The organism is Halpernia humi, from assembly GCF_900108025.1.
Lineage (GTDB): Bacteria > Bacteroidota > Bacteroidia > Flavobacteriales > Weeksellaceae > Halpernia > Halpernia humi.
Genome location: NZ_FNUS01000003.1, coordinates 1 through 115,343, shown reverse-complemented (window position 1 = coordinate 115,343; position 115,343 = coordinate 1). Strand labels below are relative to the sequence as shown.

The window sequence follows — 115,343 nt, the reverse complement described above, 5'->3', positions numbered from 1 at the left end:
TTGACCACGATTCTTTGGTTGATAATACTGTAACGATTCGCGATCGAGATACGATGAAACAGGAAAGAGTTGCCGTTGCAGATTTGCGAAGAATTATTGATGAAAAAGTGAATTTTAGAACGCTTTTGAGTCAGATTTAGAAATTTTGCTCATGGATCTGCACAGATTTTTTTAGTTAAATCCCGAACAAAGTTCGGGATTTTTTGGTTTAGAAATATTTTTAAATGAATAATATTCAATAGGAACGGGCTTTAGCCCGTTTTAATTTTGATTTAAGACATTGGCTTTAGCCAAATCCTAAGATGAAAAAGTAAATTTTAGAACGCTTTTGAGTCAGATTTAGTTTCACGAATTTTCACAGATATTTTTAATTAAATCCTGAATATCTTCAGGATTCTTTTTGATTTTTTTTCTCGCAGGTTTTCCAGGTTTTCCAGATTTTTTTTATTTTTCTGTATTAAATCTGCGTTATCTGCAAAATCAGCGAGAAGATTATTTTTAAGTTTGTCTAAATCATTATGATAAGATTTTTATCATTATAAATCAACAATCTTCCGAGAAAATATTTCGTAAATTTGAATCGTTCTAAATAGCCTAAAATAAAAATATTCCTAACAATGAAATTAAAATTATTCTTTTTATTCGTCGTTTTAAATTTAGTTTCATGCAGTTTTTTTCAAAATTCAATAGAGTACTCAGAAACTTCCAAAAAATTTATGAATACACTTATAAATAAAGGTGTAGATGAAAGTATTCCTTATTTCGCTTTAGAAAGCAATGGAAAACCAGCCAATATTGCGGAAATGAAAAATGGCTTGTCAGATTTTAGACAAAATTTTATAATGTATTTTGGGAAAGATGTAGAATACAATTTTATCACCGCTCAAAAGAAAATTTCAACGAACAAGCAAAATAGCACGCCACCAAATACTACAATCGTTTTGTTGCAATTTAAAAATCAAAAAGAATTTGGCGTTTTGCAATTTTTATTTGATGATAATACCAAGAAGATTTTGAACTTTTTGCCATTAGAAGTAAAAAATCCTATTCCGAATATGGTGATATTTTATGTTATTGGATTACTTGGAATAATAATTCCAATCTTCAATGTTTATGTAATCAATAGAATCAGAAAAAGCAATTTGAAAAGAAAGTGGCTAAAATATATAGCCATAATTCTGTTAAATTTTCCGACTATAATTTATAATGCGGTAGCAGGATTTAGTTTTAAAATAGTTCAATTTACTTTTCTGGGATTTGGATTTTCGACGATGGGTTATTTGAATTCAACTATAAATTTGGGGATTCCTTTAGCCGGTTTATATTGGTTCTGGAAACTTAAAAAGTTGAAAAATGAAAAATTAATTCAGCCAGAAGACGATTTATCACAAATAAGCCCAGAATTAGTTTAATTTCTAATGTCATATTTCAATAAGTAATTATATAATCTCATAAAATGTTAGATTTACAACATATCAGAAGCCAGTTTCCAATTCTGAATCAGCAAGTTAACGGTAAACCTTTGGTTTATTTAGATAACGCGGCCACGTCCCAAAAACCACTTTCTGTTTTAACCACTTTGGAAAAATATTACACGGAAATCAACGCCAATGTTCACCGTGGCATTCATACTTTGAGCCAATTAGCGACAACGGAAATGGAACTTGCGCGCCAAAAAATTCAGAAATTCATTAATGCAAAAAATGACTACGAAGTTATTTTCACAAAAGGAACAACGGAAGGTATTAATCTGGTTGCGTACGCTTTAGGAAATTCTAACTGGGTAAAAAAAGACGATGAAATTATCATTTCTTATCTGGAACACCATTCGAATATTGTTCCGTGGCAAATGCTTTGTGAACGGACTGGCGCAAAATTACGCGTGATCCCGATGGATGAAAACGGCGTTTTGCAAATTGATGTTTTAGATGAATGGTTGTCTGAAAAAACAAAAATTGTCTCTGTTAATCAGGTTTCTAATGCTTTGGGCGTGATTAATCCGATTGAAGAAATTATTAAAAAAGTCAGAAAAAATTCTTCCGCTTATATTTTAATTGACGGCGCGCAATCTGTCGTTCATTTTGAAATTGATGTTCAAAAAATGGATTGTGATTTTTTCGTGTTTTCTGGGCATAAAATTTATGCGCCGATGGGCACGGGAATTCTTTATGGGAAAGAAGAAGTTTTAGAAAAATTGCAGCCTTTTCACGGCGGTGGCGAAATGATTTCAATCTGCACGTTTGAAAAAACCACTTACGCTGGTTTGCCGTTTAAATTTGAAGCCGGAACGCCCAATGTTGGTGGAAATATCGCGCTCGGTGCAGCTATTGATTTTATGAATAAAATCGGCATTCTCAATATTCAAAAGCATGAAAATGAACTTTTAGAATATGGCCAGAAAAAATTATTGGAAATAGATGGTTTAAAAATTTACGGTGAAAAAGCCAAAAGAACGGGCGTAATTTCTTTTAATTTGGAAGGAATTGGCATTGCTTCAGATGTCGGAATGATTTTGGACAAACTCGGAATTGCCGTGAGAACCGGCCATCATTGCACGCAACCGATTATGAACTTTTTTAATATTGCAGGAACGGTTCGCGCGAGTTTTGCGGTTTATAATACTTTTGAAGAGGTTGATGTTTTGGTGGAAGGTGTGAGAAAAGCGCAAAAGATGCTTTCTTAATTTAAATACATAAAATTAATTTTCTTTAGAAATAGAAGTGATGTCGCAAAAAGTGAAATAATTGCTGCTGAAATTGATGTTACAATGAAATCGCCAATCATTAAATTTTTCTTAAGCAAAATTCTAATTAAAAATATTATTGAAGTTAAAAGCAAGAATATTAGCCAATATTTTAAATCTATTTTCTTCGAAATAATTAATTGTTGAGGCATTTTAAAAATTGCAAAAACGATTGCAGTTCCGCCAAATACACCGCTTCCGTGCTGTAGAATTTTAAAAAGAGGAATTTGTTTCCCAAAAAGAAAAACGCTGTTTTTTAAAGTTGGAATCATTTCTACAAAATATCCCGACGAATGGGTGAAACTGTCCCAAAATAAATGTGAACTTGCACCAATTAAAACTGAAATTATCACAATAAGCCAGTTGTTTTTAAAATAATTATTCCAGTCAAAATCTTCAAATTTCAAAAATCTTGATTTCAAAAATGAAGGTAAGTTTTCAAAAAATTTATTTCTGACAATATCATGAAAAATAAAAGCCAATAAGATTCCCAATGGTAAATCAAACCAAAACAATCCACTAATTGTGTGACTGTAATTACTTTGAACTTTCATTCTCAGAAAATATTCAAAATCCGGCGTAAGACTTCCGATTACAAGACCAGTCAGAGAAAACCATTTTCCAGGCAAATATTTTAAAGGTAAAACTATTGCGGGATGAGAAAATGTAAATGGCATTCTGTAAAATTTTAGAAATTACCCCTTCCAATCCACCACCGCTCTAATAAACGCTTCCGCGTTTTCCAAAGGAATATTCGGCAAAATTCCGTGGCCGAGATTGGCGATATATTTGTCTTTTCCAAAACGGTTTATCATTTCGGTTACCATTTTTTTAATCGTTTCCGGCGGCGACAATAATCTTGACGGATCAAAATTTCCCTGTAAAGTGATATTATTTCCGGTTAATTTTCTTGCATTTTCTGGCGTAATCGTCCAATCTACGCCCAAAGCAGAGGCTTTGGACAAAGTCATTTCTTCCAACGCAAACCAACATCCTTTTCCAAAAACGACAACAGGCGAAAGATCCGCAAGTGCTTCTACAATTTGATTAATGTAAGGCCAAGAAAATTCCTGATAATCTTGCGGCGACAACATTCCGCCCCAAGAATCAAAAACCTGAACGGCAGAAACGCCTTTTTCAACTTTTCTTTTTAAATAAGCAATCGTGGTATCTGTAATTTTTTGTAATAATAAATGCGCCGCTTCAGGATTTTGAAAACAAAATGCTTTAGCAGTATCAAATGTTTTGCTGCCTTTTCCTTCTACGCAATAACACAAAATCGTCCACGGACTTCCCGCAAATCCAATTAATGGAATATCGTTATTTAATTTAATTAAAGTCAATTCAATCGCATCAAAAACATAGCCCAAAGTATCATCAACACTAGGAACTTCAATATTTTGAACCTGTTCTAAAGTTCTGATCGGATTTTCTAACCAAGGTCCCACATTTTCGCGCATTTCAAAATTCATTCCCATCGCTTGGGGAATCACCAAAATATCAGAAAATAAAATAGCGGCGTCTAAAGGATATCGTTTTATCGGCATTAAAGTAATATCAGAAGCAAGTTCTGGCGTTTGACAACGTGTAAAGAAATCGTAATTATCGCGTAATGCGCGAAATTCTGGTAGAAATCTTCCTGCTTGTCGCATCATCCAAACTGGTGGTCTTTCTACAGTTTCTCCTTTTAATGCTCTTAAATATAAGTCGTTTTTTATCATAATTTATTAAGCATTATTTGCTTCAAATTTATTGTTAATCAGCAAAAGCAAAGATTTTAAACTCTGCTCTTTACTGGTGTTTATCTCTTGTTGCGTCAGTTTTTTTATTTCTGCGGAAGTGGTTTCGCCAATCGAAAAGAGTGTGCAATTTTCCAAAGAATTATGTTTTGCAAAACTACGAACTCCGCTTGGACTAAAAAAAACTATAGCATCAAATTTCTGCTCTATTTTAGGATACAACAAGTTGGTTTCATAAGATACTATTTTTTTGTATTTAACGTTTTGTAGTGGTAAATTTTTATCAAAAATATCTAAACCCAAATTTCCGCAAAAGTGTAAAAAATCTTCTCCGCTACTTTTTTCAAGAATAAAGTCGCGAAGGTCTTTTGCGCTTTTTTTTGTTTTAAAAACACCAAAGCCATAAGATTTTACTTTTAATTTGGTTTTCTTGCCTACACAATAAATTTTATTGTAAGGCTTAATGGCAAAATTTTCTTTGGGTGAAAATTGATTTTTAAAAAAGGCTTCTACACCATTTACACTACTGAAAATGAGTGATTTATTCCCCAGAGGAAATGGTTTTAATGTTCTAATTTTAAAATGCAATACGTCTAGAAAATGCGGCTCAATTTCTTTATTTAAGGCGTTTTCTAATGCTTTTGCACTTATTTTTTTAGTGAACAGAATTGTCATTAAATACCAATTTCTTTGATGAAAATTATTGTTTTTTTGCCCAATTTTCCATCTTCCTATCCAAAACATCTAAAGGCAAACAACCTTGGCTCAAAACTTCATCGTGAAATTTGGCAAGATTAAATTTATTGCCTAAAGATTTTGTGTATTTTGTGCGCAATTCGCGGATTTTTAATGCACCAATTTTATAACTTAAGGCTTGCCCGGGCATTGCCATATACCGTTCTACTTCTGCCGTTGCACCCGCTTCATCATAAGATACATTATCTAAAAAATATTTTATGGCTTGTTCGCGCGTCATTTTCCCGGTGTGTATTCCGGTGTCAATTACTAAACGAACCGCGCGCAACATTTGATCGCTCAAATAGCCCAATTTTTGGTACGGATCTTTATAAAGTCCTAATTCTGGGCCTAAAGTTTCACAGTAATGCGCCCAACCTTCGCCATAAGCACCGAGCCAACCAAAACGCATAAATTTTGGCAATTTTGTATTTTCTTGCTGTAAAGATATTTGGTAATGATGACCGGGAATGGCTTCGTGAAGAAACAAAGATTCCATACCAGACGTCACATTAAATTTCGTGGGATCAGGAATTGGAATATAGAAAATACCAGGTCTTTTTCCGTCTGGCGTTCCTTGCATGTATTCTGCGCTTGCGCTTGCTTCACGAAACTTTTCGGTTTGGCGAATTTCAAATGGTGTTTTTGGTGTTACATTAAACATCGTTTTTAAACCCGGTGTAATTTTTTTTAAAATGCCATTGAAAGCAGCGATAATTTCTTTGCTGGTTTTGTAAGGCATTGCTTTTTTATCATTTTTTTCAAAGTTTAAAAATTGCTCTAAAGTGCCTTTAAAGCCGACTTGGTCTTTCACTTTTTCCATTTCGGCGCGCAACATTGCCACTTGTTCTAGTCCTAATTTATTAATTTCTTCAGGCGTTTTTTGTGTTGTTGTCCAACTTTTTACGTAATAACTATAAATAGCGCTTCCGTTTGGTAATCCGTTGTAACCGTCTGTATTTCTTGCTTTTGGCAAATATTCTTTTTCTAAAAAATCGGCCATTTTGGTATAAGATGGAATTATTTTAGATTTTATATTTTCTTGAAAAAGTTTCGCATATTTATTTTTTTCTATAGTTGAAAAGTCTTTAGGCGAATTTTTTATAGGTCCATAAAAAATATTTTTTTGCATATCTGTGCTGGTAATTTCTGCTGCGCGCAACTGCGGAATCATTTTCAGTACTAATTTTTTGGGCAAAACGAATCCTATTTTTTCACCTTCGCGGAAATTGCTTTGTGCAGAATCCATCCAAACGGCGAAAAGATCCATTCTTTTTAACCAATTATCATAATCTTTGGCGTTTTTAAAAGGCTGGTTTCCTTCGCCACTGCCCAAAAGTGGAAATTGCAATGGCAAACCATCAAATTGTGTGAAGGGAATGAGTTCTGGATGATAAGCAAAACTTTCAATTTTATCTTTAATTTCATAATCTAAAACATCAAAAACCACTTTCTTATCATCAGATAAAGCCGCGTAATCTACATTTTTTAGTTCTTTTTGATATTTAGAATAAAGATTTATTTCTTTGGAAATCTGTTCTTTAGAAATTGAAATCGGCAGCAAATCATTATATCTATTGTCGCCCTGCGCCGTTGCTTCTAAAGGATGAAGTTGTAAATAATCTTCATAATAATTAGCAGCAATACTATCAATAGAAGCGGAGGAATCTGTTTTTTGAGTCGTGTTTTCCTTCTTGTTGCAATTTGTTAGTAGAGAGAAAATCATCAAATAAAAAAAGTATTTTAGAGCAGTTTTTAACATAAAATTTTATTTTTACACAAAAGTAATCATTTTATAATCTTAAACTTAATGCAAGGAAAAAATAAAATTGCGCTCTATTTCAATCTATTTTTTATCTTTGTGATATAACTTTTAACTAATTATCTACCATTTTGAAAACAATGAAAGGGATTTTGAAAATCTATCACCCAGAAGAAACCCTTAAATACCATCTGAAAAACACTTACTGCAAAGCGGTTTATCTTAATAGTGAAAATTTTTTGGAAGTTGAAATTATTTCAGATGACGATTTAGACCACGTTGAAGACGATTCTTTGCAGTATCAATTTCCACAAATTGCTTTTAATATTTCTGAATTTCCGATTGATTCTAAAAAATTGGCGGGCAAAACGTTTGAAGTAAATGAGGAAGTTTACACAGATGTTGATCTTTTTGATGATGAAGAAGCCTATATTTCAGACAATTCTTTGAAATTTGAAAATGATGAAAACGGCGAACTTACCTTATTTTGGAAAGGAAATATTACTGATTTTTATACCGGGACGGAAGAATTAATTCCTTTTAAATTAAAATGCCACTTTAAGGCAGATGAAATTGAGATAGAGGACTAACAATTCACGGTTTTCTACGACTTATTATCCAGAAATTATAATAATTTTCTGCAATAAGCGTTACAATACTAATTTTAAATACATCAATGTTTCAAGCACAATCTCCAACTTCCATAACGCCAGCAGTTGAAACTCACGTTTTTTCTTTGTGGGATATTTTATTTAGCGGCGGATTAGTCGGGAATATCATAATGGCAGCCATTTTTTTGTTGGGCGCTTTAGCGCTTTATATCTTTCTAGAGCGATACTTTTTCATTAAAAGAGCCGCGAAAGAAACACCAAATTTTCTTGAAAACATCAAAGATTTTGTGGAAGGCGGTAGAATTCAGTCGGCTATTGATTATTGCAAAAGCACAGATTCGCCCGAAGCCAGAATGATTGAAAAAGGTTTAACAAGAATTGGCAGACCAATTTCGGATATTTCGAACGCGATGCAAAATCAAGGGCAATTGGAAGTTTCTAGACTAGAAAAAAACTTGAACATTTTGGCCTCTGCTTCTGGAGCCGCACCAATGCTCGGTTTTCTCGGAACTGTAATCGGGATGATCATGGCGTTTTTTCAAATCTCAAATGTAACAGGCGCTGTAAGCCCGAAATTATTAGCTTCTGGTATTTATACAGCGATGGCTACAACGGCTGTTGGTTTATTCATCGGTATTCCGGCGTATTTTTTCTATAATATTTTAGTAACAAAAGTGGACCGCTTGGTTTTAAAAATTCAAACACATGTGAATGATTTTTTGGATACTTTAAACAAGCCTTTGTAAATGGAACTAAAGCGAAGAAATAGAATCAGTGCCGAATTTAGTATGGCTTCAATGACGGATATTATTTTCTTGTTATTGATATTCTTTATGATAACTTCTTCTGCAATTAGCCAAAGCGCGATAGATGTGAAGTTGCCAAAAGCCGATGCTACGGAAACTTCAGCGCAAGACCCAACGACGGTTACCATAAAAGAAGATGGCAGTTATTTTGTAAATGATAAGCCAATTCCCAAAGAAAATCTAGAAAATCTACTGACTTCTACTTTAAAAAACGAAGCAAACCCAACTTTCACCATCAGAGCCGATGGAAACACAAAGCATAAAGATGTGGTTTTTGTAATGGAAATTGCCGAAAAACACAAATATAATTTAGCAATTGCAACGACACAAGAGTAAATGAGTTATGCGATAGAACATAAACAAAATGAAAGAAAAGATCAGGCGAAAAGCGCCGTGATTACTTCTTTGGTATTTCTTTTACTGTTTTTACTTATTTATTTTTATAAAATTATTCAACAAACGCCGCTTCCACAAGAAAAAGTGACGACGATGCTCATTAATTTTGGAGATAACCAAAATGGTGCAAATTTAGAAGAGCCAGCGCCGCAGGAAGGTTCTATTGCGCCATCAGAAACTGAAGTTGTTCCAAAGCCTATTGTTTCTAAATCGCAACCAGCGGCAGAAAAAATAATTACTGGAAATAACGTGAAAGTTTCTGCACCGAAAGTAGAAAAAGCAGTAAAAAAAGTTGCAAAAACGCCAGCGAAGGCAACTACAAATAAAACAGCCACGCCAAAACAACTTCCAACTTTAGCAAAAACAGAAACCGTAAATGCCGAAGGAGACGGCAAAGGAACGGCTGCAATTGGAAATCTATTAAAAGGGCGGGGTAATAAAAGTGGTTCACAAGGCACAAATGGCACTACTGGAAATGCAGGAGATCCGCTTGGAGGGGACGGAAACGGCGATAGCAAAATTGGAATTGATAGAAAATTAATTGGTTTTATTCCTGGAACGATGGGGAAAAAGGGAACGCCACCAGTCCATTACTGTAAAGAAAGCGGGGAGATCATAATTTCCTACATCGTGGATAAAGCAGGAAATGTAATTTCTGCCAATCGCTTAAGTGGTACTGCGGATCCTTGTTTGGTTTCAAATTCCGTAAAATGGGTAAAAAAATACGTAAAAGCCGAAAAAGCAAATACATTTTCTACGGGGACTTATAGAATAGTTTTTTAAGTTAAAAAATGCGCAATCGTATAAATAATCAAGCCTACCAAACCACCCACCAAAGTCCCGTTTAAGCGGATAAATTGCAAATCTTTCCCGACTTCTAACTCTAGTTTTTCACTGAGTTCTTTTCCTTGCCAATTTCCAACTGTTGAGCTGATGAGTTCACCGAATTGATGCGTGTTTTTTAGGATATATTTATAAGCCGTCAAGCGAATCCAACCATCAATTTTCTGCTGCAAAGCGGCGTCTGATTTTAAATTTAATGCAAATTCTTGCACATTTTTTCCCACATAGTTTTTTAATGCAGAATCGTTTTGGCTTAATTCTGTAAGAAGATTTTGTTTAATGTTGAGCCACACATCTTTGGCGTAAATTTTAATTTTTTCTTCATCCAGAAAACTGCTTTTGATGTCTTTAAAATCTTCCTCCCATTTTTCATTTTCCTGAATATCAATACTAAAATCTAATATTTTACGCGTAATTTCTTGGCGTAATGGATGGTTTTCGTTTTCCTCTACTTCCCGAAAATAGTCGCTTAAGCCAGAGGTGATTTTATTAGCCAATGCATCATCTACAAATTTCGGGATTAAACTAAAGCTTTCTTTTTTCACGCGTTCTTTTACTAAATTTTGATGCTGCAAAACATAGTTTTTTATTTGTGAAGAAAGGGCTGTAATGAGTTTTTGGTGGTCGTTTTTTTCAATTAAATATTCTAAACCGTTGCCGATTAGTTTTTGAATTTTAAAATCACCAACCATTTCTTTAGCCTTTCTCCTTATAAAATTAATGACAGTTTCATCTTCTAATTTATTTAAAATATTGAGTAAAATAATAGAAACTTCATTCACTAAATTATGCTGGTTTTTTTCTACATTAAGCCATTCTGCCGCAATATTAGAAACCTTTAATTTTTGAATATACGGCCGAATAGTTTCTGGGGAGAGAAAATTTTCTACTACAAAATTACCCAGATTATCGCCAATTTTTTCTTTGCTATTTACAATTAAATTGGTGTGTGGAATTTTGAGACCTAATGGATAATTAAACAAAGCCGTTACCGCAAACCAATCTGCCAAAGCACCAACCATCGCTGCTTCTGCAAATGCACGAATGTAGCCCAACCAATGCGAACTGTGTTGTTTTTGCAATAGAGTCATAGTCACAAAAAGTGCCGCCATCAAAACAAATAGCCCTGTTGCAAAAGATTTGTATAAAAAAAGTTGACGTTTTTTCTCGCTGTCTGTCATTAATTTAAAATGTATTTAAAATTACAAAAATGGCGTTAAATTTGATTCAATTTTTATTTAATAAATTTTAATGAAACTATCAATTCTTTTTTTAATAGGAATCATGTTACAATCTTGTACACAACCCATAAAATCTCAAAATTTAAAAGCAATGGAACAAAGCACTACAAAAAACAATCCATATTACTCCAGAACAGATCGCACAAAATTAAATGTTTCTAATGACGAATGGAAAAAAATTCTAGATCCAGATTTGTACGCCGTAGCTCGCGAGGCCCATACCGAAAGACCTGGAACGGGAAAATATAATAATTTTGATGGTTTAGGAGAATATTATTGTGCGGTTTGTGGAAATCATTTATTTCGTTCTGATGCGAAATTTGCATCCACTTGCGGCTGGCCAAGTTTCTACGAAGCCGATAAAGAAGGTGTGATTTATAAAAGAGATTCTTCTTATGGAATGGAGCGCACAGAAGTTCTTTGCAAACGTTGTGGTTCTCATTTGGGGCATGTTTTTAATGACGGGCCGCCGCCAACTGGAACGCGTTTTTGTATGAATTCTGTGAGTTTGGACTTTGTTCCCGACGCAAAATCAGAAGCAAAGTAAATCAGCAGTGATCAAACTTGGTAGACAATTTAAAAATAAAAGGTTCAGAAATTTCTGAACCTTTTTTATAGTTAAAATTTTAATTATCGAACATCTGATGCACTCAAGCCATTTAATCTCAATCCGTATTTCCACTGAACATAGGCGAAAACTTGATACAATCGGTATTCGAATTTTAACCCATAATTTTCATTAGGATCATAAAAAATGGAAGATTCTATCACATTTCGATATTTGCCTGAAGAGTAAAGAGAATTCCATTCAGTTACTAAAAATGCATTTTTATTTTTTAAATAAGATTCTGTGTAAAAATTCATAGGTTTTGCGATGGCATTTAGGAAATAGTCGTATTGCGTATCCAGCACATCAAGTTGCCATTCTCCTTCTTCGTTTTTTTCAGGTTTTATTTCAGTTTTGTTGTCTAATGCTACATTTTTTTGAGGTGCGCAGCCGAACACAAACATTAAAAGAAGTGCATATTTTATTAAATTTTTCATAATTAGTTGTTTATGTTTCCTGTAGTAATATGCAGTTGCTTTGCATTATGAATGTTTTTTGTAACTTGTTAATGCTGCGTTAATACGTTTTAATTTGGTTGATATTCTTTTTGTAAAATCACAAATGCGGGGAAATGGTCGCTGTAACCACCAGTATATTGATCACCATTCCACGATCGGAAAGGATATCCTTTAAAACTTCCCGTCTTATTAATTAAGTATGGAGGCGCAAAAATTTCTGCTTTATAAACTGAATAATCTTTCCCCACGCTATCGCTTATTAAATTTGAAGATACAATAATTTGATCAAATAAATTCGGAGCATCGCGGTAGGCTAAAGAAGCTACTCCTTTTTTATATAAAGGGTACATTAAATCTATATAGGGTTTTTCTGTAGATACTTCTTTTATATTTCCAACGGCTCCTAAATGTTCTTTTATACTTGGGCTAACTGGGTCATCATTAAAATCGCCCATAGCAAATAATCTTGTTGAAGGGTCTAATGCTCTTACACTATCCATTTCTTTTTTCAAAACATCACCGGCTTTGTTTCTTTTGGGAAGAGAAGAGGCTTCACCACCTCGTCTGGATGGCCAATGATTCATAAAAAAAGCCACTTTTTCATTATCTAAAAGTCCAGATAAAATTAAAATATCTCTTGTGTATTGTTGTTTGCCATCATCATTATAAATTTTTATTTCTTTTTTTAATGCGTTGGTTGGCGTAAATCTTCTTTTCTGATAAAGCAATGCTACATCTATTCCACGATAATCGTAAGAATTGAAATGAATAATACCATAATCATATTTTGCTAAAGTAGGATAGTGCGCAATGTCTTCTACTACTTTGCGGTTTTCTACCTCAATTAAACCAACAACAACTGGTGCTGTTTTTGTGTATTGGGAACCAATATCAGCAATTACTTTTGCAATATTGTGCAATTTTTCTTCATATATTTTTTTGCCATAATTTTTGGGGCTACTTGGCGTAAATTCATCAGAAGAACCTTGGTATCGCACTACTTTTTTTCCTTTTAAAGCATAATCATTCCAAGGGCCATTATAATCTTCGTGCGGCAAATATTTAACAGAATCTAATGGAATACTGCGGTGAAATGCGGGGTTTGAAATGGCTTTTGTGCCATCTATATAATCTGCAGATTGAATAGTATCCCACATGTTTTCAACATTTAAAAAGGCAACAGTTGCTACTTTTCTTACTTTTCCTGTTTGGGAAAACCCAGAAATAAAAAGCAGCATAAAAATAAGTGTATAAAAATTTTTCATTATAAAAATAATTTGAACAAATCTACAAAAAATAACTTTTTAAGTTCCTTGCAATTTACACTATCAGTTTTAATTTAAAAATAAACATTTTGTTAAAAAAGCATAAATTATAATTTTTTTCTTAAATTTACCTCATGAAGATAAACGATTTTAGAGTATCTTTAATAAATAATATACTTACTTATATGTTTAAAAAACTATCAATTATCTCTTTATTCGCAATACTTTCGGGTTCTTTTTGTTTCGCGCAAACCACAGTTTTTGCGTATTTGAAAGATGCAGATGGAAAACCCGTAGAACGCGCAGAAGTAGATTTAAAAGGCCAGTCTAGCCAAGTAACAGCCGATAAAATTGGTTACTTTCAGTTTGTAGATCTAAAAGCAGGTCATTACCAAATTATTATTTCTAAACCTGGCTTTGGGAACAAAGAAGTAGAATTTGATGTTGCAGGTGAAAAAAGGAAAGATTTGGGCGTGATTACTTTATACTCCGCTCTTTCTGAAGCCGATCAAGGAATCGTGATTTTAGACAACAATAGCGGTGAAGAAGATAATAGCCAATCTTCCACGGTGGGTTTGCTAACTTCTTCACAAGATGTTTTTAGCAGAATTGCGGCTTTTGATTTAGGTGCTTATTGGTTTCGTCCACGCGGAATTGATGGAAGATCCGGGGAAATTATGCTCAACGGAGTATCCATGAAAAGATCAGACAATGGAAATGTAGATTTTGGAAATTGGGGCGGTTTAAATGAAATTACCAGATATCCTGAAATTGCTCCGAATCATTCACCTTCAGAATATGCTTTTGGAGGCGAAAGTTCAGTAATTTATAAAAATACTAAACCAAGCGAAAACCGAAAAGGTTTCCAAGCAACGTATTCTCTCACCAACCGAAATTATAGAAATAGAGCCTCTTTAAGATATTCTTCTGGGATGACAAAAAAAGGTTGGGCTGTTACGGTAATGGGTGCCAGAAGATGGGCGCAAGAAGGCATACAAGAAGGAACTTTTTATGATGCTATTGGAACTTATTTAGGTGTAGAAAAAAAGATTTCAGATAAACATACGGTAATTTTTAATTTTTTAGGTTCTCCTTACCGTCGTTCTACATCAAGCCCAAGTACACAGGAAGTTTACAATTATGGAGGCGTGCATTATAATTCTTATTGGGGATTTCAAGACGGCAAAAAGCGAAGTGAACGCGTAAAAACCAGCTTCGAGCCACTTTTCCAATTATCACATTATTGGACGATAAACAAGAAAAACTCTTTGTGGACGAATGTTTCATACCAATTTGGTAAAGAAAAATCTTCTAGATTAGACTGGCAGAATGTTCCAAATCCTTCGCCACAATATTACAGATATTTACCAAGTTACTACCAAAGCCAAATAGACCAAGCCTTGCTTACAAATCCTACTGCAAATGTAGATAACCTAAAAGATGCCTATAACACCGCTTTGGCAGGATGGCAAAATGGGGACCCCAATTTTACCCAACTAAATTGGGAAAAATTATACCGAGAAAACCAATCACAACCAGTTACTAGTTTATATGGCACAACTGGAAGACGATCTTTATATTTTGTGGTAAATGATGTAAATGATGATAAAATATTAAATGCAGCAACGCATTTTGTTCATAATTTTAATGACACTACTAAATTTTTATTAAACATTTCCTACCAAAATTACCGCTCCGAACTTTACCGTGAAGTGAATGATTTATTAGGAGGAGATTTTGCACTTAATAAAGATCCTTTTGCCGCTACAAACAACCCTGGAACCAGCGGTCTCTATAACGAAGGAGAGGCAGATTATACCAAAAGAAAAGGCGATAAAATAAATTATGATTATAATTTTAAACGTGATGAGGTAAAAGTAAATCCGGGGCTTAGTTTTTCTTCAGGAAAATTTGATGTGTTCGTTTCAGGTTTAGTTGCCTATAGTTCATCAATGAGAGAAGGTTTGTTTAAACATTATTTATATGATGACAGTTTTGGGAAAAGCCCAAAGTATGATTTTTGGAATTTCGGTATAAAAGGGCAAGTCATTTATAAATTAAATGGTAGAAACTTTATAGTTTATAACGGGGCTTATTTCTCACAATCTCCTTATTTAGAAGATATCTTCATAAATCCAAGAGTCAATTCTTCAGTTGCTCCAAATATTAAAAACACAGTTATAAATGCTAACGATTTAAGTTATATTATCTCTTCGCCATTTATAAAATTAAGATTAACGGGTTACTTAATAGATACTCAAAATGAAACCAATGTGCAAAGATTTTTTGCAGATGGCATACAATTAAATTCACAAGACACTTCAGGAAATACCACGCTTGTACAAAGTGCTTTTGTAACGCAAATAATGTCTAATGTAGAAAAAAGAAACATAGGAGCAGAAGTTGGATTAGATGTAAAAATCACTCCAACTCTTTCTGCGCAAGGCGCTGCAAGTTTAGGGCAGTACACCAATAGAAATGATCCCGAAACTTATTTTGCTTCAGACGCAGCAGGAACTTTTGCAAACGGACAATCTTATTTAGATTTAGGGAAAGCTTATTTAAAAGATTATAAACAAGGAGGCACTCCACAACAGGGCTTTTCATTTGGACTTCGTTACAATTCTCCAAAATATTGGTGGCTTGGTGCAAACTGGAGTTATTTGGGAGAAAATTATTTAGACCCTTCTGCAATAATTAGAACTGAAAGTTTTGTGCAAAACCCAGTTTCTGGTTCACCTTATGCGGGCATTACCGAAGCAGAATTAAGAAATAGATTGCAACCAACAAAATTACCTTCTGCCAATTTCATTAATGCAAATGCAGGAAAATCTTGGATTGTTGGTAAATATTACGTGCTGATTACCGCTTCTGTTAATAATATTTTTAATAATACAAAATACATCACTGGCGGGTTTGAGCAAACAAGAAACGTAAGTTATCCAAAATTTGTTCAAGATGATGATAGAAATTATCCATTATTCGGACCAAAACTATTTTACACTCAAGGCCGCTCCTATTTTGTAAACTTACAATTCAGATTCTAAAAAATTAATTATTAAAAGATAAAGTAATGAATATAAAAAAATACTTAAAACCTGTGCTTAGTTTAGTTATTACAACTATCACCATCACATCCTGTGTGCGCAGTAATGATTGGGAAACCCCACCAATTACTTGCAATAACAGATTTGACGCTTCTACGACGACAATGGCAGATTTCGTGGCAATGGCACCATCATCGGGCACCATTAAAATTCCTGAAGACGGAGCGCCAGTTATTTTTGATGCTTATGTAATTTCATCTGATGAAAATGGTAATTTTTATAAAACAATTTCTTTTCAAGATGCACCACAAAACCCAACGGTTGGTTTACAAATGGAAGTAGATCGCTCAAGTAATTATGCAGATTTCCCAGTCGGAAGCCATGTCAGAATAAAAGCAAATGGATTGGTTTTTGGTACAGACGCAGGTGTTAAAAAATTAGGCTCTGTTGATCCCACTTATGCAGTTGGAAGAATCCCTAACTCTCTTTTTTCAAGATATATTGCAGGTGTTTGCAACGGTGGTTCTATGGATATAGTGCCTATTATTCCTACCGAATTACCAAGTTTAGCAGCGGCTCAAAATGAAATGTATATTAATACTTTAGTTACGATTAAAAATGTACAATTCGCTTCAAGTGATTTGGGCAAAACTTATTTAGATTATGATCCGGGAACAGGTCTCGGGATAGACACAAATAGAAATATTGAAGACAACACAGGAAGTAAATCTATTATAAGAAATTCTGGGTTTTTCAGCGGGGGTAAAACACTTCTTCCAAAAGGAAATGGTTCTTTAACTTTTGTTGTAAGTAGGTACAACTCTACATGGCAAAATCTTATAAGAAGTTTAGCAGACGTAAGTATCCCAGATACGGGAAGTAGATATGATGCTTCTCCGCCAGTAGGTGGCACTGCAATTTCATATAGTGGAAGTTTCACAGAAAATTTTGAAAGTTATAGCCCAACAAATCTAGAAGTATTCCCTAAATATATTAATGATTCTTTTATCGGAAATAGATATTGGCAACTAAAAAGTTTTGGTGGAAATCAATACATACAACTTTCTGCAAATGCAGGTTCTGGCAGTTACACTACATATTTTATAGTTCCTGTAGATTTTTCTGCAGCAAATTCTATGAAATTTGATGTAAATGTAGGCTACTATAAAGGTAATGCACTAAAAGTTTATACTACCACCAATTACACACCACTTGGTGATATGTCTGCAGCAACTTTAACAGATATTACTTCAAACTTTACAATTCCTACAACTCCAACTACAGGTTATGGTGTTTTTACACCTGCAGGAACTTACAATTTCCCGACTTCATTAACCGGGAATGGCTTTGTAGTTTTTGAATATTCTGGCGCAAATCCTGGCGTAACAACCACCATTCAGTTGGATAATATTCAGGTACAATAAACCATTTAGTTTAATATAAAAGCCGTTCCAAATTTATTTGGGACGGCTTTTTTCATTACAATACTAATTTATATCAATTTTTCATTAAAATTATTTCAAAAGATTAAAATCTTACAGAGTTCCTTTTCCTTATTGTTCATTTTTTCTACACAGATATTTCTCCTACGGAGCATTTTTGTTTTTCGGAAAATTTAAAGATGAAGTAGTTATTATATCCGTTTTTAATGATGTCTTTAATTTTTGAACTTTCTGATATTAAACGCCTTTGCAAATGAATTTTCAACTTTATATTATAATATGCAAATCCTAAATTTGCGATACAAAAAGAAGCGAAAAAGAAAACTTTAAATCCGATAATTTTTTCTTAGAATATCGCAAATATTTGGAAAGTTTTTAGATAATCTTTTTTAGATATTCACCGTACCCACTTTTACCATATTTTTCGGCAGATTTTAGCAATTGTTCTTTATTAATAAAACCTTTTTTGTAAGCAATTTCTTCAATACAAGAAATTTTAAAGCCTTGTCGTTTTTCTAAAACTTTCACAAACTCTGAAGCATCGTGCAAAGAATCGAAAGTTCCAGTATCTAGCCAAGCAGTTCCGCGAGACATTACACCAACTTCTAATTGTCCTTTTTCAAGATAAATTTTGTTCACGTCCGTAATTTCAAGTTCTCCGCGCGGTGAAGGTTTCAAATTTTTTGAAATTTCTACCACAGAATTATCATAAAAATACAGCCCAGGAACTGCAAAATTAGATTTTGGATGCTTTGGTTTTTCTTCAATGGAAATGGCTTTTTTTGCATCATCAAATTCTACCACACCATATCTTTCAGGATCTGAAACTTGGTAGGCAAAAACACAACCGCCTTTCACATTGGTTTTACTGGAAAGTAATTCTGGCAAGCCTGCGCCATAGAAAATATTATCTCCCAAAACCAAAGCCACAGAATCTTGGCCAATAAATTCTTCGCCCAAAATAAAAGCTTGCGCCAAACCATCAGGACTCGGCTGAATTTTATATGAAATTTTACAACCGATAGAACTTCCATCTCCCAATAATTTTTCAAATCCACCAATATCATGCGGTGTGGAAATAATTAATATTTCTTTTATCCCTGCTAAAAGTAAAGTTGACAAAGGATAGTAAATCATTGGTTTGTCGTAAACTGGCATTAACTGTTTGCTCACGGCAATCGTTAATGGGTAAAGTCTGGTTCCGGAGCCGCCGGCGAGTATTATTCCTTTCATATTTGAGTGTTTGAGTATTTGAGTTGTTTAGTTATTGTGCGTTTGAGGTTTTCTCTTTCAGTAATTTTTCCATTTCGGAATTTAATTGATATTGAAGATTATGAGAAATAGATGCGGTTATTAAAATCAAATTATTTTTATCATCAATTAATCCTCCATTTTTTTTGTAAAACTCAATTAAATTTTTTAGTTTTTGTTCAGAAACAAATGATAAACTATTATAAATAGAATTTTTCTTAAATTTTTCAAAGTCAAATTTTTTTAAAACTTCGTCAATTTCCTTGTTGCCATAGTTTCTTTTTCCATTTTTATATTGTTCTCCCCAAAAATAAACTCGTGCGTAATTCATTAATGCTTCTTTATAATTACTTACATTAATTAATTCATCAATTAATTTTTCTTGATTTTCCTTTGGCATTGCAACAGGCGGAGGCGATTCTTGAGCAAAAGAAAAAAGTGAAAAAAATATAAAAAGAAATAGTGACAATTTTTTCATAATTAACGTTTGAGTTTTTGATTGGACGAATAGTTTTGTTAATTTTCTATTTAGTATTCGAGTTTTTGGATTCCGAAAAAGTCCATTTTTTAGAGTTAATCGTTAATGATACAATTATAGCAAGAGTTTCATCATATTTTTTATATAAATCTAGATATGTTTTTTCATCAATATAATTACAAGCCAAAGCAAAATCTAACCAATTTTGTGTTTCTGCGGCTTCACCATCCGCATCATTTAATTTGTTAATAAATGATTTTTCGTATCTCCTCTTTCGCCATGCTTAAGTAATATTTGCATTAACGGAACGAGAAGATCTTCTAATTTGGTCTGTCAGCGAATATCTTTCTTCAATAGGAAATTTTTTGGATGAATGATATATTTCCATTGCCGTAGAAAAGGCTTTTTGATAAACAATCAAATCTTTATGAACTTTAACCATGATTTTTTAAGTTAAATTAATTTATATCCTTAAAAATAGAAACACTCAATTACTCAAACACTCAATTACTCAAATACTGATTATTGTAGTACGTTTGATAATTACCCGAACTTACATTCTCCAACCACTCTCTATTCTCCAAAAACCAATCAATTGTTTTAGAAAGTCCCTGTTCAAAAGTCACGCTTGGTTTCCAGCCTAATTCTTTGTTGAGTTTTGAGGCATCGATTGCGTAGCGCAAATCGTGGCCAGGTCGGTCTTTCACGTAAGTAATTAATTTTTCTGAATGACCAACCGGATTTCCCAATTTTTCATCCATTTGTTTGATGAGTTCTTTCACCAAATCTATGTTTTTCCATTCATTAAAACCACCGATATTGTAAGTTTCGCCCGTTTTTGCTTCATTAAATATTTGATGAATCGCTTTTGCATGATCGATCACAAACAACCAATCTCGCGTATATTTTCCGTCGCCGTAGATTGGCAAAGGTTTTTCGTTAATAATATTTAAAATACAAAGTGGAATCAATTTTTCTGGAAAATGATTGGGTCCGTAATTATTGGAACAGTTTGAAATAATGAAAGGCATTCCATACGTATTTCCGTATGCTCTTACCAAATGATCGGATGCCGCTTTGCTCGCAGAATACGGAGATTTTGGGTCATAAGCAGTTTCTTCCGTGAAAAATCCTGTTTCGCCCAAACTACCATAAACTTCATCTGTAGAAACGTGGTAAAAAAGAAAATCGCGTTTTTCATCAGGGAAATTTCCGTGTTGATGCTCTGGGTTTAAAGTCCAAAATTCTTTGGCTAAATTTAAAAGAATCGCTGTTCCATTTACATTCGTATTTATAAACGCATTCGGATCCGTAATACTTCTGTCAACGTGTGATTCAGCGGCTAAATGCACAATTGCATCGGGTTTGTATTTCTCAAAAATCGGGCGCAATTCTTCAACTTTGGTAATGTCTGCTTTCTCGAAAACGTAATTGGGTTCGTTTTCAATGTCCGTCAGATTTTCCAGATTTCCTGCATAAGTTAAAGCATCAAGATTGATGATTTTTTTATCTGGATTGTTTTTCACAAATTCTCGAACAACGTGAGAGCCTATAAAACCTGCGCCGCCTGTGATGATGATATTTTTCATTAATTATATTTGAAATTAATTATTTTAGATAAAATTATTTTAAATTTTGTTTTTTGAAACGAGTCTATTGGAACAAATTATCGCAAAAATACAAATTAACAATTAATGTTTTAGTCCATAATTATCGTATTTGCATAACATATAAATTTATTTTATCTTTGCAAAAGATTTACGGGATATAATGAGAAGGCTTCGGAAGAAAGCCTTTTTTTGTAGATTTAACTTTCAGGATTATTTTAGATGGGTTTTAGAGAAAAAGTAGCAGATTTAGTTAATGGTTTTTTGGCAGAAAGAGAAGATTTGTTTTTAATTGAAACAAAAATATCACCAAGCCAAGATATTACAGTTGTTTTAGATGGCGACAATGGCGTAACGATTCAAGACTGTTTAGATGCAAGCCGCGCGATAGAATTTAATCTGGATAGAGAGGAAGAAGATTTTAGCCTTCAAGTAATGTCCGCAGGTTTAAGTGAGCCTTTGGTGACGCCGAGGCAGTTTAGAAAAAATATTGAGAGAGAGATTGAGGTTTGGCTAAATAATGATGAGGAAATTAAAGGGGAACTTGCAGCGGTGAGTGAAACTGATTTTACTTTAATATTAAGATACAGGAGGCCAAAAATAGTTGGGAAGGGCAAAGAAGATGTTGTAGAAGAAAGAAAAATTTCTTATAATGATATCAAAAAAGCCTTGGTAGTAGTAAAATTTTAAAAAATTTATAAAGAAAATAGAGATGGATAATTTAGCGTTGATTGAATCATTTGGAGATTTTAAAGACGAAAAAGGAATCAGCAAAATAGATTTAATGGCTATTATTGAAGATTCCCTAAAGACTTTGCTTAGAAAACGATATGATTCTGATGATCATTTTGATGTCATTGTAAACCCAGATAAAGGAGATTTTCAAATATTTTTAAATAAAATGATCGTGGAAGACGAAATGTCTGAAGACGATGATTTGGAAATTGAGATTTCTGAAGCAAAAAAAATAGACCCCACTTTTGAAGTAGGGGAAGAATATACGCAAGAGATTTTAGTAAACCAATTGGGGCGTAGAAGCGTTTTAACTTTAAAACAAATTTTATCTACCAAATTACAAGAATACAATAATGCAGCGCTTTATGAAGAATTTCACGATAAAATTGGCGAGATTGTTGTAGCAGAAGTTCACCATATCAGAAATAAGCACGTGATTTTGCTAGATGATGATGGAAATGAGTTTATTTTGCCCAAAGAAAACCAAATTCCATCAGATTATTTCAAAAAAGGAGAAAGCATACGGTCGATAGTAGAAAGCGTTGATTTTCACGGTTCTAAGCCGCAAATCATTATGAGCAGAACTTCGCCTGTGTTTTTGGAAAAACTGTTAGAATTAGAAATTCCAGAAATCCAAGACGGAACTATTATTTTGAAAAAAGTAGTAAGAATCCCAGGTGAAAAAGCGAAAATTGCAGTTGATGCTTACGATGATAGAATTGATCCTGTTGGCGCTTGTGTGGGCGTGAAAGGCTCTAGAATTCACGGCGTAGTTCGAGAATTGAAAAATGAAAACATCGATGTAATTCAATGGTCTAAAAACCCTGAAATAATGGTGAAAAGAGCTTTGGGGAATGTAACGGTAAATAAAATCGAAATCAACGAAGACAATAAATACGCTTTGGTTTACACGCCAGTAGAAGAAATTTCTAGAGTGATTGGTAAGCAAGGGCAAAACATTAGATTAGCAACTTGGTTAAGTGGCTACGAAATAGATGTTTATAGAGAGAAAAGAGATGATGATGATGTGAATATTGATGAATTTAGAGATGAAATAGAAGATTGGGTGATTGACGAATTCAAAAAAGCAGGTCTTCTTACTGCAAGAAGCATCATAGACAAAGACACCGATGTATTATCAAAATTAGTAGATTTGGAAGAAGAAACTATTGATGATGTGAAACAGATTTTACAAGCAGAATTAGAAATTTAATTTTTACTTTTGAAATCAATAATAATTAAAATTAAAAAAAACAGTTGAGTGCAGATGTTGCACACTGAAGCAAACAAATTTATATGCCAAAAATAAGATTAAATAAAGCGGTAAAGGAGCTTAACATTTCCATTGATCGGGCTGTAGAATTTCTACAAAGCCAAGGTATGGAGTTGGAAAAAAACCCGAATACTGTATTAGAAGAAAAGGCATTTTCTGCATTGGAAGCGGAGTTCCGTAAAGACGGAGAACAGAAAAAAGCGTCCCATGAAGTTGTTATGGCTAAAGTTCCAGAAGAAAAATTGGAAATTGAAGTGCCAAAAGCACCAGAAGTTATAAGAGCGAAAACCGACATAAGACCTGAAACCAAAATTTTGGGCAAAATAGATTTGAACCCTAAAAAATCTACACCGGAAGAACCGAAAATTCAGCCAGTAGAGGTAGCAGAAAAAAAGGAGGAAATCGTTGAAACAAAAGCAGAGATAATTTCACCACCTGAAAAGCAAGAGTTTAAAGTTTTAGATAAAATAGATCTTTCACAAATAGAAGGAAATAAACCTAGAAAATCTAAAAAAGAAGCCCCGAAAGAAACGGTTAAAGCGGAAACACCCAAAGCGGAAACGCCTAAAGTTGAAACCCCAAAGGTTGAAACAGAACCTGTAAAAGTGGCACCAAAAGCAACTCCTGCCAAGCCAGAAGAACCAGAATCTGAAAAAATAGAAACGGTTTATAAAAAATTAGATGGTATAAAAATTCTGAAGCAAACAGTAGATTTATCCCAATTTAACAAACCGAAGCCTTCTTCTGCAAACAAGAAAAAAAGAAAACGTATTGAAAAGCCTGCAACACCAGGTGCATCAGCGCCAGGTACTGGCAGTGCAAATAGACCACCACAACAAAACCGACCAGGTGGCAATAATGCAGGTGGCAATAATAGAGGCGGTTCTAGAAGAGGTTCAGATAGAACAATGCCTGTAGAATTGACGGAAGAGCAAGTAAAAAACCAAATAAAAGAAACTTTAGAAAAGTTAACCAATAAAAAAGGTAAATCTAAAGGCTCGAAATATAGAAAAGAAAAAAGAACTTACCGCAGAGAGCAAGATGATCTTCAGCAAGAATTAGATTCAGCAGATAGAACTTTAAAAGTAACAGAATTTATTTCTGTAGGTGAACTCGCAAGTTTAATGGAAGTAAGCCCAATGGAAGTTATTTCTGCTTGTTTTTCTTTGGGCGTAATGGTAACAATGAACCAGCGTTTAGAAGCGGACACACTTTTATTAGTTGCTGATGAATTCGGCTTTAAAATAGAATTTTCTGATGCAGATTTAGAAGAATCAATCACTGAAGTTGAAGTAGATGCACCAGAAGACCTACTAAATCGTGCACCAATCGTTACTGTAATGGGGCACGTAGATCATGGTAAAACTTCACTTTTAGATTATATCAGAAAAACCAACGTTATTGCTGGTGAATCTGGCGGAATCACGCAGCATATTGGTGCCTATAATGTAGAGTTAGAAGACGGACAAAGAATCACATTTCTAGACACACCAGGTCACGAAGCATTTACGGCGATGAGAGCGCGTGGTGCACAAGTTACCGATATTGCTATTATTGTGATAGCAGCAGATGATGATGTGATGCCGCAAACAAAAGAAGCAATTGCACACGCTCAAGCAGCGGGCGTGCCAATGATTATTGCTTTGAATAAAATCGATAGACCAGGCGCAAATCCAGACAAAGTAAGAGAACAACTTTCAGCAATGAATGTTTTGGTAGAAGAATGGGGCGGTAACGTACAGTCCCAAGAAGTCTCAGCAAAAGTGGGAACCAATATGGATGCCCTTTTAGAAAAAGTATTGCTTCAAGCGGAATTGTTAGAATTATCTGCCAATCCAAACAAATTGGCGCAAGGTGTAGTAATTGAAGCCTCATTAGATAAAGGCCGCGGCTACGTCGCAACAATGTTGGTGCAAGCGGGAACCTTAAATGTAGGCGATTATGTCTTAGCCGGAACCAACCACGGGAAGGTTAAAGCAATGTTAGATGAACGCGGAAACCCAATGAAAGCTGCAGGTCCATCAATCCCTGTTACTATTTTAGGTTTAGACGGTGCGCCAACGGCGGGAGATAAATTCCGGGTATTTAATGATGAAAAAGAAGCGAAAACCATCGCCAATAAAAGAGATCAATTACAACGTGAGCAATCAATTAGAACGAAAAAACATCTAACATTAGACGAAATCGGGCGTAGAATTGCTTTAGGTGAATTTAAGGAACTTAATATTATCTTGAAAGGAGATGTTGATGGTTCTGTAGAAGCGCTTTCTGATATGCTAGAAAGATTATCAACCGAAGAAATTCAAGTTAATATTTTACATAAAGGAGTGGGGCAAATCACAGAAAGTGATATTCTTCTCGCTACAGCTTCAGATGCAATTGTTATTGGCTTCAATGTAAGAGCAGGTGCAAACGCAAAAGATTTAGCAGATAAAGAAGAAATCGAAATCCGCACGTATTCTGTAATCTATGCTGCAATTGATGAGGTAAAAGAAGCCATGGAAGGGATGCTTTCGCCAGAAATAAAAGAGCAAGTAATTGGTAATGTAGAAATTAGAGAAACTTTCAAAATCACGAAAGTAGGTACTATTGCAGGTTGTATGGTATTATCTGGAAAGGTAAACCGCAACTCTAGCGTGAGATTATTGCGTGATGGTATTGTGAAGTTTGATGGCCAATTAGAAAGTTTAAAACGCTTTAAAGACGACGTGAAAGAAGTAACCAAAGGCTATGAATGTGGTCTAAACATAAAAGGATACAACGATATTGAAGTCGGCGATATTCTTGAGGTTTACGAAGAAATCTCTGTTAAGAAAACCTTAAAATAGACCTAAAAATTTTAAAATTTTAAAAAAAATAATCCTGCACCTTGTGCGGGATTTTTTTTTATCGATAATATAATTGCTTGTTAACTACCGAATTTGCTGTATTTAAGGTTTTTTTTAAAATAATTAATAAAACTTGTGTATGTTAAAATAATTTAACATCTTTGCGACTTAATATTAAAATAATCTTAATATGAATTTAAAAATAAGAGCAGTAAGTATGGCTGCGGTATTCTTTACCGGTTCATTACTTATCGCACAAAAGAAAGACAGTTTAACTACTACAAAAATAGATGAAGTTGTTGTAGTTGCTTTTGGTAAACAAAAGAAAGAGGCAATTACTGGCTCTGTTACCACAGTAGATGAAAAGGTTATAGCTAATCAGCAGGCACCAAGTGTTACTTCTGCATTGCAAGGAACGGCTGTGGGTGTTAATGTTATTACTTCTGGTGGGCAACCTGGTAATAATCCTGCTATTTATATTAGAGGGATTGGTTCAATTAATTCCAGCACACAACCTTTAATTGTTCTTGATGGTTCGCCATACAATGGAAATATAAACAATATTCCACAAGATCAAGTAGAATCTATTACTGTATTGAAAGATGCGAGTTCAACAGCACTTTATGGTTCTAGAGCATCAAACGGTGTGGTGATTATTACAACCAAAAAAGGACGTGCAAATTCTGCACCTCGCGTTACTGTAACTTCATTAATTGGAGTAAGTGATCCAGCAGTTAAGTTACATGAAACTCTAAATGCTGCAGATTATATGAAATATGACTGGCAAGCACTTAGAAATTCAAATATTGCTGCCGGATCATCCACACCTGGGGCAGATGCTTCAGGCCAATTGATAACCAGTTTAGGGTACAATCCTTATGATGTTGCTACACCAATCGATGCTAATGGAAATTTAGCGCCTGGAGCAAAACTTCTTTGGGATACTGATTGGGAAAAAGCGCTTATAAACAAAGCCGCATTTAAACAAGAGCATAGATTTAACGTAAGTGGTGGAGATTCTAAAACAACTTACTTTTTGGGTGCTGAATATCTGAATGTAGATGGAACAGTAAAAACTTCAAACTTTGAAAGAACAGGTGTTCGTTTAAATGTAGAATCTAAAGTAAAAGATTATTTGAAAGTAGGTATGAACTCTGCGTTCACCGCTTCTTCTTCTAATTTACCAATTCAATCTGGTAATACTTATGGCAGTTCTATTCAATGGATTTACAGTTTGCCAAGCATCTATCCAATTTATAGAAGAGATGCAAACGGAGCATTGATTTTAGACGGTAATGGTAAAACTATTTACGATTACGGTGTACAGGCAGGAGGCCCATTAAACTCACAACGACCAGTATTTCAAAATGAAAATGCAGTTGGTGCGCTTTATAACAATTCAGATGTTGCTAAAAGAAACAGTTTTGTTGTTAATGCATTTGCAGAAGCCACTATCACTAAAGGTTTGAGTTTAAGATCTCAATTATCTTATGAGCAATATACTTATGATGAAAAATCATTTGATGCTATTGATGTAGGTGCAGCCTCTTCTGTTGGTGGTCGTGTATCGCAAGAAAGAGACATTACTAAAACAATCAACTTTACTAACAGTTTAAATTACGACAAGAAATTTGGAGACCATAGTTTAGGATTGCAAGGTATTTTTGAAGTGTATCAAACATCTTTTGATTATTTGTTAGCGCAAGGAACAGGCTTTATACAAGGTACAAACGTTTTAAATACTTCAACTACTCCAGAAGCTGTTGGTGGCTATTACACTGCAGAACGTTTAGTAAGATATTTAGGTAGAGCAACTTATAATTACAAAAACAAATATTTCGTAGAAGGTTCTTACAGTAGAGATGGTTCCACAAGATTTTCTCCAGATACTAGATTCGGAAACTTTTATGGTTTAGGCGCTTCTTGGATTCTCACAAACGAAAATTTTCTACAGGATAGTAATACTTTTAGTTTGTTAAAATTAAGAGGGTCTTATGGAGAATTAGGAAATAATAATACTTCTAATCCTTTTGCTTATCAGACACTTTTTCAAGCAGGTTACAATCAACTTGGGCAAGCAGGTGTAGTACTTGGTGATCCAGCAAATTACAACCTAACTTGGGAGTCTACTATTACTTCTACTATTGGTTTAGATTTTGGCTTGTTCCAAAACAGAATTAATGGAAGTGTAGATTACTTCACAAAACAATCAAAAAAATTAATTTATAATTTACCAACTCCAGCTTCTGTTGGTAACTCAAGTATCTTAACAAATGTTGGCGCAATTGAAAACCGTGGTTGGGAAGGAAACTTAAATACTGTCAATTTCAAAAACAAAAACTTTACTTGGACAACTAACTTTAACATTTCAACCTTTAAAAACAAGGTAACAGAACTAGGTGTAGATTCATTCTTAAACGGAACTAAGAGATTTATCGTAGGACGTTCAATATTTGATTTCTTCTTGCCAGAATGGGCAGGAGTAGATTCCGCAACAGGAATGGGAACTTGGTTTATCAATGATGTTGATGCAAATGGTAATGTGATAGGTAGAAAAACTACTACAGATTATAACCTAGCGAATAATAACGATAATAAAATCTATGCAGGAAGTTCAATTCCAGATTTTTATGGTGGTTTGACGAATTACTTTAAAGTAGGTCCAGTAGATTTAAATATTTTATTCAATTATAGTTTCGGTAGTTATGTTCTTGATGGAACTTACCAAGGTTTAATGTCTGGTTTTTCAGCTCCAGGAAGACAGCAATCTGTTGATGTTATGAATGCATGGCAAAACCCAGGTGATGTTACAGATGTGCCAATCAATATTCAGACGCAAAATAATAATAATGCAACCTCCACAAGATTTTTATTTAAAAATGATTATGTTCGTTTGAAATCTTTAACTTTAGGTTATAATATTAACAAAGACATGCTTTCACAGTTTGGCGTTAACTCTTTCAGAATTTTCGTTCAAGGTGATAATGTTTGGACATGGCAATCTCATAAAGGAATTGATCCTGAACAAGGCATAAGCGGTACCACAGATAGCAGATCTTACCAATCTAGAACCTTATCATTAGGGGTTACTGTAGGATTTTAATTAATAGATAATTTATTACAAAAATGAAAAATTTTAAAATATACGCCATTGCGATTTTAGCAATGCTCGTTACAACACAATCGTGTTCGCCAGATTACTTAAATGAACCGCAACCCACTACCAGTGTTTCACCAGACGTTGTTTACGGTTCTAAAGAGGGTGCAACTGCACTTATCGCAGGTATTCTTAGACAAACAAGAGCGCAATTTACAGCAACTGATTCTGGTAATTTAGGTTCGATGTATTTTGCACGTACCAACAAAGGAAACGATGTTGTAAATGCAGGAAGTTGGTTTCTTTATGACTATGCAAATGATAATAGAGAACCAAATTACAGAAGAACAGTTTTTACTTGGAACTTTTTGTATTATTTGATTAACCAAACAAATAACCTAATCCAAGGTGTATCTGCAAGTACTACAATTTCAGAAGCAGATAAAAATGAATTATTGGGGCAGGGTTATGCAATGAGAGCATACTTCTACTTTGAATTAAGTTTAGAATTTCAGCATACTTACAATTACGATGTTAATTTACCTGCGCCACCTATTTATGATCTTCCAAATCAATTAGAAGGTAAACCAATGTCCACACAAAAAGAAATGTACGCTTTTATAGTTGCTGATATTGAAAAATCTTTATCTATCGGAAGCAATTCTAGAATTGATAAGTCTTACTTTAATGAGCAAGTTGCACATGGTATTGCGGCGAGAATTTACCAAGTAATGGGAAATTGGCCAAAAGCGCAAGCTAATGCAAACGCCGCTTACGGTGGAAATGTAGCAGCAGCTTTAAGCCCACAAGTTTATAAAAATGGATTCACAAGTATGGATGAAGGCGTAGAATGGCTTTTAGCTTGTCCTCAAACATCAGATCAATCTGCCTATTATTATACAGCACCATCTGCTTTTTTCACACAAACAGAATCTGCGTATAACAACACATTTATAAACAAAAACTTTGCGGCATTGTTTTCGCCTACAGATGTTAGAAATACATTTTATGCAACAGGTAGAACAGATTACCGTGCAGTTTATACTAGAAAGTTTAAGTTTGGTTTTGATTCAGATGTAGTTTTAATGAGAACCGCAGAGATGATTTTAATTGAAGCAGAGGCAATGTATTATTCTAACCCTAATGGTGCTAAAAATTTATTGTATCAACTTCAAAAAAATAGAGATCCAAACGCTGTAATGTCTTCCAATACAGGCCAAGCTTTACTTGAAGAAATCTATGTAGAAAGAAGAAAAGAACTATATGGTGAAATTGGCGTAGAATGGTACGATGCAAAACGATTAAGAAGAGGAATGCCAAGAGATCAAAATGGCGCTCATAGATTACCAATGACGTCTAATCCTATAATGCCAGATGATAAAAGATTATTCTTGAAAATTCCGCAAGCAGAGATTGATGCAAATCCAAACATCCCAGCAAGCGTTAACGATAATAGATAATTAAAACTTTTATCAAATAATTTTTAAAACCCGTCCCGATTACTATCGGGACGGGTTTTTAATTTAGATTGTATGGATTTCACAATTTTTTATTCCCACGCATTTCTTTACATTTGTACCATCCAATTTTTTTGAATGAAATATCTTTTTTTAAGTCTTTTTTTCTGCCTCTCGTTGCAAGGGCAGATTAATAACAGAGCCGATAGTAACCAAGTGAAAACTTCCGATACTTTGGTTGTAGATTCTGGTACAAAAGACTCTTTGAAAATTTTTAAACCCACAATCTACGATTATCAGTTCCAAACCCAGTTTTCAGAGAAAAAGATATTTGACACCGTACTTTCGCCCAACAAAACTTTTATCTTTTCACAATACAACAACCAAGATAATTTTGGTAAAATTCAGTTTGCAAATGTCGGCTCTGGGTTTCAGAATATGGTCTATAACGTAAATCCCGAAAAAAACCTTTCCCTTTTACCCGAAAACAAATCATTTAATATCATTCGTATAAAAGATGTGAAATATTATGACGTCAAAACGCCGACTACCGCATTTATTTATCACAACGCCGTTAATAATGGTGCAGTTTTAAACTCAACTTATACTCAAAATATTGGGGCCAGATTTAATTTTGCGATTGAATATTATGGTTTACGTTCATTGGGAAATTATCAGAGAAGTTTGGCGAGCAGTAATAACACCACCTTTTCTGGGCATTATATTTCAAAAAATAAGCGTTACCAATTTTTTGCGCATTATCTTCACCAAAATGTAAACAACGAGGAAAACGGTGGTATTGCAGATGTAAATATATTTTTAAATGGCGATAGCAGATTCAAAAATAGGCAAAACTTTGAAGTAAACCTTAAAGGCACAAATTCTCGGTTTGCTTACCGACGTTATTATTTTAGTCAAGAATTTTCACCTTTCGATGTTGAAAAATATCCTTTTAAAATACGGCATACCGTTTTTAACCAAAGCAATAAATTTTATCTAGACGGCCAATTAGAACCCTATTATTACACAGATGCAACCACCGAATTGGTTAAAGATTTCCCACCTTTCACAAAAAAATATTCTAATAATTTTAGCAATACTGTAAGCCTCGTTTTCGATAAACAAAAATTCAAGTTTGACGCGGGTCTTCGCTATCAAATCATAAAAACAGGTGCAACGCCCGGTATTATTTCAGATACTTTAACAACCCCAACGGAAATTTCAGAAAACAGAATTGGTGCAGTTGGCAACTTGCAAATAAAATTATTAGATAAAATAAACCTCAAATCCTTTTTTGAATTTTCCCAAGGAAGCTCTTTTGGCTCTTATGTGCGGTCAGAAAATTTATTAAATTTTGAGCCCGTAAAAGGTTATCGCGTAGATGCAAAAGTAAATTTTCAGTCGGCCTCGCCAACATTCAATATGTTAGAAAACACATCTCCTTACCGAAAATTTAATTACTATCTTAAAGATGCTAAAAACGAAAGTGTTACCGAAATTGGCGGAAAAATTAATTTAAAATGGTTCAATGCACAACTTTTCGGCACTTATTTTCGAATTGATAATTATACCTATTTTGACCAATTTGCACAGCCTCAGCAAAGCGGTTCTTCGCTTAATATTTCACAAGTTGGCGGTGAAGCAACGCTCGATTATGCTAAATTTCACATTAATGGAAAAGTGCTGTTTCAAAGTGCTTTAACTAATAAAGATCTTTTACCAATGCCGAGTTTTATAGGTAGAATTAATCTTTATTATCAAACAAAAGCCTTTAAAGACGCCGCGGAAATTCAAACGGGTTTAAAGGTCTATTATTTTTCAAAATTTGCCTCGCGCAACTATTTTCCATTGCTTAATGAATATATTCTGCCAGATGCCAATTCTTATTCCATCGGCGGGCAACCCATTGCCGATGCTTATTTTAATTTAAAAGTAAAAAGATTTATTTTATTTGCAGAAGCCGAGCATTTTAATACCACATTTTCCCAAAATAAATCCTTCACAGCGCCAGATTATCCAATTTACGATTTCCGGTTAAACCTCGGTATTGTCTGGTATTTATTTAATTAAATTCGGTTAAAATTCGCTTATTTGGAATTTTTAAGCAAGCCGTTCCGCATTCGTTTTACCAAAATGCCAAATGTTTTTCATTATTAATTTTAGATGTAATTATTTTAAAATAAAGATCAATATTTATCTTCTCGAATACGATTTTGTGTAAAAGAAAGCCGCAAAATCGCAACTTCTTATTACTGTTTACTTTCTTGAGATTTTTGTAAATTTGAAAACCAATCATACCCCATATTTTGAAATTACAATCGCAACTAAATTTTACCGAAATACCCTCGATTCCGCAATTAATTAAAGATTTTTTGCAAGGGAAATTTCCGGAATTTCAAGAAGATCTTTTCAGTCCAGAAAATTTTAAATATAAAATTGAAGATAAGTTTAAAAATTTCTCCGCAGAAAATAGAGCAAATCTTTGTTCTGCGTTGGAAGATCAATTGAAAAAACTGGTTTTATCTGATTTGCAAAAAACCAATCTTTCTATTTTAAAAGAAATAAATACTTTTACTGTTACAACTGGCCATCAATTAAACCTTTTCACAGGTCCAGTTTTTTTTATTTACAAGATTTTGCAAACCATAAAAACAGCCAATTATTTAAAGAAGCAATTTCCGGAAAGCAACTTTGTCCCAATATTTTGGATGGCAACAGAAGATCACGATTTCGAAGAAATCAACCACTTTAAAACGATAGAAAATTATTACGAATTTAAAGGGAAATCGGGCGGAGTTGTTGGTAAAATTCAAATAGAAGATTTGGCATTTATTTCTACTTTCGAGCAAGAGTTTAAAGATGATGTTTTCGGGACAGAACTGATATTGTTGTTGAAGAAATCTTACAAAAAAGGCGAAACCCTAACTTCTGCTACAAGATTTTTGGTAAATGAATTGTTCTCAAAATATGGTCTTTTAATCATTGATGGCGACGATTCTCTCTTAAAATCCGAAATGCAATCTGTGTTTAAAGATGAACTTTTAGAGCAAATTTTATTTAATTACACAAAAGAAAGTGTAGAAAAATTAAGCGATTTATACGGAAAAGTTCAAGTAAATCCGCGGGAAATCAATCTTTTTTATCTTACGGAAACCCGAAATAGGATTGAATTTGACGGCGAAAATTATCTTATTGTAGACACTAATCTAAAATTCACCAAGGAGGAAATTTTATTAGAATTAAAGAATTATCCCGAAAAATTTAGTCCGAATGCAGTTTTACGACCGATTTATCAGGAAAGTATTTTGCCCAATATTGCTTACATCGGTGGAAATGCGGAAATTATGTATTGGTTGGAATTAAAAAATTTATTTAAAAAAATCAATTTGCCATTTCCAATTTTAGTGCCAAGGAATTCGATGTTGCTTTTACCAGAAAAAAGCTTTAAAAAATTGGAAAAATTAGATTTAAGCATAGGTGATTATTTTCAAAATTTTGATAAAGTTGTAAAAGATAAATTACTAAAAAACAATGCTATTCTGGCTGAAATCAATTCAACAGAAAATACTTTAGAAAGCCAATTCCAAATTTTAATAAATGAGGCTGCAAAAACTGATGTTACGTTTGGCAATTTAGTAGAAGCCGAGGAAACACGCCAACTCAAATCTTTTAACCGAATGAAAAAAAGATTGTTGCGCGCAGAAAAAATAAAAAACAGCGAGGTTTTGCAGCGTATGGAGCAATTATTTTTAGATATCCATCCAGGCAAAACTTGGCAAGAGCGCGTCTATAATTTCAGCACTTTTTATGGCGAATTTGGTGCGCAATTTTTATCTCACATTTATGAACAAATGAATGTTGAAAAATCAGAATTAATAATCCTGCAGGTTTAATTAGAAAGACTTATTTTTGTAAAACATTAAGACTATTGAATGATTAAGAAAATTTTTGTTTTATCTGGCCTTTTTTTCAGTTTGGCATTTTCCGCACAAAGAACACACGTTGTGGTAAAAGGCGATACGCCCTATAATATTTCGAAAAAATACGGTATTACTTTAGACCAACTATATCGGTTAAATCCTGATGCAAAAGGAACGCTTGCGCTCGGCGCAGTACTTAAAATTGATAATTCTTCAACAAAAAATTCAGCAAAATTTACTGAATCTTCCGGTAAAAAATTGGGCAAAATTATTTTGCAACCAAAGCAAACAATTTACGGCATTACCAAACAATACCATATTTCTGAAACAGATTTGCGCGCACTAAATCCCAATTTAGACGCCAATATGAAAATTGGCGATGAAGTGGTTTTGCCTTCTAATTTGATTTTAAAATATGCAGAAAACCAAAGTGTTGTAAAAAAAGAAGATCAAGTTTCTGAGCAAAATGAAGTGGCGGCAAAAACTTCTGCTGAAACTTACACAATACAGCCAAAAGATAATTACTACAGAATTAGTAGAAAATTCAAACTCACCCAAAAAGAATTATTTGCATTGAATCCTGGTTTAGAACAAAAAGGTTTGCAACCAGGCGAGCAGATTTTTGTAGGTTCAAATTCAATGCAAACCGCAAAAGAAGTTGCAAAACAGAAGCCTGAAGAAAATGTAAAAGTTCAGGTAAAAAACAATTCGGAAAACCAGCAAGTTTCGGATTCAAGTACCTTAAATGCCGACGAATATGTAACTTATACCGTACAAAGTGGCGATACTGTTTTCGGAATTTTAAATAGATTTGGTATTACTTTAGACCAATTGCTTGCCTTAAATCCCGATTTGTCGCAAGGTCTAAAAGCGGGCATGGTTTTAAAAATTAAAAAATTAGAAGCCGCTTACCGGAAAACCACGGGCGATGCTTTAAATGTTGTTTTGATGTTACCGTTTGGTTTTGATACCAATGATTCTAAATACAGAAGTTTATCGTTAGATTTTCTTACCGGCGCGAAATTAGCGATAGAAAGAAATGCGAAATCGGGGCAAAAACTTAATGTCAAAGTGGTAGATGCTGGAAATGAAAAATCTTTTAAAAACAGTTTAACGCAAATTAATCCAGATAATACAGATCTAATAATCGGGCCATTTTTTAAGTCTAATGTTTTGGAAACTTTAGATTACGTTAAACAAAAGAACATTCCTGTTGTTGCGCCTTTTGCAAACTCTCCAGACTTATACGATTACAGCAATTTAATTATAGTAGAGGCGAATGACAGTGCTTTTGCCGATAGAATTACAAAAGAAGTGAAAGAAGTATTTTCTGACCAGAAAATATACATCGTTGCAGATGCCACTAAAGAAAATGCCAATTATATAAAATCAAGTTTAGAAAAACTCTTGAAATCGCCAAATATCGTGATTGTAAATTCTTCGTCAGATATTGCTTTAGATAATAATATGATGACAGGGCAGTCTGCTCCGATTATTGCAATTTTAGCGAGCGATGATGATAATGAAGGCGCGAAATTTGCTGCCAAAATCATAGAGATTTCAAAGCAAGTTTCCGGAAACAAAGCCTTTAGTATGTTTTACAGCCCTGCTTTCGAAACAGATACCGATGCTTTGGGAGAGGCTAGTTTAGTCTATTTAATGGACAGAAAGATAAACATGGATGGCACTTTTGAAAAGGAAATTTTGGCGGATTATAATGAAAAATACTGCAAAGTACCTTCAAAATATTCCGTAATTGGTTTTGATGTGGTAAACGATATGTTGACCAGAGAAAATAAAAAAGGAGAAATTTTCAAACAAATCAATAAAGTGCAAACCCAGCTTGCAACTAAATTTGAATTTGTGCAAACTAAAGCAAACGGTGCTTACCAAAACACAGGTTATAGAGTGGTAAGATTACTACCACAAAATTAAAAGTTAAACAGAATATTTATTTAAGTATATGAAAGCACTTGTATTTCCGGGGCAAGGCTCACAATATGTGGGTATGGGAAAAGATTTGTATGATGCCCGCAAAGACATAAAAGATTTGATGGACTCTGCCAATGATATTTTAGGATTTGATATTCTTTCCATCATGTTTAATGGCGGAGAAGAAGATTTAAAAAAGACGCAAGTTACACAACCTGCAATTTTTATTCATTCAGTAGCAGCGGTTAAAGCCACTCATACTTTAGACGCTACCATGGTTGCGGGGCATTCTTTAGGCGAATTCTCTGCGTTAGTTGCCAATGGCGTTTTATCCTTCGAAGACGGTTTAAACTTGGTTTCTGCTCGTGCAAAAGCAATGCAAGAGGCTTGCGATGCAAACCCTAGTTCTATGGCAGCAATTTTAGGATTGGCAGATGAAAAAGTAGAAGAAATTTGTGCTGAAATTGAAGGGATTGTTGTGCCTGCAAATTATAATTGTCCGGGGCAATTGGTGATTTCTGGTGAAACTGAAGCCGTACAAAAAGCCTGTGACGCCTTAAAAATTGCTGGCGCAAAACGTGCACTTATATTGCCTGTGAATGGCGCTTTTCATTCTCCACTAATGCAGCCAGCCCAAGAAAAATTGGCCGCAGCGATAGATAGCACCTTGTTTCGAACAGCAAATTTGCCAATTTATCAAAATATTTCTACCACTGCCGTTACAGATTCGGACGTCATAAAAAAGAATTTAATAGCGCAACTAACTGGTCCTGTGAAGTGGACGCAATCCATCCAAAATATGATAAAAGATGGAGCCGGGCGCTTTTTAGAAGTTGGCCCAGGAAAAACCTTGCAGGGATTAATAAAAAAAATAGACCCATCAGTCGAAACTTCTGCTGGCGCTTAATGTTTCTAAATAAAATTTGTGGATTACAATTAATGTAGAGTTTTTTCGCATTTTTTAGCACTTCGTCCTTTGTACGATGAAGGTAGCAAATGATCTGCATTTGCCGTGTTAAAATATTATCAAACAAACCGATTTAAAACATTGCCAAGAGAAACCTATTTTTCACCCGGAAAACTATTAATTACTTCTGAATATTTTGTTTTGGATGGTGCAACTGCACTAGCCGTTCCTACAATTTTAGGACAGGAAATGATGGTTGAAACAATTTTAGATAAAAAAAATTTAATTATTTGGAAGGCTTTTCACGAAACCAAAGAATGGCTTTACATTAAAATAAACGCTAAAAACTGGGAAATTTTAGAAAGTAATATTAAGACTTCCGCCGAATTTGTTTTAAAAGTTTTTAAAATAATTAATGACTTAAATCCTGAGAAATTTTTAGAAAATAGGTCGTACATATTTGAAACCAACCTGCAGTTTCCTGCAAATTTTGGCTTGGGAAGCAGTTCTACTTTGATGGCTAATTTGGCAAACTGGGCCAATGTAAATCCGTTTTTGTTAAATGAAAATAGTTTGGGAGGTAGCGGCTATGATATTGCCGTTGCCGAGCAGAATTCTGCAATTTTATTCCAAAAAACAGAGAGAGAAAATCAAGTTGAAAAAGTAGAATTCAATCCACCATATTTAGAAGATTTAATTTTAATTCACCTCAATCAAAAACAAAACAGCCGAGAAGGAATTGAACTTTACCGCTCAAAAGAAAAATCTGAAAAATTAATTCAGAAGTTTTCTTCAATTTCAAAAAGCGTTTTGAAATGTGCAGATATAGTAGAATTTTCTTCTTTAATGGAATCTCACGAAGCAGAATTAAGTCGTTTCTTGGGCCTTAAAACCGTAAAAGAACTGCATTTCCCAGACTGTCCCGTTTTTGTTAAAAGTCTTGGCGCTTGGGGCGGAGATTTTGTTTTGTCTAGGAAATTCGAAAATTACAAAACCTATTTTCAATCCAAGAATTTTTCTACTATTTTCGATTGGAATGAAATCGTAAAAACTTTTTCTGTATGTCCGTAATTCATCATAAATGTTTTTATTGTTTAAGGTTTTTGCTAAGTGAAATCAAAGATTCGACGAAGTCAAACGCCTTTATCAATGTTTTTATAATAGTTTTAGAGGAATTGATGAATCCTCGATTTGCGGCCTTAAAAAAATGATTTAGACAGAGAATCAATAAAAATATTTGCGTTCTTCGTCTTAAAAATTAGCATTATGGTTGAAAGCGGACATCCAAAAAACTTTTTAAGTTAAATCGCCTTAATGTTTTGGTAAAAATGTAAACGCTTGAAATTTTCAAATTAGATTGTTTTTTGTTAAAATTACAAATAGAAAGGCCTGTTTTCTGTTCAAATACCACTTGAGATGTGCTTTAAAAGCAATCCTTCCAAAATGAGAAAAATCATTCACGATCCAAATGACTTGTCATAAGATTTAGCTAAATTTGTAAGGCAAGCAAAACAAAACATTAAAAAATAAGTAATGAAAAATCACAATCTACATGTTGCTTTAGAAGCATTAGGTATCAAAAACCAACACGAAATTTCGTATAATCCCACTTACGAAGAGTTATATCAAGCAGAAATTTCTGATAAAAATGAAGGTTTTGAAAAAGGTGTAGTTACAAAAAGTGGCGCAGTAGCCGTAAAAACTGGTGTTTTTACAGGTCGCTCTCCTAAAGATCGATTTATCGTAAAAGATGAAATTTCAAAAGACACTATTTATTGGGACGGTAAAGTAAATGTTCCAACCACTGCAGAAACCTTTGCAGCATGTAAAAAATTAGTCGCGCAGGAATTATCTACTTCAAAAAAATTATACGTTGTAGATGCCTTTTGCGGAACAAATCCCGATACACGTTTAAAGGTGAGATTTATTGTGGAAGTAGCTTGGCAAGCACATTTCGTAACCAATATGTTTATTCGGCCTTCTATCTATGAACTAGAAAATTTTGGCGAGCCAGATTTTGTAGTGATGAATGGATCGGAAACTACCAATCCAAATTGGAGAGAGCAAGGCCTAAATTCTGAAAACTTTATTATGTTTAGTCTTACGGAAAGGCTTCAGATTATTGGCGGTACTTGGTATGGCGGCGAGATGAAAAAAGGAATGTTTTCTATGATGAATTATTACCTACCATTGCGCGGTATTGCTTCGATGCACTGTTCTGCAAACGTTGGAGAAGATGGAGATGTTGCTATATTTTTCGGACTTTCTGGAACAGGAAAAACCACGCTTTCTGCCGATCCAAAACGTTATTTAATTGGTGATGATGAGCACGGCTGGGATGATAAAGGAGTTTTCAACTTTGAAGGCGGTTGTTACGCAAAAGTGATTGATCTTTCTGAAGAAAAGGAACCAGATATTTGGCACGCAATTAAGAGAGATTCTTTGCTAGAAAACGTTGTAGTAGATGAAAATGGCGAGGTTGATTTTACAGATAATTCCATCACAGAAAACACGAGAGTCGCTTACCCAATTTATAACATCAACAAAATTGTGCTGCCTTCAAAAGCAGGGCACGCAAAAAAAATCATCTATTTATCTGCTGATGCATTTGGCGTTTTACCGCCAGTTTCAATTCTTTCTGATGAACAGGCGCAATACCACTTTTTGTGCGGATACACGTCAAAATTAGCGGGTACAGAGCGTGGAATTACAGAACCAACGCCGTCTTTTTCTCCTGCATTTGGAGAGGCGTTCTTGTCACTGCATCCAACCATGTATTCTAAAACCTTAATTGGTAAAATGAAAGAGCACGGCGCAAAAGCCTATTTGGTAAATACCGGCTGGAACGGAACAGGCAAAAGAATTTCCTTAAAAGATACGCGCGCAATTATAGATGCTATTTTAGACGGATCTATTGATAAAGTTGAAACGCAAACTATCCCTATCATGAATTTAGAATTTCCTACTGCGCTGCCAAACGTTTCAGAAGGTATTTTGGATCCAAGATTTACCTATGACGATGCCGCAGATTGGGAGAAAAAAGCGAGAAATTTAGCAGCGAGATATATTAAAAATTTCGAGCAATACTGCGATACTGAAGAAGGAAAGGCGTTAGTTTCTGCCGGACCAACTTTGTAAGATATTTTTTAAAATATTTATTTCCCAATCGATTTTCGGTTGGGATTTTTTTTAGTACCTTTTTTTAATAATCAAAAACGAAATCTAAATACTATCACCCTTACATTGTTTTACCTAATACTATTTGTAACATTGTTGCGTTATTATCTACAAATTGAATAGTATCTTAGATTATATTTACACAAAAGGAATGAAAAATAATTTACAAACTTCCGCAAAGATGAATTGGTTTCAAAAATTCTTAATGCTTTGTTCTGGAGGAAATATTCACATCTTAAAAAAAGCGCCCAGCGAGTGGAATAAATTTGCTGGCATTGGCGGTATTGTTTTATTCACCGCTGTTTTTGCTTCACTTTCCGCGGGTTACGCTTTGTTTACAGTTTTTGACGATTATCTTGCTGCCCTTGCATTCGGCTTGCTTTGGGGATTAATGATTTTTAATCTAGATCGGTACATCGTGTCTTCAATCAAAAAAACTGGAACTTGGGGAAATCAGATTTTAATGACACTTCCGCGTTTACTTCTAGCAGGATTTTTAGGAATAATTATTTCGAAACCTTTAGAATTAAAAATCTTCGAAAAAGAAGTTAATAAGCAATTAAACACCATTATTCAGCGCAATAAATCGGTTCTTCAAAAGGAAATGAATGGCAGAATTTTGCAGCAATCTGGCCCTTTCGAAACCGAAAAAAAACAGATTACCGAAAAATTAGCAAATTATCAAAAATCCTATGATTCTGCTTCAGTTGAATTAGAAAAAGAAATATTAGGCAAGCAAAGTGGTCTTACTTCTGGGAAAGTTGGCTATGGCAGCAATGCCAAACGCAAAGCAGAATTGAAAGCGCAACGCTTGCAAGATTTAGAAAATTTTAAAAAACAATCTGCACCTAGATTGGCTTATTTAGACACTCAAATTTCAAAAGTGTATTCTAATATTGAAACAGAACGCAATAAAACGGAAAAATTTGAAGACAGATACAACGGTTTTGCCGCGCGGCTTCAAGCTTTGGATGAATTGGGGAAAAATTCAGAAATTATTGCAATCGCCGCTGCATTTATTATGGGTTTGTTTATTACATTAGAAATCTCGCCAGTTTTGATAAAACTTATTTCGTCCGTCGGCCCTTACGATCATCTTTTAGAAAAAACAGAAAATGATTTTAGGCTTTATTCCAAAGAAAAAATTGCAAAAGGCAATGCAGAAACCGATTTTAGAATTGAAGATTTTAAAGAAAAATTAGGAAAATAATTTTTTTTAACTTTCAAATGCAGTCAATAAAACTTTAATTAATGAATTTTGAGCGCCGATTTTGTGCTTTAAAAATTTATTTTTGAATTAAACTCAAGAGCGCTAAACGATATCCGTTCATTCCAAAACCAGAAATAATCCCATTGCTTACCGCTGCGGTCACAGATTTTTGCCGAAATTCTTCTCTTTGGTAAATATTGCTAATGTGAACTTCAATTTTCGGTTTTCTAATATTTTTTAAGCAATCTGAAATTGCATAAGAATAATGCGTAAATGCGCCGGGATTTATAATGAGTGCTTCGAAATCATCTTCTTGCAGACGGTTGATGATTTCACCTTCTATATTTGATTGGTAATAAATTATTTCTTCTTTAGAAAATTCTTTTTGCAAGTCTTTCAAATAATTTTCCATAGAAACATCACCGTAAATTTCTGGTTCACGCGTGCCTAAAAGATTAAGATTAGGTCCATTTAAAATGAGAATTTTCATAAGTAAAATTATATTTTTTTAGGTCAAATAGAATCGCTAAATCTTCATCAAAATTTACGTTTGCAAATCATGGCGATTAAATTGGGTAATTTTCACAAATATATAAAGTATTATTTAGCTTTCAAAAATTACATTACTTAGAGGTAGAAGTGTCAAATTTAAGTTCAAATTTTTTTAAAATATTTTTTCCGCAACCAAAACGAAACACGAACAAGCAATATTAACGCTGGAACTTCTACCAAAGGGCCGATGACGCCCGCAAATGCTTGCCCAGAATTTAATCCGAAAACGGCAATTGCAACGGCAATTGCGAGTTCAAAATTATTTCCAGCGGCCGTAAATGCAACTGAAGTTGTTTTGTCATATTCTGCGCCAGTGGCTTTTGTAACAAAAAATCCGATAAAAAACATGACCGTAAAATAGATGAGGAGTGGAATTGCAATTAATAAAACATCCATCGGTATTTGCACTATTAATTCGCCTTTCAGAGAAAACATGACTACAATCGTGAATAAAAGCGCAATTAAAGTTATGGGCGAAATACTCGGAATAAATTTTTTAGTGTACCAAGTTTCACCTTTTAATTTAACTAAAATTAATCTGCTCAAAATTCCCATTAAAAAAGGAATTCCTAAATAAATGGCTACACTTTCTGCAATTGTCTCGACAGAAATATCAACAATTGCGCCCGCAAAGCCAAAATAGGGCGGTAAAACCGTTATAAAAAGCCACGCATAAAAACTATAAGCAAATACTTGGAAAATGCTATTTAAAGCAACTAAACCTGCGCCGTATTCACTGCTGCCTTCAGCCAAATCATTCCAAACTAAAACCATTGCAATGCAGCGCGCCAAGCCAATCAAGATTAAGCCAACCATATATTCTGGATGTTCTCGTAAAAATGTGATGGCTAAAAAAAACATTAAAACAGGTCCGATAATCCAATTTAAAATTAAAGAAATGGATAAGATTTTTATGTTTTTGAAAACTTTTGGCAACAAAGCATAATTCACTTTTGCGAGCGGTGGATACATCATTAATATTAAACCAATGGCAATGGGGATATTGGTTGTTCCACTGCTAAAAGTGTTGATGATAGTTGAGAAATTTGGCATATAATAACCAAGTGAGACGCCAATTGCCATCGCTAAAAATATCCACCAAGTAAGATTTCTATCGAGAAAATTTAATTTTTTTGCTGCCATTTTTAGTTTTTAATTTTCGAAAAAATATAAAATAATTCTGTTGCGATTTGCAAACTTCTTTCTACGTATTTTTCACTTTGTTGAGGCGAATGATCATATATCTTTGGATCTTCAAAAGTGAAAGGAATTCTTATTTCTGCGCCAAAAATAATGGGGCAGGCTTCGTTTGCAGAATCGCAAGTCATTATCGCTGCAAATTCTGATTTTGGATTAAAATCGTCATCAAATTTTTTTGAAAATCCAATAATAGGATGTTCGTTCTTAGCATATTTTATGGCATAAATTGGGTTTTCTCCGTCAGAAATGGTCTTAATTTGAAAGCCAGAATTCTGCAAAGTTTTTGCAACTATTGGGAAAAGTGCTGTTGCTTCAGTTCCGCCACAGTAGCAAAAGACATTTTTAATATCAAAATAATATGCGATTGTTTGCGCCCAAATTTGGGAAAGATGACTTCTTCGGGAATTATGCGTGCAAATAAAGTTTAACCGAATTTCTTGCTTATTCGCAGTTTTCAATTGGATAAAATCTATTAAAGTTTGCAAAACGATTTTGCGTTCATTGGGAATTGCTTCCGGATGGAGTTCTGAGATTAATTTTTCGATTTTTGCAAATGTTTTCGATTTTTTTGCTGTCATTGTGGTTTTAATTTTTCAATTTAAATCTTGATTTAATATTTCAATATCGTCTTTTTCATTGCAGTTTATTTGCGGTTAAAAGCAAAAGTGAGAACTCATTCTTTTTGATAGAAGAGAAATCAGATTTTAATTGTTGAAGTTTTAATTTCAATTCACCTTTCTTCTGATTAAATTATTATATTGCAATATTACGATTAATATTTATTTGAGCAGAATTATTTTTAAATAAATAGAATATTTAATGATAAATTAATATTAAAACAACAAAAAGACCTTCAATTTCTTGAAGGTCTTAAGTAGCCCGTAGGGGAGTCGAACCCCTCTTTCCAGGATGAAAACCTGAGGTCCTAACCGATAGACGAACGGGCCGCGTCCATTTTTTTTATGCTAAACCATTTACGTGTTTAGTTAATTTGCTTTTTAAGTTGGCTGCTTTATTCTTGTGAATAATGTTTTTCTTTGCCAATCTGTCTAAAAGTGAAATTACTTTAGGTAATTGCTCTGTTGCAGCACTTTTATCTTCTTCATTTCTTAATACTTTAACGGCAGTTCTCGCAGATTTGAAATAATATCTGTTTCTTAATCTTCGTACTTCCGTTTGTCTGATTCTTTTCAGCGCTGATTTATGATTTGCCATATTTTCTAAAAACTTGGGTGCAAAGATATGTATTTTTTTTAATTTTCAAAATCTTTTTTCAAAAAATAATAAAATTTTTTTTTGCTTTTAATTTTAACATTTGTAGCCTATAGAGGAATCGAACCTCTGTTGCAAGACTGAAAATCTTGAGTCCTTACCACTAGACGAATAGGCCAAAATTTTCTGCGTGCAAAAGTAAGAATTTTAACACTTGAAAAAAAATTTGTGCAGTTATTATTTTAAAACTTTTTCGATTACGGTATTTTTTATTCCGCGTTTTTCTAAATCCTTTTGGTTTTCTACCGCTTGCTCCAAAGAATTATATTTGCCATAAGTGTAATAAAATATTCCTTTTTCTTTGTTGCGATCTACGCCTTTTAGGGTATTTAGGATGTATGAATTACTGCTCAGTTTATCTTTTGTTGCGGCCAATTCTATCCTGTAATAACCAGTTCCTAATGTTTGATTTGGAATAAAACCAACAGCATACGCGTTTCTAAAACCAGCATCTTTTGCCGTTTTCAGGTTATTATCTCGAATAGAAGCCATATTTGTGGTGCTGTAGTAATATTTATATAAACCATTTTCTTTGATAGTAAGGATGTAATTTAATCCTTTAAAAGCGGGATCCCCCTCATCATATTTTACTGGCGTACTCATTAGAAGAATTCTGAAATCGTTTTTCGATGGTACTTCGGCAGGTTGTTTTGGTTCTTCTGGTTTAGTTTCAGCAGTGGAAATATTTCCTTTCAAATTTTTATAACTAATTATGGCGTCATAAATTGATTGTGCAATTTCATTTTGTCCCGCCTCTGAAACCAAGTAGTGTGCTTCATCATAATTGCTGATAAAGCCTGTTTCTATTAAAATAGAGGGCATTGCATTTAGTCTTAAAACGTGGAGGTTTTTTTGTTTTACACCTCGAGATAAGCGTTTGTCTTTATTTGCAAAATTATCTTCTACTAAACTTCCTAATGTTAAACTAGCTTCCAAATATTTGCTTTGTTGGATTTTTAGGGCAATTAACGATTCTGGAGAGTTTGGGTCGTAGGAAGAAAAAGTTTTTTTATCTTCTGCATTTAAAAAAATCACATCGTTTTCTTCTTTTGCGACTTCCAGATTGGTTTTGTTTTGATCTGGTCCTTGCACAAAAGTTTCAGTACCATAAGGCGAACTTCTGTCGTTTGCATTGCAATGGATGGAAATAAAAAGATCGGCTTTATTACGGTTTGCGAGATTGGTTCTCGCTGTCAAAGAAGGATATTCATCCGTTGTACGGGTGTAAATTACCTTTATATCTTTATTTTTTTCTAAAAGTTTACCTAATTTTAACGTTATTGCTAAAGTGATATCTTTTTCATTTACACGGCCAATATCAGAATATCCTCTGTTTGCACCGAAGTCTGAGCCGCCGTGGCCAGCATCTAGCACCAAAACGAACTTTTTCTGAGCGAAACCAAAGGTTGAAAATAGGAGAGAAATAAGAAAAAAACATTTGAGAATGTTAAATCTTGATATAATCATCTTTCAATTTTAAAATTTATATTAATTTTGAGCCCAACAATCAATTACCAACTTTTGCACAAAACAGTTTCCAAAAATATACTACATATTTTAATTATCCTAATTTTTAACAATTTTTTAGCACAAACCGCGCCGAAAAATTTGCCGAAAAATAGGATAGTTTCAGATACCGTGAAGTTGAAACAAGATAGTTTGGGTGCAAAGGAGAAGTTAGAATCTACTGTGCAAACCAAAGCAGACAACATTAGAAATGATTTGCCGAAAAGCATGACTTATCTCAACAGAAAAGCGCAGGTAAAGTATGAAGATTTACAGATAGATGCAGATTATATCAGTATTGATTGGAAGAAAGGGCTCGTGTTTGCGCGCGGTAAACTAGATTCTCTAGGCAAAATAACGCAGCCTGTTGTAACCACGCAAGCCGGGAAAAAATATGAAACCGATCAGTTTTCTTATAATATTAAAACTAAGCAAGCCATTGCCTTTAATGCAAGAACGGAAGAAAGTGAAGGTGTTATTGTTGCGGAAAAAACAAAAAAATACAATGATTCTATCTTTTTTATGCGCCGCGGAAAATACACCACGGATCAGTATTTTTTAAAGAAAAAAGACAGCACAGCAGATTATTATTTATTGGCGCCCAACATTAAATTAATAAAAGGAAAGAAAAATTCACAGGTTGTAACAGGGCCAATTCAACTTTATATAGAGCAAGTCCCAACACCTTTGATTTTGCCGTTCGCTATTTTACCCTTTTCGGATAAGCGTTCTGCGGGGATTTTGATCCCGAGTTTTGGTGAAAGGCAGGATGTAGGATTTTTCTTAAACGGTCTCGGGTATTATCTTCCCATTGGCGACCATTTTGATCTGAAAATCCTTACCGATATTTACACCAAAGGAAGTTTCAATTTTAAACCTGAATTAAACTATAGAAAAAATTACCGCTATTCTGGTAATTTTTCGGCAGATATTGGCACTACAGTTCGGGGAATAAAAGGCTTGGATGATTATTCGAAATCTGGAACTTTTAGAATCTCATGGCGGCATCAGCAAGATGCAAAAGCCGATCCTCTGCTTACGTTTTCTGCATCGGTAGATATTGTGAGCACAAAATTTTATAGCAATACGGTAAATAACGACTATATTTTTAATCAAAACGTGCTAAATGCGCAGCAGAATTCTAGTATAAGTGTTATAAAACGGTTTTTAAAATTACCGATAACCATCACAGCATCAGGGAATTATTCACAAAATTTTTCAACTGGTAATACCGATATTCGTTTTCCACAGATGAATGTGGCCATCAATCAGTTTTATTTATTAAAGTCTAAAACAGGTTTAAGACAAGGCTTACTAGAAAATATAACAGTAAATACCGGTTTGAATATTAATAATTATGTTTCTGCACCACAAAGTGATTTGTTTACACAAGCCATGTTTGATAAAATGCAAACAGGCGTAAAAAATAATATTCAACTGGGAACGAACACTACAATTGCAAAATATTTTACCTTTTCATTATCTGCAAATATAGATAATGCTTTAACAACCAAAACTTTAACTAGGTTTTACGATCCCGTTACGAATCTTCTTGTAGATAATCTCAATAATAAACTTGCAGGATTTTCTAGTTTTTCTACAAGCGTAAGTTTGCAAACTACATTATATGGCATGCTGAATTTTAAGAAAACATCGCCAGTGCAAGCTATTCGACACGTGATTACGCCAAGCATTAGTTTCAATTATTCGCCGAATTTCGGTGAGTCAAAATATGGTTATTATAAAAATTATTATAACAACCGCGGAGAATTAACGCCTTATTCTATCTTTGATAAGGGCATTATTGGGACGCCAAATTCTAGTTTGGTAGAAAGTGTGGGTTTCAGCATCGGAAATAATATTGAGATGAAAGTAAAATCTAAAACAGATTCGACTGGCATAAAAAAGGTAAAATTATTTGAAAATCTAAATATTTCTGGTAGTTATAATTTCGCTGCAGAGAAATATAAATGGTCGGTCTTCAGCATTAATGGGCAATCTTCTTTCTTTAACAATAAATTGAATGTAAATACCAGTTTGGTTTTAGAGCCTTATCAAATTCTTTTTGCACCGGGTTCTGAAACGGGAATTAGGACCGAAAAATTTGGACATTTTAGTTTGCAGGGTTTCAATTTGCAATTAAGTTATCCTTTAAGTTCAGAAATTTTTGGAAAAGCAAAAGACCTTTCCAAGATCTATAAAACCAAAGGCCAGATTAGAAATGAAAATTATTATTTCGATGACGATAATTATGCGCATTTCAACCAATCTTGGACTTTAAATATCAATGCAAATTACGCTTACACCAGAAGTTTAACTAAATTTGGTACAAAAGTAGCGTCTGTAGGTTTAGATGGAAGTTTAAAACTTACTCCTTATTGGAATATTACGGGAAGCACAAATTATGATGTGGTTTCTAAGCAATTGGCTTATACAAGACTTGGTTTTTCGCGCGACCAAAGGAGTTTTACCATTAATTTTAATTGGGTGCCTTTTGGGCAATATAAAGTGTATGATTTCTTTATCGGCATAAAAGCCAATATTCTAAAAGATGCGGTGAAATATAAAGACAGAAGCTTCACCCAACCAAATGCACCATTTTAATTTAATTTAATTGATACTTTAAGAAGTAATATTTTATATTTGCGTACTAATTTATTTTTAATAATAAATTTTAAATCGTTTCAATATGTCAAAAAAAATCATTTCTACACCATTGGCGCCATCAGCAATAGGGCCGTATTCGCAAGCAAATTTCGCAAATGGAATTTTGTATATTTCTGGGCAAATCCCTGTAGATGCGGCAACCGGTAAATTAGTAGAAGGCATAGCAAAGGAAACGCATCAGGTGATGAAAAATTTGAAAGCCGTTTTAGAAGAAGCTGGAATGACTTTTAGAAACGTCGTAAAAGCCACAATTTTTTTAAAAAACATGGATGATTTTGCAGAGATGAATGAAATTTACGCCTCTTATTTAGATCCAGATTCTTATCCAGCGAGAGAAACAGTGCAGGTTTCTTGCTTGCCAAAAAATGTAGATATAGAAATTTCTATGATAGCGCATCAAGATTAAATGAATTTTTTAAGAAATACTTTTGCGGTTATAGTTGGTCTTGCTGTGGCAGGTATCATTATTACACTTGGGATAAAACTAAATCCTTCGTGGATTAATTATAGCCAACTTACACCTTTCCAAAATTGGGAAAGTGTGCTAAAATCTGTGCAACATAAACCTTATTTTTTCGTAGCACTTTTGGTCTCCACGGGTATTGCATCTACAGTTGGCGGTGTAGTTACGGCAATTATAGTAAAATATGCAAAAGTGGCTTATGCTATTTTAATTGGTTTTATTTTGCTTTTTATCGCTATGTTGGATATTATTATTTTCCCCTATCATCCTACATTTTACAAAATCACCATTTTTCTTACTTTTTTCCCTTTCGCTTGGATGGGCGGGAAGATTACAGAAGTGATTTTTGAACGAAAAAAGAAAATGGCTGCGAAACTTTTAAATAAGAAAAACTAATATAAACCAAGTTTGCGAGAATCTTTAGTTGGCTAAATATTGTTGTAGAACGAGTCAAATTTTTATCAGTCAGTATAATTTGGACATTAGCGGCTTTCGGGGATTGGAATAATTTAAACCTCCAAATTTGTGTGAATTGAATTCAATATAATTAATTGATTTGTATTCATTTTTTAAAATTAAGACAAAAAAAACGCAACTTTTAGGGTTGCGTTTTACGTTTAAAAATTTTATCATAGTCCGATAACTATAGTCGATCGGTCTATCATTGATTTTTTAAGGCATCTTGAAGCCTTTGGTATAAATTCTACCATAGCCGTCCACAAATTTCACGGATACATTGCCTTTGTAATCTTTTAAGATTTTTTCTACATCTTTTTGCGAATTCACTGGTTTCCCATTGATTTCCATGATTACATAATTATCTTGAACGCCAATTTTATCTAGTTCTCCACCATCAACTGTGTTTTCTACAAGAACACCGCTAGATAAGCCGTAATCTGTTTTCACTTTATCGCTCAATTCTTGAAACTCTGCGCCAATTTTTTCATGTACACTTAGGTCTGCTTTGCTTCTGGCAGAAGTGCCACCGTTTTGATCTTTCAATGTCACATTTGCTGTGTATTCTTTCCCCGCTCTTTTATAAGTAACGGCTAATTTATCGCCTGGTCTTCTGCTGCCAACTGCTACAGAAAGATCAGAAAAACTTAAAACAGGAGCGTTATCTATTTTCGTGATGATGTCGCCAGTTCTAATTCCTGCATCTTCAGCACCACTTTTTTCTTGAACACCAACTACATAAATACCAGTTCCACCTTTTATATTGGTTTTATTTTGTTGATTGTATTGTGCAAGTTGCATGTCATTAGATAAATCTAAAGAATTAACACCTAAAAATCCTCTTTGTACCAAGCCGTATTTTTTTAAGTCTTCAACTACTTTTCTGGCTAAATTTGCTGGAACTGCAAATCCATAACCTTCGTAATAACCTGTATTAGATGAAATTGCAGAATTTATCCCAATTAAATCTCCGTTTGTATTTACAAGAGCACCGCCGGAATTTCCCGGGTTAATCGCTGCATCGGTCTGTAAAAAACTTTCTATCGGCGTTTTGCTGTGTTGGCTTAGCAAATCAATACTTCTACCTTTTGCTGAAATAATCCCCGCAGTAACTGTGGAATTTAACCCCAAAGGATTTCCTACTGCTAAAACCCATTGCCCAACTTCTACATTATCAGAATTTGCAAAATTAAGATAAGGCAATCCACTTTCATCAATTTTTAATAAAGCAATGTCGGTATTAGGATCACGGCCAATTAAGGTTGCTGTGTAACTTTTTTGATTAGAAAGCACCACTTCTAATTTATTTGCACCAGCCACAACGTGGTTGTTAGAAATAATATAGCCATCTGGAGAAATGATGACGCCAGAACCTAAACTTGTTGGCATATTTTTCGGTGGTTGCTGTCTTTGTTGTGGTTGCTGTCTTTGCTGTCCGCCACCAAAAGGATTACCGCCACCGCCAAAAAACCAATCAAACATATCTTGGTTAGAAGAACTGTCGGGTCTATTGGTTTGATAATTTTTTATGGTTACAACCGCCGGAACCGTCATCTTTGCAGCATTTACAAAATCTTCGCTTGCGCCTTGCGTATTCATCGAGGCAAACCTCGCATCTTTGTTTGAACTATGGAAATATCCCGTATCTACATTATTTGTAGTAGTACCAAAATAATTAATGGCTCCAAAAGTAGTACCTGCAGAAATTACCCCTACTATGGCAAGTGGTAATAATTTTTTTAAACTGTTCTTCATTGCTTTATATACTTTTTTTTAAAATTAATATTCAAATTTACTAATAAATTGGTAGCATAAAAAGTACCCTTGTTTCAGTTTTAACGATACTTTAACAAGAATTATGCAATTTTAAAATTTCAGATATTTTTTCCTTTAAAAATTAGGAAACTTTAGCATTAAAATTAAATTTCACTTTTATTTAATTTTAAGATGTAATAAAACTTTACCTTTAAATGTCTTAATATTAGAAACTAAACTATGACTTTACAAACATTTGAAACTACGGTCTTTTCCCTGAAAGATGAAATGTACCGTTTTGCGAAAAAATATTTGCAAAGTTCAGATGAAGCAGAAGATTTGGTGCAAGATTTATTATTGAAATTTTGGCAGAAAAAAGAAGAACTTTTACAATATGCAAATCTTAAATCTTACATATTAAAATGTGTGAAAAATGATTGCTTAAACCGTTTAAAACACCATCAAGTAAAAATGAATTTCGCAGAAGTAAAACTTCACACTTCAGAACAATTTCAGATGGAAACCAATAATTTAAAAGATTTTATTTTAAAATATATTAATGAATTACCAGAAAAACAACGTCTCGTGATTCACTTAAAAGACGTAGAAGAGCACGAAATTTCTGAGATTTCTGAAATTTTGGAAATGGAAGAAAACGCAGTTAGAGTTAACCTTATGCGCGCAAGGCAGAAAGTAAAAGCACAAATTACCCAATTAATGAGTTATGAACACAGAACACTATCATAAATTACTCCAGAAATTTTACGACGGAGAAACAAGCGTTTCAGAAGAACAATTATTAAAAAACGCTGAACATTTATCGGCGGAAGAATCGCTTTATTTTGAATCTTTAAAACAAGAAAAGCAAGAAAAATCACGATTAAATTTTAACGATTTTATGGCTTTGACGGGTAATGAAAAAGTAATTCCTATTGCTACAAAATCATCAAATTTCAACTGGCTTTGGTTGGCCGCAAGTTTGGTTTTAATGTTTTCTATCGCTGCTTTTTGGTTTAATAATAAAGAAAACGCACAAGAAAAAGTGAATAGCCAATTGGCAACAGCCGATATTTACAAAAAAGCAAAAGTAGAGGTTTTGCAAGAAAATACTTACGAGCCACAAGAAGTAAAAACAGTTTCAGAACCGAAAAAAATGGCCGATAACAAAAGTGTTTTAGATGAAATTTTACCTAAAAAAGCACGAATGAAAAGAAAAGTTGTAGCGAGATACGTGGAAAACAAACCTTCTAAAAAATCCAAAGAAAAGCCTGAATACGAAAGCGGATACGTCATCATCAACGGACACAAAATTACCAGTGAAAAAGACGCGATTGATGTCACGAAATATTCGTTCCAGATTTTAGCAAATAACGTAAACCGAAGTGTTGATCAAGCGGAGGTTTTAAGTACTTTGAACCCAGATAATTAAAATTAATTAAATTAAAAAAAAGAAATCATGTATAAAAAAATAGCATTAATAATCGCATTTTTTTGCGCCGCAATTACCACTGTTTCGGCCCAAAAAGAAAAATTAGACCAATTGTTTGATCGCTATCAAGATTCTGAAGGGGTAACTTCCATCAAAATTTCGAAACCAATGTTTAGCATGCTCAATAAATTGAATTTGGGCGATGGCGAATTAGACCAAATAAAACCATTGTTAAGCAAAATAAATGGCCTAAAAATATTGATTATCGAAAAACCAAACGGAAATTTAGCAGATGGAAAAGGTTTAAAATCCAACCTCAATTATACCGGAATACAAACCGATATTTCTTCGATTTTGAAAAGCCTGAATTATGAAGAATTAATGTCTGTAAACAGCAAAGACAACAAGATAAAATTTCTTTCTGCTGGCGCAAAAGATGGTATTTTAGATGATTTATTGCTCAATATTTCTTCAGAAGACAACACTGTTTTGATGATGCTCGATGGAAAAATCTCTATGGACGACGTAAATAAATTGGTGAACGAAACCCAAACTTTTACAAGCACCAATTCTTTTACAAACTCAAACACCAATTCTTCTAATTCAAAAGTTACAAACCGCGATTCTGAAGAGCGTAAACTCGGCAGTTTTACGGGTATTGAAGTAACTTCGGGCATAAAAGTAAATTTCACACAGGGTGAGAATCAGGAAGTTCGTGTGGAAACCGATGAAGATAAATTGCAGTATATTTCTACCGTTGTACAAGGAAATACTTTGAAAATTTCAATTAAAAACCCTTCGAACAAAAATTTGAACTTTAAAAAAATATTTGTGAATGTTGTGGCGCCAGAACTTTCTAGGATTTCTACCTCTTCAGGTTCAAGTTTTGTGGTTTTAAATACTTTAAAAGGAAACGACATAAAAATTGAAACCACTTCTGGATCACTGGTTAATGGCGATTTTGAGGTAAAGAACCTCGCCAATTTTGAAGTTACTTCTGGCGCAAATCTAAATGCAAACCTCAAAGCGAACCAGTTAAATTTTGAAGGCACGAGCGGAAGCAACGCCACAATTAACGGCAAAGTTTATAAAGCCAATTTCGAAGTAACGAGCGCGGCAAACTGCAATGCACAAAATTTAGAGGTTGAAAACTCCCAAAGTAACGCCACTTCTGCAGCAAATTTAACCATCAATGTTTCAGGGGATTTAAAAGCAGACGCATCAAGCGGTGGAAAAATTCGATACAAAGGAACCCCCAAAAATATAACCGGAAATATCAGTAAAATTTCTGGTGGTAAACTTGTAAAATTCTAAAATTATGAATCGAAAAATTCTTATAAAAACCGCCTTTTTAGCCTTATTTTTTATGATGCTTCAATCTTGTGTGGTCTCATCAAAACCAAATATTGCCTATTTTAACGGAGAAGATTTATCTAATTCTGACGCCAACTATGTGAGTGTGAATGTGCCGCTTTTTTTAGCAAAACCGATGATTAGAAAAGCGTTGCGGGATGATAATGATGTAGATTCTAAAGAAGTTATGAATTTAATTAGAAAAGTTACTAAAGTGAAAATACTAACCGTGGAAAATGGCAACACAGAAATGGTCAAAAACTTTGCAAAAAACCTTCTAGATAACAATTACGAAGATTGGATGTCCATCAAACATAACGGCGAAAACGTCAATATAAAAGCGCAGCAAAGCGGTAATTTTATTAAGAAATTAATGTTGACCGTCAATTCTGGGAATGATTTGGTATTCATAGACATTCGTGGAAAATTTTCGCCAGAAGACATCACAAACTTGATAAATACAGCAAATAAATAAATTTTTCGTTAAAATTATTTCGCCATCCAATCGGATGGTTTTTTTTATATTTTTAATTGCTATTTTTACAAGGTGCAGCATCTGATAAAGCTTTTTTTCGTTTTCTTAATATTTTGTGGTTTTTCCGCGAAAGCACAATTGGATTTGGAACATTGGTTTCCGCCTGTTTTTCGTTCTGGTGGAAGCATGACGCAATTTTATCTTTATTTATCAACCGATAAAGTGACGCCGTTTCAGGTAAAAATTTACAATAATAACCAAGTTGTAGATTCTGTGATGGTAAGCAAAAGCCAGCCGGTGAGATATGAAATTAAAAATTATAATGCGCTTATTTATGCCACGGCAAATCGCTTGGCAATGAAAACCTCAAAATTAGGCCTTCACCTAGCCGGCGAAAAAAGTTTCTATGCCAGTTTAAGGATGTCTAGTTCACCCTCTACAGTTATTTCTTCTAAAGGAAAAACCGCACTTGGCGAAGAATTTTTTGCCGGGATGGAACAAAATATCGTGTACGACAAAGATCGGTCGATATTAAACTATCAAATTTCCGTGATGGCGACGCAAGATAACACCCACGTGAAAATTTCAAATTATGATGATAGATTAGTCTTCGCTGATGGTTCTACAGCAGATGAATTGGATTTTACTTTAAATAAAGGAGAATCTTACATGGCAGTTGCACTAAAAAAAGATGCAGATCCTCTCCTTGGTATTGATGATTATGAAGCCACGTTTATAGGTGCAAAAGTAACTTCAGATAAACCAATTGTGATGGATAATGGTAATTTTGAAAGTCAATATTTCGGGGAAAGTCCGGCGGATATTACTTTAGAACAAAGCATTCCGACTTCTAAAATTGGTAAAGAATATTTTTTGGTAAGCGGTATGACACCATATAAATTCCCCACAGAACGCGCCTTAATTATAGCCACCAAAGACAATACTAAAGTTTATTTTAATGACGATTCCCAACCCACAAAAACTTTAAACGCTGGAGAATTTTTTTTTACGGCACCTTATCTCCCAATAAAATTCATTAAAGGAAATATTCCAGATTTTTCTAATATTTTAGGACGCGTTATAGAAACAGGAGGGATGTATATTAAAACCACAGAACCTGTTTATGTCTATCAAATTTCTGGTGGTATTTACGATCATCCACCACCAAGAGCTTTGGATAAAACGTTCGGCCCAGAAGGAATGCTTTTATCTTTTCCTCTAGATAAAAATTATGAGCAAGATCCGCGGCAAAATTTGGAAAATTTGGTTCAAATTCCTTCTGTAAATTTAATTGGAAACAACCTTTTTGAAACTAAAATTTCTATAAAAGCGCCAACTGATGCAGATGTACAAATTAATGGATACAAACCACCTTTTTCACCAATGGTCGGTAAAGATGGTTGGTCTTATTTTACGACCTCGCTCGCAGGTGGAACATTAAATATTACCTCTAATAAAGGAATCAACGTAGATGCCGTCGGCGGAAAAAGATATTCGGGTTTTGGCAGCAGTTATACCGCTTTTTCTAATGATCCATTCATCATTGTTAATGGAAATTGCCTTCAAGAAGGGGTTTTTTTAAGGGTTAGCAATATACAATTTGATAAAATCCAATGGCGATTAAACGGCGTAGATATTCCTGGAGCAAATTTGCCAACTTACGAACCGCAACTTCCAGGAGTTTACACATGCGCTTTAAGTTATGCTGATTTTACTTTTATAACAGATGCAATAACGGTAAAAGATTGTCCTTACACTATTTCAACAAAAGACATTGGTGATGTTTGTCCAGTGTTTTTTGTAAAACCAGAGTTCAGTCCGCCCAATGAAAATCTAGATATTGTTAACTTAGAAATTTTAACCCAACCTCAACACGGAAATGTAGTTTTAGAAAATGGAAATTTTAAAATTACGATGAATCCCGCATTTACAGGAAAAGACAGATTTGTTTATAAAATTACCGCTGCGAATGGTTTTTATGAAATAGTGAAAATTGTTTTTAATACTTTACACGGCCCAATTGCTGATGTTTTATCAGAAATTCGCCCAATAAATGTTGCAAACCGGGTTTATTACTATGATTTATTTTCTGCTATTTTAAATCTAAATAATGAAAGCTTTGTTTTTTACGAAAATTTGGCCGATGCAGATGCAGAAACCAATCCCATCTCCTCACCCGAAAATTATGGAACAGCAGATCCAAGCGCCGTTTATGTAAGGGTTAAAAATAATGACGGCTGTTTTATAATTAAAAAAATAGATTTGCTTTTGCCCTATCCGTCGCCAGATAACGGCAATTTATTCCCGAATGTATTCACGCCAAATAATGATGGTTTTAATGATGTTTGGGATTATTCGGTTTTAAAAACGATGGAAAACGTGCAACTTCAAGTGTTTGATCGTTATGGGAAATTAGTATTCAAGCATACTTCGGCAAATTCATCTTTTAAGTGGAATGGTCTTGGCGCACAGCAAAAAAAATTAAAAACGCAAACTTTATGGGTGGTTTATTCTTATTTTGATCCTATTGTGCAGCAAACTTACCAAGGCTCGCAATGGCTTTTGTTAAAAAATAGATGATTTTAAATAAATGAAATATCTTTACGCAAATGTTTCATAGAAAGGTCATACTATTTTTTATATTATTTTGTAGTTTTTCTGCAAAAGCACAACTAGATTTGGAGCATTGGTTTGCGCCAATTCACTGGTTTGCAAAAGAAGGCTCGCCTGAATTTTATGAGGGAAAAATATATCTTTCTACACCACACGAAACGCCATTTTTAGTAAAATTATTTAGTGGAGATACAGTTATCGCAAGTTTTATGCTCAGTAAATCTTCGCCAATTGTTTATGACCTAAGTTCAAGTGTGTATTTCACGGGCGACAAATTTTTATTTAAACCTGTAACGCGTGGTTTGCATATTGCGGGTGCTAATAGTTTTTACGCCAGTTATAGAATTAGCAGTAGTTCGGGTGAAGAAGTTATTACTTCTAAAGGAAAAACTGCTATTGGAAAGCATTTTTTTATTGCTGCAGCACCGTCTTATGTAGAAAACTATGGTGTTTTTTTTACAAGTATCTATGCTACAAAAGACAATACGAAAGTTACGGTGAACAACAAACAAAACCGTATTGTTTTTGCTGATGGACAAAAACATTCTCAGTTTAATATTATTTTAAACAAAGGCGAATCTTATAATATAAAAATAAGTGCAAAAGATAATTACAGTTACAATCCTGCAGATATTCCTTATGCTTTTAGCAATGATGTATTTAATGATTTTATAGGAGCGGAGATTGTTGCTGATCAGCCAGTTTCCGTTGTAAACGGAAATTATATTGGCGAAGTTGCCTTTGATCAATCTTGGAATTTGCTTTATGACCAATCGCTCCCGGTGAAAAATCTTGGGCAAGAATATTTCTTGAGGATGGGTTTTTCTACTCAGCAAGGAAGTTCAGAAGGAGCGCTTATCATTGCTACAGAAGATAATACTAAAGTTTATTTTAATGATGAAACTACTCCAATTACTTTAAATAAAGGACAGTATTATTCAACGATTATAAGTAATCCCAATAAATTTATTGAACATGATGCCACAAACAGTGACGTGCAAAGAAATTTTGGATTATATGTGAAGTCTTCAGCTAAAATTTATTGCTACCAATTCACAGCAGGAACTCCAAATCAGTATAAAGGTAATTATTTTGGAACTTTTTGCCAAAGCATGGATTTGGTTTTGCCTTTAGATTCTAGTCTTCCCGGAACGGTAGATTTTGTACCGCAGTTTTCTAAAGTTGGTGCAAAAGTAAGTTTAGATTCAAGGCTTAATATCTATCTTCCAACAGGTCAAATTCCTTTTATTAATGATGTTCCGGTAAATACTTCAACTGGACCGTTTAACATAAAAGGGACAGATTCTTACAAATATTTTCAAGTAAAAATTCCAAAAAACACATTAGAAAATTTGAAAGTTTCAGCTAATTCTGGCTTAGTTTTAAATATTTTAAACGGGCATGAAAGACTTGCGCCAAATGATTTTGAAGATACGCGTGGTTTTGCAAGTCATTACACCGGTTTTTCTAATGATCCTTATATTATAAAAAAAGGAAATTGTATTCAGGAAGAAGTTTTATTATCATTAAATAATATTGATTTTGAAGGCTTTCAATGGCAATTAAACGGCGTAGATATTCCGGGTGCAAATTCGCCAACTTATGTCCCAATTGTTCCAGGTTCCTACACTTGCGTTTTGTCTTATTCCACATTTACTTACACTACAAAACCCGTTCAAGTTGATGATTGCCCTTATGTAATCTCTACTTTAGATTTAGGAGAAATTTGCCCAAATTTTACTATTGTTCCCAAGTTTTCTAAACCAAATGATAATCTGAATTTCATAAAACTTGAGATTTTAACACCACCAAATAATGGTTCTGCGGTGATTGAAAATGGTATAATAAAAGTTACAAATAATGCGGGATTTAATGCAAATGATCGCTTGGTTTATAAAATGACCGCAGCAAACGGATTTTATGAAGTTGTTAAAGTGAATTTCTCCGTTTTCGCAGCAGCAATTGGAGACGTAAAATCAGAAATTTTAAATGACAGTTTTGATGATCCAAATTACATTTATAATTTGAGTTCCGTAATTAATAATACTAATGGCGAAACTTTTCATTTTTATCTATCGCAATCTGATGCCGAAAACCAAGTGAATGAAATCTTTAATTTACTTGCTTTTACAACAGATAATCCGACTGAAGTTTTTGTGCGAATTTCAACCACAAATGGCTGTTTTATAATTAAGAAAATTAAATTATTAAAAAAACCATTAGAGCCACCAGTTGAGGTAACGTTGCCCAATGTTTTCACGCCCAACGGTGATGGAATAAATGATGTTTGGAATTATTCACTACTAAAAGATTATTCCGATTTAAAATTAGCAATATTTGACCGTTTTGGTAAAAAGGTTTACGAAAGAACTAACGATTCTGAAAATTATTTTTGGGATGGTAAAAATACTGAAAGGCGAGTGCTTCCTACTTCAACATATTGGGTTACATATTCTTACACTGTTAAAAATTCATCAGAAATAATTTCAAAAAGCATGTGGTTGCTTTTAAAAAACAGAGATTAAATTTCTTGCAAAATTTCTGTTTAAATTATAAAGGCGTATTTATTTTGAATTTTTAGTCATAAAAAAAATTATTGAAACAAAGTTCAATAAACTTTATGTATCATCAATACTAATCGGCATTACAAAGAATTTCACCAACTATTTTTGACTATTAAATCATTAAAAAAAACTAATCATCATCTTTCTTCTTTTCCATTTTTACAAAGGCGCTTCGTCTTGGTGCAGGCATTACAGAATTTTCGCCTTTCACCGATTTCCAGATTACTTCATTTAATTCCAAATCCGGAACTGAATCTTCTTTAGCCAAATTAAACGAAGCCGATTTTTTAGAACTGCTATTCACAGCAACATTCACGGCATCCAAATCTACATTTGCTTCGATGTGATTGTAAGGTTTTAAATTAATTTCTGGCGTAAAACATTCGTAAAAAGGCAAAGCCACTTCATCATATTGACTCATTGGCGGCAAACCTAAAACCAATTCCATTGTTCTTAAAGCCCCACTTGTAGAATACATTGTAGAAATTACTTGATTTCTTTTTGTATAAGGACTGATGACCAAAATTGGCGAGCGATGTGCATCAACATGATCTGAACCGTTTTGCGCGTCATCTTCTAAAACAATAATCAAAGATTCTTTCCAAATGGAACTGTGAGAAATATGATCAACCAATAAACCCACGGCCAAATCATTATCCGCAACATCCGCAGTCGGTGTGCGACTTCCCAATCGTTGCCCGCTTGTGTGATCGCTGGAAAATCTTAAAGTGCTAAATTGTGGCACTTCATTTTTCGCAAGCAATTCATCAAAATCTTTTTCCCAAACTTGGTAGCGCGTTATGTCTTTAACTTTCATATCAAAACCTGCATAACCGGGGCAAAAATTATTTTCTAATGAAGGAATGTTTGCTGTTTTTCCATCCGTAAATTCGCCATAAGTACGGTAAGTTAAGCCTGCTCTTTTGCAATAATCCCAAATAAAACCATCTCTTGGATAAGCGATTTTTCTAGAACCTTCAAAGTCATAAGTTCCGCCGCGACCACCGTAACTTATAGGCCAACTTTTTTCTACATAATCATTGGCATACGCTGCAGTGCTCCAGTTGTGGCCATCTGCGCTAACTTCTGCATCCACATAAAAATTATCTAGCAAGACAAACTCATTTGCCAACGCATGAATATTTGGCGTTACTTTTTCAGGAAAAAGGCATAGAGAATCTTGGCCGTTTCCTTTTTTTACATCGCCTAAAATCTGGTCGTAAGTTCTATTTTCTTTGATAATATAAAAGACGTGTTTAATCGGGCTTTTGTCTCCTAATTTATAGGGAATCGGATTGTCTTTTATAGAATTAATAGTTTGTAAAGGCTTTCTATTAGGAACATTTGCAAAAACTTGTTTGCTGTATTTTTCGAGTTGCGCTTCTTTTGGAATATCAATTATAGATAAAGTTCCTTTGAATAAACTACCAATATATTGCTCATTTTTTTTAACAGAAGGACTTTTTTGGTAACCGCTGTCGTCACTTTTGCTGATTGGTTTCGGACCATTAGGATTTGGTAAACTTGTAAATCCCTTGCCGTTGGATACAAAAATTTTATTTCCGAAACTTTTTACATTTGTGGGATACCATCCGGTTGGAATAAAACCTTTGCTAAAACTTTTCCCTGGATTTTCTACATCAAAAACAGCCAAACAATTGTTATCTGCATTGGCAATAAATAATGTTTTTTCATCTGACGAAAGCGCAAGTCCATTAGTTGTAGAGCCTGTTAATTTGGTTGGAGTAATGCTTGCGGAAATCACTTCGATTACTTTTTTCTTTGCAGTATTAATAACAGAAACAGAATTATCACCAGAATTGGCTACAAATAAAACCGTCCCTTTTTTGTTTAAACAAAGTTCATTGGGATTATTTTCAACTTTAATTTTAGACGTAATTTTTTTGCTTTGTGTATCAAAAACGGCCACTTCATCTGCGCCCCACAAAGAAATATATAAGTTTTTTTTATCCGGAGAAAGAAGGCAATCGTAGGCTTCCGCACCCAATTCTATTTGGTTTAAAACTTTTTTTGATTTTAAATCTACCACATACAAACTATTATTTTCTTTAGTTACGGTATAAAGAATTTTTGCTTTGTCATTCACTGCAATTCCTGTTGGGCTAATTTTATTTGGCCATTTTTTTCCGAGTTTTATTGTGTCGGCGGTTCCTAATTTTTGCTTGATAATTGGGTAAATTAAAATCATATTATCATTACCACCCGAAACATATAATTTTTTTCCGTTTCTACTAAAAGTTAGGCCATACCAAGATTCTGAAATTGGTTTTTCATCTAAAATTGTCTCTGATTTTGGATCAATCAATTGAATTTTTTGCGTGCTTTGTCCATTATTCGTCACTGCCAATAATTTATTAGAGTGAGATAAAGCCATATTTAAAGGTAAATCTCCCAAAGGCAAAGACCTTCCGGCTGGCGTTAAAGACCATCCGTTGGATAGCAAAATTTTTGCAGCTTTTGGATTATTTGTTGGCGTTTGTGCAAAAACGTGAAGCATTAACAAACTTGCTAAAAAAGAAAGAAAAAGTTTAGATTTCATAAAACATAATTTTCACGGCTAATTTAATTAAAACAGTTTCTATAATAACCAAATTTGAAAGGAATTAACAGAAGTTTAATGTGAAGTGCTTTTAATAGACCATAATTTAATTTGTTCGTATGCATAAAAAAAGTTAATCTATTATTTTCAAACTAAAACAGATTGAATTATTTGTTTTTGTTCGTCCTATTATGAAAAATCTCTATTTCTAACGAATTAAGAACAATACTTGATTTTTTTAAAAGTTCTTTTCTACAAACAGCAAATTAAGCAAACAGCAAATTTTAAAAAACATTGATTAAAAAATCAAAAATTAGGCGTTTTAGAATTTTATTTTAATTTTTTAATGCCCATTTCATAAAGCGCAAAACTTAGCAAATCACCATTTTCGCCAATTATTTGGTCTGTAGATTTACCTGCGCCATGGCCGGCATTGGTTTCAATTCTAATCAAAACCGGATTATTGCAGGATTGCTTTTCTTGTAGATTCGCTGCAAATTTAAAAGAATGCGCAGGAACAACTCTATCGTCGTGATCACTTGTAATAACCATCGTTGCGGGATAACAAACGCCTTTTCGAACATTTTGAACTGGAGAATAAGATTTTAAATATTCAAACATTTCTTTTGAATCTTCGGCAGTTCCGTAATCGTAACTCCAGCCTGCGCCGGCGGTAAATTTGTTGTAACGCAACATATCCAAAACGCCTACGCCTGGGAAAGCCACTTTTGCTAAATCTGGTCGCATCGTCATCGTTGCACCCACCAACAAGCCACCATTTGAACGGCCAGAAAGTGCCATGAAGTTTTTAGAAGTATAGCCTTTTTTCTGCAAATATTCTCCCGCGGCAATAAAATCTTCAAATACATTTTTCTTTTGCATTTTTGTTCCAGCATCGTGCCATTTTTTACCGTATTCGCCACCACCACGGATGTTTGGAACGGCGTAAATACCACCATTTTCCATCCAAATGGCGTTCACCACAGAAAAAGAGGGCGTGATACTAATATTAAAACCGCCATAACCGTATAAAATAGTTGGGTTTTTACCATCCATTTTTAATCCTTTCTTATAATTAATCATCATTGGGATTCTTGTGCCATCTTTCGAAGTATAAAACACTTGTTCGGAGACAAAATTTTCAGGATTAAATTTTACTTTTGGCTTTTGGAAAACTTCAGATCTGCCGCTTTCTGCATTAAATTTAAAAGTGGTTCCGGGCGTGATGTAATTGGTGAAAGAATAGTACAAATCTTTATCATTTTCTTTACCACTAAAACCGCTTGCAGTGCCTTTTCCGGGAAGTGTAATAGTGCGGATGAGTTTCCCATCATAGTCGAATTGATCTACGCTTGTTAAAGCATCTTTCATATATTTTGCAAAAATATATCCGCCGCCGGTGGAAACTGATAGAACGTTTTCTGTTTCTGGTATAACGTCCGTCCAAACTGTTGGTGAGTTGATGTTAAATTTTACCAAGCGCATATTGGGTGCGTCTTTGTCTGTCATTGCATAAATAAAATCACCTTTAGTATCTACAACATTGGTGTTAAAATCATATCCTTTTTGAATTGCGATAAAATCCGTATTGTTTTTTAAATCTTTTACATAAAGTTCATTCCCATTGGTTGCATTTGCGGCGTTCAAAAATTCATAACGTTCATCTTCAGAAAGATAAATCCCCATGTAACGTCTTTTGAAATTTTCACCACCTATAATAAGTTGGTCTTCACTTTGCTTTGTGCCCAATTTATGAAAATATACTTTTTGCGAATCTGTTTTTGCCGTCAGTTCGCTGCCTTTAGGCTTGTCATAACTACCATAAAAGAAACCTTCTTCGCCTAACCAAGAAGCACCAGAAAATTTCACATCTTGTATGGTTTCGTCGATTTTCTCTTTAGTATTTGCATCTAAAATTATTATTTTATGCCAATCAGAGCCACCTTCAGAGAATGAATAAGCAACCAAGTTTCCTTTTTTATTAAATGAAACGCCAGCCAAAGAGGTCGTGCCATCAGCAGAAAATTTATTAGGATCTAAAAAAACTTCTGTATTTCCATTTTTATCGGTTCTGTATAAGACCGCTTGTGCTTGCAGTCCATCATTTTTATAAAAATAGGTAAAATCCCCTTCTTTAAATGGCGCGCCGATTTTTTCATAATTCCAAATGTCTTTTAGTTGCGCTTTTATTTCTTCACGATAAGGTATTCTTGAAAAATAATTTTTTGTAAATGCCGCTTCTCGTTGCACCCAATCTTTGGTGTCTTTGGCTTGGTCGTCTTCTAACCAGCGATAAGGATCTTGAACCACAGTTCCAAAGTACGTGTCGGAATGAGCAATTTTTTTAGTTTCAGGATACTTTAATTTTTTATTCATGGTTTGGGCGGAGCAAGAAGTACCGATTAAGATGGCTATTGCACTAAAAATTAGGGGTATTTTCATAGAAAAATCATTTTATCAAAAATAAGAAAATTAATATAACATTTGTAACTTAAATTTAACATACTTTAAATATTCCTAGGTTAAAAAGGAACATTATTTGCATTGTTCAGAAAAAATAAATAAAATTTTAATGAATAAAGAAACCACCATTTTGCTTGCAGGAAGTTTTGGCATCTTCGCCGCTTTGGGATTTTTTGCGATTAGGAAGTTTATCAAAAATAAACGGTACAAATTGTATTATGACGATTACCATTGTCATTTTGATGCATTGCAAGAAAAACAAACTGCAGATGACGGTATAGAATATTTTGCCTTTAGATAAATTGTTTTTCGATATGATGTCTATTCTGGTTTCCTAAAAGCCAGATTTTTTTTAGTTCAAGAATAAATAGTTACACGTCGAAAGGCAACGTGTATATAAAACACACCGAAAATTATTTTAGTAAAAACATAAATCTATAAATACCTCAAGTTTTATAAATGGCAAGTTGCAGAAAAATTTTCGACTTCGCTTTAAACCAATTCTTATTCCTATTTTTGCAGTATAATTTTAAGACACAAAATGAAGCAGTTTTCCGGCAAAAGAAGCATCCAATTATTAGGTCATATTTTAAATTCTTACGGAATAAACGATATTGTGATTTCGCCTGGTTCTAGAAATGCACCTTTGGCAATCCACTTTTCTGAGTTAGATGATTTTAATTCTTACAGCATTGTGGATGAAAGAAGTGCTGCTTTCGTGGCTTTGGGAATGTCAAAAAAAACAAAAAAACCTGTGGCGATTACTTGCACAAGCGGTTCTGCGTCTGCAAATTATTATCCCGCACTTACAGAAGCATTTTATTCAAATATTCCACTTTTGATTTTAACGGCAGACAGACCTTCAGATTATGTTGATATTTTTGACGGGCAAACCATTCGCCAAAAAGACATTTACAAACACCATTCTTATGGCGATTTTCAACTTTTGGAAGATTCTAAAGAAAATTCAGAAAGCGAGAATTTTGATATTATTAAAAAAGCGGTTGAACTTTGTATCGACAATCAAGGGCCAGTTCACATTAATATTCCTTTAGAAGAGCCGCTTTATAATTTGGTTTCAGAAATGCCGATTTTTCCAGAAGTTGAAAAAACCATTCAAAAAAAACCTTACGAATTACCTTCAAATTTAATTGCAGAATGGCATCTTTCTAAAAGAATTTTGATTTTAGTCGGAACACGTGATTTCAGTGAAGAACTCGAAATGCAACTCAATCAATTGGTGAAAAATCACAGCGTTGTGGTTTTAAGTGAAGTCAATTCTAACCTTAAACACGACAAATTTTTCTCGCATATCGATCGCTATATTTTTAATTTCACGGATGAAGATATGCGAACTTATTCGCCAGATTTATTAATCACAATTGGCCAAAACGTGGTTTCTAAAAAAGTAAAATTTTTTCTAAGAAAAGCGAAGCCCAAAAGTCATTGGCACATTGATCCTTTTTGGCAACCCGACACCTATTTTGCTTTAACTGAAAAAATTGAGACAAAACCTGAAACTTTTTTCAGACTATTTTTAAATAAAATAAATCTTGAACCTCAAGCATACTACAATTTATGGGATAATTTGCGCGATAAAAAAGATGCAAAGCATATAGAATATTGCAAAAAAATCGGATTTTCAGATTTTAAACTATTTGAAAATTTAGCCAAAACAATTCCTGAAAATTACAATATTCATTTTAGTAATTCTTCTGCGATTCGATACGCACAATTATTTCATTTTACACAAAAAAACATTTACTGCAACCGCGGCACGAGCGGCATTGACGGTTCAACATCTACCGCGATGGGTTTTGCCATGAAAAGCGAAAACCCTACACTTTTGGTGACGGGCGACATCAGTTTTTTCTACGATATTAATGGATTATGGAACCAATATATTCCGCCTTATGTGAGAATCATAATTTTTAACAACGGCGGCGGCGATATTTTTAAAATTATTCCAGGACCGGATTCTACGAATGCTTTGGACGAATTTATTTTGACAAAACACAACCGAACTGCGGAACGTTTGGCGGAAGATTTTAAGTTTGAATATTTTAAAGTGGAAGATGAACTGACTATGGAACGAGTTTTAGAGAATTTTTTTCAACACAGTTTGAAACCAAAAATTTTAGAAGTGCTTACAAAAGATGTGGAAAATGCGCAGATTTTGAAAGATTATTTCGCGGAAATGAAGTAGTTCTATTAACCACAGAGACACAGAGTTTTTCACAGAGTGCACAAAGAATTTTTACAATAATTCTAAAAAATATCAATCTCAGTGTTTTTCGTGTAAGTCCTTGTGTCTCTGTGGTTAGAAAATGTGTTTTTAAATCTAATCTATTTCGTTAGAATTTTTCGGTAAATTATTTATGATTTCCAACGGATAAATAATCTCATCAAAACCAATCATCGCGTTGATCATTTGGAAATGAGAAAATTCTTTTAAATTTTGAAGATTAATTTCAGTTTCTTTTACTTTTTTTGATGCTAAAAGCGATTGTCTCTGCACGCCATTTAACAAAAAAGTAGTTGGCGTAAACCATTGTTTTCCCTTTAAAAAAAGTAAATTGGAGTAAGAAGAATCTGTAATGTGGTTGTTTTTTATGATAATTATTTCATCAGATTTGGCTTGGTTTTTCATCAAATCAAAAATCTTTCGGTCTTCAAATTTGAAGGAATAATCCACCGTATTATTTTCCACTAGAGAAAATTCATTTAATTCTGAAAAGGCATATGGAATAACGTGGGTCGTATATTTTGAATTCAAATCATAAACAATTCTCAGTTTATAAAGTCCGTCTTCATCATGCTCTAAATCCTTGAAAATCTTATCTAAATCAATCGGATTTTCCTTTCCAAAATTCTTGAAAGTCTCATTCACTCGTTTTTGGTGCAAGTCTAAATTAAAAATTTCTTGGTCTTCTATCTTAATGCTTTCAATGAACTGGGACATAAATTTTATTTTTCATTTCTGTGTATTCGTCTGCTAATTTACTCAAATGTGTAATACCACCACCACTTTTAAAAAGAAGATTTTCACCTTTTTTTTCTATAAATCTAATCATCACGCAGGAATCTAAATCTGCGCCATCGAAATAGCCACAAATGCCCGTGTAGAAGCCTCTTTGGTGAGTTTCTGCTTCTAGTATTATTTCTAAAGTTTTTTGTTTTGGCGCGCCCAGAATGCTTCCAGCGGGAAGAAGTGCGTCTAAAATACTTCCGATTTTATTTTGAAATTCAGGTTTTAACCGTCCTGAAATTTCAGAACTCATCGCGTAGAGATTTTTTTGTTTGGTTTTTATTAAGTCTATCCGCTGAAATTCATCCACTTTCACTTCGTTTGCAACCATCGACAGATCGTTTCGCAACAAATCTACAACCGTGTAATGTTCCGCTTTTTCTTTAATGTCATTTTTCAGCGTTTCTATCGCGTTTTCTTTGGAAGCGTCGATTGTTCCTTTCATCGGATGCGTGAAAATTTTTTGATTTTTAATCTCTATGAAAGTTTCTGGAGAAAAAAACACGAAATCGTCACTTTTGCAGACTTTGTATTTTTCTTTGGCTAAAAAAAAGAAATCTTTTAGGCTGAAATTACTTTCAATAGCCGTTTCACAAGTGTAATTAACTAAATAGGAATTGCCGAGTTTTATGTTTTCTTGCACTTTTTCAAAGCCAATTCTATACTCACTTTTAGTTTGTGGGAACGATTTTAAACTTAAATGTTTATCAATAACTACATTTTCAACATTTTTAAAATTTGGAAATTGTATTAGAAGTTCACTCTTTTTTAGGTCTTCTTCCGTATAAATCTCAATATTTTCTTTTTTAAAATCAACCATAAAAAAGAAAGCGTCGCCATTTTGCGACAGCAAATCCATTTCTAGAAAATTATTTTTTAGTTTCGGAAACATTCTGCAAAAGTAAGGATAGAAGTGTATTTTTGCACAAAGTATTTTATGAAATCGCTCGAAACTGGTTTGCTAACAATTGAAAAATCATCGATATCGCTATGATTTGCAAACGCAAACACCTATAAAGATTGAGCGATTGCAAATGACCTTAAAAGATAATAAAAATCTACATATGAAAAACCAAACATCGAATAAGAGCAATATTGAAGAAATCTTACGGAACGCCGTCAATTATTGGGCGCTCACTTTAAATATACAAATTATTTTTAGTTTGTTGTATTTCTCCACAGTTTATCTTTTGAGTTTTTATTTTTTTAAATATTACGGCTTGATGCCTGAATTTTTAAAAGCGGTAAAAGTGGGTGAAACTGATTTCGCAGCGATGCAAAAAGGAATTTTAGAATTGCAAAAAACGCAAAATTTTGCAAGTTTTTTGATTGTTTCGGTTATTATAAAAGCCCTAATGTTTCCTTTAAATATTGGTTTTTTTGCCATTTATAGAAAAATAGATGAAAAATTGCCGTACAGTGTTTCAGATTTGTATGCAGGCTACAGAGGTTTTAATTTTTTTAAATTTTTTGGCTTTGCAGTTTTTTGGGGATTTATCTATCTTTATGCAAATATGGCTTTTTTACCCCTGGTTTTGGTTTGGGCTTTCATCACCATTTTTTCTGCGCCTTTGATGTTTTTTATGAATGTCACTATTTTTGAAAGCATTCGTCTTACGATAAAAGCCATTAAAATTGATTTTTTCACTATTTTAATCTGTTGTATTTTGGCTGGTATTTTCAGTTATTTTGGTATTGTTTTCTTTTTTGTAGGAATTTTAATTACTTTTCCGTTTTGGAATGCCGTTATTTATAGCATGTATCAAAAATATTTTAATGAAATCAAAAAATAAAACTGTTTTATAATATTTTTTTTAAATTTAGCAAAAAAAACTATGGAAAATTTTAGTGAATTTGATAATCTGTTAACAACGCCACAAAAAGACAGTAGTTCAATTATTTCGCACGCGTTTGAAACTTATAAAAAAGTCATTTGGTATGGCGTTTTAATGGTTGTTGGCGTTTACATCATTTCTTCAATAATTACTAGCATTGTGGGTTTTGATCAATCTGCGGCATTAGAAGTAATTCGTGAGGCAGTGCGTACAAAAAATTATGAATTGATCCACAATATTCATGGTTTACAATCTAATTCGGGTGTTTCCATCTTTCTGAGTTTAGCTGCTTTCCCTTTATATGCTGGGTTTCTGTATATATTAAACAAAGCTAATTTTGGCGAGCAATTTACATTTTCTGATCTTTTTATTGGATACAAACAAAATACTTTGCAACTGATTTTGTTTTATGTAATTTCTAGTTTAATAATTGGCATTTCTGCATTATTTTGTTTAATTCCAGCGATTTTTGTGGCACCACTTTTTTTTATTGGTTTGCCAATAGTTTTCTTTGAAAATGCTTCAGCAACAGATGCGCTAAAAAAATCTTATGAAATAGCAAAGAATAATTATGGTACATTTTTGGGTCTTTCAATCTTAACTTTTTTTATCTCAATAAGTGGCCTTATATTGTGTTGTATAGGCATTATTTTTACAACAATGTTTACTTTTGCCGCAAAATATTCCGCTTATTGCGCCTTTCTTGGTGCACCAAAACCACTTGTAAAAGCGTAATTTTTTTAAATTTAATTAATAATGCCACATAATAATTTACCCATTAGCGAAGAAAAAATAAAACAAGTTTTTTTGCTGTTGGTGATTATAGTGATGGCGCTTTTAATTGGTTTTAACTTGTCGCTTTTTATCCCGTCGGTTTTAGGGGCGATTACACTCTACATTATCACAAGGAAATATAATTTGTATCTCCAAGAGCAGAAAAATTGGAAACCTTGGTTGGCGGTTTCGGTGATACTTTTTATCACCATTATTATTGTTGTTTTACCTGTTTATTTTACTGCTGATATGGTAATTCAACGCCTTGGGAATACAAAGGAATATATGGGGAAATTCAATGTTTTTATAGATAAAATACACGATTTTGTTTATCAAAAAACAAGTATGGACATCCTCAATAAAGATAATATGAGCAAACTGAAAGATGCGGTCGGCCGATTTTCTTCTTCTGCTTTAAGCACTACTTTTAATACCATCACAGTCATTTCTTCCACTTATTTTATTTTATATTTTATGATGGTAAAACCGCGGCGATTTGAGAATCTCTTGAAAAGTTCTGCACCATTAAAAAAATCAAATGTAAACCTTATTGGTGAAAAAATTCGTGCGATGGTAACTGCAAATGCCATTGGGATTCCCGTGGTTGCGATTGGCCAAGGTCTCGTGGCGTTGGTTGGATATTATATTTTTGGAGCGCCTAATCCATTAGTTTTGTTCGCTTTAACTTGTATTACCGCGATGATTCCGATTGTTGGAAGCGCCATTATTTTTATACCGGTTTGTATTTTTATGATAGCCGAAAATAATTGGGTTGGCGGACTGGGTTTGTTCGCTTATTGCGTCATTTTGGTGGGTTTAACAGATAATTTAATGCGTTTCACGTTATTACGAAAATTAGAAGACATTCATCCTTTGAATACCGTTTTTGGTATAATCATGGGCATCAATTTGTTCGGCTTTATGGGTTTGATTTTTGGGCCAATATTAATTTCAATTACAATTTTGCTCATCCAAGTGTATAGAGACGAATTTACCAATAGCGAGCAAGATTTCATTCTTCCAGAACCCGCAGAAGAAACTGAAGAAGAAATCGATCATTCTGCTTAATTTAATTTCAATGAATCCAGAAATTTTACAAGAAATCTGCGTGCAAAAAATGCCTTTTGGGAAATACAAAGGTCGCGTTTTGGCCGATCTTCCGATGTATTATTTAGAATGGTTTCAGCGCCAAGGAATGCCACCGGGTAAACTCGGCATGCAACTTTCTACAGTTTACGAAATAAAATTAAACGGGTTAGAAGAACTTTTGAAACCTTTACGAAAATAAATTTCAAAAAAAATTTAGAGCAACAAAATTCGGCATTTTTTCACTATTTCACCCGCTTTTCGTTCTATCCCGCCGCGGCGGGGATGCCACTACAATCGGGGCTATGTTGAGGTTTTTTGCTTTTTTCGACGAGAATAACTTTAAATTATTATTCCAAAGGTAAAAATCACAACTATAGAAGTACATTCTGAATACTAGTTTAATAAATCTTTCGCCTATGAAAAAGGCATGAATTTTCACATAGAATATTTAATGTTTTGCCCGTTTTTTTCAATTAGTTTGCACCATGTCGTTTTAGAACAGTATATTCCGGTAATTTTCAAACCGCGTTAAATTATTTGTATAAAATTTTACACATCTCTTATATTCAAAAGCTAAACAAGAAAGGAAAACTATGGTTTTTCAGCGAGACAGAAAAGAAGGTTCTACAAAAAATAAAGAAGGGGTTTTAATTGGCGAATTTGAATTTTAAAACACGATTTTAAAATTCATTTATTCTATAGCCTCGAAAGATTTCTTCTATTAAATTTGTTAAATGCTTAATTTTAAATCTTATTTTTTATAAAAAAGATATGCTATTTAATTTTACTTTATTAAAGTCGCTTTCTGAAATAAGGAAAAGAAGTATTATCTAAAAAATATTATATTCATAGAAAATATTTCTTTTGTGTGATATAAAAAACATGTATCTTTACCAAACCTTTGAGAGATGAATTTATTCACTCTTTTAAAGGTTAAATTTTTTTTCATCATTTGTGTTTTTAGAATCGTATCGTAAGGTACGATTCTTTTTTTATGGCTTCGTGCGCTCATATTTAATCAGCATTTGCGTAAAATAAGAGTACGTAATATTGCCTTCTTGCTGGTTAGATTTTAGAAATAAATTATTACTAATTAGAAAAAAATCATCTAAAAGACCTTGGTGGTTTTTCACAAAAAGTCTTTCATTTTTTCGGTCTCTCGCCATTTTTGTGGAATAATTTGAAATTATTTTGTTTACAAAAGTAGTGTCGCTTACACTTACGAAAGTTAAAAGACTTTTTAACGCAAAAAGATCTGTAGAATATTTCAGCGATTTATTTTTTGAGTTTTTGCCAATCAAAAAACCTATAAAATTGGCTTCCTGTTCTCGCGCAAATCCCAACTGATGGGCACTTTCATGCGCTAAAGTAAAAGGTAAATAAGTCGCGGGTAGTTGAGAATTAAACTGCGCTTCTGCCGTGAAAGGATTATAATAACCTAAAATTCCCGTGTAACTCATCACATTTTTAAACAAGCTTGGTTTAAAATCATTAATCAAAGTGTTTTTTTTATTTGAAAAAGTTTTTGGCAATTTCGATTGTTGCCCTAAAATAGCCGCTTGAATTTGTTTTAAATCTTTAATTTCAAAAATGCCGTTTTTGTCTTCAGAGACTTGGTTTCTGTCATCAATGCATAATTTTAAATATTTTAAACTCAAACTTTTCGCTTCTAAAACGGTGACGTCTTCTTGTGGAAGTTTGTCTAAAATTGGTGCTTGAAAATAGAGCATTCCCCAAAAAATTTGGTAAATGAAATAGAAAATATTTAAGAAAATCAATATAAAAACAGCGCTTTTTTGGCGTTTTTGTTTTTTAAATAAATTTAAGATTAAGTAAATTAATGAGATGACTATTAAAACATAAAAAACATCGCCTGCAGAAAAGGGAATTTCACTAAAAATCAATTGGTGAAAATATTTTTTTGCTTCAAATAACTGCTTAAAAAACGCGATTGCGGTTTCACTTTTAGATAAAAAGTAAAACAAAAAAAATTGGACAAGTAAAACACTTGCCCAAAATCTTTTTTTTCTAATATTTAATATTCTGTTAGTGTGCACTGCTTTCACTTTCTACCAAAACTACACCTTGTTTTTTTAATATTTTAGGTGTTATAAAACCATAAAAGGCGAGATAAAGAAAACAAATAATAGGAATCACATAACTAAAATGCGTGTAGGTAATGCCTAAAATTCCGTTTGGATTTGTAAGATCAAAATCGCAAATGTAACCTTGAATTAATGGAATAATGCCACCACCCAAAATCATCATAACCAAGAAAGAAGAGGCTTTCCCTGTGTTTTTACCTAAACCTGCAATTGCTAAATCAAAAATAGAAGGCCACATGATAGAACAAAATAAACCACCAGAAATAAAGAAATATTTCGCAATATCTTTATCTGGCCAAACCAGTCCTAAAACCATCATCACGATGCCTGCGAAACCAAAAAGCATTAAAGTTTTCCCTGCATTTTTGCCGCCCCAGAAACTCATAAGTATAAAAATAACAATCCAGATTGGGTAAATATAAAAGGCTGAAACATCTTTTCCACTTAAATAATTTGCGCCCAAGATTATAGCAAACGCTACAAATGGCACAATAAATTTCAACAGCATATTGGTGCTTTTCGAGGTGTTAAAAACATTCACGCCGCCATTCCAACGCCCGATCATTAAACTTCCCCAATAGAGTGAAATAAAAGGCGCAATATTATTTTCTAAAATATTTCCAAATTCGTGCGTGTGAAGAAGCGCGGGCAAGTTGCTCACAATAGAAACTTCAACACCAACGTAAATAAAAATTGCGAGCATACCAAGCGCTAATTGCGGATATTTTAAAATGCTAAATTTCTCGCTTTCTTCTGTTAACAATGCTTCTTCCTCTTTTGCGGGATCATCTATTTTTGCAAAAAGCATAAACACGGCTACTAAAAGAAAAGCAATTCCTAAAACGATGAATGGTTTTTTCACCAAAGACAGATGTGTTTTTACAAATTCTCTTGGGTAAACAATGGAAGTTGCCGCTTTTTTTACCGTATCAAATTTAGAAATGTATGGAACAAGTTCGGCATCACTTTTATTTTGAAGTTCAGAAAGTGCAGTATTGATCTGCGCTAAATTAGCATCAATATCTGCTTCGGATTTATTTAAAACCGCTGTTTCAGAAGTTGAAAGTGTTGCAAGTTCAATTTTATTTTTATCAAGTTCTTTTTTTAAATCTGTGAAATTATTTTGAACAATTTCGGTTTTAGTTAGGTTTTTATCTCTTGGTGCAGAATCTGTTTTGTTTCCCATTCCGAAGAGCGCAATACCGACGATAATCGGCCCAATCGTAGTCCCCAAAGAATTCACGCCGCCTGCTAACGTTAATCGGTGTGCACCAGTGCTCGCGCTTCCCATTTTTATCGCCAATGGGTTTGCTACAATTTGTTGTACTGAAAAACCTAGACCTACAATAAATAAAGCCGTCAGAAAGAATGGGAAACTTGCCATTGTTGCCGCAGGAACGAATAAAAATGCGCCAATTGCCGAAATTACAAGCCCAAAAGAAAGTGTTTTTTTATAGCCAAATTTTTGCAAAACATCACTTTTTAGCGAGACCAAAAAGAAAATGACAGAACCAATAAAGTATGCTGCATAAAATGCCCATGCTACCAATTGTGATTGCACTTGCGTTAAAACGAAATATTTTTTGAATACTGGGATTAGAATATCATTGCTCGCGGCAACGAAACCCCAGAAAAAGAATACAATGATCAGTGAAATAAATTGCGACCATTTGGTTTGAACTTGATGATTTTCCATTTGTTAAAAGTTTGTTTAGACAAATATAATTAAATATTTGGCTTAATGTTTTTTTCTAATGTTTTTTTAATCTCTTCTCGCGCCTTCAATTTTAAAACGGATGCTTTTTCTGAAGAATCTAAAATTGCATTAAAATAAACTTTCACTTTCCCAGGATGCCCAATTTTATTATCAAACGGAAACATTTCTTTTAAACCCACGAAGGTAAAAACCGCCAGCGGAAATTGATGTTTTGTAGCCAAAGTAAAAGCACCATCTTTAAAATCCGCCAATAAAACCGACGTATCATCTGGAACGCCACCTTCAGGAAAAATCACAATACTTTGCCCTTCTTGCATTCTTTCGGCGCATCGTCGGTAAACATCGGCGCGGCTTCTGGCGCTTTCTCTATCCACCATCACACAAATTCTTTTATAAATTTGCCCAAAAATGGGGATTTTAACCAACTCTTTTTTGCCCACATACACCAATGGATGATTGGGCATCAAAATGCACGGTAGCATAATATCCATAATAGAAGTGTGGTTGGAGATAAAAATATATTGTTGGTTTTTTTCAATATTTTTCTGTGTTTCTTTTATTAATTTATAGCGGAAACCCATTCCAAAAAAAAGCGTGAAACACCAAAGACGGATAAAAAAATAGCAATATTTATAATGTTTTGGGTTAAATGTTAAAAAATAAACGAATAAACCAAAAAATAAAGTCGCAATTACGGCCAAAATCACAAACCAAAGCCGCCACAAATAATTGAAAAAAACGGTCATTGTAAAAGGAGATTAGCCATTAAAAATAATTTTTTTCTTTACAGAATAATTTAAAACCGAAACCACAATAATAGCGAAAATTTTACTCAACACTTCTGGGCTAAAAACGAAAATCATTACATTAATATTTTTAAAAAACACGTAATGAAAAAAAATTTGAAAAATAGATAAACTTAAAACTGTAGAAAATGCGGAAACAATCATAAAATAAAGAAACTCCCTTTTCTTGGAATGTTTGCCACGCTCGAAAACAAATTTGATGCTCAAAATATAATTAAACAAAATTGCACAAGATGTAGAGAAGACATTGCTAAAAGGATATTTTATACCATAAAAATTCAACTCCGGAGGAAAAATTTTCGGGATGTACAAACTGAATAGTTTAAAAAGTCCAATTTCTACCACAGCACTTAAACCTCCCGCGATAACGAAAAATATCAGTTGCTTTTGTTTTAAAATTAATTTCTTCATGAATTCTGCTGCAAATTTAAAATTAAATGTTAAACAATAATAAATTGTTGTTAATTTATTTTTTAGTAGATATATATTATCTACTTTTATACTTCAAATAAGAGAGATTGCCGAAAGTATTTTGTAATGCGCTGTTAATAAAGGGTTTCTGGCAATTTAAAATTTAATGTATCTTTAAAATTGCTAAAAAATGTCAAGCTTAAAAAACCAACGAACACTCCAAAGATTCTTGCCACAAAAGAATCAAATCTCTGAACTTAAAAGAAACAACTACCGTTTCAAAAGAGTTTTTCGTGAGTATGAAATGATGTCTGAACAATTATGGAATTTAGAAACTTCTTCAGAAATTTCTGTCTCTGACGATTTTCTAAACGCGGTATCCATGCAAACGAATATTTTAGAAGAAGAAATACAAAATTGGTTGCATCCACAAATTGAAAACAATCCAATTTAAGGAATTTTGTTTTAAAGATAAATTCCTATTTTAGCATTCTTAAAAAAATGCTAAAATATGTTTGCGATTGTAGATGGCGGCTCTTCTAAATGCGACTGGATTATCCTGAACGATGCTGGGAAAATCTTACTTAAAACCGAAACCATTGGTTTTAATCCAAATATTATAGACGCACATCTTATTCCCGCAGAGATTTACAAAAATTTGCAGTTGGCTACAGAAGCTTTAAAAATAGAATACCTATTTTTTTACGGTTCGGGTTGCGGCGTGCCAGAAAATTGCCTTTTGGTGGAAAACGAATTGCAAAAAGTATTTCAAAACGCGCAAATTGTAGTGAAAGAAGATATGACGGCGGCGGCTTATGCGGCTTATGATGGGAAACCTGCCGTGATTTGTATTCTTGGCACCGGCTCTAATTCTTGCTTTTTTGATGGCGAAAATATCCGTCGAGATTTGCCTTCTCTTGGTTTTCTAATTGGCGATGAAGGCAGCGGAAATGCTTTAGGTAAAATTTTACTTAAAAACTATTTCATGAAGAAATTTCCCGCAGATTTGCATGAAGATTTTTCTAAAACCTATAATTTAAAAATTGAAGACGTGATCAGCAATATGTATCACAATCCGCGTGCAAATGCCTATTTAGCAGATTTTAGCCGTTTTATTTTAGAAAGAAAATCACATCCATATTTGCAACATTTGGTTTTTGAAGAAATAAAAAATTTCCTTGACTATCAAGTTTTGCCTTATGAAGAAAGTAAAAATTGCGACATCAATTTTATCGGCTCAATTGCACATTATTACGAAGATATTTTACGAGCCGCCGCTGCCGAAATGCATTTAACAGTCGGAAAAGTAGTGCAAAAACCTATAGAAAGTTTAGCAGAATACCATTTAAAATATATTTTGCCTAAATTAAAAAATTAAACAAATCACTTTGTTTTTTAGATTTTGAGTTTAAGCAAAACTGCTTAAATTTTACTTCTTTGAAAATTAAATAAAAACTAAAAACCACGTCTTAGTGTCCAAATAATTTTAAAATTTTCTTTGTGACGTTGTGGTAAAAAATATAATTATGAGCAATAAAAGAAATAGAGACGAAAAAAATTTCAGACAGGCGGCTTTAGACTACCACCAATCTGAACCAAAAGGAAAAGTAGAAGTCATTCCTTCTAAACCGCATTCTTCGCAGCGCGATTTATCCTTGGCTTATTCGCCTGGCGTTGCGATTCCTTGTATGGAAATTTTTGACCATCCAGAAAAAGTGTATGATTACACCGGAAAAGGAAATTTAGTTGCCGTAATTTCTAATGGAACAGCGGTTTTAGGTTTGGGCGATATTGGGCCCGAAGCTTCGAAACCTGTGATGGAAGGCAAGGGTTTACTATTTAAAATTTTCGCCGATATTAACGTTTTTGATATTGAAATAAACGAAAAGGATCCAGATAAATTTATCCAAACCGTAAAAGCAATTTCGCCTACTTTTGGCGGCATTAATTTAGAAGACATCAAAGCGCCAGAAGCATTTTACATTGAGCAAAAATTAAAAGAAGAACTCGATATTCCGTTGATGCACGATGATCAACACGGAACGGCGATTATTTCTGCAGCAGCTTTAATCAATGCGTTGGAAATTGCCAATAAAAAAATTGACGAAATAAAAATGGTCGTAAATGGAGCAGGAGCGGCAGCCATTGCTTGCACCAATCTCTACATGGCATTAGGTCTTAAAAAAGAAAATATTTTGATGTGTGACAGCAAAGGCGTCATCAATCATAAACGTGAAAATCTTACTGCAGAAAAATTAGATTACGTCGCGAATACCGACAAAACCACGCTGGAAGAAGCCTTAGAAAATGCAGATGTTTTTGTTGGTTTGTCTAAAGGAAATGTTGTAACGCCAGAAATGTTGAAAAAAATGGCGGAAAACCCAATCGTTTTCGCATTGGCAAATCCGGATCCTGAGATTGATTATACTTTGGCGATGGAAACCCGGAAAGATGTTTTAATGGCAACCGGAAGAAGCGATTTTCCGAACCAAGTGAATAATGTTCTCGGTTTCCCTTACATTTTTCGGGGCGCGTTAGACGTTCAGGCAAAAGGAATAAACGAAGCCATGAAGTTGGCAGCGGTTTATGCCATTGCAGATTTAGCCAAAGAACCAGTGCCAGAAGCGGTGATTTTGACCTATAATCTTAAAAATTTGAATTTCGGGCCAGACTATTTTATTCCAAAACCTTTTGATAATCGTTTAATTACAAAAGTTTCTATGGCTGTGGCAAAAGCGGCAATGGAAAGCGGAATCGCCAGAAAAAATATTGAAGATTTTGAGCAATACGAAAATCAATTATTAGATAGAATGGGACGCGATGAGAAACTCATCCGAATGATGCAAAACCGCGCGCGCTCTAACCCAAAAAGAGTAACACTTGCAAATGCTGAAGAATATAATGTGCTGAAAGCGGCGCAAATTCTCTATGAAGAAGGCATTGCACAACCAATTTTATTAGGAGATAAAAAATACATCAAAGAGCAAATGAAAAAATTTGGAATTGACATTGATGTTCCAATTGTAGATCCAGCCGATGATGATCAGGAAGAAAATCGTAAAATTTATCGGGAAACACTTTTAGATTTGCGCAAAAGAAAAGGCGTGAATGAATATAAAGCCAAACGATACGTTCGCCAGCGTGATTATTTTGGCCCTTTAATGTTGAAAAACGGTGATACTGATGCTTTGATTGTTGGTTTTTCTAAAAATTATTCTTCCGTTTTAAAACCAATTTTAGAAATTATTGGAAAAGAAAAAGGTGTTGAAAAAGTGGCTTCGATGATGATGATTTTATCTGAAAAGAAACCTTATTTCTTCGCAGATACTTCCATCAATAAAAATCCTTCGGCAGAAGATTTGGTTTCCATTGCAAAAATGTCTGAAATTACAGTAAAATCTTTCGCCATAGAGCCAAGAATTGCAATGTTGGCTTATGAAAATTTCACCGCAAAGGCGGAAACATCTCAAAAAGTAGCAAAAGCAGTGAAGATTTTACACGAAAAATTTCCGAAAATGATTGTGGACGGAGAAATACAGCCAGATTTTGCGATGAATAGTGATCACCTTTCAGATTATCCTTTTTCAAAATTAGGAACTACACCGGCAAATACTTTTATTTTCCCCAATCTTGAAAGCGCCAATCTTTCCTACAAAATCATCCGCGGAATGAAAGTGGCGCAAACAATTGGGCCAATTTTAATGGGTTTAAACCAACCAGTTCACGTTTTGCAAATGCGTTCAAGCGTAGAAGAAATTGTAAATCTGGCAACGATTGCGGTATTGGATGCGCAGTTGAAGGAGAGTTTGAAGAAATAAAAAAGAAATTAATTGGCACTAATGTGATGTTTGCGCAAGCATCTAAATAAAACTCTTTCTAATTAAATAATTTTTGCTTTCCGGAATTACTGCAATTGTATTGATAAATGTTTTTTAATGAAACTTTCTCCAAAAAGTATTTTAAGTCCAAGTTTTAATTCAAAAAAATACGAACGCAGTTTTAAAGTTAGAGTTTGGATAACGATAATTGGGTTAATAGTATGTGGAATTGTAATTATACTTAAAGAAATATAATAATAAAAGCCAATTTCCTACGCAAAGTTTCCCGACTTTTCGCAATAAATTCAACCGCCAATATCTCTTAGCGGTGCCGATGATTTGCAATTTTTGCTCACAAATCTTACCAATTCAGTCTTTTTTGCTGTTTTTTAATATGATTTTTGACATCATTTTTCTTTTGCTATTTGGAATTTTGTGATAAATATTTCGTAATTTTAAAAGGTTTACTTATCTTAATAGCGTGAATTAATTAATTGATTTTCAAAATTTTAAGTGTAAATATTAATCATTTTAAGTTTTGTTTTTATACCTGATTAGTAGTTCTATTAAGTTTCTTTTTTTTAAAAGATAGATTTTCTCTATTTCAAAATAGATAAACTTTTTGAAATGTGATATTTGTTACTTAAGGGACTATTAATAAGACCTAAATTTGTATTACAAAAAAATAAATTATGGATGTAGAAGTTTTAGCAAGAATTCAGTTTGTTTTCACAATTGCGTTTCATTATATCTATCCACCATTAAGTATTGGTATAGGATTAATTATGGTGATTATGGAAGGTTTATACTTAAAAACCGGGAAAAAAGAATATGAAGTTTTAACACGTTTTTGGTTGAAGATTTTCGCCATCACCTTTGGTATTGGTGTAGCAACGGGAATTATAATGGAATTTGAATTTGGCACCAATTGGGCTGTTTATTCAAAATACGTAGGAGATATTTTTGGAAGCGCACTCGCTGCTGAAGGTTTATTTGCATTTGGTTTAGAAAGCACGTTTTTAGGAATTTTAATTTTTGGTTGGAATAGAGTTTCCCCGAAAGTTCATTTCGTATCAACGGTAGGTGTTTTTTTAGGCTCAATGTTTTCTGCCGTTTGGATAGTTGTTGCAAATAGTTGGCAACAAACACCTGCAGGATATCACATAGTGGGGCAAGGTTTAGCCGCTCGTGCAGAAGTTACCGATTTCTGGGCTATGGTTTTTAACCCATCAAGTGTAGATAGAATTATTCATACATGGCAAGGTGCCTTTCTAGCGGGTTCTTTCTTGGTTTTGAGTGTTCATGCGTATTACATCAGAAAAGGAAGATATATAGAATTATCTAAAAAAGCGTTTAAAATTGCTTTAATAGTGGCAACTGTTGTTTCGTTTTCACAATTAATTTCTGGTCACAGTTCTGCGGATGGCGTTGCAAAAAACCAACCTGCAAAATTAGCGGCCATGGAAGGTCACTATGAAAAATCTGCACCTGCAAAATTATATCTAGTAGGATGGGTAGATAATAAAACTCAAAAAGTGACGGGTATAGGTATTCCTGGAGGTTTATCATTTTTAGTACACCAAGATTTTAAAGCACCAATTACAGGTTTAAATGCCTTCAAGCCCGAAGATAGACCAGGCCAAGTAAATGCTGTATTTCAATTTTATCATATCATGATTTCTATTGGGATGTTTTTGATAGCATTAACTTTTTACGCAAGTTTTTTATGGTGGAGAGGCAAATTATTTGAAACCAAATGGTTGATGTGGATTTTTTCTTTTTCCGTGCTTTTACCGCAAATAGCCAATCAAGTAGGATGGTTTGCAGCGGAAATGGGAAGACAACCGTGGATTGTTTATGGACTTTTAAGAACCAGCCAAGGTTTTTCTCAAGAAGTTTCAGCAAATCAGATTGTATTTTCATTAGTTCTATTTACAGTTGTTTATACATTGTTATTGATTCTGTTTTTATATTCTTTAAACAAGAAAATAAAACATGGTCCTTATGAAGAAGCTCAAAATGCATTAGAAATTATTTAAATTAAAAAAACATGGAAACATTCTTAGGTATAGATTATCCAACACTTTGGTATTTAGTAGTAGGTTTATTATTTTCAGGATATGCTATTTTGGAAGGCTTTGATTATGGAGCGGGCGCTTGGCATTTATTCTTTAAAAAAGATTTAAGCAGAAGAATTGCAATTAATGCAATCGGACCGATTTGGGATGCCAATCAAGTTTGGCTAATTATTGGCGGTGGCGCTTTATTCGCTGGTTTCCCAGTGATGTATGCCACAATGTTGTCTGCAATGTACATCCCTTTTATGTTATTCTTAATCTTATTGGTATTACGCTCATCCGCCATAAAATTTAGAAGTGCAGAAGAAATGCCTTGGTGGCGAAAAACTTGGGATATTATTTATTTTGTAACTAATGTTTTGATAGCATTTTTATTAGGCGTTGTTCTTGGGAATGTATTGCAAGGTTTTGAAATTGGGCCAAACTTTACTTATCAAGGCGGGATCTTCTTCGCATTTTTAAGTCCTTACGCTTTAATGGCTGGTTTTACCACTTTGTCCATATTTATGACACAAGGCGCCATCTTTTTATTATTAAAAACCGAGGGAAGATTACACGCCAGATTAACTTTCTTGCTGAAAAAAGGAATGATATTTTTTATCATAAGTTTCTCAATAACATCATTATATACATTAATTTTCATTCCTGGCGTAACAGATAAATTTAAAAGCAATCCTGTATTTTTTATTTTACCACTTTTAGCGTTTTTAGCAGTTGCTAATATCCCGCGTTTGGTCGCAAAAAAGAAATATGCTATCGCTTTGGTTTTCTCTTCTTTAACGATGGCATTTTTGTTAATGTTGGTTTCATTGCAGTTATATCCAGTGTTATTACCTTCAACTATTCATCCAGAACATAGCGTAACAATTTATAATGCTGCTTCTTCTGAAAAATCATTGGGAATTATGCTTACAATCGTGCTTATTGGGACACCACTTTTAGCCGGATATTTTGTATTTCTCTATAGAACTTTCTATGGAAAAGTAAAATTAGACGATACCAGTTATTAATTAGTAAAAATTTAATAAAAACATTTATGGCTCTAATATTAGTTTACAAAATGATTTAGGATCATAAACTTTAATTTAATTAAAAGAAATATATATCGAAAATAGCAAACACAATCTCCCGATTTTCTATAACATAAGCAAATGAAAATACAAAAATGGAGTAAATATTGAGGACTCTAAAACCTCAGAATATTATGAATAAAAGGAAGGAATTGTTAACCTTCCTTTTTTTATTATTATACTTCTGACTTACTATTTCTATCACATTATCATGCTATTTTGGCAAAAACGTTTCGTTTTTTTCTTATTTTTAGTTATAAATAAATGCAGCATTGTCAAAAATTTATAATCTGCGACAAAAACCAACAATAAAACCTATTCTCCCATCTTATAATATTTATTTACATTTGCGAAAATTAGTTTTATGATTTATTCTTTACGAGGCAAAGTATTAGAAATTCAGCCTACTTCTTGTGTGATTGAGTGCAACGGCGTGGGTTACTTAGTCGGCATTAGTTTGCAAACTTCAAATAAAATTAAATTAAACGAAAATATTTTTATCTACATTCAACAAATTATTCGCGAAGACGCCAATTTATTATTTGGTTTTAACACTCTTTTGGAAAAAGAAATGTTTAATTTGTTAATTAGTGTTAATGGCGTTGGTGCAGTTTCCACACTCATTTTGCTCTCTACTTTTAGCCTTCAAGAAATCGCTTCTGGCATACAATCTGGCAACAGTGGTTTGATACAAAAGGCGAAAGGAATTGGGACCAAAACAGCCGAAAGGATTATTGTAGATTTGCGAGATAAGGTGCAAAAATTTGGGCTTTCTGAAGAAAATATTTCTACTTTTGCAGATAATAAAATTAAAGAAGAATCGTTATCTGCTTTAGAAGTTTTAGGTATTCCTAAGAAAATGAGTGAGAAAATTGCAGACCGTATTTTAAAAGAAAATCCGCTACTTACGACCGAAGATTTGGTGAAGCAGATTTTAAAAAAGATTTAACATTTGAAGAAAAAAAATTTATTACTGACGAAACTTTCGGCACTTTTCTTTCTGTGCTTTAGTTTTGCCAGTGTTTTTGCACAAAATACACCTTCGGACAGCACTATCGTTCGGAAACAATACAACTTGCCAAATCCTGTTCGCTATGAAGCCTATTATGATGTGGCGAGCAATATGTATTACCTCTATCCAAAGGTTGGCAATATGGTAACCGGAAATCCGGTTGCGATGACAACGGCGCAATACATGGAGTATGTAAAGAATAACCAACTCAGTTCTTACTACCGAGAAAAATCTAATGATAATAATTTAGTCGATAGAAAAGACCAAACAGACGCGCTCAAAAAAGGCTTTATCCCAAGTGTTACCATAAAAAATAAAATTTTTGAAACCATTTTTGGAGGCAATAAAATTGAAATAATTCCGCAAGGTTTTGCTTCTTTTGATTTGGGAATATTATACCAAAAAATTGATAATCCTTTAATTCTGCCTCAAAATAGAACAAGTTTCGCTGTCAATATTCAGCAAAGAATTCAGTTAGGATTATTGGGAAAAGTAGGCGAAAATTTACAGTTAAAAGCCAATTATGACACCCAAAGTGGTTTTGCTTTTGAGAATAGAATGAATCTTGTTTACCAAGCAAAAGGCTCTTGGCAAGACTTGCAAAGCAAAGGCTTGACCGATAAAACCACCGGCGGCGAAGATAAAATCATCAAAAGATTAGAATTTGGAAATGTGAATATGCCACTTTCTACAAGTTTAATTCGTGGTTCAGAAAGTTTATTTGGTTTAAAAACCGAATTTCAATTGGGGAAAACTAAAGGGACTTTGGTGCTTTCTCAACAGCAAGGCGAAGCCCGAAATATTGTGGTGCAAGGTGGCGGCGTTTTTAACACTTTTAAAATAAATGCGATAGATTATGAAGACAATCAGCATTATTATTTAGGTCATTATTTTCTTGATAATTACGATCAGGCGCTTTTAAATTATCCTCAAATTAATTCTAAAGTAAATATTACCCGTATTGAAGCCTGGGTTATCGATCAAGGATCAGGAAATTTGCAAGAGCAAAAAAGCATGATTGGTATTCGGGATTTGGGCGAAGGTCCTTCTGGTTTCCCAGATAATTCTCAAAACAATCTTTATCAAAGTATTATTACAAGCATTGGTACGCCGCGAGATCAAAATACAAATTATACCAATATTTTAGCAGGAAAAACTTTTCCTAATGCACAAGGCGTATCAGAAACTTACACCAATGGCGAGCAATATATCTATAGTAGCAAAAGCAGAAGATTATCTAGCGGAGAATTTACTTATAATCCACAACTAGGTTATCTTTCTTTAAACCAAAGATTAAATGACAATCAATATTTAGCCGTTTCTTATTCTTATACAATAAATGGTTCTAATCAAGTTTACAAAGTAGGAGAGTTTTCAGAAGAAAGCCCTGTGGTGATTGCCAAACTTTTAAAATCGAACACCATTACTCAACCTACATCGCCGATGTGGGATTTGATGATGAAAAATATTTATCCGCTTAATGCAAGCCAGGTCAATCAAGATGGATTTATAATGAATGTTTTCTACCGCGATCCTACAAGTGGTGGAAAAGTGAACTATTTGCCAAACACTCCAGTTCAGGATTTGAACTTGTTAAAATTATTCAATTGGGATAGATTAAATTTGAATAATGACTTACAAACCAACGGCGCACAAAGTGGGGATGGTATTTTTGATTTTGTCCCTGGCATTACGATTGATGCCGAAAATGGTAAATTAATTTTCACCAAAGCCAAACCTTTTGGTAAATATCTGCAAGGCGTTATTGGTGTGAATGATCCGAAATATGTGTATAATGATTTGTATGATCAGCAAAAATCCGTAGCCTCACAAAACAGTCTGTCACAACGATATACTCTAGAAGGCCGCTACAAAGGCTCGCAAGGTTCAGGCATTTCTCTGGGTGCGATAAATGTGCCGCAAGGCTCGGTAAAAGTGACGGCAAATGGTGTTGCTTTAGTTGAAGGGCAAGATTACACCGTCGATTATCTGTTAGGTTCAGTTAATATTATTAATGAAGCAGTAAAAAATTCTGGGCAAGCCATTAATATTTCATTAGAAAACCAATTGACTTTTAACACACAAAGAAAAAGTTTTTATGGCTTAAATTTAGAACGAAAATTTAATGATCATCTCACAGTTGGCGCCACCGTCGTTAATTATGGCGAAAGACCTTTAACACAAAAAGTAAATTTTGGTGATGAAGCGGTGAACAATACAATGGCGGGTTTTAATTTATTGTATAACAATCAACTGCCTTTTTTAACCCGACTGACAAATAAAATTCCGTTTGTGAAAACAGAAGCACCCTCAAATTTGAATTTTTTAGCAGAAGGTGCTTACTTAATTCCAGGGCAAAATAAAGGGACAAATGACCAATCTTACATTGATGATTTTGAACAAACGACTTCAAAAATTTCTTTAAAAGATCCTTCTTCGTGGAGTTTAGCATCAAAACCAGAACTCAACCAAACTGATCCCGTCTTTGCGGGTGCTGGTTTAAATGATAATATCCAAAATGGTTTCGGAAGAGGCTTAATTTCTTGGTATAATATAGACCCAAGATTTTATGGCGTCGGTGGAAAGGCACCAAACGGCATAAATGCGCAAGCGCTTTCTAATCACGCTTCTAGGAGAGTACAACTATCAGAATTATTTAATAGCCGCGATTTTGTAGCAGGAGAGCAAACTTATACCAATACTTTCGACGTTACTTATTATCCGACAGAGCGTGGGCCTTATAATTTCAATCCTGCTAATGAAAGCACGCAGCAAAGATGGGGTGGATTAATGCGGCCAATTTCTGTGTCGAATTTTGTAAATTCTAACATCCAATATGTGGAATTTTGGTTGATGGATCCCTATGCAGATGGTAATCCTTTGGGTGCCGCACCAAAACTTTTATTACAACTTGGGAACGTGTCTGAAGATGTTTTGAAAGATGGAAAATTAGAATACGAAAATGGTTTACCAACGCCAAATGTGCCTGCCAATACAAGTACTACAAATTGGGGCGTGCAGCCAAACCAATTTCCTATTTTGTATGCATTTTCTACCGAGGGAGCAGAAAGAACGGCACAAGATTTAGGACTCGATGGTTTAGACGACGCACAAGAAAGTGAAAAATATAATTTTACCTCTATAAATCCCGTTACGCAAGTAAATGATCCCGCTTCCGATGATTTTCTATATTATTTATCAGATAAATTTCAAGGCGCATTAGCTGCTTCATTAACGGATAGATACCGATATTTCCGTAATCCGCAAGGAAATTCTCAAAGTAATTCTTTAGAAGTATCTTCCCAAACACCAGATTCTGAAGACGCAAACGGCGATTATAATTTAGATCAAAGTGAAAATTACAACCAATATACAGTAGATTTAGCCAAAACCGATTTAGTGGTTGGCCAAAATAATATTGTAGATGAAAAACAAGTTCAAGTAAAATTTCAAAACGGACAAACAGGAACCAACAAATGGTATTTATTTAGAATTCCTGTGGCAAAATATGATCAAACTTCAGGTGCACACGATCCGTCTATTTTAAACAATGTGCGTTTTGCCAGAATGTTATTGGAGGGTTTTGACCAAAAATCAACATTGCGTTTTGGTACTTTTGATTTGGTTAGAACCGATTGGCGCGCTTACACTAATAATATCGCAAGTTCTTCCGTACCTGCTACCGATGAAGGAACAGCCGCATCACCAACTCAAAATGATAATTTTGATGTTGGAAGTGTGAATTTAGAAGAAAATTCTGGCGGTTCTCCTCCTTATGTTTTGCCACCTGGCATTGAGCGTCAAGTTCTTAGTGGAAATGCGGGCGCGCAAAGACAAAATGAAGCCTCGCTTTATTTAAAAGTAACAGATTTGCGAGACCAAGCACGTGGCGTTTTTAAAAACACCCAACTGGATATGCGCCGTTTCAAAAAAATGGAAATGTTTGTGCATGCAGAAGATTTAAAAAACCTAATGTCTAGCGATCTAGATCCCAACGCAAAATTCTTTATCCGTTTTGGTAGTGATGCTACAGACAATTACTACGAATATGAAGCCTCATTAAAATATACGGCGCAAAATGCAAAATCTCCTTTAGAAATTTGGCCATCAGAAAATAATGTGGATTTTGAACTCCAAAGTTTTGTTGATGCTAAACAAAAGCGAGATGGCACTTCTGGTGCTTTAATTACGGATCGCTTTACAGATCCTGAATTTGGTGACGGTGATAAAAAAATCTACGTAAAAGGCCGCCCAAGTTTAGGAAATATTACCACCATCATGATTGGTGTAAGAAATAATTATAAAAACATTGGTTCAAAAGAAGTAGCGCCTCCTGGGCCAAAAGATTTGGTACTTTGGGTAGATGAATTGCGACTTTCTGGGATTGATAACAAAGGAGGTTACGCCGGAAATGCATCTTTAAATTTCAACCTGGGAGATTTTGCCACTGTGAATGCAAACGCCTCATTTTCTACAATTGGTTTCGGAAGTATTGTGTCTAAACCTGCAGAACGCTCGCAAAACAATAATTCTGCATTCGGCATTAATACAACTGTAAATGTTGACAAATTTTTACCAGAAAAATTAGGATTAAAAATCCCCGTGAATTATTCCTACAGCCAAACCATAGAAGATCCAAAGTACAATCCTTTAGATAATGATATAGAATTTAGCAAAGCCAAAAATAATGCGGAACTGAAAAAAGTGGCCAGAACTTACACGCAGCAAAGAAGCATCGGCGTAGTAAATATGCATAAAGAGCGTGTAGATACAAAGAAAAAGCAAAAATTTTATGATGTAGAAAATATTTCGCTAACCACAATTTATAACGACGATTTCTATCGGGATATTTATACCAAACGAAATTATCGCCAATACTTAAGAGGATATGCAGATTACAATTATAATTTTAAACCTTATGTCATTCGTCCTTTTAATAAATTAATTAGCGATACAGCAAAATCTTCGAAATATTTGCAATGGATTAAACAAATTAATTTTAACCCAGTTCCTACCAGATTATCTTTTCGCGCAGAAATAGATCGTAATTATAACGAACTGCAATTTAGAAACGTAGACGCTTTAATTTCTGGCATACAAGGCAATGATTTTGATGTTATTAAAAACAGAAATTTCTATTTTGGCTGGCAATACAGTTTAGGATTTAATTTTACAAAATCTTTGAAATTAGAAATTACTTCTGCTACAAGAACATTAAATGACAATGTGAGCGTTTATGATATGAATTCAGGCTCTATCTTCAAAGATCCACTTCGCGCAGGAAGACCCGTTTTGTACAATCACAAAGTGCAATTAAATTACAGATTACCGTTTGAATATTTCCCCTATTTAGACTTTATGAATGCTGAAGTTGGCTATGGTTTTCAATATAATTGGAATGCGAGATCGACGGTTTTATTAAACAGCCCAGAAGGAAGTTTGGGAAGCATCGGGCAAAATACCAATAATATTGTGGCGACTTCCACAGTAGATATTCCGAAACTCTTTGGGAAGTTTAATTATTTTAAAAAATTAAATATAACACTTCAAAAACGCCGACAAGAAATAGATTCTTTAAACAATGTTTACACCCAAGCGTGGAGTAAAAAGAAGAAAAAACCAAGTTTTAAATATTATAAATTTAAAAATAAACTCACGCCTTTGCAAGCCATCGCTTTTGCTTTAACTTCCGTAAAACAGTTGGATATTTCTTATAATGAAAACAACGGAATAGTGCTTCCAGGTTTGCTTTCTGCTCCAAATTGGTACGGATACGGGCAAACTTTAGGTGGCCCAACTGCAGGCTTTTTACTCGGTTCGCAAGCCGATATACGTAGAATTGCAATAGAACGTGGTTGGCTTTCTAATTCTAGTTTTTTAAATGATCCATACACCGAATTAAACAGTAAAAACCTCACGGCAAATCTGCAAATAATGCCGGTAAATGATTTTAGAATAGATTTTAATATTTTAAAAAATTACAATAGAAATTTTACGCAAGGTGGTTTCAACGTAGATGCAAATCCAAATACGGCTGCTTTTGATTTCTCCTATGGAAATGAGTTTATTTCCTATTCAAGAACTGCTTGGACATTTAAAACAGCCTTTGTAGATGGAAAAGAAATTTATAATAAATTGTATGAAAATGCGAAAAATATTTACATACAATCTGGTGGCGTATTTAATGCTGATGAATTCGCGCAAGGTAAAGGTTTAGGAGATGCTTATGTTTTGATTCCTGCGTTTCAAGCAGCTGTAGAAGGAAAATCCATAAACGGAAAACTTTCAGATCCAAAAAAATCTGGTTTTCCACTTCCAAATTGGAGAATCACTTATTCTGGTTTAAAAAATATTCCGTTCATCAATAGCCAATTTTCTAAATTTGATATTTTGCACGCATATACTTCCACATACACTGCAACGGGAATCCAGAGTAGTATTGATTTTTATAATGCGGATATTATTAGACAAAGTAATCAAGGATTACCAGAAAATTCACAAAAACCTATTCCAGTTGATGCTTTTGGTAATAACTATAATCCCTATTCCTTTTCACAAGTGGGCTATGTAGAGGCTTTTGCACCGCTAATCGGTGCAGATTTCACCATGCGAAATAATTTCCAGTTTCGGGCTTCCTATAACCGAGACCGCGCGTTTTTATTGGGATTGGTAAATCATACTTTGACGGAAGATTCTGGCAATGAATATATTATAGGTTTTGGTTACATTTTGAAAGATTTGCAATTAAAATTAAATATGAAGGGAAAAACCAAAAATATTAAAAGTGACCTTAATATTCGTGGGGATTTCTCTCTACGCGACAGCAAGACGAGAATTACTAATATTTTGCAAAACGATTCGCAAGTTACAGGCGGGCAAAAATTAATGTCAATTCGGCTTTCAGCAGATTATAACATGTCGAAAAATTTCAATTTGAAATTCTTCTATGATCAATTAATGACGAAATATAAAATCTCCACAGCGTTTCCTCTTTCCACAATCAGAGCAGGTTTAACGGCTACTTTCACTTTTAGTGGCGCAGGATTTTAATTAATTAAATAAAATTTCAACTAAATTTCACTTTGTCAAAGTTTTAAAGCGCCCAGCAAATACTTTGACAAAGTTTTTTTATTTTAAACTCTAAGGTTTATTGGAATGAAGTTTCCTTAAACTCTATAAAATATCAAACTTTTGTATTTCCTGCTTTCTTGTAGGTTTGTGGTTAAAAAAATAAGTCTTAAATTTAAAACATTAAATTAAAAAATTTGAAATCGCTGTTAGTAAGTTTGCAAATAAACACATATAAACTTGGGCGATTACAGATGAACTTTAAACACAGTAAATAATTAATTAAATATGAATTTATACACCCAACCTATGCTTCGCGAAGATGCTTTAAAAGGAAAAGTAGCCATCGTAACTGGCGGCGGAAGTGGTCTTGGAAAAGCAATGACCAAATATTTTCTGCAACTCGGTGCAAAAGTCGTGATTACTTCTAGAAATTTAGAAAAACTACAAAATACAGCAAAAGAGTTGGAGGAACAAACCGGTGGAAAAGTGCTTTGTGTAGCATGCGACGTTAGAAATTGGGACGAAGTAGAAGCCATGAAAAATGCGGCAGTGAAAGAATTCGGGCAAATTGATATCTTATTAAATAACGCTGCAGGAAATTTTATTTCACCTACTGAGAGATTAACGCATTCCGCATTTGATTCTATTTTGGATATAGTTTTAAAAGGCACCAAAAACTGTACACTTTCTGTGGGAAAATATTGGATTGATAATAAAATCCCCGGAACAGTTCTCAATATTGTTACTACCTATGCTTGGACGGGTTCTGCTTATGTCGTGCCTTCTGCATGTGCAAAAGCGGGCGTTCTAGCGATGACGAGAAGTTTGGCCGTAGAATGGGCGAAATATAACATTAGATTTAATGCAATTGCGCCAGGTCCGTTTCCTACAAAAGGAGCTTGGGAAAGACTTTTGCCAGGAGATTTGGCAGAAAAATTTGATATGCGAAAAAAAGTACCGTTGAGGAGAGTGGGAGAACACCAAGAATTGGCAAATTTGGCGGCTTATTTAGTTTCAGATTTTTCTGCGTATGTAAATGGAGAAGTCGTAACCATAGATGGTGGCGAATGGTTGCAAGGCGCAGGAGAATTTAATATGCTCGAAGCCATACCGCAAGAAATGTGGGATATGATGGAAGCGATGATTCGGGCGAAAAAGAATTCGTAATTTATTTTTAATATTTGGTAATCAGCAGATAACAATCATAATATTCTAATTCTGGCGCGCTTTTCCGATTATAGATTTTTATCCAAACTTTTGTGGTTTTTTCTATTGTGAAATTTACAATTGAAATGCCATCTAGTTTGGTATTTTCTTTTGCGATTAATGCGTTTGTATCTTTATTATATATAAATAAGTCTATGTCTTTCACTTCAGAATATCCGCCCAAACCAAACACTTTGTAATCGCCTGGTGAAAGGGTTGTAAATACTGAGGCCATACTTTTGCTTTGCAATTCAAATTTTGCATCATAAATACGTTTCAAACCTAATTCTTTTGCGTGATTCGCTATTTTATCTAAGATTGTTTGGCTAAAAGAAAATGCAGGTATAAGAATAACTGCAAATAAAAACAATAATTTTCTCATCATTTATATGTATTATTAAATAAAAATACAATAAAATTAATAATTTATTATAAAAAATAAAATAATTATTTTCTACAAAAAATATTTTAAATGTAACAAAATGCAAGATTTACCATACTTATATTTTTTAAAACCTATAAACAATGAATTTTAACTTATCCAAACCAATCTTGGCTTTTGCAGTTGCTTTTTCGGCACTCGCTTTTGCGCAAGAAAATGCCTCAAAGTATAGTTATACAGAAGCATTTAAACAAGATTTTTATCAAAATAATGCTACAGAAACCCGTTCTGCGAGCGGACAACCAGGTCATAATTATTGGCAAAATAGGGCAGATTATCAATTAAAGGCTAATCTAGATGCTGACAATAAAAAAATAACAGCATCGGCAGAAATTTCTTATACTAATAATAGTTTTGATAATTTGGGCTTTCTTTGGTTACAAATGGATCAAAATTTATTTAAAAAAGATTCTCGTGGAAACGCGGTAATTCCAGTTTCTGGAAGTAGAAATGGCGCGCACGGCGAAACTTTTGATGGCGGTTACACCATTTCTAGTATAGAAATATTATCGGAAAATGGGAAAAGTTTAAAAGTAACGCCTACATATACGGTTGTAGATACTAGGATGCAGATAGATTTGCCTCAAGAATTAAAAGCAAAAGGCGGCGAAATTAAATTTAAAATTAATTATTCTTTCACTTCTCCAGATTATGGATCCGACAGAATGGGTGTAAACGAAACCAAAAACGGTAGAGTGTTTACGGTTGCACAATGGTTCCCTAGAATGTGTGTGTACGATGATGTGATGGGCTGGAACACGCTCCCATATCTTGGTGCAGGGGAATTCTATTTAGAATATGGCGATATTACAGCAGATATTACAGTGCCGTCAAATCATTATGTAGTTGCTTCTGGCGAACTTATGAATCCAAAAGATGTTTATACAAGCGCGCAAATTAAAAAATGGGACGAGGCAAGAAATAGCGATAAAACAGTTACCATCAGATCTGCAGATGAAGTGAACAATGCGCCAAAAATAGCAAATGGCACAAAAACCTGGAAATTTAAAATAGAAAATACGCGGGATTTTGCATGGGCATCTTCACCTGCATTTATTTTAGATGCTGCAAGAATGAATTTACCAAGCGGTAAAAAAGCTTTGGCTATTTCTGCATATCCAGTGGAAAGTATGGGGAACGATGCATGGGGAAGATCTACAGAATATGTGAAACACTCTATAGAAAATATGTCTAAAAGATGGTATGAGTTTACTTATCCAAACGCTACAAATGTCGCTGGTATGGAAGGCGGAATGGAATATCCAGGAATTGTTTTTTGCAACTATAAAGACAAAGGCAAAAGTCTTTGGGGCGTTACAGATCACGAGTTTGGGCACAACTGGTTCCCAATGATTGTGGGTTCAAACGAAAGAAGATATGCATGGATGGATGAAGGTTTCAATACTTTCTTAAATGGTATTTCTGATAAAGATTTCAACAATGGCGAATATGCATCTCCAAATAATTTAGGAAAATCTGCCTTCTTTTTAGAAAATGACAAATTAGAACCAGTATTAAATGCGCCGGATAATTTAAAAGAAGCGAATCTTGGAATATTAGGTTATTACAAACCCGCTTCTGGGCTAAATATGTTGCGAGAAACTGTTTTAGGTGAGGCTAGATTTGATAAAGCCTTCCGAACATACATCCAAAGATGGGCATTTAAACATCCACAACCAGAAGATTTCTTCAGAACTATAGAAAACGTTTCTGGTGAAGAATTAGATTGGTTTTGGAGAGGCTGGTTTGTAAACAACTGGAAAATAGATCAAGCCGTAGATGGTGTAAAATATGTAAACGGTGATGCCAAAAAAGGCGCTATAATTTCTATCTCTAATTTAGAAAAAATGCCGATGCCTGTTGATGTTGAAGTGAAATTTAAAGATGGAACAACCCAAGAAATTAATTTGCCAGTTGAAATCTGGAAAAGAAATATAGATTGGTCTTTTAAAGTAAATTCTACAAAAGAAATAGCCAGTGTTACTATAGATCCTAAAGGAAATATTCCAGATATTAACAGAAAAAATAATGTGTGGACTTCCGATAAATTGGTTAAACAAGATCCCATCAACTTATCAGATTATTTAGGCGTTTTCTCCAGTAAAGAACTTCCCATCAAAATAACAACTACAACGGAAAATGATCAATTGCTAATACAAGCAACAGGGCAGCCATCCGTTCCGCTAGAATATGTAGGTAAAAATAAATTTACTTTTACGCAAGCTGGCCTTGATATTCAGTTTGATGCCGATAAAAAAGGCTTTACATTAATGCAAGGCGGTAAAGAATTTAAATTTACGAAAGAATAATTTTTTTCACAATCTTTTAATTAAAACTTCTTCAGCAATGGAGAAGTTTTTTTAATTTTAATGCAAATTACTTATCTTTAAAATTATTTTGAATGTATTGGTGTTTTTAAAATCATGAAAAAATTATACTTCACTTTTTTTTGTTTAATTTCAATATTTTATTTTGGGCAAATTACTTCTAAAGAAATAATGGGGAATTGGAAAGTAGTGAAAGTTTTAAATGAATTAGGAAATAAAGATTTAACAAAAGGTTTTAATTCTTCAATATTTAAATTTGATAAAAATTTTAATTTTGCTTTAAAATCGAGCGACAAAAATCCATTGTTTTCACAAATTGAAAGTATGACGAAAAACTCAAAATGGAAAATTGATCCGCAAAAAAATAGAGTAAAAATCGGTAATAAAAATGATAATTATACAACAATGTTTATTGAAGTTGAACGGAAAAATGAGAAAACAATTTTTCATTTAACCGAGAGTAATATAAATTTGGAAGTAGAAAAAATTGAAAAAAATTGAAAAATATTAGACTTTTTGGAATTAAAAATCACTTAAAATTAATCATTTTATTATTATTTATCTTTTCAAATTTCAGGGCTCAAACCTGCGGTGGAACTTTTGGAAATCCTATTTTTAACGAAACCTTTGGAACGGTACTTTCGCCAAATCAAATAATTTCTCCGCCTCTAGTTGCGCCCGCTTCTACAAACTACCAATATGTATCTATTTATCCCCCGAATGATGGGCAGTATACAATCACAAACCAATCGGGATATGCGCCGTGGGGGTTTATAAATTCTCTAGATCACACCAATGATGCATCAGGAACGTATGGAAATATGTTGGTTGTAAATGCCAGTTACAGTCCAGGTGAATTCTATAGAAGACGGGTTTCTAATCTTTGCTCTAATCAATTTTATAGATTTTCTGCGTGGATTCTTAATTTGCATGGCGCTGGAACAAATATCATAAAACCAAATGTTACCTTTCAAATTAGAACAACCTCGGGAGCAATAATTGGGTCAGTAAGTTCGGGAGATATTGCAGAAGACAGCACATGGAAAAATTTTTCTATTGATTTTAAATCTGATATTAATTCTAATGCTGTAGATGTAGTTCTCATTAATAATTCGCCAGGCGGCAATGGGAATGATTTAGCAATTGACGATATTACGTTTAGTCCGTGTGGTCCTTCCACAAGTATTTCCGCAGATATACCAAATGTTTTTACTTCTGGGATTTGTGATAATTCTCAAGCTTTTCAGCTCACAGCTAATTTAAGTACGAATACTTTTTTAAACGTCAATTATATTTGGCAAAAAAGTTCAGATAATGGCTTTTCTTGGGTAGATTTAACCATTCCTACTTCAAATCCTGTTGTGAATATCGCAGCCGGAAGTTATCAAAATGGTGATCAATTTAGATTTATTGTGGGTGAATCTGCAAATATTTTATCAGCCAATTGCCAAGTTATTTCTACACCAATTACCATTAAAATAAATGGTTATCCTGCTGCACCAACTGTAAGTTCTCCTTTAAATTATTGCCAAAATTCTGTCGCCACTTCATTAACGGCAACTGGCACAAATCTACTTTGGTACGCTTCTGCAACTGGCGGAACGGGAAGTACGACAGCGCCAACTCCAAATACTTCCGTTACAGGCACATTTTCTTTTTGGGTTTCACAAGTAGTAAACGGTTGCGAAAGTCCACGTTCAGAAATTAAAGTTAATATTAATGCAAATCCAAATGCACCAATTGTAAGTTCACCAATAAATTATTGCCAAAATTCTGTCGCCACTTCATTAACGGCAACTGGCACAAATCTACTTTGGTACGCTTCTGCAACTGGCGGAACGGGAAGTACGACAGCGCCAACTCCAAATACTTCCGTTACAGGCACATTTTCTTTTTGGGTTTCACAAGTAGTAAACGGTTGCGAAAGTCCACGTTCAGAAATTAAAGTTAATATTAATGCAAATCCAAATGCACCAATTGTAAGTTCACCAATAAATTATTGCCAAAATTCTGCTGCTTCAGCATTAATGGCAACTGGCACAAATTTGCTTTGGTACACTTCAGCAACCGGCGGAACGGGAAGTGCAACAGCGCCAACTCCAAATACTTCCGTCGCCGGCACATTTTCTTTTTGGGTTTCTCAAGTTGTCAATGGCTGCGAAAGTCCACGAACTGAAATAAAAGTTTTAATTAAAGCAACGCCTAGCGCACCAACTGTAAGTTCACCATTAAATTATTGTCAAAATTCTGTCGCCACTTCATTAACAGCAACTGGAACAAATTTACTTTGGTACACTTCTGCAACCGGCGGAACGGGAAGTACGACAGCGCCAACTCCAAATACTTCCATCGCCGGCACATTTTCATTCTGGGTTTCGCAAGTTGTTAATGGTTGCGAAAGTCCGCGAACTGAAATAAAAGTTTTAATTAAAGCAACGCCTAGCGCACCAACTGTAAGTTCACCGATAAATTATTGTCAAAATTCTGCTGCTTCAGCATTAACGGCAACTGGAACAAATTTGCTTTGGTACACTTCTGCATCTGGCGGAACGGGAAGTGCAACGGCGCCAACTCCAAATACTTCCGTCGCTGGAACATTTTCTTTCTGGGTTTCCCAAGTTGTCAATGGTTGCGAAAGTCCGCGTTCAGAAATAAAAGTTTTAATTAAAGCAACGCCTAGCGCCCCAATTGTAAGTTCACCGATAAATTATTGTCAAAATTCTGCTGCTTCAGCATTAACGGCAACTGGCACAAATCTACTTTGGTACACTTCTGCAACCGGCGGAACGGGAAGTTCAACAACTCCAACTCCAAATACTTCCGTCGCCGGCACATTTTCATTCTGGGTTTCGCAAGTTGTGAATGGTTGTGAAAGTCCGCGTTCAGAAATTAAAGTTAATATTAATGCAAATCCTAATGCACCAATTGTAAGTTCGGCAATAAATTATTGTCAAAATTCTGCTGCTTCAGCATTAACAGCAACTGGCACAAATTTGCTTTGGTACACTTCTGCAACTGGCGGAACAGGAAGTGCAACGGCACCAACTCCAAATACTTCCGTCGCCGGCACATTTTCTTTTTGGGTTTCTCAAGTTGTGAATGGTTGCGAAAGTCCGCGTTCAGAAATTAAAGTTAATATTAATGCAAATCCTAATGAACCAATTGTAAGTTCGCCAATAAATTATTGTCAAAATTCTGCGGCTTCAGCATTAACGGCAACTGGAACAAATTTACTTTGGTACACTTCAGCAACTGGCGGAACGGGAAGTAGGACAGCGCCAACTCCAAATACTTCCGTTGCCGGCACATTTTCTTTTTGGGTTTCCCAAGTTGTGAATGGTTGCGAAAGTCCACGTGCAGAAATTAAAGTAGAAATTTCTCCAGAACCACATTCTTCAACCTTAGTTGATGCAACAATTTGTAACGGACAAACCATAGTTCTTGATGCTGGAAGTGGTTTTAAAAGTTATGAATGGAATACCACGCCGCCCACTTTTTCACAAACATTGCAGGTTTCAAAAGTGGGGACTTATTCTGTAATTTTAACGGGAAATAATGGTTGCTCCGCAACACAAAGCGTAAACGTAAGCGCTGGAGAAACGCCAACAATTGTGAATATTATTTCAACAGAAAACGCTATTGAAATAATCGCTTCGGGTGGAAATCCACCTTATTCTTATTCGATAGATAACCAAAAAACTTGGCAAAATAGTAATGTTTTCACCAATTTAAAAGCAGGGATTTATACCGTTTTTGTAAAATCTCAACTAAATTCTTGTAGCATTTCGGTGGAGACAGCGGTTATTTTTATTCCAAACGTAATTACACCGAATAATGATTCTTTTAATGATGTTTTTAAAATTAAGAACATTGAATATTTTCCAAATGCAAAAATCATAATTTTCGATAGGTTTGGAAAGTTGATTTTTCAATCAAGCGACATCAAAAATTTTACTTGGGACGGAAGATTTTTAGGTAGAATTTTACCATCGGGCACTTTCTATTATATCTTGGATCTTGGAAATGACTATAAAAAAACAGGTTGGATTTTGCTAAAAAATAGAAACTAAAATATTTCTTGGACTTAAAAATAATTTTAGTTAAAAAAAGAAATCCCCGTAAAAATTAGATTTTTACAAGGATTTCAAAACACAAATGATGAAAATCAAAGTTAATGTCGCAATTACTATACCAAAAAAGAGATTTTTGATTCAACTTTTTTATGATTAATTATTGATAATCAACAAAGTACATATAAATCAATCAGTCAAGCCTTTCCCGTCTAGAATTCTATCTTTATTTTTTTCAATTCTTTGTATTCTCGTTTTTTCTTGTTTTGCATTTGAGAAGAAAAGCAAATATGCTCTTTGTCTTCCAGGTGTCAGTTTTGCAAAAGCAAGTTTTAAGGCTTTATCATCTTCTAGAATTTTTGAAAACTCTTTTGGAATTTCAAATTCTTTCGTTGTTTTCAATACTATTTTTTTGCCAGACTTTTCTACTTTGATGGCTTCTTGTAGATATTTTGCAATGGTTTTTTCTAAATTTTTTATTTCCTTTAATGATGTAAATCTCATTTGCATCGCAGATTGTACATTGGCAGATTGCTGAATCAAAATATTTTCAGGATCTTTCATTAATGCACCTTTAAAAAATAGTAAAGCGCAATATTCTTTAAATTGATGAATAAGAAAAACATTTTTTTCTTGTAAAATGTAGGTGGGTTGTCCCCATTTTAAATCTTCATCAAGTTTCGTTTTGAGCGCAATTTTTCGCAATTCTTGCATTTCTTTTTGAAATTTGGAAGGCTTTTCAAAACAGAAGTTCACTTTTGGGTTCACGAGATTTTATTTTAAACTAAGTTATAAAAAAATAAAAATCCGTTTCCAATAATTTGGAAACGGATTTTTGATTATTTTACAAAACTTTGTCAAAGTAAACATCTTTGCACACAAAACTTTGACAAAGTGAAGACTCGCAGGTTTAGAAAACTTTGTCAAAGTAAACATCTGTGCACAAAAAACTTTGTCAAAGTAAACATCTTTGCACACAAAACTTTGACAAAGTGAATACTCGCAGCGCTTTGTCAAAATTTTCGACGGTGTGTTTGTATTTTGACAAAGTTTAATTTTGTAAAGCCGTTAAAGTTTATTCTACTGGTCTGAAAACCAAACCACTTTCTTCAAAATAATCCAGCGTAATTCTGTCGCCTTCATTTACTTTTCCGGCAAGTATTTCTTTAGACAATTTATTTAAAACTTCCTGCTGAAGCACTCTTTTTAAAGGTCTTGCGCCAAAACTTGGATCGTAACCTTTATTGGTAAGATATTTTATGGCATCTTCTGTCGCCGTTAAAAATATACCTCTACTTTCCAACATTTTATTAAATCCATGCAATTGGAAATGAACAATTTTGCCAATTTCTTTTCTGCTTAAAGGTTGGAAAAGCACGGTTTCATCAATTCTATTGAGAAATTCTGGACGTAAACTTTGTTTTAATAAGGCAAAAACTTCAGTTTTGGTTTTTTCTAAAATTTCAAATTGATTATCATCAGTTAAGTTTTCAAAGTTTTCCTGAATAATATGCGAACCCAAATTGGAAGTCATAATGATGATTGTATTTTTAAAATTCACCATTCTTCCCTTATTGTCGGTCAATCTTCCATCATCCAAAACCTGCAAAAGCGTGTTAAAAACATCTGGATGCGCTTTTTCAATTTCATCAAAAAGCACCACAGAATAAGGTCTTCTTCGCACGGCTTCGGTTAATTGTCCGCCTTCGTCATAACCAACATAACCCGGAGGCGAACCGACCAATCGAGAAACCGAATGTTGTTCTTGGTACTCGCTCATGTCAATTCTGGTCATATTATTTTCGTCATCAAATAAATATTCTGCGAGCGCTTTTGCCAATTCCGTTTTACCGACACCCGTTGTTCCGAGAAATAAAAAGGAACCGATTGGTTTTTTTTCGTCATTTAATCCTGCGCGATTTCTTCGGATGGCATCGGAAACAGATTCTATCGCTTCTTCTTGTCCCACAACTCTTTTGTGAAGTTCGTCTTCCAGATGCAATAATTTTTCTCGTTCGGATTGAATTAATTTTGTCACCGGAATTCCAGTCCATTTTGAAATGACTTCCGAAATGTTTTCTGCCGTTACTTCTTCTTTAATTAATTCATTTTGATGGTTTTGCATTTCTAACTCTAAAGTTTGCAGTGCATCTTCTTTTTCTTTAATTTTTCCATATTGAATTTCCGCTACTTTCGCGTAATCACCGGCTCTGGAGGCGCGTTCTGCTTCGAGTTTTAAGGCTTCAATATCTTTTTTAATGGTCGTTAAATCTTCAGATTTTTGTTTCTCTTTTAACCATTTTGCATTAATTTCGTTTCTATCTTCTTGAAATTTTGCAATATCTTCTTTTAAATGATTCACGCGAACATCATTTCCTTCATTGGAAATTGCGGCCAATTCTATTTCCATTTGGATAAGTTTTCTATCTAAAACATCCAATTCTTCGGGTTTTGAATTGATTTCCATTCTCAATTTTGCCGAGGCTTCATCAATTAAATCAATCGCTTTATCGGGTAAAAATCGGTCGGAAATGTAGCGTTGAGATTGTTCAACCGCCGCAATTATCGATTCATCTTTTATTCTGACTTTGTGGTGCGCTTCATATTTTTCTTTAATGCCACGAAGAATGGAAATCGCAGATTCCGTGTCTGGTTCTTCCACCATCACTTTCTGGAAACGTCTTTCTAAGGCTTTATCTTTTTCAAAATATTTTTGATATTCATTTAACGTGGTTGCGCCCACCGCTCTTAATTCACCTCTCGCCAAAGCGGGTTTCAAAATATTTGCCGCGTCCATTGCACCTTCGCCGCCGCCTGCACCAACTAAAGTGTGAATTTCATCGATGAATAAAATAATTTGTCCGTCAGATTTTATGACTTCATTTACGACAGATTTTAAACGTTCTTCAAATTCACCTTTAAATTTTGCGCCCGCAATCAGCGAACCCATATCCAAAGAATAAATGGTTTTGTCCATCAAATTTTCCGGAATATCACCGGAAATAATTCGGTGTGCAATTCCTTCTGCAATTGCAGTTTTACCAACACCAGGTTCGCCAATTAAAATCGGATTATTCTTCGTTCTTCTTGATAAAATTTGTAAAACTCTTCTTATTTCTTCATCACGACCAATTACCGGGTCCAGTTTTCCTTCTGCGGCTAATTCATTGAAATTTTTCGCATATTTATTTAATGCCTGATATGTTTCTTCCGAACTTGCAGAAGTGGCTTTGCTGCCTTTTCGCAATTCTGCAATCGCCATTTCCAAAGATTTCTTGGTAACGCCCATATCTTTTAGCATTTTTGAAACATCAGAATTGGTTTCAAATAATGCCAGCCAAAGGTGTTCAATCGTTACATATTCATCGCCCATTTTTTTGGCAATATTTGGGGCGTCTAGCAAAACTTTGTTTGCAGATTGGGACAAATAAATATTTCCGCCTTCTACTTTTGAGAGTTTTTCAATGTTTTCTCGGTTTCGTTCACGAATTAAATTTAATTCTGCTTCAGATTTTTTCATCAAAAAAACAGAAATGTTTTCATCGCTTTGCAAAATACCTTCAAGTAAATGTTGGGGTTCTATGCTTTGGTTCCCAAATTCCATAGCGACTTGCTGCGCTTTTTGTATGGCTTCTTGGGATTTTGTGGTATATTGATTTAGATTCATTGTTAAGTTTGTTATTTGTGATTTTTCTGTTTATGTCAAAATCTATTCTATTTTAATTTTCACAATAAAGTACGACAATTTTTCCGAATAATTCAAATATTATCTAATGATTTAAGACATAATTTCCGAAAAGCGGTAATTTAAGTTTATTTTAAAATCTAATTTTCATTTCTTATATTTGTTAACAATCACTTTAAGTAAAATAATGAACCATTTTCATACGCTCAAAACTTCTAAAGTCGCAAAAGAAACCAATGACTCTGTGCATATTTCTTTTGAAATTCCACAAGATTTGAAGCATCTTTTTCAATTTAAACAAGGTCAATATTTAAACCTTAAAATGATTTTGAACGGCGAAGATTTGCGGCGTTCCTATTCAATTGTAAATGCGCCAACTGACGGCAATTCTGACCTTGAAATTTTGGTCAAACATTTAGAAGATGGAAAAGTTTCTACTTTTTTAAATCAAAATTTAACGTTAGGTGATGTGATCGAAGTTTCGCCACCTGCGGGATATTTTTACACGAATTATCATAAAAGCAATAGAAAAAATTACATCGGTTTGGCCGCTGGAAGTGGGATTTCGCCGGTTTTATCAAATTTAATTGAGGCTTTGTACCAAGAACCAGAAAGCACGGCTTATCTTTTTTTTAGTAATAAAAGTTTAAATGATATTATTTTTAAAGATAGAATTGATGCTTTAGTCGAAAAATTTCAAGGCCGTTTAAAAGTTGTTTATTTATTGTCGCGAGAAAAACATTTTGAAGATGAACTTTTTGAAGGCAGAATTTCATCAGAAAAATTAGAACAATTATTTGAAAGATTTCCTGAAATTGATCCAAAAGAAAGTGTTTTCTTTATTTGCGGTCCATCAGAAATGATAAAAGATGTTTCTACTTATTTAAAAAATGAGAAGAAAGTACCGTCTTTACAGGTGATGTTTGAATATTATGCTGCGCCAGATGATGAAGAAAATGCGGAAATGAGCGATGAATTTAAAGCCATCCCGAATTTGGAAAGCATGGTGACTTTAATAATTGATGACGATGAGTATTCTTTTCACCTCAATTCTAAGAAAAGAAGTATTTTAGATCAGGCTTTAAATGACAAACTTCCGGTTCCATTTGCTTGCAAAGGCGGCGTTTGCTGCACTTGCAAGGCACAGGTGATGGAAGGCGAAGTTTTTATGGAAAAGAATTTCGCATTGACTGACGATGAAGTTGAAAGAGGTTTTGTTTTGACTTGCCAATGCCATCCAACAACGAATATTGTGATGTTAACTTATGATGTTTAAAGTAATTTGAAAATTGGAAAATAGCCTTAATTGATTTTAGCCTTAAAAAGTTTAACGCAAAGGCGCTATTTTTTTATTAATTGTAGAATTAAGACGCAAGTCGGCTTTGCCGATGGGCACATTTTTTAAAATTGAGGTAAATTTTCCAAATCCCAATTGGCGAAGCCAATTTGCGCCTTTAAGATTTGGTAGTCAAGTTAATTTGCGCCTTTGCGCTTAAATATTAAGTAATAATTAAAAAAGTAAAAATTATGAATCCCTGGAAATTTGCCGCGTTTATAGAAGTTGATAAAGAATATAAAGTAAAAGGTTTAAATATCTGGAATTTTTATTGGCATTGTTCCGACAGGAAAATTGAAGTGATTTCCCCAATTGAAGGTCATATTTATCTTTTTAATGAGTATGAAATAAGCGATGGTGACAAAAAAGTAAATTTTGTGGCAGGTGAATTTTCTAACGGAAAAGTAGGTATCTTTACCAAAGATGACTTGTATGAAAGGTCTTTTTAATGTTTTTAACAAGAAAAAATCAAAAAATGAACATTGGTATTTTGCTAAATGTATCTCTGACGGCGAAGAATTTAGAATTTGTGGCTTGAATATTTGGGATTTAGAATGGAAACCTATTAGAAATAACGTTGAAGTCATTGATCCGAATTATCACAATAAATATTATTTCGAAGAATACGAAATTAAAATAGAAAATAAAAAAATAAATTTTGTGGCAGGTGAATTTTCAAATTTAATTTGGGGTTTTTATTTAAAGGATTTATCGTTAGTAGATTAATCCTATAAATAAAATACATTTTATAGCCTAATAATTTCAGGTCAAAAAGTTGGAAATTTTACCAAAGATGAATTAATGGAAAGAAAATTGCTTTAATTAATTTAACAATGTAGGAATTTAACAGTGTACCAATTTAATATTTTAAATTTGTGAAAGTAGTAAAGTAAATTGCTATAACTATTAAACGAAGTATAATATTTTCAACATTTAAATCTATTATCTTTAATCTATCATCAATTATCTCAAAAAAATGGAACAAGAAAAATTTTTAGATTACGTACAAGCCGAAAATAAAGTAGAACCGAAAGATGTAATGCCTGAAGATTATAGAAAACTTTTGGTACGACAAATCTCTCAGCACGCCCATTCTGAAATCGTTGGAATGTTGCCGGAAGCCAACTGGATTTCCCGGGCACCAAGTTTGCGGCGAAAAATGGCACTTTTAGCAAAAATTCAGGATGAAGCAGGACACGGACTTTATCTTTATGCCGCTTCCGAAACTTTAAATAACGGTGAAAACGGCGCAGACCGCGATTCTACTTATAACGACATGCTTTCTGGACGTGCAAAATATTCCAGTATTTTTAATTATCCAACTTTGAGTTGGGCCGATATTGGTGCAATCGGTTGGCTCGTAGATGGCGCTGCAATTATGAATCAAGTGATGCTGATGGGAAATTCTTACGGACCTTATTCCCGTGCAATGGTTCGGATTTGTAAGGAAGAATCTTTCCACCAGAGACAGGGTTATGAAATTTTAATGACGCTTTGCAAAGGAACAAAAGAGCAAAAAGAAATGGCGCAGGAAGCCTTAAACCGCTTTTGGTGGCCGGCTTTAATGATGTTCGGTCCAAACGATTCTGACTCGCCAAACTCACAAAAATCTATGAATTACAAAGTGAAACGTGAAAGTAATGATGATTTAAGACAAAGATTTATTGACGTTACCGTTTCGCAAGCCGAATTTTTAGGTTTAAAAGTGCCCGATGAAAATTTGAAATGGAATGAAGAAAGACAGCATTACGATTTTGGTGATCTGCCGTGGGATGAATTTATGGAAGTTTTGAAAGGAAACGGACCATGCAACAAAAAACGTTTGGAAACCAAGAAAAAAGCACAACGCGAAAATCTTTGGGTAAAAGAAGCGGCGATTGCTTTTGCTGAGAAGCAGATTAAATTGACTAAAACAGCGTAGAAATAAGTTGGAAACAAATTATCGGTTTGGCTTATATTATTTGTTTAAAATCTGGCTATTTGTAATAATTGGAGGAACAATAACTTCGGTCATAGTTTTAGATTTATTATAAAGTGAAGGTTCTTTTCGTCTTGAACGAACGTTTTCCGGATTTTTTATTGGTGTAATTATAATTTTTTTACTGCTTAGTATTCCTTCTTTGTTAATAACACATTTTTTTTATTATAAATTAAGTTCTAAAAAAATTATTAATGATACAGTTTATTTTTCTGTTTTAATAGTTTCATTAATCACATTAATACTGCCTTATTACCTTTTATTGAATAGCATAAATAAAATAAATTCTTTTTATGATGGAAAAGTTTTATCTGTAATTGTTTATACTTTTTTTTTATTTGTAGGATCAATAATCTTTCAACCTAATTTTTTTAAGAAAAAGCAAAAAGAATCCGGTTTAATTTAAACCGGATTTTGTTTTAGTTAATCTTTTAGTTTTGTCATTCCGTAGGAATCTCAGCAAGAAATCAACGACTTAGATTCCTACGGAATGACAAAATAATGTTTCTTTAATGCTTCAAATCTTCCCCAAAACAATTTTCACATTTGTAAATTCTTTCAAAGCATTTGGCGAAAGTTCAATTCCGTAGCCAGAATTTTTTGTGCCACCAAAAGGAAAACGCGCATCAGATTTTGTAATTTGATTGATAGAAACTGTCCCGGATTGTAAATTATTAATGAAAAATTCCAGGCGTTTTTTATCTTTAGACCAAACAGAATTTGCCAATCCAAACTTCGTGTTATTGGCAATTTCCAATAATTCTTCATCTGTTTTTGCTTCTAAAACCATTCCCAAAGGTCCAAATAATTCCTCATCTAAAACTGGATTTCCAAGATTCATTTTTATTAAACCTGGTTGAAAAGAAATTTTATCAATTCTTTCTAACGGTAAAATTATTTCTGCGCTGTTTTCAACCGCTTTTTGATATTGTTTTTCTAAATCATCGGCAAGATCTTCTCGTGCCATTCCCGCAATTTTCGTGTCTTTATCCAGCGGATCTGCGACGATATAAGTTTTGTATTCTGTCACAAATTTTTCTAAAAATTCATCGTAAATTGAACTTTGAATAATAAATCGTTTTGAGGCGACACAGGTTTGTCCGCAATTTTGTAATCTTCCAAGTGCTGCACTTTTTGCCGCTTGATCCAAATCTGCATCATTGAGAACTATGAACGCATCATTGCCGCCCAATTCTAACAAAGATTTTTTAATATTTTTTCCCGCAGCAGCAGCAACGGCGCTTCCGGCTTTTTCACTTCCAGTCAAACTTACGCCCTGAACCAGTGGATTTGCGAGAATTTTTTCAATTTCATCGTGAGAAACTTTGATATGCGTGAAAGTATGTTTTGGAAATCCTGCTTCTTCGAATAATTCTTGTAGCGCATCGCCAGATTTTAAACAAATTGAGGCATGTTTCATAATGACTACATTTCCGGCTAAAATTGCGGGAACGGCAAATCTCAATACTTGCCAAAATGGATAATTCCATGGCATAACGCCCAAAATTATTCCCATTGGTTCGTGGTGAATTTCGGAATAAGCAAATTCTGATTTTATTTTATTTATATCTAAAACATTTTCAACTTTAGAATAATATTCCGCCATTCCTGCGCATTTTTCTATTTCTGAAATCGACTGAGAAATGGGTTTATTCATTTCTTTTGTTATAATTTCAGCGAATTTCTCTTTATTTTTTAACAAAATTTCAGCGAGATTTTGCATTAAATTTTGGCGTTCTGCAAAGGGAATTTTTTTCCAGTTTTCGAATGTATTTTGAGAATTATTGAGATTCATTTTTTAGAAAATTTATTGTGTGAAGGTCGGAAATAATAGATCTTGAAGCAATTAAAACGGATAGATTTTCACTCTTGAAAAGATAGAAAATGGTTTCCTTTTAATTTTCCATCAACCATTCATTCACCAAACTTGCTGCCAAACGCGAGGTTCTTTCTTGTAAATCTAAACTAGGATTTACTTCTGCAACATCTAAAGCAATTAATTTTTTATTATTTAAAATATGGCGGTAAAAATGCATAAATGCAGCGTCTGCAAAAATGCCGTTATAGGCTTGTGCACTTACGCCTGGCGCGATTGCAACATTAAAAACATCCATGCAAATGGTGAGATAAAGAACATCAACAGAATCAGAAAAAGCATTGATTTTCTCATAAATCTGCGGTAAATTTTCAAAAAATAATTCGTCTGCGAGAATGTATTTCATATTATTTTGATGTGCAAAATCGAACAATTTTAATGTATTTGAGTTTTTCTGAATACCGATATGTAAAGAATTTAATTTTTCTTTTTCCGTAATTTGGTAAAATCCGGTTCCTGAAGTGGCGCCAATTTCGGCTTGAATTTCCCGATTATCAAAATGCGCATCAATGTTTATAATTCCGATTTTTGAATTTGGAAATGCCTTTCTTATGCCAGAATAATGCGCAAACATCACTTCATGTCCGCCGCCCAAAACAATTGATTTTGCTCTTTTCGCTAAAATTGTATGGACATTTTCTGCCAGTTTTTGTTGGGCTTCTTCTAAATTTTGATTTTTACATTTCACGTTTCCAAAATCTTTTAGAGAAAAATGGGCTGTTGTAACTGGAAAATTGGCCATATTTTTTCTAATAAAATCGGGCGCTTCTGCTGCACCAACCTTCCCTTTGTTTCTTTTCACCCCTTCATCAACAGCAAAACCTTGAAGTGCAAAATCGTTTTCAGATAAAATTTCGAAATTTTTTTCTAAAGTTACCCGTTGGAAAATGCGGTGGAATAGTGGATCTTCGCCATCAAATCTGCCTTGCCAAATCATAAATTTTATTTTTATTAAAGGTAAGGAATTTTAAAGGTTAATATAATTTTGTCATTAAAATTACTTTAAAAGATTGAACTCCTGCGGAGTTCTTTTTCAATCTTGTTCATTTTTTCTACAAAGGTTTTGCTCCTACGGAGCATTTTTATTTTTGCGAAAATTCAAAGATAAAATGGTATAAGATTTAGGTTGAGAATGAAAATCTATTTTTTTTTAGGATTTTCAAAAGATGAGATAATTTGATTTTAGAAAATACTGGTGGAAAGAAGCGGAATCTTGCGTAAGCGATAGAAATGGAAAGCCCGGAAGAAAAAAAATGAGCGCCGCTTGAAAAGCGGCGCTCATTTTTTTTCTGAGGACTTGTAATGGATAGCGCGACCCGAGCGGCTGGAAATGCGGCTGCGAGGGATACGCCCAAATAATTTTAGATAGTTGTCAATCTTAAAGTATTGGTTTTTCCATCTGCATTTGCTGGTGTTGCATTGAGATTGATTACGTAATCGCCTTCTTCTACAAAGCCGTAATGGTGCGTTAATGTATTGACTTGAACGATGGTTTCATCTGTGGATTTATTCATATCGTAGAAATATGCACGTACGCCCCACAGAAGATTTAGCATTGTTATAACGCGTTTGTTTGCGCTGAAAACAATGATGTGAGAGTTTGGCCTGTGTGCCGAAATTTGAAAGGCTGTGTAGCCAGAATAAGTTAATGTTACAATTGCTTCAACATTGGTGGTTTTTGCAATTCTAACTGCTGCAAGGCAAATACGGTTGGTTAAAAAACGCTCATCAATACAGTTGATGTCTTTCTCAATAGGTGCGTTTTTATGTTGGTAGAAATTGGTGCTTTCAATATTTTTAACAATTTTTGTCATATTTTCGACCACTTCTACGGGATATCTTCCGACTGATGTTTCGCCTGAAAGCATTACTGCATCTGCACCATCAAGCACAGAATTTGCAACGTCATTTACTTCCGCTCTTGTTGGTGTAAGACTGTTAATCATTGTTTCCATCATTTGGGTTGCAATAATAACAGGTTTTGAATAAAATCTTGCTTTTTCTACTAAAGTTTTTTGGATGGCAGGCACTTCTTCCATTGGAACTTCAACTCCTAAATCACCACGAGCAACCATAATAGCATCACATTCTATTAAAATTTGCTCAATATTTTTCACGCCTTCTGGTTTTTCAATTTTGGCGATAATTGGCGTTTTTTGTTTGTTAGTCGGGTGATTTTTAATAATTTCTTTTAGATCAATGATATCTTGGGCATGGCGCACGAAGGAAAGCGCGATCCAATCCAATTCTAGGTCTAAAATAAAATTAGCATCTTCTATATCTTTTTCAGTTAATGCAGGAAGGGAGACGTTCGTATTTGGTAGATTTACACCTTTTTTAGAACTCAATGGGCCACCTTGAATTGTTTTTGCTTTTACGGTATCTTTCTCGTTAGTTTCTATAACTTCTAAAACCAGTTTTCCGTCATCGATTAAGATTCTTTCACCAACTTTTACATCTTGTGGAAATTTTTGATAGGTCATAAAAACTTTTGTAGAATCTCCTTCTATTTTTTCATTGGTAAAGGTTAAAATATCACCTGGATTTAGATATGAGCCTTCTTTTACTACTCCAACTCTTAATTTTGGACCTTGTAGATCTCCTAAAATAGAAACATTATAGCCGAATTCTTCGTTTATTTCTCGGATTAAGTTGACGTTTTTACGCACTAAATCATAATCGGCGTGAGAAAAATTTATTCTAAATACATCTACGCCGGCTTTTACCATGTCAAGCATTACTTCTTTCGTAGAGCATGCAGGTCCTAAAGTGGCGATGATTTTAGTTTTCTTTAAATATTTATTCATAATATTGTATTAATTGATAGTGTTCGTCCTGTGAACAAATGGGAAAAGTCTGAATTTTAAATACAGAATTTTCAGGCCACAAAATTAAGGAAAAATCATCAATAAAATCTGTTGTTCGAATTATATAATCTACATCAGGTAAATCATTAAAAAATAAGCCTTCTGGTGTTTCAAAGTTAAACAATTCTTTTTGTACTTTTATTTGATGACTTTCAGAAGATTTATTGCTAATGATCTGAATGCAATTTTTACTTAAATGATGATAGGCTTGGAACCTATAAAAGTGGTAACTGAAATACGTTCTGCTAATTACGATATCTTTTATTCGTTTAAAACAAAATGCGTTTAAGGCATTAATTTTAAAGAATAATTCATGAGGTTTTAATTCTTCAGTTAATCTTAGTAAGCCAAGATTTGTAAGTGTGTTTTCCTCTTCAAAATCAAGAAATAATTTTTTGGCTTTCAATTATATTTTCTTTTTTATTTAAGATATAAAAGGCGCGCTGTGCTGCTTTTTCTTCTGCTTTTTTCTTTGAAGCTTCTGCTGCATTTGATATTTTATTACCGTTAATTATCACCCAAGATCGAAAAACGAGTAAATTATTGGCTTGAAATTCTTCACAAGTTTCGTAGCAGATTACAATTTTCTTTTTTTGACCCCATTCTAAAAGTAAACTTTTATAACTAATAATTTTATTTTCTAATTTATTAATATCGATAGGTTTTAATAGTTTTTCTAAGACCACTTTTTCGCAAAAATCGTAATTATAGTCTAGAAAAATAGACCCAATTAATGCTTCTAGCAAATTGCCGGAAATATTTTCACTTAAAGTGAGTGCGTTGTTATTCCTTATTAAATTTTTCAAGCCAAGTTCTTCACCTAATCTATTGAGGTTTTTACGGCTTACGATTTTAGATTTCATTTGCGTTAGAAATCCTTCTTTTGCTTGTGGAAAATTTTGAAATAGGTATGTGGCAATAATTGTCCCCAGTACAGAATCACCTAGAAACTCTAATCTTTCACAGTTTTTTTGTTTTACTTTTGAGGAGGTTCGAAGAGAAAAAGCCTCTTTGTATATGTCTAGATTTTCAATTTGTAAACCTGTAATTTTTTCAATTTTATTTTTAAAATTGAAATCTTCTTCAGAATAATTTTTCTTTCTATCCTTTATTAAGAGTTTAGAAAAATACTTCTGCAGTTCCATAAAGATGGATTAGATTTTTGAGAATAGTACGCAAGCATTGTGTCCGCCAAAACCAAAAGTATTACTCATAGCAATATTTACATTTTTCTCTACAGCTTTATGAAATGTAAAGTTTAAGCGAGAATCGATACGTTCATCATCAGTAAAATGGTTGATCGTAGGCGGCACGATAGAATTTGTGATACTTCCTAAAACGGCAATTGCTTCTACGACTCCGGCTGCACCGAGAAGATGGCCTGTCATAGATTTAGTTGAATTTATTTGTATATCGAAAGCGTGGTCACCCAATAATCTGGAAATTGCATTAGATTCTGCAATATCACCTAAAGGAGTTGACGTTCCGTGCATATTAATATGATCAACTTCTTCTGTAGATATTCCGGCATCGTCTAAACAATTCTTCATTACAAGGTAAGCGCCTAATCCTTCGGGGTGTGGAGCCGTCATGTGATGCGCATCCGCACTCATTCCACCACCTTTCAATTCTGCGTAAATGGTTGCGCCTCGTTTTTTGGCATGTTCATATTCCTCCAAAATGATAGAACCTGCACCTTCACCTAATACAAAACCGTCGCGGTCTTTGTCAAAAGGTCTAGATGCTGTCTTAGGGTCTTCATTTCTTGTAGAAAGCGCCATCATAGCGTTAAAACCACCAACACCACTTGCGGTAACCGCGGCTTCAGAACCACCACAAACAATTACGTCTGCTTTGCCAAGTTGAATAAGCATTTTGCCATCTATTAAAGCGTTTGCTGAAGAGGCACATGCAGAAACTGTCGTGTAATTCGGGCCATGAAAACCATATTCTATAGAAATGTGTCCAGGGGTAATATCTGCAATCATTTTTGGAATAAAAAATGGATTAAACCTAGGGATTCCTGAACTTGCAGCCCATCCTAAAACCTCTTTTTCAAAGGTTTCGAGACCGCCAATTCCAGATCCCCAAATTACTCCAATTCTATTTTTGTCACAATTATCTTCAATAATCCTAGAATGCTCCACCGCTTCGCGAGCGGCAACAATGCCAAATTGCGTATTGCGATCCATTTTTTTAGATTCTTTCTTATCTAAATAATTCAGTGGATCAAAATTTTTAACTTCACACGCGAATTTGGTTTTAAAATTAGTGGCGTCAAAAAGAGTAATTGGAGCAGCACCACTCTCACCCTTTACAAGGTTTTCCCAGTATTCCTTTGCATTATTGCCAATAGGCGTTATTGCTCCAAAACCAGTTACAACTACTCTTTTTAATTCCATAAATTCTAAATTCTAGAAATATTATTTGTTAACTACCTCTTCGATATAAGCGATAGCGTGACCAACAGTAGTAATTTTCTCTGCTTGATCATCAGGGATTTGGATGTTGAATTCTTTTTCAAACTCCATGATTAATTCTACAGTATCTAAAGAATCTGCGCCTAAATCATTTGTGAAACTAGCTTCTTGCGTAACTTCTGATTCTTCAACGTCAAGCTTATCCGCGATGATAGCTTTTACTCTTGATGCAATGTCTGACATAATTTTTGTTTTTATTAGTAATTGTTAATGCTGCAAATATATAAAATTCTTTAAGATTATATATTTTTTTACTTTTTAAATGTTAAAAAAATATACTTATGTTCGATTTAATGACTATAAGGTCATGTAAATATAGGGTTTACGATGTTAAATGTAAATAGTTTTTGCAGAAAATATTAAATTAATAGGATTTAATTATTATTAGGTTTGTCTATTGTAAATTTTGAATTAAATTTGCTTATCTAAATTTTAAAATAATAAATTATGAATATTCCAGCAGATTTAAAATACACTAAAGATCACGAATGGGTAAAAATTGAGAAAAATACTGCAATAATAGGTATTACCGATTATGCACAAAGTGAACTTGGCGACATTGTTTTTGTAGATGTCGATACAGTAGACGAGGATTTAAGTGCGGGTGATGTATTTGGAAGTGTTGAGGCAGTTAAAACTGTTTCAGACTTATTTTTACCAATGACAGGAAAAATTATAGAATTTAATTCAGACTTGGAAAACGAACCTGAACTTTTAAATTCTGATCCTTATGGAAAAGGTTGGATTATTAAAGTTGAATTAGCTGATGCAGGTGAACAAAGTGAACTTTTGTCTGCGGAGGAATATGAGAACGTAATTGGATAATTTGCGCCGAACATTTCGTAGTATAGTTTTGCCCATTTATTGGGCATTTCTTACTTATATGCTTTTGAAACCTGGAATCGAAAATAAAGAGTACTGGTTTATGTTTGCCGGCATTGATAAAGTGATGCATTTAAGTATATTCGCTTTTTTAGGTTTTTCAATTTTAATGTCCTACAAACAAATTAAGTTTTATCATTTTTTGGTAATTGTCTTTCTTTATGGTTTGGCAACCGAGGTTTTGCAAGAAGTAATGCATATGGGTCGTTCCTTTGAATTATTAGATATTCTTGCTGATATTCTTGGCGCGGTATTAGGATTTCTTCTTTATAGACTTTTACTAAAGCAGTTTAGTTAAGCTTTTTCAAATTTTTCCTCTTGATTAATAGTTTGTTATGTAAGGGTTAGGAAAAATAGTGTGAAAATAGTTGTGTATTTTTAGAAGTTGCCCTACTTTTGCACTCTCAAATCGAAAGAATAGAGGGAGCGTAGGAGTTATAGCGGTTTATTTTTTAATAAATTTATTTAGAAAAAGATTGTGAGTT

Annotated in this window: 88 protein-coding genes, 2 tRNA genes and 1 pseudogene (1 of these 91 running past the window's edge); 54 read left to right on the top strand and 37 right to left on the bottom strand. The window is 33.8% G+C overall.

Features of this window, described 5'->3' with window-relative positions:
• From C4S29_RS07530 to C4S29_RS07520, 3 genes are all read left to right on the top strand, one after another.
• Nucleotides 1–140, top strand: the 3' portion of a protein-coding gene (locus C4S29_RS07530) for a glycine--tRNA ligase (protein ID WP_103913536.1). 1,402 nt of this gene lie to the left of the window's left edge; 140 of the gene's 1,542 nt are visible here — the last part of the coding sequence; its start codon lies beyond the left edge, outside the window; the stop codon is at nucleotides 138–140.
• 576 nt (nucleotides 141–716) lie between these two features.
• Nucleotides 717–1,412 (top strand): hypothetical protein, encoded by a 696-nt coding sequence (locus C4S29_RS07525; protein WP_146063279.1) that lies wholly within the window; start codon nucleotides 717–719, stop codon nucleotides 1,410–1,412.
• 44 nt (nucleotides 1,413–1,456) lie between these two features.
• Nucleotides 1,457–2,683, top strand: coding sequence for a cysteine desulfurase (locus C4S29_RS07520; protein ID WP_103913534.1), 1,227 nt, complete (start codon nucleotides 1,457–1,459; stop codon nucleotides 2,681–2,683).
• On the opposite strand, the gene C4S29_RS07515 is transcribed toward C4S29_RS07520, so the two are convergent.
• From C4S29_RS07515 to C4S29_RS07500, 4 genes are read right to left on the bottom strand one after another with little or no spacing between them, the layout of a single operon-like run.
• Nucleotides 2,680–3,420 (bottom strand): DUF4184 family protein, encoded by a 741-nt coding sequence (locus tag C4S29_RS07515; RefSeq protein ID WP_103913533.1) that lies wholly within the window; start codon nucleotides 3,418–3,420, stop codon nucleotides 2,680–2,682. The two genes, C4S29_RS07520 and C4S29_RS07515, sit on opposite strands and share 4 nt — an antisense overlap.
• A gap of 18 nt (nucleotides 3,421–3,438) precedes the next feature.
• On the bottom strand, nucleotides 3,439–4,464 hold the full coding sequence (gene hemE, locus C4S29_RS07510) for a uroporphyrinogen decarboxylase (protein WP_103913532.1): 1,026 nt from the start codon (nucleotides 4,462–4,464) through the stop codon (nucleotides 3,439–3,441).
• A 6-nt stretch (nucleotides 4,465–4,470) separates the two neighbouring features.
• Entirely contained in the window at nucleotides 4,471–5,157 is a 687-nt protein-coding gene (locus tag C4S29_RS07505) for a uroporphyrinogen-III synthase (RefSeq protein WP_185116954.1), read from the bottom strand.
• A 25-nt stretch (nucleotides 5,158–5,182) separates the two neighbouring features.
• Nucleotides 5,183–6,943, bottom strand: coding sequence for a DUF885 domain-containing protein (locus C4S29_RS07500; RefSeq protein ID WP_233740523.1), 1,761 nt, complete (start codon nucleotides 6,941–6,943; stop codon nucleotides 5,183–5,185).
• A gap of 176 nt (nucleotides 6,944–7,119) precedes the next feature.
• Between C4S29_RS07500 and C4S29_RS07495 the strand changes: the two genes are divergently transcribed.
• The 4 genes from C4S29_RS07495 (at nucleotide 7,120) to C4S29_RS07480 (ending at nucleotide 9,575) form a co-directional block, all read left to right on the top strand.
• Nucleotides 7,120–7,569, top strand: a complete 450-nt coding sequence (locus tag C4S29_RS07495) for a hypothetical protein (RefSeq protein ID WP_103913529.1) — start codon at nucleotides 7,120–7,122, stop codon at nucleotides 7,567–7,569.
• An 86-nt stretch (nucleotides 7,570–7,655) separates the two neighbouring features.
• Nucleotides 7,656–8,336 carry a MotA/TolQ/ExbB proton channel family protein gene (locus C4S29_RS07490; RefSeq protein ID WP_103913528.1) on the top strand — a complete coding sequence of 227 codons (681 nt, stop codon included), beginning with the start codon at nucleotides 7,656–7,658 and terminating at the stop codon, nucleotides 8,334–8,336.
• Complete coding sequence (locus C4S29_RS07485; RefSeq protein ID WP_103913527.1) at nucleotides 8,337–8,732, top strand: ExbD/TolR family protein; 396 nt, start codon at nucleotides 8,337–8,339, stop codon at nucleotides 8,730–8,732.
• Nucleotides 8,733–9,575, top strand: a complete 843-nt coding sequence (locus C4S29_RS07480) for a ferric siderophore ABC transporter substrate-binding protein (protein WP_103913526.1) — start codon at nucleotides 8,733–8,735, stop codon at nucleotides 9,573–9,575.
• Here the strand turns inward: C4S29_RS07480 and C4S29_RS07475 are convergent.
• Nucleotides 9,572–10,816, bottom strand: a complete 1,245-nt coding sequence (locus tag C4S29_RS07475; protein ID WP_103913525.1) for a DUF445 domain-containing protein — start codon at nucleotides 10,814–10,816, stop codon at nucleotides 9,572–9,574. The two genes, C4S29_RS07480 and C4S29_RS07475, sit on opposite strands and share 4 nt — an antisense overlap.
• A gap of 70 nt (nucleotides 10,817–10,886) precedes the next feature.
• Between C4S29_RS07475 and msrB the strand changes: the two genes are divergently transcribed.
• Nucleotides 10,887–11,423 (top strand): peptide-methionine (R)-S-oxide reductase MsrB, encoded by a 537-nt coding sequence (msrB, locus tag C4S29_RS07470; protein WP_103913524.1) that lies wholly within the window; start codon nucleotides 10,887–10,889, stop codon nucleotides 11,421–11,423.
• 83 nt (nucleotides 11,424–11,506) lie between these two features.
• Here the strand turns inward: msrB and C4S29_RS07465 are convergent, their stop codons facing one another.
• Entirely contained in the window at nucleotides 11,507–11,920 is a 414-nt protein-coding gene (locus C4S29_RS07465) for a DUF6146 family protein (RefSeq protein WP_103913523.1), read from the bottom strand.
• 89 nt (nucleotides 11,921–12,009) lie between these two features.
• On the bottom strand, nucleotides 12,010–13,206 hold the full coding sequence (locus C4S29_RS07460) for an endonuclease/exonuclease/phosphatase family protein (protein WP_103913522.1): 1,197 nt from the start codon (nucleotides 13,204–13,206) through the stop codon (nucleotides 12,010–12,012).
• 185 nt (nucleotides 13,207–13,391) lie between these two features.
• Here C4S29_RS07460 and C4S29_RS07455 point away from each other — a divergent pair, with 185 nt between their 5' ends.
• Together C4S29_RS07455 and C4S29_RS07450 are read left to right on the top strand one after the other, a co-directional pair.
• Nucleotides 13,392–16,253, top strand: a complete 2,862-nt coding sequence (locus tag C4S29_RS07455) for a carboxypeptidase-like regulatory domain-containing protein (protein ID WP_103913521.1) — start codon at nucleotides 13,392–13,394, stop codon at nucleotides 16,251–16,253.
• 26 nt (nucleotides 16,254–16,279) lie between these two features.
• Entirely contained in the window at nucleotides 16,280–17,677 is a 1,398-nt protein-coding gene (locus C4S29_RS07450; protein WP_146063278.1) for a DUF5689 domain-containing protein, read from the top strand.
• Nucleotides 17,678–18,070: 393 nt separating this feature from the next.
• Here C4S29_RS07450 and rfbA read toward each other — a convergent pair whose 3' ends face one another.
• The 4 genes and pseudogenes from rfbA to rfbB form a co-directional block, all read right to left on the bottom strand.
• On the bottom strand, nucleotides 18,071–18,928 hold the full coding sequence (rfbA, locus tag C4S29_RS07445) for a glucose-1-phosphate thymidylyltransferase RfbA (RefSeq protein ID WP_103913519.1): 858 nt from the start codon (nucleotides 18,926–18,928) through the stop codon (nucleotides 18,071–18,073).
• A 31-nt stretch (nucleotides 18,929–18,959) separates the two neighbouring features.
• Nucleotides 18,960–19,424, bottom strand: coding sequence for a hypothetical protein (locus C4S29_RS07440; RefSeq protein ID WP_103913518.1), 465 nt, complete (start codon nucleotides 19,422–19,424; stop codon nucleotides 18,960–18,962).
• 46 nt (nucleotides 19,425–19,470) lie between these two features.
• Nucleotides 19,471–19,812: pseudogene (locus tag C4S29_RS07435) on the bottom strand (four helix bundle protein).
• A gap of 115 nt (nucleotides 19,813–19,927) precedes the next feature.
• Nucleotides 19,928–21,013, bottom strand: a complete 1,086-nt coding sequence (gene rfbB / locus C4S29_RS07430; RefSeq protein WP_103913517.1) for a dTDP-glucose 4,6-dehydratase — start codon at nucleotides 21,011–21,013, stop codon at nucleotides 19,928–19,930.
• Nucleotides 21,014–21,253: 240 nt separating this feature from the next.
• Between rfbB and rimP the strand changes: the two genes are divergently transcribed.
• The 12 genes from rimP to C4S29_RS07370 all read left to right on the top strand — a co-directional run bounded on the left by rimP (nucleotide 21,254) and on the right by C4S29_RS07370 (nucleotide 41,567).
• Nucleotides 21,254–21,721 (top strand): ribosome assembly cofactor RimP, encoded by a 468-nt coding sequence (gene rimP, locus C4S29_RS07425; RefSeq protein ID WP_103913516.1) that lies wholly within the window; start codon nucleotides 21,254–21,256, stop codon nucleotides 21,719–21,721.
• A gap of 22 nt (nucleotides 21,722–21,743) precedes the next feature.
• Nucleotides 21,744–22,979 carry a transcription termination factor NusA gene (nusA, locus tag C4S29_RS07420; RefSeq protein WP_103913515.1) on the top strand — a complete coding sequence of 412 codons (1,236 nt, stop codon included), beginning with the start codon at nucleotides 21,744–21,746 and terminating at the stop codon, nucleotides 22,977–22,979.
• A gap of 83 nt (nucleotides 22,980–23,062) precedes the next feature.
• A complete protein-coding gene (gene infB, locus C4S29_RS07415) occupies nucleotides 23,063–25,867 on the top strand; it encodes a translation initiation factor IF-2 (RefSeq protein WP_103913514.1) in 2,805 nt (934 codons plus the stop codon).
• 190 nt (nucleotides 25,868–26,057) lie between these two features.
• Nucleotides 26,058–28,970, top strand: coding sequence for a SusC/RagA family TonB-linked outer membrane protein (locus C4S29_RS07410; RefSeq protein ID WP_103913513.1), 2,913 nt, complete (start codon nucleotides 26,058–26,060; stop codon nucleotides 28,968–28,970).
• A gap of 23 nt (nucleotides 28,971–28,993) precedes the next feature.
• Nucleotides 28,994–30,424, top strand: coding sequence for a RagB/SusD family nutrient uptake outer membrane protein (locus tag C4S29_RS07405; protein WP_103913512.1), 1,431 nt, complete (start codon nucleotides 28,994–28,996; stop codon nucleotides 30,422–30,424).
• 135 nt (nucleotides 30,425–30,559) lie between these two features.
• The gene (locus tag C4S29_RS07400; protein ID WP_103913511.1) at nucleotides 30,560–32,491 is read left to right on the top strand and encodes a putative porin; all 1,932 of its coding nucleotides are present in this window, start codon (nucleotides 30,560–30,562) and stop codon (nucleotides 32,489–32,491) included.
• A gap of 236 nt (nucleotides 32,492–32,727) precedes the next feature.
• Nucleotides 32,728–34,314, top strand: coding sequence for a bacillithiol biosynthesis cysteine-adding enzyme BshC (gene bshC, locus C4S29_RS07395; protein ID WP_103913510.1), 1,587 nt, complete (start codon nucleotides 32,728–32,730; stop codon nucleotides 34,312–34,314).
• Between the two features lie 39 nt (nucleotides 34,315–34,353).
• On the top strand, nucleotides 34,354–36,276 hold the full coding sequence (locus C4S29_RS07390; protein ID WP_233740515.1) for an amino acid ABC transporter substrate-binding protein: 1,923 nt from the start codon (nucleotides 34,354–34,356) through the stop codon (nucleotides 36,274–36,276).
• A gap of 28 nt (nucleotides 36,277–36,304) precedes the next feature.
• Entirely contained in the window at nucleotides 36,305–37,180 is an 876-nt protein-coding gene (gene fabD / locus C4S29_RS07385; protein ID WP_103913509.1) for an ACP S-malonyltransferase, read from the top strand.
• Nucleotides 37,181–37,321: 141 nt separating this feature from the next.
• Nucleotides 37,322–38,251: a GYDIA family GHMP kinase gene (locus C4S29_RS07380; RefSeq protein WP_103913723.1), complete on the top strand. Its 930-nt coding sequence runs from the start codon at nucleotides 37,322–37,324 to the stop codon at nucleotides 38,249–38,251.
• Between the two features lie 462 nt (nucleotides 38,252–38,713).
• On the top strand, nucleotides 38,714–40,318 hold the full coding sequence (gene pckA / locus C4S29_RS07375; RefSeq protein ID WP_103913508.1) for a phosphoenolpyruvate carboxykinase (ATP): 1,605 nt from the start codon (nucleotides 38,714–38,716) through the stop codon (nucleotides 40,316–40,318).
• A gap of 190 nt (nucleotides 40,319–40,508) precedes the next feature.
• Nucleotides 40,509–41,567 carry a DUF4407 domain-containing protein gene (locus C4S29_RS07370; protein WP_103913722.1) on the top strand — a complete coding sequence of 353 codons (1,059 nt, stop codon included), beginning with the start codon at nucleotides 40,509–40,511 and terminating at the stop codon, nucleotides 41,565–41,567.
• Between the two features lie 76 nt (nucleotides 41,568–41,643).
• On the opposite strand, the gene aroQ is transcribed toward C4S29_RS07370, so the two are convergent.
• The 7 genes from aroQ to C4S29_RS07335 form a co-directional block, all read right to left on the bottom strand.
• Nucleotides 41,644–42,057: a type II 3-dehydroquinate dehydratase gene (gene aroQ, locus C4S29_RS07365; protein WP_103913507.1), complete on the bottom strand. Its 414-nt coding sequence runs from the start codon at nucleotides 42,055–42,057 to the stop codon at nucleotides 41,644–41,646.
• Between the two features lie 164 nt (nucleotides 42,058–42,221).
• Nucleotides 42,222–43,262, bottom strand: a complete 1,041-nt coding sequence (gene arsB, locus C4S29_RS07360; protein WP_103913506.1) for an ACR3 family arsenite efflux transporter — start codon at nucleotides 43,260–43,262, stop codon at nucleotides 42,222–42,224.
• Nucleotides 43,263–43,264: 2 nt separating this feature from the next.
• Nucleotides 43,265–43,897, bottom strand: a complete 633-nt coding sequence (locus tag C4S29_RS07355) for a protein-tyrosine-phosphatase (RefSeq protein WP_103913505.1) — start codon at nucleotides 43,895–43,897, stop codon at nucleotides 43,265–43,267.
• Nucleotides 43,898–44,194: 297 nt separating this feature from the next.
• Nucleotides 44,195–44,266: transfer RNA gene (locus C4S29_RS07350), tRNA-Glu, on the bottom strand.
• Between the two features lie 13 nt (nucleotides 44,267–44,279).
• Nucleotides 44,280–44,534, bottom strand: a complete 255-nt coding sequence (gene rpsT, locus C4S29_RS07345) for a 30S ribosomal protein S20 (protein WP_103913504.1) — start codon at nucleotides 44,532–44,534, stop codon at nucleotides 44,280–44,282.
• Nucleotides 44,535–44,637: 103 nt separating this feature from the next.
• A tRNA-Glu gene (locus C4S29_RS07340) sits at nucleotides 44,638–44,709 on the bottom strand.
• 59 nt (nucleotides 44,710–44,768) lie between these two features.
• The gene (locus C4S29_RS07335; protein ID WP_103913503.1) at nucleotides 44,769–46,058 is read right to left on the bottom strand and encodes an N-acetylmuramoyl-L-alanine amidase family protein; all 1,290 of its coding nucleotides are present in this window, start codon (nucleotides 46,056–46,058) and stop codon (nucleotides 44,769–44,771) included.
• Nucleotides 46,059–46,085: 27 nt separating this feature from the next.
• Between C4S29_RS07335 and C4S29_RS07330 the strand changes: the two genes are divergently transcribed.
• The 3 genes from C4S29_RS07330 to C4S29_RS07320 all read left to right on the top strand — a co-directional run bounded on the left by C4S29_RS07330 (nucleotide 46,086) and on the right by C4S29_RS07320 (nucleotide 49,623).
• Nucleotides 46,086–48,701: a putative LPS assembly protein LptD gene (locus tag C4S29_RS07330; RefSeq protein WP_233740514.1), complete on the top strand. Its 2,616-nt coding sequence runs from the start codon at nucleotides 46,086–46,088 to the stop codon at nucleotides 48,699–48,701.
• Between the two features lie 85 nt (nucleotides 48,702–48,786).
• Nucleotides 48,787–49,170: a RidA family protein gene (locus tag C4S29_RS07325; protein ID WP_103913502.1), complete on the top strand. Its 384-nt coding sequence runs from the start codon at nucleotides 48,787–48,789 to the stop codon at nucleotides 49,168–49,170.
• A complete protein-coding gene (locus tag C4S29_RS07320; RefSeq protein WP_103913501.1) occupies nucleotides 49,171–49,623 on the top strand; it encodes a hypothetical protein in 453 nt (150 codons plus the stop codon).
• 276 nt (nucleotides 49,624–49,899) lie between these two features.
• On the opposite strand, the gene C4S29_RS07315 is transcribed toward C4S29_RS07320, so the two are convergent.
• Nucleotides 49,900–51,438 carry a trypsin-like peptidase domain-containing protein gene (locus tag C4S29_RS07315; RefSeq protein WP_103913500.1) on the bottom strand — a complete coding sequence of 513 codons (1,539 nt, stop codon included), beginning with the start codon at nucleotides 51,436–51,438 and terminating at the stop codon, nucleotides 49,900–49,902.
• Between the two features lie 240 nt (nucleotides 51,439–51,678).
• Between C4S29_RS07315 and C4S29_RS07310 the strand changes: the two genes are divergently transcribed.
• From C4S29_RS07310 to C4S29_RS07285, 6 genes are all read left to right on the top strand, one after another.
• Nucleotides 51,679–52,185, top strand: a complete 507-nt coding sequence (locus C4S29_RS07310) for an RNA polymerase sigma factor (RefSeq protein ID WP_103913499.1) — start codon at nucleotides 51,679–51,681, stop codon at nucleotides 52,183–52,185.
• Nucleotides 52,163–52,867, top strand: coding sequence for a hypothetical protein (locus C4S29_RS07305; RefSeq protein ID WP_103913498.1), 705 nt, complete (start codon nucleotides 52,163–52,165; stop codon nucleotides 52,865–52,867). The genes C4S29_RS07310 and C4S29_RS07305 overlap by 23 nt, the downstream gene beginning before the upstream one ends.
• Nucleotides 52,868–52,894: 27 nt before the next feature.
• The gene (locus C4S29_RS07300; protein WP_103913497.1) at nucleotides 52,895–54,181 is read left to right on the top strand and encodes a DUF4252 domain-containing protein; all 1,287 of its coding nucleotides are present in this window, start codon (nucleotides 52,895–52,897) and stop codon (nucleotides 54,179–54,181) included.
• Nucleotides 54,182–54,185: 4 nt separating this feature from the next.
• Nucleotides 54,186–54,695, top strand: a complete 510-nt coding sequence (locus C4S29_RS07295; RefSeq protein WP_103913496.1) for a DUF4252 domain-containing protein — start codon at nucleotides 54,186–54,188, stop codon at nucleotides 54,693–54,695.
• A 144-nt stretch (nucleotides 54,696–54,839) separates the two neighbouring features.
• Nucleotides 54,840–57,275 carry a T9SS type B sorting domain-containing protein gene (locus C4S29_RS07290; RefSeq protein WP_221405524.1) on the top strand — a complete coding sequence of 812 codons (2,436 nt, stop codon included), beginning with the start codon at nucleotides 54,840–54,842 and terminating at the stop codon, nucleotides 57,273–57,275.
• Between the two features lie 29 nt (nucleotides 57,276–57,304).
• On the top strand, nucleotides 57,305–59,833 hold the full coding sequence (locus C4S29_RS07285) for a T9SS type B sorting domain-containing protein (protein ID WP_103913494.1): 2,529 nt from the start codon (nucleotides 57,305–57,307) through the stop codon (nucleotides 59,831–59,833).
• A 169-nt stretch (nucleotides 59,834–60,002) separates the two neighbouring features.
• Here C4S29_RS07285 and C4S29_RS07280 read toward each other — a convergent pair whose 3' ends face one another.
• Complete coding sequence (locus tag C4S29_RS07280; RefSeq protein ID WP_103913493.1) at nucleotides 60,003–62,432, bottom strand: glutaminyl-peptide cyclotransferase; 2,430 nt, start codon at nucleotides 62,430–62,432, stop codon at nucleotides 60,003–60,005.
• 330 nt (nucleotides 62,433–62,762) lie between these two features.
• The gene (locus C4S29_RS07275) at nucleotides 62,763–64,874 is read right to left on the bottom strand and encodes a prolyl oligopeptidase family serine peptidase (protein WP_103913492.1); all 2,112 of its coding nucleotides are present in this window, start codon (nucleotides 64,872–64,874) and stop codon (nucleotides 62,763–62,765) included.
• 130 nt (nucleotides 64,875–65,004) lie between these two features.
• Here C4S29_RS07275 and C4S29_RS07270 point away from each other — a divergent pair, with 130 nt between their 5' ends.
• Together C4S29_RS07270 and menD are read left to right on the top strand one after the other, a co-directional pair.
• On the top strand, nucleotides 65,005–65,196 hold the full coding sequence (locus tag C4S29_RS07270) for a hypothetical protein (RefSeq protein ID WP_103913491.1): 192 nt from the start codon (nucleotides 65,005–65,007) through the stop codon (nucleotides 65,194–65,196).
• 240 nt (nucleotides 65,197–65,436) lie between these two features.
• Nucleotides 65,437–67,101 (top strand): 2-succinyl-5-enolpyruvyl-6-hydroxy-3-cyclohexene-1-carboxylic-acid synthase, encoded by a 1,665-nt coding sequence (gene menD, locus C4S29_RS07265; protein WP_103913490.1) that lies wholly within the window; start codon nucleotides 65,437–65,439, stop codon nucleotides 67,099–67,101.
• A 135-nt stretch (nucleotides 67,102–67,236) separates the two neighbouring features.
• Here the strand turns inward: menD and C4S29_RS07260 are convergent, their stop codons facing one another.
• Together C4S29_RS07260 and C4S29_RS07255 are read right to left on the bottom strand one after the other, a co-directional pair.
• Complete coding sequence (locus tag C4S29_RS07260) at nucleotides 67,237–67,857, bottom strand: aminotransferase class IV (protein WP_103913489.1); 621 nt, start codon at nucleotides 67,855–67,857, stop codon at nucleotides 67,237–67,239.
• The gene (locus tag C4S29_RS07255; RefSeq protein ID WP_103913488.1) at nucleotides 67,841–68,815 is read right to left on the bottom strand and encodes an aminodeoxychorismate synthase component I; all 975 of its coding nucleotides are present in this window, start codon (nucleotides 68,813–68,815) and stop codon (nucleotides 67,841–67,843) included. The genes C4S29_RS07260 and C4S29_RS07255 overlap by 17 nt, the downstream gene beginning before the upstream one ends.
• 172 nt (nucleotides 68,816–68,987) lie before the next feature.
• Between C4S29_RS07255 and C4S29_RS07250 the strand changes: the two genes are divergently transcribed.
• The 4 genes from C4S29_RS07250 to C4S29_RS07235 are packed head-to-tail and all read left to right on the top strand — an operon-like array spanning nucleotide 68,988 to nucleotide 71,820.
• The gene (locus C4S29_RS07250; RefSeq protein WP_146063277.1) at nucleotides 68,988–69,716 is read left to right on the top strand and encodes a hypothetical protein; all 729 of its coding nucleotides are present in this window, start codon (nucleotides 68,988–68,990) and stop codon (nucleotides 69,714–69,716) included.
• A gap of 42 nt (nucleotides 69,717–69,758) precedes the next feature.
• Nucleotides 69,759–70,493 (top strand): beta-carotene 15,15'-monooxygenase, encoded by a 735-nt coding sequence (locus C4S29_RS07245; RefSeq protein ID WP_103913486.1) that lies wholly within the window; start codon nucleotides 69,759–69,761, stop codon nucleotides 70,491–70,493.
• A 21-nt stretch (nucleotides 70,494–70,514) separates the two neighbouring features.
• A complete protein-coding gene (locus tag C4S29_RS07240; protein WP_103913485.1) occupies nucleotides 70,515–71,600 on the top strand; it encodes an AI-2E family transporter in 1,086 nt (361 codons plus the stop codon).
• 10 nt (nucleotides 71,601–71,610) lie between these two features.
• Nucleotides 71,611–71,820: a DUF3820 family protein gene (locus C4S29_RS07235; RefSeq protein ID WP_103913484.1), complete on the top strand. Its 210-nt coding sequence runs from the start codon at nucleotides 71,611–71,613 to the stop codon at nucleotides 71,818–71,820.
• 793 nt (nucleotides 71,821–72,613) lie between these two features.
• On the opposite strand, the gene C4S29_RS07230 is transcribed toward C4S29_RS07235, so the two are convergent.
• From C4S29_RS07230 to C4S29_RS07210, 4 genes are read right to left on the bottom strand one after another with little or no spacing between them, the layout of a single operon-like run.
• Nucleotides 72,614–73,678 carry a DUF3810 domain-containing protein gene (locus tag C4S29_RS07230; protein WP_103913720.1) on the bottom strand — a complete coding sequence of 355 codons (1,065 nt, stop codon included), beginning with the start codon at nucleotides 73,676–73,678 and terminating at the stop codon, nucleotides 72,614–72,616.
• Nucleotides 73,668–75,422 carry an MFS transporter gene (locus tag C4S29_RS14930; RefSeq protein WP_233740513.1) on the bottom strand — a complete coding sequence of 585 codons (1,755 nt, stop codon included), beginning with the start codon at nucleotides 75,420–75,422 and terminating at the stop codon, nucleotides 73,668–73,670. The genes C4S29_RS07230 and C4S29_RS14930 overlap by 11 nt, the downstream gene beginning before the upstream one ends.
• A gap of 29 nt (nucleotides 75,423–75,451) precedes the next feature.
• A complete protein-coding gene (locus tag C4S29_RS07215) occupies nucleotides 75,452–76,189 on the bottom strand; it encodes a lysophospholipid acyltransferase family protein (RefSeq protein WP_103913483.1) in 738 nt (245 codons plus the stop codon).
• A 12-nt stretch (nucleotides 76,190–76,201) separates the two neighbouring features.
• Nucleotides 76,202–76,660 (bottom strand): GtrA family protein, encoded by a 459-nt coding sequence (locus tag C4S29_RS07210; protein ID WP_103913482.1) that lies wholly within the window; start codon nucleotides 76,658–76,660, stop codon nucleotides 76,202–76,204.
• Nucleotides 76,661–76,850: 190 nt separating this feature from the next.
• Here C4S29_RS07210 and C4S29_RS07205 point away from each other — a divergent pair, with 190 nt between their 5' ends.
• The 8 genes from C4S29_RS07205 to C4S29_RS07170 all read left to right on the top strand — a co-directional run bounded on the left by C4S29_RS07205 (nucleotide 76,851) and on the right by C4S29_RS07170 (nucleotide 92,876).
• Complete coding sequence (locus C4S29_RS07205) at nucleotides 76,851–77,114, top strand: hypothetical protein (RefSeq protein ID WP_103913481.1); 264 nt, start codon at nucleotides 76,851–76,853, stop codon at nucleotides 77,112–77,114.
• 57 nt (nucleotides 77,115–77,171) lie between these two features.
• The gene (locus C4S29_RS07200; protein ID WP_103913480.1) at nucleotides 77,172–78,038 is read left to right on the top strand and encodes a BadF/BadG/BcrA/BcrD ATPase family protein; all 867 of its coding nucleotides are present in this window, start codon (nucleotides 77,172–77,174) and stop codon (nucleotides 78,036–78,038) included.
• Nucleotides 78,039–78,186: 148 nt separating this feature from the next.
• The gene (locus C4S29_RS07195) at nucleotides 78,187–80,478 is read left to right on the top strand and encodes an NADP-dependent malic enzyme (protein WP_103913479.1); all 2,292 of its coding nucleotides are present in this window, start codon (nucleotides 78,187–78,189) and stop codon (nucleotides 80,476–80,478) included.
• Between the two features lie 692 nt (nucleotides 80,479–81,170).
• Nucleotides 81,171–82,517 (top strand): cytochrome ubiquinol oxidase subunit I, encoded by a 1,347-nt coding sequence (locus C4S29_RS07190; protein ID WP_103913478.1) that lies wholly within the window; start codon nucleotides 81,171–81,173, stop codon nucleotides 82,515–82,517.
• Nucleotides 82,518–82,528: 11 nt separating this feature from the next.
• A complete protein-coding gene (gene cydB, locus C4S29_RS07185) occupies nucleotides 82,529–83,566 on the top strand; it encodes a cytochrome d ubiquinol oxidase subunit II (RefSeq protein WP_103913477.1) in 1,038 nt (345 codons plus the stop codon).
• Nucleotides 83,567–83,990: 424 nt separating this feature from the next.
• Entirely contained in the window at nucleotides 83,991–84,575 is a 585-nt protein-coding gene (gene ruvA, locus C4S29_RS07180) for a Holliday junction branch migration protein RuvA (RefSeq protein WP_103913476.1), read from the top strand.
• A gap of 3 nt (nucleotides 84,576–84,578) precedes the next feature.
• Complete coding sequence (gene sov, locus C4S29_RS07175; RefSeq protein ID WP_103913475.1) at nucleotides 84,579–91,688, top strand: T9SS outer membrane translocon Sov/SprA; 7,110 nt, start codon at nucleotides 84,579–84,581, stop codon at nucleotides 91,686–91,688.
• A 306-nt stretch (nucleotides 91,689–91,994) separates the two neighbouring features.
• Nucleotides 91,995–92,876 (top strand): SDR family oxidoreductase, encoded by an 882-nt coding sequence (locus C4S29_RS07170; RefSeq protein WP_103913474.1) that lies wholly within the window; start codon nucleotides 91,995–91,997, stop codon nucleotides 92,874–92,876.
• 7 nt (nucleotides 92,877–92,883) lie between these two features.
• On the opposite strand, the gene C4S29_RS07165 is transcribed toward C4S29_RS07170, so the two are convergent.
• Nucleotides 92,884–93,300 (bottom strand): hypothetical protein, encoded by a 417-nt coding sequence (locus C4S29_RS07165; RefSeq protein ID WP_146063276.1) that lies wholly within the window; start codon nucleotides 93,298–93,300, stop codon nucleotides 92,884–92,886.
• A 140-nt stretch (nucleotides 93,301–93,440) separates the two neighbouring features.
• Here C4S29_RS07165 and C4S29_RS07160 point away from each other — a divergent pair, with 140 nt between their 5' ends.
• The 3 genes from C4S29_RS07160 to C4S29_RS07150 all read left to right on the top strand — a co-directional run bounded on the left by C4S29_RS07160 (nucleotide 93,441) and on the right by C4S29_RS07150 (nucleotide 99,754).
• Entirely contained in the window at nucleotides 93,441–95,666 is a 2,226-nt protein-coding gene (locus C4S29_RS07160; RefSeq protein ID WP_103913472.1) for a M1 family metallopeptidase, read from the top strand.
• Nucleotides 95,667–95,780: 114 nt separating this feature from the next.
• Entirely contained in the window at nucleotides 95,781–96,185 is a 405-nt protein-coding gene (locus tag C4S29_RS07155; RefSeq protein ID WP_103913471.1) for a hypothetical protein, read from the top strand.
• Nucleotides 96,182–99,754, top strand: a complete 3,573-nt coding sequence (locus tag C4S29_RS07150; RefSeq protein WP_103913470.1) for an Ig-like domain-containing protein — start codon at nucleotides 96,182–96,184, stop codon at nucleotides 99,752–99,754. The genes C4S29_RS07155 and C4S29_RS07150 overlap by 4 nt, the downstream gene beginning before the upstream one ends.
• Nucleotides 99,755–99,943: 189 nt before the next feature.
• Here the strand turns inward: C4S29_RS07150 and C4S29_RS07145 are convergent, their stop codons facing one another.
• Together C4S29_RS07145 and clpB are read right to left on the bottom strand one after the other, a co-directional pair.
• The gene (locus C4S29_RS07145) at nucleotides 99,944–100,522 is read right to left on the bottom strand and encodes a YdeI/OmpD-associated family protein (protein WP_103913469.1); all 579 of its coding nucleotides are present in this window, start codon (nucleotides 100,520–100,522) and stop codon (nucleotides 99,944–99,946) included.
• Nucleotides 100,523–100,829: 307 nt separating this feature from the next.
• Nucleotides 100,830–103,421 (bottom strand): ATP-dependent chaperone ClpB, encoded by a 2,592-nt coding sequence (gene clpB, locus C4S29_RS07140; RefSeq protein WP_103913468.1) that lies wholly within the window; start codon nucleotides 103,419–103,421, stop codon nucleotides 100,830–100,832.
• Nucleotides 103,422–103,626: 205 nt separating this feature from the next.
• Here clpB and C4S29_RS07135 point away from each other — a divergent pair, with 205 nt between their 5' ends.
• The 4 genes from C4S29_RS07135 to paaA all read left to right on the top strand — a co-directional run bounded on the left by C4S29_RS07135 (nucleotide 103,627) and on the right by paaA (nucleotide 106,696).
• A complete protein-coding gene (locus tag C4S29_RS07135) occupies nucleotides 103,627–104,715 on the top strand; it encodes a 2Fe-2S iron-sulfur cluster-binding protein (RefSeq protein WP_103913467.1) in 1,089 nt (362 codons plus the stop codon).
• Between the two features lie 251 nt (nucleotides 104,716–104,966).
• Entirely contained in the window at nucleotides 104,967–105,224 is a 258-nt protein-coding gene (locus tag C4S29_RS07130; RefSeq protein ID WP_103913466.1) for a hypothetical protein, read from the top strand.
• A complete protein-coding gene (locus C4S29_RS07125; protein WP_103913465.1) occupies nucleotides 105,208–105,501 on the top strand; it encodes a hypothetical protein in 294 nt (97 codons plus the stop codon). Before C4S29_RS07130 ends, C4S29_RS07125 begins: the two co-directional genes overlap by 17 nt.
• Nucleotides 105,502–105,751: 250 nt before the next feature.
• Complete coding sequence (gene paaA / locus C4S29_RS07120) at nucleotides 105,752–106,696, top strand: 1,2-phenylacetyl-CoA epoxidase subunit PaaA (protein ID WP_103913464.1); 945 nt, start codon at nucleotides 105,752–105,754, stop codon at nucleotides 106,694–106,696.
• A gap of 574 nt (nucleotides 106,697–107,270) precedes the next feature.
• On the opposite strand, the gene C4S29_RS07110 is transcribed toward paaA, so the two are convergent.
• From C4S29_RS07110 to C4S29_RS07080, 7 genes are all read right to left on the bottom strand, one after another.
• Nucleotides 107,271–108,548, bottom strand: coding sequence for an aldehyde dehydrogenase family protein (locus tag C4S29_RS07110; protein ID WP_103913462.1), 1,278 nt, complete (start codon nucleotides 108,546–108,548; stop codon nucleotides 107,271–107,273).
• Nucleotides 108,549–108,648: 100 nt separating this feature from the next.
• On the bottom strand, nucleotides 108,649–109,566 hold the full coding sequence (hutG, locus tag C4S29_RS07105) for a formimidoylglutamase (RefSeq protein ID WP_103913461.1): 918 nt from the start codon (nucleotides 109,564–109,566) through the stop codon (nucleotides 108,649–108,651).
• Between the two features lie 424 nt (nucleotides 109,567–109,990).
• The gene (gene pyk, locus C4S29_RS07100; protein WP_103913460.1) at nucleotides 109,991–111,436 is read right to left on the bottom strand and encodes a pyruvate kinase; all 1,446 of its coding nucleotides are present in this window, start codon (nucleotides 111,434–111,436) and stop codon (nucleotides 109,991–109,993) included.
• A complete protein-coding gene (locus tag C4S29_RS07095; RefSeq protein WP_103913459.1) occupies nucleotides 111,429–111,902 on the bottom strand; it encodes an IPExxxVDY family protein in 474 nt (157 codons plus the stop codon). Before C4S29_RS07095 ends, pyk begins: the two co-directional genes overlap by 8 nt.
• Nucleotides 111,877–112,641 (bottom strand): ribonuclease III family protein, encoded by a 765-nt coding sequence (locus C4S29_RS07090; protein ID WP_103913458.1) that lies wholly within the window; start codon nucleotides 112,639–112,641, stop codon nucleotides 111,877–111,879. The genes C4S29_RS07095 and C4S29_RS07090 overlap by 26 nt, the downstream gene beginning before the upstream one ends.
• 9 nt (nucleotides 112,642–112,650) lie before the next feature.
• Nucleotides 112,651–113,898, bottom strand: a complete 1,248-nt coding sequence (gene fabF, locus C4S29_RS07085; RefSeq protein WP_103913457.1) for a beta-ketoacyl-ACP synthase II — start codon at nucleotides 113,896–113,898, stop codon at nucleotides 112,651–112,653.
• Nucleotides 113,899–113,919: 21 nt separating this feature from the next.
• Nucleotides 113,920–114,159 (bottom strand): acyl carrier protein, encoded by a 240-nt coding sequence (locus tag C4S29_RS07080; protein WP_103913456.1) that lies wholly within the window; start codon nucleotides 114,157–114,159, stop codon nucleotides 113,920–113,922.
• A gap of 264 nt (nucleotides 114,160–114,423) precedes the next feature.
• On the opposite strand from C4S29_RS07080, the gene gcvH reads away from it, so the two are divergent.
• Both gcvH and C4S29_RS07070 read left to right on the top strand, forming a co-directional pair.
• Nucleotides 114,424–114,801: a glycine cleavage system protein GcvH gene (gene gcvH / locus C4S29_RS07075; protein WP_103913455.1), complete on the top strand. Its 378-nt coding sequence runs from the start codon at nucleotides 114,424–114,426 to the stop codon at nucleotides 114,799–114,801.
• Nucleotides 114,802–114,901: 100 nt separating this feature from the next.
• Nucleotides 114,902–115,156, top strand: coding sequence for a VanZ family protein (locus C4S29_RS07070; protein ID WP_233740512.1), 255 nt, complete (start codon nucleotides 114,902–114,904; stop codon nucleotides 115,154–115,156).
• The last annotated feature ends 187 nt before the right edge of the window (nucleotides 115,157–115,343 follow it).

What these genes read in the sequence shown, in the direction of transcription:
- C4S29_RS07440 (WP_103913518.1), bottom strand. Translation starts at nt 19,424, where the DNA reads ATGAAAAAATTGTCACTATTTCTTTTTATATTTTTTTCACTTTTTTCT.
- C4S29_RS07475 (WP_103913525.1), bottom strand. Translation starts at nt 10,816, where the DNA reads ATGACAGACAGCGAGAAAAAACGTCAACTTTTTTTATACAAATCTTTT.
- C4S29_RS07160 (WP_103913472.1), top strand. Translation starts at nt 93,441, where the DNA reads ATGAATTTTAACTTATCCAAACCAATCTTGGCTTTTGCAGTTGCTTTT.
- C4S29_RS07130 (WP_103913466.1), top strand. Translation starts at nt 104,967, where the DNA reads ATGAATCCCTGGAAATTTGCCGCGTTTATAGAAGTTGATAAAGAATAT.
- C4S29_RS07460 (WP_103913522.1), bottom strand. Translation starts at nt 13,206, where the DNA reads ATGAAAAATTTTTATACACTTATTTTTATGCTGCTTTTTATTTCTGGG.
- C4S29_RS07405 (WP_103913512.1), top strand. Translation starts at nt 28,994, where the DNA reads ATGAAAAATTTTAAAATATACGCCATTGCGATTTTAGCAATGCTCGTT.
- C4S29_RS07255 (WP_103913488.1), bottom strand. Translation starts at nt 68,815, where the DNA reads ATGTTTCCGAAACTAAAAAATAATTTTCTAGAAATGGATTTGCTGTCG.
- pckA (WP_103913508.1), top strand. Translation starts at nt 38,714, where the DNA reads ATGAAAAATCACAATCTACATGTTGCTTTAGAAGCATTAGGTATCAAA.
- C4S29_RS07205 (WP_103913481.1), top strand. Translation starts at nt 76,851, where the DNA reads ATGTCAAGCTTAAAAAACCAACGAACACTCCAAAGATTCTTGCCACAA.
- C4S29_RS07310 (WP_103913499.1), top strand. Translation starts at nt 51,679, where the DNA reads ATGACTTTACAAACATTTGAAACTACGGTCTTTTCCCTGAAAGATGAA.
- C4S29_RS07240 (WP_103913485.1), top strand. Translation starts at nt 70,515, where the DNA reads ATGCCACATAATAATTTACCCATTAGCGAAGAAAAAATAAAACAAGTT.
- ruvA (WP_103913476.1), top strand. Translation starts at nt 83,991, where the DNA reads ATGATTTATTCTTTACGAGGCAAAGTATTAGAAATTCAGCCTACTTCT.
- C4S29_RS07515 (WP_103913533.1), bottom strand. Translation starts at nt 3,420, where the DNA reads ATGCCATTTACATTTTCTCATCCCGCAATAGTTTTACCTTTAAAATAT.
- C4S29_RS07210 (WP_103913482.1), bottom strand. Translation starts at nt 76,660, where the DNA reads ATGAAGAAATTAATTTTAAAACAAAAGCAACTGATATTTTTCGTTATC.
- C4S29_RS07320 (WP_103913501.1), top strand. Translation starts at nt 49,171, where the DNA reads ATGAATTTTTTAAGAAATACTTTTGCGGTTATAGTTGGTCTTGCTGTG.
- C4S29_RS07305 (WP_103913498.1), top strand. Translation starts at nt 52,163, where the DNA reads ATGAACACAGAACACTATCATAAATTACTCCAGAAATTTTACGACGGA.
- C4S29_RS07200 (WP_103913480.1), top strand. Translation starts at nt 77,172, where the DNA reads ATGTTTGCGATTGTAGATGGCGGCTCTTCTAAATGCGACTGGATTATC.
- C4S29_RS07450 (WP_146063278.1), top strand. Translation starts at nt 16,280, where the DNA reads ATGAATATAAAAAAATACTTAAAACCTGTGCTTAGTTTAGTTATTACA.
- fabD (WP_103913509.1), top strand. Translation starts at nt 36,305, where the DNA reads ATGAAAGCACTTGTATTTCCGGGGCAAGGCTCACAATATGTGGGTATG.
- C4S29_RS07370 (WP_103913722.1), top strand. Translation starts at nt 40,509, where the DNA reads ATGAAAAATAATTTACAAACTTCCGCAAAGATGAATTGGTTTCAAAAA.
- infB (WP_103913514.1), top strand. Translation starts at nt 23,063, where the DNA reads ATGCCAAAAATAAGATTAAATAAAGCGGTAAAGGAGCTTAACATTTCC.
- C4S29_RS07155 (WP_103913471.1), top strand. Translation starts at nt 95,781, where the DNA reads ATGAAAAAATTATACTTCACTTTTTTTTGTTTAATTTCAATATTTTAT.
- C4S29_RS07285 (WP_103913494.1), top strand. Translation starts at nt 57,305, where the DNA reads ATGTTTCATAGAAAGGTCATACTATTTTTTATATTATTTTGTAGTTTT.
- arsB (WP_103913506.1), bottom strand. Translation starts at nt 43,262, where the DNA reads ATGGCAGCAAAAAAATTAAATTTTCTCGATAGAAATCTTACTTGGTGG.
- C4S29_RS07390 (WP_233740515.1), top strand. Translation starts at nt 34,354, where the DNA reads ATGATTAAGAAAATTTTTGTTTTATCTGGCCTTTTTTTCAGTTTGGCA.
- fabF (WP_103913457.1), bottom strand. Translation starts at nt 113,898, where the DNA reads ATGGAATTAAAAAGAGTAGTTGTAACTGGTTTTGGAGCAATAACGCCT.
- C4S29_RS07410 (WP_103913513.1), top strand. Translation starts at nt 26,058, where the DNA reads ATGAATTTAAAAATAAGAGCAGTAAGTATGGCTGCGGTATTCTTTACC.
- rpsT (WP_103913504.1), bottom strand. Translation starts at nt 44,534, where the DNA reads ATGGCAAATCATAAATCAGCGCTGAAAAGAATCAGACAAACGGAAGTA.
- C4S29_RS07070 (WP_233740512.1), top strand. Translation starts at nt 114,902, where the DNA reads ATGTTTGCCGGCATTGATAAAGTGATGCATTTAAGTATATTCGCTTTT.
- C4S29_RS14930 (WP_233740513.1), bottom strand. Translation starts at nt 75,422, where the DNA reads ATGGAAAATCATCAAGTTCAAACCAAATGGTCGCAATTTATTTCACTG.
- C4S29_RS07250 (WP_146063277.1), top strand. Translation starts at nt 68,988, where the DNA reads ATGAAAAACCAAACATCGAATAAGAGCAATATTGAAGAAATCTTACGG.
- C4S29_RS07165 (WP_146063276.1), bottom strand. Translation starts at nt 93,300, where the DNA reads ATGATGAGAAAATTATTGTTTTTATTTGCAGTTATTCTTATACCTGCA.
- gcvH (WP_103913455.1), top strand. Translation starts at nt 114,424, where the DNA reads ATGAATATTCCAGCAGATTTAAAATACACTAAAGATCACGAATGGGTA.
- C4S29_RS07195 (WP_103913479.1), top strand. Translation starts at nt 78,187, where the DNA reads ATGAGCAATAAAAGAAATAGAGACGAAAAAAATTTCAGACAGGCGGCT.
- C4S29_RS07495 (WP_103913529.1), top strand. Translation starts at nt 7,120, where the DNA reads ATGAAAGGGATTTTGAAAATCTATCACCCAGAAGAAACCCTTAAATAC.
- C4S29_RS07355 (WP_103913505.1), bottom strand. Translation starts at nt 43,897, where the DNA reads ATGACAGCAAAAAAATCGAAAACATTTGCAAAAATCGAAAAATTAATC.
- C4S29_RS07295 (WP_103913496.1), top strand. Translation starts at nt 54,186, where the DNA reads ATGAATCGAAAAATTCTTATAAAAACCGCCTTTTTAGCCTTATTTTTT.
- C4S29_RS07455 (WP_103913521.1), top strand. Translation starts at nt 13,392, where the DNA reads ATGTTTAAAAAACTATCAATTATCTCTTTATTCGCAATACTTTCGGGT.
- C4S29_RS07235 (WP_103913484.1), top strand. Translation starts at nt 71,611, where the DNA reads ATGAATCCAGAAATTTTACAAGAAATCTGCGTGCAAAAAATGCCTTTT.
- hemE (WP_103913532.1), bottom strand. Translation starts at nt 4,464, where the DNA reads ATGATAAAAAACGACTTATATTTAAGAGCATTAAAAGGAGAAACTGTA.
- C4S29_RS07490 (WP_103913528.1), top strand. Translation starts at nt 7,656, where the DNA reads ATGTTTCAAGCACAATCTCCAACTTCCATAACGCCAGCAGTTGAAACT.
- rfbB (WP_103913517.1), bottom strand. Translation starts at nt 21,013, where the DNA reads ATGAAAAATATCATCATCACAGGCGGCGCAGGTTTTATAGGCTCTCAC.
- C4S29_RS07135 (WP_103913467.1), top strand. Translation starts at nt 103,627, where the DNA reads ATGAACCATTTTCATACGCTCAAAACTTCTAAAGTCGCAAAAGAAACC.
- C4S29_RS07215 (WP_103913483.1), bottom strand. Translation starts at nt 76,189, where the DNA reads ATGACCGTTTTTTTCAATTATTTGTGGCGGCTTTGGTTTGTGATTTTG.
- C4S29_RS07315 (WP_103913500.1), bottom strand. Translation starts at nt 51,438, where the DNA reads ATGAAGAACAGTTTAAAAAAATTATTACCACTTGCCATAGTAGGGGTA.
- nusA (WP_103913515.1), top strand. Translation starts at nt 21,744, where the DNA reads ATGGATAATTTAGCGTTGATTGAATCATTTGGAGATTTTAAAGACGAA.
- msrB (WP_103913524.1), top strand. Translation starts at nt 10,887, where the DNA reads ATGAAACTATCAATTCTTTTTTTAATAGGAATCATGTTACAATCTTGT.
- C4S29_RS07525 (WP_146063279.1), top strand. Translation starts at nt 717, where the DNA reads ATGAATACACTTATAAATAAAGGTGTAGATGAAAGTATTCCTTATTTC.
- menD (WP_103913490.1), top strand. Translation starts at nt 65,437, where the DNA reads ATGAAGCAGTTTTCCGGCAAAAGAAGCATCCAATTATTAGGTCATATT.
- clpB (WP_103913468.1), bottom strand. Translation starts at nt 103,421, where the DNA reads ATGAATCTAAATCAATATACCACAAAATCCCAAGAAGCCATACAAAAA.
- paaA (WP_103913464.1), top strand. Translation starts at nt 105,752, where the DNA reads ATGGAACAAGAAAAATTTTTAGATTACGTACAAGCCGAAAATAAAGTA.
- C4S29_RS07080 (WP_103913456.1), bottom strand. Translation starts at nt 114,159, where the DNA reads ATGTCAGACATTGCATCAAGAGTAAAAGCTATCATCGCGGATAAGCTT.
- C4S29_RS07275 (WP_103913492.1), bottom strand. Translation starts at nt 64,874, where the DNA reads ATGAAAATACCCCTAATTTTTAGTGCAATAGCCATCTTAATCGGTACT.
- C4S29_RS07505 (WP_185116954.1), bottom strand. Translation starts at nt 5,157, where the DNA reads ATGACAATTCTGTTCACTAAAAAAATAAGTGCAAAAGCATTAGAAAAC.
- hutG (WP_103913461.1), bottom strand. Translation starts at nt 109,566, where the DNA reads ATGATTTGGCAAGGCAGATTTGATGGCGAAGATCCACTATTCCACCGC.
- C4S29_RS07260 (WP_103913489.1), bottom strand. Translation starts at nt 67,857, where the DNA reads ATGTCCCAGTTCATTGAAAGCATTAAGATAGAAGACCAAGAAATTTTT.
- C4S29_RS07520 (WP_103913534.1), top strand. Translation starts at nt 1,457, where the DNA reads ATGTTAGATTTACAACATATCAGAAGCCAGTTTCCAATTCTGAATCAG.
- C4S29_RS07335 (WP_103913503.1), bottom strand. Translation starts at nt 46,058, where the DNA reads ATGATTATATCAAGATTTAACATTCTCAAATGTTTTTTTCTTATTTCT.
- C4S29_RS07465 (WP_103913523.1), bottom strand. Translation starts at nt 11,920, where the DNA reads ATGAAAAATTTAATAAAATATGCACTTCTTTTAATGTTTGTGTTCGGC.
- C4S29_RS07500 (WP_233740523.1), bottom strand. Translation starts at nt 6,943, where the DNA reads ATGATTTTCTCTCTACTAACAAATTGCAACAAGAAGGAAAACACGACT.
- rfbA (WP_103913519.1), bottom strand. Translation starts at nt 18,928, where the DNA reads ATGAAAGGAATAATACTCGCCGGCGGCTCCGGAACCAGACTTTACCCA.
- pyk (WP_103913460.1), bottom strand. Translation starts at nt 111,436, where the DNA reads ATGAATAAATATTTAAAGAAAACTAAAATCATCGCCACTTTAGGACCT.
- cydB (WP_103913477.1), top strand. Translation starts at nt 82,529, where the DNA reads ATGGAAACATTCTTAGGTATAGATTATCCAACACTTTGGTATTTAGTA.
- C4S29_RS07325 (WP_103913502.1), top strand. Translation starts at nt 48,787, where the DNA reads ATGTCAAAAAAAATCATTTCTACACCATTGGCGCCATCAGCAATAGGG.
- C4S29_RS07090 (WP_103913458.1), bottom strand. Translation starts at nt 112,641, where the DNA reads ATGGAACTGCAGAAGTATTTTTCTAAACTCTTAATAAAGGATAGAAAG.
- C4S29_RS07280 (WP_103913493.1), bottom strand. Translation starts at nt 62,432, where the DNA reads ATGAAATCTAAACTTTTTCTTTCTTTTTTAGCAAGTTTGTTAATGCTT.
- C4S29_RS07270 (WP_103913491.1), top strand. Translation starts at nt 65,005, where the DNA reads ATGAATAAAGAAACCACCATTTTGCTTGCAGGAAGTTTTGGCATCTTC.
- C4S29_RS07485 (WP_103913527.1), top strand. Translation starts at nt 8,337, where the DNA reads ATGGAACTAAAGCGAAGAAATAGAATCAGTGCCGAATTTAGTATGGCT.
- C4S29_RS07110 (WP_103913462.1), bottom strand. Translation starts at nt 108,548, where the DNA reads ATGAATCTCAATAATTCTCAAAATACATTCGAAAACTGGAAAAAAATT.
- C4S29_RS07190 (WP_103913478.1), top strand. Translation starts at nt 81,171, where the DNA reads ATGGATGTAGAAGTTTTAGCAAGAATTCAGTTTGTTTTCACAATTGCG.
- C4S29_RS07480 (WP_103913526.1), top strand. Translation starts at nt 8,733, where the DNA reads ATGAGTTATGCGATAGAACATAAACAAAATGAAAGAAAAGATCAGGCG.
- rimP (WP_103913516.1), top strand. Translation starts at nt 21,254, where the DNA reads ATGGGTTTTAGAGAAAAAGTAGCAGATTTAGTTAATGGTTTTTTGGCA.
- C4S29_RS07245 (WP_103913486.1), top strand. Translation starts at nt 69,759, where the DNA reads ATGGAAAATTTTAGTGAATTTGATAATCTGTTAACAACGCCACAAAAA.
- aroQ (WP_103913507.1), bottom strand. Translation starts at nt 42,057, where the DNA reads ATGAAAATTCTCATTTTAAATGGACCTAATCTTAATCTTTTAGGCACG.
- C4S29_RS07400 (WP_103913511.1), top strand. Translation starts at nt 30,560, where the DNA reads ATGAAATATCTTTTTTTAAGTCTTTTTTTCTGCCTCTCGTTGCAAGGG.
- C4S29_RS07125 (WP_103913465.1), top strand. Translation starts at nt 105,208, where the DNA reads ATGAAAGGTCTTTTTAATGTTTTTAACAAGAAAAAATCAAAAAATGAA.
- C4S29_RS07170 (WP_103913474.1), top strand. Translation starts at nt 91,995, where the DNA reads ATGAATTTATACACCCAACCTATGCTTCGCGAAGATGCTTTAAAAGGA.
- C4S29_RS07300 (WP_103913497.1), top strand. Translation starts at nt 52,895, where the DNA reads ATGTATAAAAAAATAGCATTAATAATCGCATTTTTTTGCGCCGCAATT.